The organism is Viridibacillus sp. FSL H8-0110 (assembly GCF_038003565.1).
GTDB classification, from domain to species: domain Bacteria; phylum Bacillota; class Bacilli; order Bacillales_A; family Planococcaceae; genus Viridibacillus; species Viridibacillus arenosi.
The window spans coordinates 3,056,589-3,171,931 of record NZ_JBBOPJ010000001.1; the positions used below are offsets into that span (position 1 = coordinate 3,056,589).

The 115,343-nt window shown below is 35.4% G+C and carries 117 protein-coding genes and 1 other RNA gene (2 of these 118 cut by a window edge); 18 read left to right on the plus strand and 100 right to left on the minus strand.

All coding sequences use genetic code 11. The annotated features are described in order from the left end of the window. A protein-coding gene (locus MHH98_RS15310) for a ribonuclease HI family protein (RefSeq protein ID WP_038190466.1) crosses the window boundary here: on the plus strand, positions 1-323 show its 3' portion. 82 nt of this gene lie to the left of the window's left edge; the window shows 323 of its 405 coding nt (coding positions 83-405); its start codon lies off the left edge, out of view; its stop codon occupies positions 321-323. A gap of 16 nt (positions 324-339) precedes the next feature. Here MHH98_RS15310 and MHH98_RS15315 read toward each other — a convergent pair whose 3' ends face one another. The 7 genes from MHH98_RS15315 to MHH98_RS15345 form a co-directional block, all read right to left on the minus strand. Then, positions 340-1,518 carry an MFS transporter gene (locus MHH98_RS15315; RefSeq protein ID WP_038190469.1) on the minus strand — a complete coding sequence of 393 codons (1,179 nt, stop codon included), beginning with the start codon at positions 1,516-1,518 and terminating at the stop codon, positions 340-342. Further along, a complete protein-coding gene (locus tag MHH98_RS15320) occupies positions 1,506-1,925 on the minus strand; it encodes a MarR family winged helix-turn-helix transcriptional regulator (protein ID WP_038190472.1) in 420 nt (139 codons plus the stop codon). Before MHH98_RS15320 ends, MHH98_RS15315 begins: the two co-directional genes overlap by 13 nt. A gap of 236 nt (positions 1,926-2,161) precedes the next feature. Continuing rightward, entirely contained in the window at positions 2,162-2,326 is a 165-nt protein-coding gene (locus tag MHH98_RS15325) for a hypothetical protein (protein ID WP_155981207.1), read from the minus strand. Positions 2,327-2,529: 203 nt separating this feature from the next. Continuing rightward, complete coding sequence (coaW, locus tag MHH98_RS15330) at positions 2,530-3,366, minus strand: type II pantothenate kinase (protein ID WP_038190476.1); 837 nt, start codon at positions 3,364-3,366, stop codon at positions 2,530-2,532. A gap of 102 nt (positions 3,367-3,468) precedes the next feature. Then, positions 3,469-5,037 (minus strand): amidohydrolase, encoded by a 1,569-nt coding sequence (locus tag MHH98_RS15335; protein ID WP_340713186.1) that lies wholly within the window; start codon positions 5,035-5,037, stop codon positions 3,469-3,471. A gap of 325 nt (positions 5,038-5,362) precedes the next feature. Continuing rightward, positions 5,363-5,782 (minus strand): MarR family winged helix-turn-helix transcriptional regulator, encoded by a 420-nt coding sequence (locus MHH98_RS15340; RefSeq protein ID WP_235175776.1) that lies wholly within the window; start codon positions 5,780-5,782, stop codon positions 5,363-5,365. Between the two features lie 24 nt (positions 5,783-5,806). Next, the gene (locus MHH98_RS15345) at positions 5,807-6,541 is read right to left on the minus strand and encodes an SDR family NAD(P)-dependent oxidoreductase (protein WP_038190490.1); all 735 of its coding nucleotides are present in this window, start codon (positions 6,539-6,541) and stop codon (positions 5,807-5,809) included. 218 nt (positions 6,542-6,759) lie between these two features. Between MHH98_RS15345 and MHH98_RS15350 the strand changes: the two genes are divergently transcribed. Beyond that, positions 6,760-7,581 carry a squalene/phytoene synthase family protein gene (locus MHH98_RS15350; RefSeq protein ID WP_038190491.1) on the plus strand — a complete coding sequence of 274 codons (822 nt, stop codon included), beginning with the start codon at positions 6,760-6,762 and terminating at the stop codon, positions 7,579-7,581. Between the two features lie 91 nt (positions 7,582-7,672). Here MHH98_RS15350 and MHH98_RS15355 read toward each other — a convergent pair whose 3' ends face one another. The 3 genes from MHH98_RS15355 to MHH98_RS15365 all read right to left on the minus strand — a co-directional run bounded on the left by MHH98_RS15355 (position 7,673) and on the right by MHH98_RS15365 (position 10,029). Continuing rightward, positions 7,673-8,704: a serine hydrolase domain-containing protein gene (locus MHH98_RS15355; RefSeq protein WP_340713188.1), complete on the minus strand. Its 1,032-nt coding sequence runs from the start codon at positions 8,702-8,704 to the stop codon at positions 7,673-7,675. A gap of 158 nt (positions 8,705-8,862) precedes the next feature. Further along, entirely contained in the window at positions 8,863-9,030 is a 168-nt protein-coding gene (locus MHH98_RS15360; RefSeq protein WP_155981208.1) for a hypothetical protein, read from the minus strand. 549 nt (positions 9,031-9,579) lie between these two features. Continuing rightward, positions 9,580-10,029: a YaiI/YqxD family protein gene (locus MHH98_RS15365; protein ID WP_038190498.1), complete on the minus strand. Its 450-nt coding sequence runs from the start codon at positions 10,027-10,029 to the stop codon at positions 9,580-9,582. A 194-nt stretch (positions 10,030-10,223) separates the two neighbouring features. Here MHH98_RS15365 and gdhA point away from each other — a divergent pair, with 194 nt between their 5' ends. The 3 genes from gdhA to pepF all read left to right on the plus strand — a co-directional run bounded on the left by gdhA (position 10,224) and on the right by pepF (position 14,416). Beyond that, positions 10,224-11,597: an NADP-specific glutamate dehydrogenase gene (gene gdhA / locus MHH98_RS15370; RefSeq protein ID WP_038190501.1), complete on the plus strand. Its 1,374-nt coding sequence runs from the start codon at positions 10,224-10,226 to the stop codon at positions 11,595-11,597. 165 nt (positions 11,598-11,762) lie between these two features. Beyond that, positions 11,763-12,449, plus strand: a complete 687-nt coding sequence (locus MHH98_RS15375; protein ID WP_340713190.1) for a phosphoribosylaminoimidazolesuccinocarboxamide synthase — start codon at positions 11,763-11,765, stop codon at positions 12,447-12,449. A gap of 143 nt (positions 12,450-12,592) precedes the next feature. Continuing rightward, positions 12,593-14,416, plus strand: a complete 1,824-nt coding sequence (pepF, locus tag MHH98_RS15380) for an oligoendopeptidase F (RefSeq protein WP_038190509.1) — start codon at positions 12,593-12,595, stop codon at positions 14,414-14,416. Positions 14,417-14,851: 435 nt separating this feature from the next. Here pepF and MHH98_RS15385 read toward each other — a convergent pair whose 3' ends face one another. From MHH98_RS15385 to MHH98_RS15395, 3 genes are all read right to left on the minus strand, one after another. Beyond that, a complete protein-coding gene (locus tag MHH98_RS15385) occupies positions 14,852-15,526 on the minus strand; it encodes a TerC family protein (RefSeq protein ID WP_038190512.1) in 675 nt (224 codons plus the stop codon). A gap of 191 nt (positions 15,527-15,717) precedes the next feature. Further along, entirely contained in the window at positions 15,718-16,539 is an 822-nt protein-coding gene (locus MHH98_RS15390) for a sulfurtransferase (protein WP_340713192.1), read from the minus strand. Then, entirely contained in the window at positions 16,539-20,159 is a 3,621-nt protein-coding gene (locus tag MHH98_RS15395) for a dynamin family protein (protein WP_340713194.1), read from the minus strand. The genes MHH98_RS15390 and MHH98_RS15395 overlap by 1 nt, the downstream gene beginning before the upstream one ends. Positions 20,160-20,515: 356 nt before the next feature. Between MHH98_RS15395 and MHH98_RS15400 the strand changes: the two genes are divergently transcribed. The 4 genes from MHH98_RS15400 to MHH98_RS15415 all read left to right on the plus strand — a co-directional run bounded on the left by MHH98_RS15400 (position 20,516) and on the right by MHH98_RS15415 (position 23,549). Next, the gene (locus MHH98_RS15400) at positions 20,516-20,974 is read left to right on the plus strand and encodes a chemotaxis protein CheX (protein WP_038190515.1); all 459 of its coding nucleotides are present in this window, start codon (positions 20,516-20,518) and stop codon (positions 20,972-20,974) included. A gap of 228 nt (positions 20,975-21,202) precedes the next feature. Then, positions 21,203-21,325, plus strand: a complete 123-nt coding sequence (locus MHH98_RS15405; protein WP_268746475.1) for a hypothetical protein — start codon at positions 21,203-21,205, stop codon at positions 21,323-21,325. A 23-nt stretch (positions 21,326-21,348) separates the two neighbouring features. Further along, positions 21,349-21,831, plus strand: a complete 483-nt coding sequence (locus tag MHH98_RS15410) for a cytochrome c oxidase subunit II (RefSeq protein ID WP_038190516.1) — start codon at positions 21,349-21,351, stop codon at positions 21,829-21,831. An 83-nt stretch (positions 21,832-21,914) separates the two neighbouring features. Continuing rightward, positions 21,915-23,549 carry a b(o/a)3-type cytochrome-c oxidase subunit 1 gene (locus tag MHH98_RS15415; protein ID WP_038191181.1) on the plus strand — a complete coding sequence of 545 codons (1,635 nt, stop codon included), beginning with the start codon at positions 21,915-21,917 and terminating at the stop codon, positions 23,547-23,549. A gap of 202 nt (positions 23,550-23,751) precedes the next feature. Here MHH98_RS15415 and MHH98_RS15420 read toward each other — a convergent pair whose 3' ends face one another. The 3 genes from MHH98_RS15420 to MHH98_RS15430 form a co-directional block, all read right to left on the minus strand. Further along, on the minus strand, positions 23,752-24,906 hold the full coding sequence (locus MHH98_RS15420; protein WP_340713196.1) for a fused response regulator/phosphatase: 1,155 nt from the start codon (positions 24,904-24,906) through the stop codon (positions 23,752-23,754). A 214-nt stretch (positions 24,907-25,120) separates the two neighbouring features. Next, a complete protein-coding gene (locus MHH98_RS15425) occupies positions 25,121-25,957 on the minus strand; it encodes a CheR family methyltransferase (protein WP_051448850.1) in 837 nt (278 codons plus the stop codon). A 26-nt stretch (positions 25,958-25,983) separates the two neighbouring features. Further along, positions 25,984-28,782: a response regulator gene (locus MHH98_RS15430; RefSeq protein WP_038190523.1), complete on the minus strand. Its 2,799-nt coding sequence runs from the start codon at positions 28,780-28,782 to the stop codon at positions 25,984-25,986. 412 nt (positions 28,783-29,194) lie between these two features. On the opposite strand from MHH98_RS15430, the gene MHH98_RS15435 reads away from it, so the two are divergent. Beyond that, a complete protein-coding gene (locus MHH98_RS15435) occupies positions 29,195-29,785 on the plus strand; it encodes a peroxidase-related enzyme (protein ID WP_340713198.1) in 591 nt (196 codons plus the stop codon). Positions 29,786-29,862: 77 nt separating this feature from the next. On the opposite strand, the gene MHH98_RS15440 is transcribed toward MHH98_RS15435, so the two are convergent. The 11 genes from MHH98_RS15440 to MHH98_RS15490 all read right to left on the minus strand — a co-directional run bounded on the left by MHH98_RS15440 (position 29,863) and on the right by MHH98_RS15490 (position 42,551). Further along, the gene (locus MHH98_RS15440) at positions 29,863-31,362 is read right to left on the minus strand and encodes a carboxypeptidase M32 (protein WP_038190526.1); all 1,500 of its coding nucleotides are present in this window, start codon (positions 31,360-31,362) and stop codon (positions 29,863-29,865) included. 174 nt (positions 31,363-31,536) lie between these two features. Next, positions 31,537-33,435, minus strand: a complete 1,899-nt coding sequence (locus tag MHH98_RS15445) for an ATP-dependent DNA helicase (protein ID WP_038190537.1) — start codon at positions 33,433-33,435, stop codon at positions 31,537-31,539. Positions 33,436-34,139: 704 nt separating this feature from the next. Then, the gene (locus MHH98_RS15450; protein WP_038190540.1) at positions 34,140-34,340 is read right to left on the minus strand and encodes a hypothetical protein; all 201 of its coding nucleotides are present in this window, start codon (positions 34,338-34,340) and stop codon (positions 34,140-34,142) included. A gap of 210 nt (positions 34,341-34,550) precedes the next feature. Further along, positions 34,551-35,687: a THUMP domain-containing class I SAM-dependent RNA methyltransferase gene (locus MHH98_RS15455; protein ID WP_038190551.1), complete on the minus strand. Its 1,137-nt coding sequence runs from the start codon at positions 35,685-35,687 to the stop codon at positions 34,551-34,553. A 2-nt stretch (positions 35,688-35,689) separates the two neighbouring features. Continuing rightward, a complete protein-coding gene (locus MHH98_RS15460; protein ID WP_038191187.1) occupies positions 35,690-37,429 on the minus strand; it encodes a sensor domain-containing protein in 1,740 nt (579 codons plus the stop codon). A gap of 78 nt (positions 37,430-37,507) precedes the next feature. Continuing rightward, positions 37,508-37,897, minus strand: an RNA gene (gene rnpB / locus MHH98_RS15465) — RNase P RNA component class B. A 65-nt stretch (positions 37,898-37,962) separates the two neighbouring features. Continuing rightward, the gene (gene gpsB, locus MHH98_RS15470) at positions 37,963-38,283 is read right to left on the minus strand and encodes a cell division regulator GpsB (RefSeq protein WP_081730154.1); all 321 of its coding nucleotides are present in this window, start codon (positions 38,281-38,283) and stop codon (positions 37,963-37,965) included. A 119-nt stretch (positions 38,284-38,402) separates the two neighbouring features. Further along, positions 38,403-39,653 carry a ribonuclease H-like domain-containing protein gene (locus MHH98_RS15475; protein ID WP_340713201.1) on the minus strand — a complete coding sequence of 417 codons (1,251 nt, stop codon included), beginning with the start codon at positions 39,651-39,653 and terminating at the stop codon, positions 38,403-38,405. A gap of 1 nt (position 39,654) precedes the next feature. After that, positions 39,655-41,934, minus strand: a complete 2,280-nt coding sequence (locus MHH98_RS15480; protein ID WP_340713202.1) for a DEAD/DEAH box helicase — start codon at positions 41,932-41,934, stop codon at positions 39,655-39,657. Further along, complete coding sequence (locus MHH98_RS15485) at positions 41,912-42,292, minus strand: YppE family protein (protein ID WP_038190566.1); 381 nt, start codon at positions 42,290-42,292, stop codon at positions 41,912-41,914. The genes MHH98_RS15480 and MHH98_RS15485 overlap by 23 nt, the downstream gene beginning before the upstream one ends. A 79-nt stretch (positions 42,293-42,371) precedes the next feature. After that, positions 42,372-42,551 (minus strand): hypothetical protein, encoded by a 180-nt coding sequence (locus MHH98_RS15490; RefSeq protein WP_143691494.1) that lies wholly within the window; start codon positions 42,549-42,551, stop codon positions 42,372-42,374. A 160-nt stretch (positions 42,552-42,711) separates the two neighbouring features. On the opposite strand from MHH98_RS15490, the gene recU reads away from it, so the two are divergent. Then, on the plus strand, positions 42,712-43,314 hold the full coding sequence (recU, locus tag MHH98_RS15495; protein WP_038190569.1) for a Holliday junction resolvase RecU: 603 nt from the start codon (positions 42,712-42,714) through the stop codon (positions 43,312-43,314). 35 nt (positions 43,315-43,349) lie between these two features. Continuing rightward, positions 43,350-45,965 (plus strand): transglycosylase domain-containing protein, encoded by a 2,616-nt coding sequence (locus tag MHH98_RS15500; RefSeq protein WP_038190572.1) that lies wholly within the window; start codon positions 43,350-43,352, stop codon positions 45,963-45,965. A gap of 63 nt (positions 45,966-46,028) precedes the next feature. On the opposite strand, the gene MHH98_RS15505 is transcribed toward MHH98_RS15500, so the two are convergent. From MHH98_RS15505 to MHH98_RS15590, 18 genes are all read right to left on the minus strand, one after another. Beyond that, on the minus strand, positions 46,029-46,382 hold the full coding sequence (locus MHH98_RS15505) for a YpoC family protein (protein ID WP_340713204.1): 354 nt from the start codon (positions 46,380-46,382) through the stop codon (positions 46,029-46,031). Next, on the minus strand, positions 46,379-47,038 hold the full coding sequence (gene nth / locus MHH98_RS15510) for an endonuclease III (RefSeq protein WP_038190578.1): 660 nt from the start codon (positions 47,036-47,038) through the stop codon (positions 46,379-46,381). Before nth ends, MHH98_RS15505 begins: the two co-directional genes overlap by 4 nt. 11 nt (positions 47,039-47,049) lie before the next feature. Beyond that, entirely contained in the window at positions 47,050-47,772 is a 723-nt protein-coding gene (locus MHH98_RS15515) for a DnaD domain-containing protein (protein ID WP_038190581.1), read from the minus strand. Positions 47,773-47,899: 127 nt separating this feature from the next. After that, complete coding sequence (asnS, locus tag MHH98_RS15520) at positions 47,900-49,195, minus strand: asparagine--tRNA ligase (protein WP_038190584.1); 1,296 nt, start codon at positions 49,193-49,195, stop codon at positions 47,900-47,902. A gap of 71 nt (positions 49,196-49,266) precedes the next feature. Next, positions 49,267-50,460 (minus strand): pyridoxal phosphate-dependent aminotransferase, encoded by a 1,194-nt coding sequence (locus MHH98_RS15525; RefSeq protein ID WP_038190586.1) that lies wholly within the window; start codon positions 50,458-50,460, stop codon positions 49,267-49,269. An 18-nt stretch (positions 50,461-50,478) separates the two neighbouring features. Further along, the gene (locus tag MHH98_RS15530; RefSeq protein ID WP_340713206.1) at positions 50,479-50,961 is read right to left on the minus strand and encodes a cell wall elongation regulator TseB-like domain-containing protein; all 483 of its coding nucleotides are present in this window, start codon (positions 50,959-50,961) and stop codon (positions 50,479-50,481) included. A 9-nt stretch (positions 50,962-50,970) separates the two neighbouring features. Further along, the gene (locus MHH98_RS15535; protein WP_340713208.1) at positions 50,971-51,129 is read right to left on the minus strand and encodes a hypothetical protein; all 159 of its coding nucleotides are present in this window, start codon (positions 51,127-51,129) and stop codon (positions 50,971-50,973) included. A gap of 22 nt (positions 51,130-51,151) precedes the next feature. After that, positions 51,152-53,935, minus strand: a complete 2,784-nt coding sequence (gene dinG / locus MHH98_RS15540; protein ID WP_340713210.1) for an ATP-dependent DNA helicase DinG — start codon at positions 53,933-53,935, stop codon at positions 51,152-51,154. Between the two features lie 256 nt (positions 53,936-54,191). Next, entirely contained in the window at positions 54,192-54,575 is a 384-nt protein-coding gene (gene panD, locus MHH98_RS15545; protein ID WP_038191190.1) for an aspartate 1-decarboxylase, read from the minus strand. Positions 54,576-54,578: 3 nt separating this feature from the next. Next, positions 54,579-55,430 carry a pantoate--beta-alanine ligase gene (panC, locus tag MHH98_RS15550; protein ID WP_340711487.1) on the minus strand — a complete coding sequence of 284 codons (852 nt, stop codon included), beginning with the start codon at positions 55,428-55,430 and terminating at the stop codon, positions 54,579-54,581. After that, positions 55,427-56,266 (minus strand): 3-methyl-2-oxobutanoate hydroxymethyltransferase, encoded by an 840-nt coding sequence (panB, locus tag MHH98_RS15555; RefSeq protein ID WP_340713213.1) that lies wholly within the window; start codon positions 56,264-56,266, stop codon positions 55,427-55,429. Before panB ends, panC begins: the two co-directional genes overlap by 4 nt. Positions 56,267-56,489: 223 nt before the next feature. Then, on the minus strand, positions 56,490-57,473 hold the full coding sequence (locus tag MHH98_RS15560; RefSeq protein ID WP_340711489.1) for a biotin--[acetyl-CoA-carboxylase] ligase: 984 nt from the start codon (positions 57,471-57,473) through the stop codon (positions 56,490-56,492). 298 nt (positions 57,474-57,771) lie between these two features. Continuing rightward, positions 57,772-57,909 carry a hypothetical protein gene (locus tag MHH98_RS15565; RefSeq protein WP_155981210.1) on the minus strand — a complete coding sequence of 46 codons (138 nt, stop codon included), beginning with the start codon at positions 57,907-57,909 and terminating at the stop codon, positions 57,772-57,774. 855 nt (positions 57,910-58,764) lie between these two features. Next, on the minus strand, positions 58,765-59,955 hold the full coding sequence (locus tag MHH98_RS15570; RefSeq protein ID WP_340713216.1) for a CCA tRNA nucleotidyltransferase: 1,191 nt from the start codon (positions 59,953-59,955) through the stop codon (positions 58,765-58,767). Continuing rightward, complete coding sequence (bshA, locus tag MHH98_RS15575; RefSeq protein WP_038190606.1) at positions 59,942-61,084, minus strand: N-acetyl-alpha-D-glucosaminyl L-malate synthase BshA; 1,143 nt, start codon at positions 61,082-61,084, stop codon at positions 59,942-59,944. The genes MHH98_RS15570 and bshA overlap by 14 nt, the downstream gene beginning before the upstream one ends. 100 nt (positions 61,085-61,184) lie before the next feature. Next, positions 61,185-61,589 (minus strand): methylglyoxal synthase, encoded by a 405-nt coding sequence (mgsA, locus tag MHH98_RS15580; RefSeq protein ID WP_038190609.1) that lies wholly within the window; start codon positions 61,587-61,589, stop codon positions 61,185-61,187. Positions 61,590-61,605: 16 nt separating this feature from the next. Then, positions 61,606-62,403 carry a 4-hydroxy-tetrahydrodipicolinate reductase gene (gene dapB / locus MHH98_RS15585; RefSeq protein WP_038190612.1) on the minus strand — a complete coding sequence of 266 codons (798 nt, stop codon included), beginning with the start codon at positions 62,401-62,403 and terminating at the stop codon, positions 61,606-61,608. Further along, on the minus strand, positions 62,403-62,738 hold the full coding sequence (locus MHH98_RS15590; RefSeq protein ID WP_038190615.1) for a nucleotide pyrophosphohydrolase: 336 nt from the start codon (positions 62,736-62,738) through the stop codon (positions 62,403-62,405). The genes dapB and MHH98_RS15590 overlap by 1 nt, the downstream gene beginning before the upstream one ends. Before the next feature lie 246 nt (positions 62,739-62,984). Here MHH98_RS15590 and MHH98_RS15595 point away from each other — a divergent pair, with 246 nt between their 5' ends. Continuing rightward, entirely contained in the window at positions 62,985-63,851 is an 867-nt protein-coding gene (locus MHH98_RS15595; RefSeq protein ID WP_038190618.1) for a YitT family protein, read from the plus strand. A 148-nt stretch (positions 63,852-63,999) separates the two neighbouring features. Here MHH98_RS15595 and MHH98_RS15600 read toward each other — a convergent pair whose 3' ends face one another. From MHH98_RS15600 to prsW, 35 genes are all read right to left on the minus strand, one after another. Beyond that, the gene (locus tag MHH98_RS15600) at positions 64,000-64,773 is read right to left on the minus strand and encodes a C40 family peptidase (RefSeq protein ID WP_076065186.1); all 774 of its coding nucleotides are present in this window, start codon (positions 64,771-64,773) and stop codon (positions 64,000-64,002) included. A 288-nt stretch (positions 64,774-65,061) separates the two neighbouring features. Then, positions 65,062-65,736: a zinc metallopeptidase gene (locus MHH98_RS15605; RefSeq protein ID WP_038191191.1), complete on the minus strand. Its 675-nt coding sequence runs from the start codon at positions 65,734-65,736 to the stop codon at positions 65,062-65,064. A gap of 56 nt (positions 65,737-65,792) precedes the next feature. Beyond that, the gene (locus MHH98_RS15610; protein WP_340713218.1) at positions 65,793-66,395 is read right to left on the minus strand and encodes a DUF1405 domain-containing protein; all 603 of its coding nucleotides are present in this window, start codon (positions 66,393-66,395) and stop codon (positions 65,793-65,795) included. Positions 66,396-66,590: 195 nt separating this feature from the next. Beyond that, a complete protein-coding gene (locus MHH98_RS15615) occupies positions 66,591-67,358 on the minus strand; it encodes a menaquinol-cytochrome c reductase cytochrome b/c subunit (protein ID WP_038190636.1) in 768 nt (255 codons plus the stop codon). A gap of 41 nt (positions 67,359-67,399) precedes the next feature. Further along, complete coding sequence (gene qcrB / locus MHH98_RS15620) at positions 67,400-68,074, minus strand: menaquinol-cytochrome c reductase cytochrome b subunit (protein WP_038190639.1); 675 nt, start codon at positions 68,072-68,074, stop codon at positions 67,400-67,402. Positions 68,075-68,095: 21 nt separating this feature from the next. Beyond that, the gene (locus MHH98_RS15625) at positions 68,096-68,599 is read right to left on the minus strand and encodes a QcrA and Rieske domain-containing protein (protein WP_038190642.1); all 504 of its coding nucleotides are present in this window, start codon (positions 68,597-68,599) and stop codon (positions 68,096-68,098) included. A 155-nt stretch (positions 68,600-68,754) separates the two neighbouring features. Next, the gene (locus tag MHH98_RS15630) at positions 68,755-69,204 is read right to left on the minus strand and encodes a YpiF family protein (RefSeq protein ID WP_038190647.1); all 450 of its coding nucleotides are present in this window, start codon (positions 69,202-69,204) and stop codon (positions 68,755-68,757) included. A gap of 48 nt (positions 69,205-69,252) precedes the next feature. Beyond that, positions 69,253-69,804: a ReoY family proteolytic degradation factor gene (locus MHH98_RS15635; RefSeq protein ID WP_038190650.1), complete on the minus strand. Its 552-nt coding sequence runs from the start codon at positions 69,802-69,804 to the stop codon at positions 69,253-69,255. A 14-nt stretch (positions 69,805-69,818) separates the two neighbouring features. After that, the gene (locus tag MHH98_RS15640; protein WP_038191192.1) at positions 69,819-71,054 is read right to left on the minus strand and encodes a tetratricopeptide repeat protein; all 1,236 of its coding nucleotides are present in this window, start codon (positions 71,052-71,054) and stop codon (positions 69,819-69,821) included. Between the two features lie 125 nt (positions 71,055-71,179). Then, a complete protein-coding gene (gene aroA, locus MHH98_RS15645; protein ID WP_445684009.1) occupies positions 71,180-72,472 on the minus strand; it encodes a 3-phosphoshikimate 1-carboxyvinyltransferase in 1,293 nt (430 codons plus the stop codon). A gap of 16 nt (positions 72,473-72,488) precedes the next feature. After that, positions 72,489-73,589 (minus strand): prephenate dehydrogenase, encoded by a 1,101-nt coding sequence (locus MHH98_RS15650; protein ID WP_038190661.1) that lies wholly within the window; start codon positions 73,587-73,589, stop codon positions 72,489-72,491. Next, complete coding sequence (gene hisC / locus MHH98_RS15655; protein ID WP_038190662.1) at positions 73,586-74,686, minus strand: histidinol-phosphate transaminase; 1,101 nt, start codon at positions 74,684-74,686, stop codon at positions 73,586-73,588. Before hisC ends, MHH98_RS15650 begins: the two co-directional genes overlap by 4 nt. A 29-nt stretch (positions 74,687-74,715) precedes the next feature. Next, entirely contained in the window at positions 74,716-75,078 is a 363-nt protein-coding gene (gene aroH / locus MHH98_RS15660; RefSeq protein WP_038190663.1) for a chorismate mutase, read from the minus strand. Next, positions 75,075-76,166, minus strand: coding sequence for a 3-dehydroquinate synthase (gene aroB, locus MHH98_RS15665; protein WP_038190672.1), 1,092 nt, complete (start codon positions 76,164-76,166; stop codon positions 75,075-75,077). Before aroB ends, aroH begins: the two co-directional genes overlap by 4 nt. Before the next feature lie 2 nt (positions 76,167-76,168). Continuing rightward, positions 76,169-77,350 (minus strand): chorismate synthase, encoded by a 1,182-nt coding sequence (aroC, locus tag MHH98_RS15670; RefSeq protein WP_038190673.1) that lies wholly within the window; start codon positions 77,348-77,350, stop codon positions 76,169-76,171. Between the two features lie 190 nt (positions 77,351-77,540). Next, positions 77,541-78,311, minus strand: coding sequence for a CheR family methyltransferase (locus tag MHH98_RS15675; RefSeq protein WP_340713219.1), 771 nt, complete (start codon positions 78,309-78,311; stop codon positions 77,541-77,543). A 179-nt stretch (positions 78,312-78,490) separates the two neighbouring features. Beyond that, entirely contained in the window at positions 78,491-78,910 is a 420-nt protein-coding gene (gene ndk, locus MHH98_RS15680) for a nucleoside-diphosphate kinase (protein ID WP_038190677.1), read from the minus strand. A 91-nt stretch (positions 78,911-79,001) separates the two neighbouring features. Continuing rightward, positions 79,002-79,976, minus strand: a complete 975-nt coding sequence (hepT, locus tag MHH98_RS15685) for a heptaprenyl diphosphate synthase component II (protein ID WP_038190681.1) — start codon at positions 79,974-79,976, stop codon at positions 79,002-79,004. A 20-nt stretch (positions 79,977-79,996) separates the two neighbouring features. After that, complete coding sequence (locus MHH98_RS15690) at positions 79,997-80,701, minus strand: demethylmenaquinone methyltransferase (protein WP_038190684.1); 705 nt, start codon at positions 80,699-80,701, stop codon at positions 79,997-79,999. Positions 80,702-80,706: 5 nt separating this feature from the next. After that, positions 80,707-81,495, minus strand: a complete 789-nt coding sequence (locus tag MHH98_RS15695; RefSeq protein ID WP_340711496.1) for a heptaprenyl diphosphate synthase component 1 — start codon at positions 81,493-81,495, stop codon at positions 80,707-80,709. Between the two features lie 102 nt (positions 81,496-81,597). Continuing rightward, positions 81,598-81,819, minus strand: a complete 222-nt coding sequence (mtrB, locus tag MHH98_RS15700; protein WP_038190686.1) for a trp RNA-binding attenuation protein MtrB — start codon at positions 81,817-81,819, stop codon at positions 81,598-81,600. Positions 81,820-81,880: 61 nt separating this feature from the next. Further along, entirely contained in the window at positions 81,881-82,450 is a 570-nt protein-coding gene (folE, locus tag MHH98_RS15705; RefSeq protein ID WP_081730155.1) for a GTP cyclohydrolase I FolE, read from the minus strand. Positions 82,451-83,001: 551 nt separating this feature from the next. Further along, positions 83,002-83,274: an HU family DNA-binding protein gene (locus MHH98_RS15710; RefSeq protein ID WP_038190738.1), complete on the minus strand. Its 273-nt coding sequence runs from the start codon at positions 83,272-83,274 to the stop codon at positions 83,002-83,004. 191 nt (positions 83,275-83,465) lie between these two features. Continuing rightward, the gene (gene spoIVA / locus MHH98_RS15715; protein WP_327192377.1) at positions 83,466-84,968 is read right to left on the minus strand and encodes a stage IV sporulation protein A; all 1,503 of its coding nucleotides are present in this window, start codon (positions 84,966-84,968) and stop codon (positions 83,466-83,468) included. A 57-nt stretch (positions 84,969-85,025) separates the two neighbouring features. Further along, positions 85,026-85,742 (minus strand): hypothetical protein, encoded by a 717-nt coding sequence (locus tag MHH98_RS15720; RefSeq protein WP_038190740.1) that lies wholly within the window; start codon positions 85,740-85,742, stop codon positions 85,026-85,028. A 23-nt stretch (positions 85,743-85,765) separates the two neighbouring features. Next, entirely contained in the window at positions 85,766-85,987 is a 222-nt protein-coding gene (locus MHH98_RS15725) for a DUF2768 domain-containing protein (protein ID WP_227752011.1), read from the minus strand. A 186-nt stretch (positions 85,988-86,173) separates the two neighbouring features. Further along, on the minus strand, positions 86,174-87,190 hold the full coding sequence (locus tag MHH98_RS15730) for an NAD(P)H-dependent glycerol-3-phosphate dehydrogenase (protein ID WP_340713220.1): 1,017 nt from the start codon (positions 87,188-87,190) through the stop codon (positions 86,174-86,176). 29 nt (positions 87,191-87,219) lie between these two features. Beyond that, positions 87,220-88,530, minus strand: a complete 1,311-nt coding sequence (gene der / locus MHH98_RS15735) for a ribosome biogenesis GTPase Der (protein WP_038190744.1) — start codon at positions 88,528-88,530, stop codon at positions 87,220-87,222. A 204-nt stretch (positions 88,531-88,734) separates the two neighbouring features. Then, positions 88,735-89,877 (minus strand): 30S ribosomal protein S1, encoded by a 1,143-nt coding sequence (gene rpsA / locus MHH98_RS15740; protein WP_340713221.1) that lies wholly within the window; start codon positions 89,875-89,877, stop codon positions 88,735-88,737. 88 nt (positions 89,878-89,965) lie between these two features. Then, complete coding sequence (locus MHH98_RS15745) at positions 89,966-90,556, minus strand: lysophospholipid acyltransferase family protein (protein ID WP_038190746.1); 591 nt, start codon at positions 90,554-90,556, stop codon at positions 89,966-89,968. 1 nt (position 90,557) lies between these two features. Continuing rightward, complete coding sequence (cmk, locus tag MHH98_RS15750; protein ID WP_340711498.1) at positions 90,558-91,232, minus strand: (d)CMP kinase; 675 nt, start codon at positions 91,230-91,232, stop codon at positions 90,558-90,560. A gap of 276 nt (positions 91,233-91,508) precedes the next feature. Continuing rightward, entirely contained in the window at positions 91,509-92,159 is a 651-nt protein-coding gene (locus tag MHH98_RS15755) for a flagellar brake protein (RefSeq protein ID WP_038190748.1), read from the minus strand. A 94-nt stretch (positions 92,160-92,253) separates the two neighbouring features. Next, on the minus strand, positions 92,254-93,540 hold the full coding sequence (locus tag MHH98_RS15760; RefSeq protein WP_038190762.1) for a PepSY1/2 domain-containing protein: 1,287 nt from the start codon (positions 93,538-93,540) through the stop codon (positions 92,254-92,256). Between the two features lie 11 nt (positions 93,541-93,551). After that, positions 93,552-94,334 carry a spore cortex-lytic enzyme gene (gene sleB, locus MHH98_RS15765; protein WP_038190765.1) on the minus strand — a complete coding sequence of 261 codons (783 nt, stop codon included), beginning with the start codon at positions 94,332-94,334 and terminating at the stop codon, positions 93,552-93,554. Between the two features lie 100 nt (positions 94,335-94,434). Then, the gene (gene prsW / locus MHH98_RS15770) at positions 94,435-95,109 is read right to left on the minus strand and encodes a glutamic-type intramembrane protease PrsW (RefSeq protein ID WP_038190769.1); all 675 of its coding nucleotides are present in this window, start codon (positions 95,107-95,109) and stop codon (positions 94,435-94,437) included. Positions 95,110-95,188: 79 nt separating this feature from the next. Here prsW and MHH98_RS15775 point away from each other — a divergent pair, with 79 nt between their 5' ends. Next, positions 95,189-96,157 carry an asparaginase gene (locus tag MHH98_RS15775; protein WP_038190776.1) on the plus strand — a complete coding sequence of 323 codons (969 nt, stop codon included), beginning with the start codon at positions 95,189-95,191 and terminating at the stop codon, positions 96,155-96,157. Between the two features lie 237 nt (positions 96,158-96,394). Here MHH98_RS15775 and MHH98_RS15780 read toward each other — a convergent pair whose 3' ends face one another. Further along, positions 96,395-96,931 carry a nucleotidyltransferase domain-containing protein gene (locus tag MHH98_RS15780; RefSeq protein ID WP_081730156.1) on the minus strand — a complete coding sequence of 179 codons (537 nt, stop codon included), beginning with the start codon at positions 96,929-96,931 and terminating at the stop codon, positions 96,395-96,397. Between the two features lie 328 nt (positions 96,932-97,259). On the opposite strand from MHH98_RS15780, the gene MHH98_RS15785 reads away from it, so the two are divergent. Continuing rightward, the gene (locus MHH98_RS15785; protein ID WP_076065200.1) at positions 97,260-97,907 is read left to right on the plus strand and encodes a LysE family translocator; all 648 of its coding nucleotides are present in this window, start codon (positions 97,260-97,262) and stop codon (positions 97,905-97,907) included. Positions 97,908-98,094: 187 nt separating this feature from the next. Here the strand turns inward: MHH98_RS15785 and MHH98_RS15790 are convergent, their stop codons facing one another. From MHH98_RS15790 to MHH98_RS15810, 5 genes are all read right to left on the minus strand, one after another. Continuing rightward, the gene (locus MHH98_RS15790; RefSeq protein WP_340713224.1) at positions 98,095-99,054 is read right to left on the minus strand and encodes a YpdA family putative bacillithiol disulfide reductase; all 960 of its coding nucleotides are present in this window, start codon (positions 99,052-99,054) and stop codon (positions 98,095-98,097) included. A gap of 391 nt (positions 99,055-99,445) precedes the next feature. Beyond that, positions 99,446-99,592 (minus strand): hypothetical protein, encoded by a 147-nt coding sequence (locus MHH98_RS15795; protein ID WP_164491936.1) that lies wholly within the window; start codon positions 99,590-99,592, stop codon positions 99,446-99,448. Positions 99,593-99,929: 337 nt separating this feature from the next. After that, positions 99,930-100,607 (minus strand): LysM peptidoglycan-binding domain-containing protein, encoded by a 678-nt coding sequence (locus MHH98_RS15800; protein ID WP_340713227.1) that lies wholly within the window; start codon positions 100,605-100,607, stop codon positions 99,930-99,932. 74 nt (positions 100,608-100,681) lie between these two features. Continuing rightward, positions 100,682-102,127, minus strand: a complete 1,446-nt coding sequence (locus MHH98_RS15805) for a RecQ family ATP-dependent DNA helicase (RefSeq protein WP_340713228.1) — start codon at positions 102,125-102,127, stop codon at positions 100,682-100,684. 1 nt (position 102,128) lies between these two features. Then, positions 102,129-103,160 (minus strand): helix-turn-helix domain-containing protein, encoded by a 1,032-nt coding sequence (locus MHH98_RS15810; RefSeq protein ID WP_162148723.1) that lies wholly within the window; start codon positions 103,158-103,160, stop codon positions 102,129-102,131. A 105-nt stretch (positions 103,161-103,265) separates the two neighbouring features. Here MHH98_RS15810 and MHH98_RS15815 point away from each other — a divergent pair, with 105 nt between their 5' ends. Beyond that, positions 103,266-103,514 carry a ferredoxin gene (locus MHH98_RS15815; protein WP_038190800.1) on the plus strand — a complete coding sequence of 83 codons (249 nt, stop codon included), beginning with the start codon at positions 103,266-103,268 and terminating at the stop codon, positions 103,512-103,514. 425 nt (positions 103,515-103,939) lie between these two features. Here the strand turns inward: MHH98_RS15815 and MHH98_RS15820 are convergent, their stop codons facing one another. Together MHH98_RS15820 and MHH98_RS15825 are read right to left on the minus strand one after the other, a co-directional pair. Next, positions 103,940-104,605: a DUF1129 family protein gene (locus tag MHH98_RS15820; RefSeq protein WP_340713230.1), complete on the minus strand. Its 666-nt coding sequence runs from the start codon at positions 104,603-104,605 to the stop codon at positions 103,940-103,942. Between the two features lie 73 nt (positions 104,606-104,678). Next, the gene (locus tag MHH98_RS15825) at positions 104,679-105,005 is read right to left on the minus strand and encodes a PadR family transcriptional regulator (protein WP_038190809.1); all 327 of its coding nucleotides are present in this window, start codon (positions 105,003-105,005) and stop codon (positions 104,679-104,681) included. A gap of 223 nt (positions 105,006-105,228) precedes the next feature. Here MHH98_RS15825 and MHH98_RS15830 point away from each other — a divergent pair, with 223 nt between their 5' ends. Continuing rightward, positions 105,229-106,011 carry an enoyl-ACP reductase FabI gene (locus MHH98_RS15830; RefSeq protein WP_038190811.1) on the plus strand — a complete coding sequence of 261 codons (783 nt, stop codon included), beginning with the start codon at positions 105,229-105,231 and terminating at the stop codon, positions 106,009-106,011. A 90-nt stretch (positions 106,012-106,101) separates the two neighbouring features. On the opposite strand, the gene MHH98_RS15835 is transcribed toward MHH98_RS15830, so the two are convergent. From MHH98_RS15835 to MHH98_RS15865, 7 genes are all read right to left on the minus strand, one after another. Next, a complete protein-coding gene (locus MHH98_RS15835) occupies positions 106,102-106,275 on the minus strand; it encodes a hypothetical protein (RefSeq protein WP_340713232.1) in 174 nt (57 codons plus the stop codon). 41 nt (positions 106,276-106,316) lie between these two features. Then, entirely contained in the window at positions 106,317-106,856 is a 540-nt protein-coding gene (locus MHH98_RS15840) for an AAA family ATPase (protein WP_038190817.1), read from the minus strand. A gap of 19 nt (positions 106,857-106,875) precedes the next feature. Then, positions 106,876-107,355 carry a tetratricopeptide repeat protein gene (locus tag MHH98_RS15845; protein WP_038190819.1) on the minus strand — a complete coding sequence of 160 codons (480 nt, stop codon included), beginning with the start codon at positions 107,353-107,355 and terminating at the stop codon, positions 106,876-106,878. 738 nt (positions 107,356-108,093) lie between these two features. Beyond that, positions 108,094-108,807, minus strand: a complete 714-nt coding sequence (locus MHH98_RS15850; protein ID WP_051448853.1) for a Type 1 glutamine amidotransferase-like domain-containing protein — start codon at positions 108,805-108,807, stop codon at positions 108,094-108,096. Between the two features lie 74 nt (positions 108,808-108,881). Then, the gene (locus tag MHH98_RS15855; protein WP_340713234.1) at positions 108,882-109,670 is read right to left on the minus strand and encodes an ABC transporter permease; all 789 of its coding nucleotides are present in this window, start codon (positions 109,668-109,670) and stop codon (positions 108,882-108,884) included. After that, positions 109,667-110,575, minus strand: coding sequence for an ABC transporter ATP-binding protein (locus MHH98_RS15860; RefSeq protein ID WP_340713236.1), 909 nt, complete (start codon positions 110,573-110,575; stop codon positions 109,667-109,669). The genes MHH98_RS15855 and MHH98_RS15860 overlap by 4 nt, the downstream gene beginning before the upstream one ends. Beyond that, positions 110,575-110,811 (minus strand): PLD nuclease N-terminal domain-containing protein, encoded by a 237-nt coding sequence (locus MHH98_RS15865; protein WP_340713238.1) that lies wholly within the window; start codon positions 110,809-110,811, stop codon positions 110,575-110,577. Before MHH98_RS15865 ends, MHH98_RS15860 begins: the two co-directional genes overlap by 1 nt. Before the next feature lie 214 nt (positions 110,812-111,025). Here MHH98_RS15865 and MHH98_RS15870 point away from each other — a divergent pair, with 214 nt between their 5' ends. Beyond that, entirely contained in the window at positions 111,026-111,565 is a 540-nt protein-coding gene (locus MHH98_RS15870) for a helix-turn-helix domain-containing protein (protein ID WP_038190842.1), read from the plus strand. Positions 111,566-111,765: 200 nt separating this feature from the next. Here MHH98_RS15870 and MHH98_RS15875 read toward each other — a convergent pair whose 3' ends face one another. The 5 genes from MHH98_RS15875 to MHH98_RS15895 form a co-directional block, all read right to left on the minus strand. Then, positions 111,766-112,119, minus strand: a complete 354-nt coding sequence (locus MHH98_RS15875) for a cupin domain-containing protein (RefSeq protein WP_038190844.1) — start codon at positions 112,117-112,119, stop codon at positions 111,766-111,768. A 49-nt stretch (positions 112,120-112,168) separates the two neighbouring features. Further along, positions 112,169-112,447, minus strand: a complete 279-nt coding sequence (locus MHH98_RS15880; RefSeq protein WP_038190851.1) for a hypothetical protein — start codon at positions 112,445-112,447, stop codon at positions 112,169-112,171. A gap of 49 nt (positions 112,448-112,496) precedes the next feature. Further along, positions 112,497-113,282 carry a class I SAM-dependent methyltransferase gene (locus tag MHH98_RS15885; protein WP_340713241.1) on the minus strand — a complete coding sequence of 262 codons (786 nt, stop codon included), beginning with the start codon at positions 113,280-113,282 and terminating at the stop codon, positions 112,497-112,499. 217 nt (positions 113,283-113,499) lie between these two features. Continuing rightward, positions 113,500-115,170 (minus strand): acyl-CoA dehydrogenase family protein, encoded by a 1,671-nt coding sequence (locus MHH98_RS15890; protein WP_340713243.1) that lies wholly within the window; start codon positions 115,168-115,170, stop codon positions 113,500-113,502. Then, positions 115,167-115,343 carry the end of a class I adenylate-forming enzyme family protein gene (locus MHH98_RS15895; RefSeq protein WP_340711507.1) on the minus strand. 1,329 nt of this gene lie beyond the right edge of the window, so 177 of the gene's 1,506 nt are visible here — the last part of the coding sequence; its start codon lies beyond the right edge, outside the window; its stop codon occupies positions 115,167-115,169. The genes MHH98_RS15890 and MHH98_RS15895 overlap by 4 nt, the downstream gene beginning before the upstream one ends.

The following is a 115,343-nucleotide window of genomic DNA, read 5'->3' on the forward strand; positions in this document are numbered from 1 at the left end:
AATTAATTAAAATTGGTGAATCTATAGGGGAAAATGATAATCACACTACAGAATTCATCGCACTTGTTCGCGGATTAACAGAAGCGTTAAAATTATCTACGGGTATGATCTCTGTTCGTTCTGATTCTAAAATAGTTGTCGCATCTATTGAAAAGGAATATGTAAAAAATGAAGCATATAAACCATATTTAGAAGAAGCGCTTGAGCTTTCAAAAAAATTCGATTTATTTTTCATTAAATGGATTCCTAGTTCTGAAAATCGTGCAGCAGATACACTTGCAAGAGAAGCATTGCGTTCATATCAAAAAAAGCAAACTCGTTAATGGAGTTTGCTTTTTGCTATTTCACTTCAGTTAATTGCTTTTTCAATTGCGTCAACATAAATGCTATTGCTCCAATCGCAACAACAAATGCTGCAGCAAGATAAACTTCTACATAACCATAATGTGTGGCGATAATACCAAGAAGCCATGACCCTAAGGCAATCCCTACATCAAATAGTGTAAAGAATGTAGCAGTAGCATAGCCAGTACGTCTAGGATCGGTGGATTGAATCGTCATTGATTGGAAACTTGGTACAAGTGCTCCGTAACCAAGTCCAATTAATACTCCCGCGAGCATGAATAACACTGGCCCATTGACATAAGCTAGCGTAATTAATCCTAGTATAAAAAGGATAAAACCTGGAATAATAACAAATTTAGGTCCTTTTTGATCATACAGGCGTCCTGTAAGTGGACGGGTTAACAGCATGGCTGCTGCGTAAACTGCATAAAATAAACTAGCAACTTCCATCAAACCCTTTTGTTTTGCGTAAACAGATAAGAAAGATAATACACTAGCATAAGCAATTGCAACAAAACATGCTAAAGCAGCTGTAGGTAATGCCTTCTTCTCGAATAAATCTGAAAAGGCTATCGAAAATTTTTGTTGTTTAGTGCCCTGTGGAATATCATCTAATTTAATCGATAGCGCTGCAATACCTCCTATTAAAATAACTGCACTCATAATAATGAACAAAATTTCGAAATTTAAATACTGAATGACCAAAAGACCAACAAAAGGTCCAAGTACTACCGCTAAGTTTAGTGACATTGTAAAATATCCAAGTCCCGCACCCTTACGAGATGGTGGAACGATATCTGCAGCTATAGAATTATTTGCTGTCGTTAATATGCTAAAGAAAATCCCTTGTATAAAGCGCAGTAATAATAAAAGTGCAAACGGCTTAAAGAATAAGTATAGTACGGTACATACAAAGTAACCGATTAAACTAATATAAAGCAGTTTACGCTTTCCAAAATGCTCTAAAACTTTCCCCGTAAATGGGCGTGTAATAATTGCAGATAGTAGGAAGATAGATAATAATAAACCGGCATCACTATCAGAACGGTTTAAATCTTCAGTTGCATAAAGTGGTAACACGGAAACTAATCCGTAAAAAACAAAAAACACGGCCATATTCGTACAGAAAAGACTAATAAACCGTTTCGTCCAAATTTTTTCTAACTTTTCCAATGATTCGCTCTTCCTTTCAACTTACATATCAGCTCTAGCAGCTGCTGTTGTTCCTCATCATTAAACGTTTCTATCAAACCCTCCTCAAATTGCAATACTGAAGCTAAAACATCAGGGAATTTTTTCTTACCTTCTTCGGAAAAGGATACTATTTTTTCTCGACGATCTTCCCCTTCTGTTCGCACAATCCAATCAAGCTGCTCTAGTCTTGCAACAGTTCGTGTCACAGTAGGTGCCTCAACCTTTAAGTACTTCCAGATGTCTGTTAATGACATCGGTCCATTTTTATTAATCGTATAGAGAATCGTCCACTGACTGCTATAAAGGTCATGCTCTTTTAAACAACTGTTTAATTTATTTGTAATATCTCGAGTAGTTTGAAAGATTTCATGAAATAAAGGATTCATTTGTATACCTCCACATTTTATTTACCTAAGTAAATAATAATTTAATTTTATTCCTACTAAAATCGTTTGTAAAGAGGGATTTATATTCATAATTAAAAAAGAGGCTACTCTTATGTTGATTTCCCAACGCAGAATTGCCCCTCATATTATTAAAATTATTAATTTAATCCAATACCCATTCTATAATGTGATGAAGTAAAGAGAAAGTTAAATGATTCCCCGATTCCATCCATTTCTTATACTTTTTCTTTTCTTGAAAACAACAGGAGACTTAAAACAATAAGTAAAACAAACCCAGCAATAGTAGAAGGAATAAACCCAATCCTATCATCTAAATATAAACAGGTGAATAGAGGTAAACTTATCAATAAGAACATTTTTATAAAATACTTTTTAGACATTTAATACCTCCTTTACTAGCCTATCTTTATAATACCTTTAATTTCCACTTTACCCAAATAATTAATAAAAATTACTTTATATCAAACATATTAATCACTACTTCAACAAAAAACCGTAAGAGCAATTTCACTCTTACGGTTTACTATAGATAACTTAATTTTCAAATTTAAGTTTTTGTCTAACAAATTAACTCTAAGTTTTTTCAGCTCTTTTGATTGACTGTTATATTTAAAAAGGCGCCTATTGCACCACTAAAACCATGGTCTTCTAAGAAGATAGGCGTTTTCTTTTTTAAAATTGTGTAGTTGGCGATAACTTTTTTTAATGCTTCGTTTTCGTTTAGAGTTGTACCAATATATATAATATGTTCGACTTGATTTTGTTCTGCTAGCTGGATACTTAATGTTGTGATGACTTCCCCTACTAGGCCTTGCACTGTTGCTAAAATATTTTCAATAGGGTGATTCTTCGTTTCATCAATTCCCATTTTACCAAAGTTACTTGCCGTTAAAGTACCTGCAATCGGAGTATCCATCCCTTGATAAATATCTTGTACTAGAAGATCAATTTCTTGTCTTTCACCATACTGTGCCTTTTTAATAATTTCATGATAGTCGTATATTCCTGTCGTTAATGCTGCCAGTCCGACTAGTGTTCCTCCACCAATACCAGTACCACCAACACGATTATGTGTTTCACCATCCATAAAATGAATGGATGTACCTGTACCAACATTTGTAATGATGCTGCGGTCAAATTGATGACCATGCTGAATTAGTTGATATCGAACCCCTTTTAATGTAGCTTCAAATTCAACTATGTAATGGATGGATTTTACTTCTTTTAGTAAATGTTTAACTTGCTCTGCTCTTCCGCCTGTTAAGCCAATCTCTTCTATTTCAGGGTGATTGCTAATCCAGTCCGTTACAGCTTGTAAGTGATTCGAAGGGAAATGCTCTAACACTAGCTCGCCAAATTCATTTTCATAAGCTAATTTTGTTAGTGTACCCCCTGCGTCTATTCCAATTGCCTTAGTCATACCATTCTCCTTTGTGATCGCCCAATCTAAACTTTACTGCTATGTGCAGTTTTGTGCAATGATTTCCTACGATGTTATCATTTTTTCTAAAATTCTAATCACTTATTTTGAAAAAACTATATTCCCTGCAACAACTGTCTTAAGTGCAATAGCGTTTGGAATTTCATCTAATTCGCAAACAAATAAGTCTTTGTCGAAAATAGAAAAGTCCGCATCATATCCCGGTTGAATGGTACCCCTTACCTGTTCCTTGCTAATTACCTTGGCGCTACCAGTTGTATAGAGGGAAATTGCCTCAAAACGTGTAAGTTTTTCTGTTGGGATATATCCTTCATGGCTTTCCTCATGCTTTTTGCGAGCGATTGCAGCATGAATACCAAGCAAAGGATTCGCATCTTCAATCGGTGCATCGGAACCTCCTGCACATATCAATCCTATATCTAAAAAACGTTTAAATGGATAGGTCAATTCAGCTCGCTTTGGACCGATTTTATCAACAACCCATGGGAAATCAGAAAGGATAAATTGTGGTTGAATATCTAAAATAACGGGCAATTTACTCATTCGTTCAATCAGTAAGTCATTAACAACACTGCAATGAATAAGCCTATCTTTTTTTCCATTCGTTATAGGATTAGCTTCGATTGCTGTCAATACTTGTTCAAGAGCGGCATCACCAATTATATGGACTGCCACAGCTTCACCATAAGAACGTGCCAATTTTACAAGTTGATCAAGTTGTTTAGAGGTATGGATGAATAACCCTTTATTTTGTGGCTGATTTTCATATGGTTCAAGTAATGCAGCTGTTGCACCACCAAGTGCACCATCAGAGAAAATCTTCATCGCACCGGGTTCTACAAATGGCTCAGTAAAAGTTGCGTTTGAGGTCATCATTTGTTCGAACGCAAGATGATGCCTTAATAAATGTGCTCTAAAATTTTTCCTTTTACCTATAATTTCATTAAAAGCATTCAGCGGATTGGAAAAATGCCCATAATAACTCATATCTTCAGTATGTCCACCAGTTAAACCAAGTGACAGCAAATGATTTACGGCTAACTCTAATGTATTTGTTAAAGAATATTCTTGCTCTACAGGTATTTGATCTAATACTTTGTAAAGCGCTTGATCATATAATAGTCCCGTTAATAATCCATTTTCATCTCGACCAATTTCACCACCTTCTGGATTTGGCGTTTCTTGAGTAATATTACCAGCAGCCATTGCTGAAGTATTCGCAAGAACGACATGTCTGCATATACGTTTTAGGACGATCGGTTCTTGACGAATAGCATCCAATTCTTGAACAGTTGGAATGCGAATATCATTAAATTGATTTTCATCCCAACCTTCAGCGATTAACCATTCTTCACTAGAACAATTAGCAGCTGATTGTTTAATAACATCTAGCAACTCATCAGAAGATTTCACATTTGTTAAATCCAGTCGCAACAGTTTTTCTCCATAGCCAATCATATGTAAATGACTATCAACAAACCCTGGATACATCACGGCTCCTTGCAAATCAATATCCTCTTCTGCTTGGGTTTTTAGCTCTTCGTACGTTCCTACTTTTTTAACCTTACCACTCTCAACAAGTACCGCTTCGACTGTATCCCCATCATGTTGCATCGTGTAAATTGTACCACCAAACCATAATTGTCCCATTTCCCCTGTCCTTCCTCTAAATAAGTTTTTCGAAATATTCTTATTATATCATTTTGAACAAAAAGGACGCATTGATAAGGTAGGTAATCTAGACGTCAATTCTCATTATTATTTAATAAAACTTAATTGACTGATTGTATTTTCTTTTACTAAACTCCACCTTCTATTAAATGTATAAAAATAAACACGACTCTTTCCCCAAGTAATCTCTACAAAGTTTATAAAAGATATAATAAAGGGAAATTTCGTAATTTATGCTTAGGTTTTTATTACACAAAAAAAGAAGGACGAACAAAGTTCGCCCTTCTTACCACAATAACATTAATTATTGACTTGTTAATTTTGTATATATTGAGAAAAGTTTTTGGATTTCATCTTCTGAAAGAATTTTGAAATATTCTTGTCGCATTTCAGCACCTAACAAACTAGCTTCCTCTAAGATTTCTAACCCTAGTGGTGTAATTTGAATATAAGAAATTCTTCTATCATATGAATCCTGACATCGAACACAATATTGATTGTGAATTAGTTTTTCTGCTAAATGTGTTAAAGAAGGCGGTGCAAACTCAAGGTATTTTGCAATATCCGAAGGTTTACTTTTACCATGTTCTTTTAAATAGCTCAATACTAATATATGTGATATCCCTATATTAACTTTAAATAACTTTTTCCAAGCTAAAATCATGTTCTCATTTGCTTTATCAAGTACATGGACAAGGTCAAATAGGGTAGGATTATTTTTCAATGGCATCCAACTCCATATACAAAATTATTGTGCTGAGAATCCACCATCGATTACAAGTTCAGAACCAGTAATAAATGAAGCTTCATCAGATGCTAAAAAGATTGCAGCGTTTGCAATATCAGCTGGTTGTCCAAGACGAGAAAGTGGAGTCGCTTTAACCATAGATTCTACGTATGCAGCAGAATCTTTTAATACAGCAGTCATTGGTGTTTCGATAATTCCTGGGAATACTGCGTTTACACGTACGCCAAATTTACCGAATGCAGTTGCAGCAGCTTTAGAAATAGCACGAACAGAACCTTTAGAAGCAGAGTATGCATTTAAGCCCATGCCAATTTGAGCTGTGAATGAAGAAATGTTAACGATTGAACCCTTTCCATTTTCTTTCATTACTGCAGAAACGTGTTTCATACCTAAGAAAGGTCCGAATGCGTTAATATTGTGCATTAATGACCAGTCATCAACTGTAATAGCATCCATTGGTTTTTCTGATGAAATTCCAGCGTTATTAACAAGGATATCAATTTTACCAAATTTTTCAACGATATTTTCAACTAGCTCTTTCCAGTTTGCATCATCCATAACATTTAATTTCATTCCGAAAATGTTTTTTCCGTTGTCGATTGCAGCGATTGCAGCATCGTTAATATCAGCTGCAATAACAATTGCGCCTTCTTGAGCAAATAATTCTACCATTTTTGCTCCAATACCTGATGCTCCACCTGTTATGATTGTTACTTTATTATCTAATCTACCCATTATAAAAACTCCTTTTATAGAAAATATTTAGATGTCTAAGGATTTATGTGAAACTAAATTTATTAGACAACTAAATATTATCACGTTTAAATATTTAACACAAAACATTTATTTTATTTCTATAAGATTTATTTGTTTATACGGATTTAGTTGTATCTTTTTCACTATTTGATATACGATAGTATGGAAGATTTTTTGATTGAACGGAGGAAGACAAAATGTCAGAACAAAAAGCACTCTATAAAGAAGCGATGAGCGTTTTAAAAGCAACAAGTCGCACTTTTTTTATTCCTATTACATTTTTGCAAAAAGAATTGAAAACAACTGTTGCAACAGCATATTTATGCATGCGAGCTATTGATGAAATTGAAGACCATGAGGATTTAGATATCGCCGTTAAAAGCGATCTTTTACGCCAAGTAAGTACTATGTTATTAAAACCATTTGATAATGAAGCTTACTTATTATTACTTAAACCATATGAAAATATACTGCCTGAAGTAACAATCCGACTTGGTGATTGGCTGGCACTATGTCCTGAAGATATTCGCGAGACAATCGCTGCTTCTACAAGTGAAATGGCTGAAGGTATGGCTAAGTGGGCAGACAAAAATTGGGTTGTTAAAACAAGAGAAGATTTAGACGACTACACATACTACGTAGCAGGTCTTGTTGGGACGATGCTATCTGATATTTGGCGCTGGGGTGCTGGCATCGAAACAGACCGTGAATTAGCAATCGGTTACGGACGTGGTTTACAAGCGGTGAACATTTTACGTAACCAAGAAGAGGACGATGAACGTGGTGTAAGCTTCATGCCAGATGGTTGGACACGCGATGATCTATTCAAATACGCTGAGGAAAACTTGGCTAAAGGTGATTTGTATAATAAAAGCATTAAAAAACGTAGCATCTTAATGTTCTGTAAAATTCCTTTGGCACTTGCACATAAAACATTACAAGCTATGCTTAACGGTCATGAGAAAATGACACGTCAAGAGGTTGAACAAACTGTTGAGGAAGTAACGAAGGCAGATTAACCTATAATATTATACTAAAAGAAATACACAATACAAAAAAATTGGCCGAGTAGAAAAATTAATCTACTTCGGCTTTTCTATTACAAAATATTTAAGAATTAGATAAAGCAAGTACTTCCTCAATCCCTGAAATCATATCATACGCGCCTTTAGAAGTATTTACACAGACGACAATTTTGAGATCTCGCTTAGGGTAAAATGCAGCATGGAAATTAACTCCTGGATCATAACCCATTAACAAATACTTAGATACTTCTTCATCGTTTTTTTCAATCCAAATTCCGTAACCATATGATAGCCCTTCAACTTCATGAGCATGAGGCGTTAACATTTGTTTGGTTATGCTTTCACTCAAAAGTTTATAGTTTGTTAACGATTCCCATAGCTTCATCATATCTGTTGCAGTAACATAAGCTCCGCCATCAGACCCTCCCTTTACAGGTAGAGAGTATATATTCGTTTTCCATGTACCATCAGAAAAATCAATATATCCAATCGCTGTTTTTGCAGGCAAAGCATCCATTTCAAAATATCCAGAGTCAAGCATTCCTGCTCGTTGGAAAATATTCGTTTCAACATATTCGCTAAAGCTCATACCAGTTATTTGTTCGATAATTAAACCAAGCAAAATATATCCCGAATTATTATATTGAAATTTTGCACCTGCAGGATATTTCATTTCCTCATTTTTAAACAATGGTAAGAAATCTTGTAAGTTTCTTATATGGTACATAGGTGTCTTAATCCATAGTTCTTCAAAATCATTCATTACTTCTTCATCAAAATAATCCGGAATACCAGAAGTATGCGTAAGCAAATGGTGAACTGTAATATTTTCATCAAAATGCGGAAATTCAAATGGTAAACAATTTTGTAATTTCGAATCAAAGGAGAGCTCTCCTTTTTCGATAAGCTGACAAATGGCGATAGCTGTGAAAACTTTACAACCAGAGGCGATGCCGTATTTTGTATTTACTTCATTTTCAATTTTTTCACTTCGATTTGAGTAGCCGAAACTTATACTAGCTAGTGAATCAGTTCCCTGCTTCGTAAAAATGGTACCTGAAAATTGAATCTTTTGTTGAACAGACTCTATCTTCCTTAACAGATTTTCTAGTTTCATATGTGATTCCCCCTGCGCAGCAGAATTAGTCTATTAAAATCTTCTCACTTCAAACTACCATAAATAGAAATATTTTGGTATTATTTTCTATTTAATTATCTATTTTAATTTACTTTTTTAAATAATCTCTTCTTAACTCTTCAGGCACCATGTTAACACTAGTGGCCTAAATAATATGCATTGTATTTGCCATTCGTGATAGCTAAGCTATAATCCGATTCATAATCTACAACTTCTACGCCTTTTTCTCTTCGTAACTTCTTTTTCCAGTCTTTTGTATCTGCAGACATATGTACAGTTACTTGAAAGCCAAGTTTTGCACTCATTATTCCAAATTCAACCCTAAATTGTTCGTTGATCCAAAGGAAATAGAATATTTTGAAAACAGAGTATGTACCTCTTTAGAAGCAAGGAATTCATATGAATCTACTATCGTCAGTAAATCGTCTTCTAATGCTATTTTTCTACATGTTTTAGAACTTCCTAAATGCCACGACGCGCTTTAATCGAGCCTGAGACAGGCAATGTATTATCGCATTTTAATAAGTGTTTCCCTCTCATCAGTTACTTGGTAATAACTATTTAAAAGGCTCTTTATTTCAGCTATTTTTACAATCTTCGATTCAATAATTCCCTTTGAACTAGTTGTTTCAGGAAAAGCATTTTCTATAAAACGAGCAAAACGCAGCAGTCTCTCTACTGCGTTATCAATAGCTTCTCGCCCTATTTCATTATTAGTATTACTCAACTCAGAATATGGGCTGAATTTTTCGTTTAACCAAAGTATTTCTTTAGGAGTTTTACCCTCTTTAATTGTGGAAAAACATTAACCAAATTATTAAAATCAATTGAAATCAAAGTTATTTCATCCAAGTTCACGATTTCGTCAAAATTTCTTTGCATAAACGGCGGAAAGCTTCGGCAAATTCAAAATTAGCCTCTTTTGAACGTTTTTTTGGCCCCTTCGTTCTACCACCAGCTTGCCTTATTTTCTGACCTAGATGTCTTGTAAAAAGTAATTGTTCTATATTATCCGATGTGTAATTTCTTCCGTTTTGATCAATAGCATAACCAGATTTAGCCAATACCATAGCTGCCAAACCATAATCTTGAGTAACTACTATGTCACCCTTTTGTAAGCGGTTAACTAGTACAAAATCAACAGCATCGCTCCCTTTTGAAACCATAACCGTATCCGCACCTTCGCGCTCAATTTGATGGGCAGTATCACAAAAAATGGTTACTTTCAATTGGAATTCCTGAGCTATTTTTATTATTAAATCAACAACAGGACAGCCATCTGCATCTATCAAAATTTCAGTCATATTTATAACCTCATTTACATTTTATTTACTTATCATTTACACTTGTATGATATTTCAAAATCATTACTTTTGACACCGTTATCGTGCATATATATTCATTTTAATTGTATATTCATAAATATTACAATATTGAATTATTGGAAAAAGAGCGCTACTATGTTCTAATAGGTCAAATATTACTGGGGGTATTCACAATGGTCACAATTACAACAGAATCAAAGCAAATTGCAACACAGTATATCGATGATGTGTTTAACAATTTGAAAAAACACCACTCACATGAGCCTGAGTTTTTACAAGCTGTTAAAGAAATCATTTATTCATTAACTCCTGTTTTTGCTAAACGTCCTGAATTAATGGATGCAAGTTTATTAGAACGCATCATCGAACCAGAACGTGTAGTAAAATTCCGTGTTTCATGGGTAGACGATAGTGGTAAGGTACAAGTTAACCGTGGTTATCGTGTACAATACAGCAGTGCAATTGGACCTTACAAAGGCGGACTTCGTTTCCATCCATCGGTAAACGAAAGTATTATTAAATTCCTAGGTTTTGAACAAATTTTCAAAAACTCGTTAACTGGCCAACCTATCGGGGGTGCAAAAGGTGGTTCAGACTTCGACCCTAAAGGGAAATCAGATGCTGAAATCATGCGCTTCTGTCAAGCTTTTATGACAGAATTACACAAATATATTGGACCAGATGTTGATGTACCTGCTGGTGATATCGGCGTAGGAGCCCGTGAAATCGGCTTCCTTTTTGGTCAGTACAACCGCATTCGTGGTGCTTATGAAGCAGGTGTTATTACGGGTAAATTGCCACGCTTTGGTGGTAGTTTAGCACGTAAAGAAGCAACTGGCTATGGTACAGTTTATTTCGTTCAAGAAATGCTAAAAGAAATTGATACTACATTCCAAGATGCAACAGTTGTAGTTTCTGGTTCTGGTAATGTTTCAGTATACGCTATTGAGAAAGCACAACAACTAGGTGCAAAAGTTGTAGCATGTAGCGACTCAAACGGCTATATCTTTGATCCAAATGGTATTAACTTAGATACTGTTAAACAAATTAAAGAAGTTGAACAAGGCCGCATTAAGGAATATGTGGAACGTCATCCTGAGGCTACTTTTAGTGAAGGTTGTTCTGGTATTTGGACTATTCCATGTGACATTGCTCTACCGTGCGCTACTCAAAATGAAATTGATGAAGAATCCGCTAAAACACTCGTTACAAACGGAGTAAAAGCAATCGGTGAAGGTGCGAACATGCCTTCAACTCTGAAAGCAATTCAAATTTATCTAGAAAACAAAGTTCTTTTTGCACCTGCTAAAGCAGCAAATGCAGGCGGTGTTGCGGTTTCAGCTCTTGAAATGGCTCAAAATAGCATGCGTATATTCTGGACTTTTGAAGAAGTCGACGAAAAATTACATGATATTATGAAGTCAATTTATAGTAACAGCGTAGATGCTGCAAAAGAATATGGTTATGAAGGTAATTTACTAATTGGTGCGAATATCGCAGGTTTCTTAAAAGTAGCAGATGCAATGATTGCTCAAGGTGTTATTTAATTTTAACACTTCCTATAGTTAATCTTCAAAGCAGTAAATCCGAATGGGTTTACTGCTTTTTAGATAAATATTCGTCTTTTTTACATAGATTCCCCTTTATTATGAAAAAAACTATCATTTATACTCTAAATAACTTACAATAACTATGAAACGGAGGCTGAATGTATGGAACTTAAATATCAAGGGAAAACTAAAGATGTGTATCAATTAGAGGATGGTCCTCTATTATTAAAATTCAAAGATGATGTAACTGGTGAAAACGGTGTGTTTGATCCGGGTGCGAATACTGTTGGCTTAACAATTGATGGTGCAGGTCGTGCAGGTTTAAGTCTCACTACATTCTTTTATAAAAAGTTAAATGCAATTGAAGTCCCTACTCATTTCATTTCTTCTGATATAGAAAATGCGACAATGACTGTAAAGCCAGCAACTGTCTTTGGTAAAGGACTTGAAGTTATTTGCCGATTCCGTGCTGTTGGTAGCTTTTTACGACGCTACGGCGCTTATGTAGAAGAAGGACAAAAACTAGAGTCTTTCGTTGAAGTTACGATTAAAGATGATGATCGTTTAGATCCACCTATCTCGGCTGATGCATTAGCTGAACTTCAAATTCTTTCTCTTGAAGAATATGAAACTTTAAAACAACGTACTGTAGAAATTTCAAACTTCGTTAAAGCGGAACTAGCAAAAAAAGGTTTGGAACTTTATGATATAAAATTAGAATTTGGTCGCGATGCTAAAACTGGCGAAATTTTATTAATCGATGAAATTTCTGGTGGAAATATGCGCGCTTACAAAGGTTCAGACTATATTGAACCACTTCAACTTGAAAAAATTATGCTTTCAAAATAAGCAGTCCTCAAAGCTAGCCGATATATTGGCTAGCTTTTTTTTACAGGGAATAAACTATTTATAGTGAATTATTTTACTTTACTAAATATTTTCAATATAATGAAGATAATTCGAGATTCGTAATTTTAAAGGAGAGATTAATAATGAAAAAGAGTTTTGCACCACGTAATTTAATACCTGTTGAACAAACTTGGGACTTATCACCTCTTATTGATTCTATTGAGACATACAATGCTGGAATTGCTCAAATTGAAAAAGACGCACTTTTATTTAATCAAAAATACACTGGTAATATTATTGATTCTTCATCTGTCGTACAAGTATTGACAGACTATGAGAAACTAAATGAACAATTCGTTCCTTTTGGTGCTTATGCTAGCCTTTCATTAGAAGTAGATCAAACGAATGATGATGCACAGATGCGTGCAAGTAAGTTTGGATCAATAGCTTCAAAAATCGGTAGTCAATTATCATTCGTACATAGTGATCTTTCAGCGCTATCTACTGAAATTTTAGAAGAAGCTGCTACAATTGCTCCACAATTTGAAAATTATCTCAAACAGATAATCAAGAAAAAAGCATATCAGTTACACCCTGAAGTCGAAAAAACATTAGCAGCACTTAGCTCTTCTTTAGATGCCCCATATGAGCTATATAACACGACAAAACTTGTTGATATGAAATTCGACAACTTTACAGCGAATGGAGAATCTTTCCCATTAAACTACAGCTTATTTGAAGGAGACTGGGAATTAGAATCTGACGTTAATATTCGTCGTGCAGCTTTTGAAGCTTTTTCAAAAAAACTTCGCGAGTATCAACATACAACTGCCAAAACGTATAATACGCATGTCACGACTGAAAAAACCCTTTCGGATTTGCGAGGATATGAATCTGTAACAGATTACTTACTATTTGATCAAGAGGTCGACCGTACATTATATAACCGACAAATTGATTTAATTACTACAGAATTAGCACCTCATATGCGCCGTTATGCAAAGCTGTTACAAAAAGTTCATGGTTTAGAAAAAATGACGTTTGCTGATTTGAAAATTCCATTAGATCCAGAATTTGAGCCTATGATTACAGTGGAAGAATCAAAGAATTATATTGAAAATGCTCTTCAAATTATGGGTGATGAGTATATGGAAATGGTTGAGAAGTCATACAGTGAACGCTGGATTGACTTTGCCCAAAATGAAGGGAAATCAACAGGAGCATTTTGCTCAAGTCCTTATGGTTTCCATCCTTATATTTTAATCTCTTGGACTAGTCGTATGAACGAAGTATTTGTTTTAGCTCATGAACTTGGCCATGCAGGACACTTTGTCAATGCACATAAGAAGCAATCATTATTCAACAGTCGTCCGTCAACTTATTTTATCGAGGCTCCTTCTACGATGAATGAGATGTTGATGGCAAATTACTTATTGAAAACAGCAGAAGATACTCGATTTAAACGTTGGGTCACTGCATCAATTATCTCACGTACTTATTACCATAATTTTGTTACACATTTATTAGAAGCTGCATATCAACGTAAAGTGTATGACAAAGTTGACGCAGGTGAAAGTGTAAATGCAAATGTATTAAATCGATTAAAACGTGAAGTATTGGAAGATTTCTGGGGTGATGCAGTCGAAATCACTGAAGGAGCAGAACTAACTTGGATGCGCCAACCTCACTATTATATGGGCTTATATCCATATACTTATAGTGCAGGATTAACTATCTCTACACAGGTATCTCAACGTATTTTAAATGAAGGTCAACCTGCTGTTGAAGACTGGTTAAAAGTATTACAAGCTGGTGGAACGAAGACGCCTGTAGAGCTTGCTCAAATGGCCGGAGTGGATATTACGACTGATGAACCACTTTTAAATACCATTGCTTATATCGGTGGTTTAATCGACCAATTAGAAGTACTAACGGAGGAACTAAACGCAACAGTTATAGATAAATAATCTCTTCACCATTCAACTTCTGATTGGCAGTAAAAACTGTCTTTCGGAAGTTTTTTTATCCTAATATTCTAATTTATTTGCAGGATTATTACATAATATGTCGAATATAAAATTGAAGATGGTTACTCATAAATAGATATTTACATAGCTTGTTCTTTAGCTTTTTTAAGGAGGAGTTCCTAAATGCCGTTTCAAAAAAACTATGAAACTGTAGATAATCTAGTCAACACAAACTTTTGGTCGTTGCAAAGGGCACTTTCAAAACTTGACACTGTCTATTTCGGAGGATAAATGAGCATTCTTGTGAACTTGAGAGGATATAGGGGAAGAGAAATTGAAATTTCCAGAGGATATTTCTGCAAATAAAAACGCGACTTAATAATAAAAATTATAAAGTCACGTCTATTGCCTATGTAATTATTTTATTATACAGGCTTATCTAGAAATATATTTTGTTTGTCGATTTTTTACCCAAACACCCAATACCACCAATAGAATCATACTAACAGCAGGAATGACATAAGCCATTTGTGGGAATGTTTGTTCAACAAATCGCTCTCCGTACTTGTCTGCTACAATCATATGCCCCGCTGTATAAGCAATCATTAAAGCACCTATCCAAATAAGAATCGGGAATTTTTCCATTAATTTAATGATTAACTGACTACCAAATACAATGAGTGGAATACTTACAGCAAGTCCAAGTATAACTAGGCCCATATGTCCATCTGCAACTCCAGCTACTGCTAGTACATTATCTAAACTCATAACGAAGTCAGCTATGATAATCGTACGGATAGCTGCAAATAGTGAACTACTGCTTTTCAAATCAGGGTCTTCACCGTCAGATTTTAATAAATCAAATGCAATATAGAATAATAATAAACCACCAACTAATTTAACTAATGGAATTTGTAATAACCAGACTGCAACGAATGTAAGTAACACGCGTAAAATAATGGCTCCTGCAGTACCGATGAATATGGCTTTTTTCCGTTGTCTTTTTGGTAAGTTACGACATGCTAGCGCTATGACTACAGCATTATCTCCACTTAATACAATGTCTAGTAAAATAATGGATAAGATCTTTGTTATAAAGGCTGCATCCATTTAATCTCCTTCTTTCTAGTTAGATATCCTTTACTATTCTACTCTTATATAAATAAATGGAAAGTAAAAACTCTGGACAGACTCTATTTTATGTGAAAATGGCGATAATTATGTTATGAATGCGCAAAAAAGCGAGCAAAATCATAACTTTGCTCGCTTTTTTAGTTCTATTTTGCTTTCAATTGAATCAATTATTTCTTTGAAGATCCTTTTTCAGGTGCATACGCTGTAATCCAATCACTATAACTACCTGTGTACAGTTGTACATTTGAATATCCTTCTTCTTTTAAAATAGCGAATAATGGTGATGCTGTTACACCACTACCGCAATAAACTACTATTTGCTCATCTTGTCGAACAACATCACGCAATTTTTGATTTGTTGTTAAAACTCCATCTGACTTTAATTGCTCCCAATCAAAATTTCGTGCTCCTGGAATATGACCTGCCACCTTATCTAGCGGCTCTATTTCCCCTAAATATCTCGCTTCAGCACGCGCATCTAGTAGCACTTTTTTTACTTTCCCATCAACTATCTCTTTGACACCTGTACGATTTACATAAAGATCGTCTTGCCATCTTGGTTTAAGAGCAGTTTTTGTCACTGATTGTTCTCCTGATTGAACAGCAATACCCGCTTCCTTTATGGCACTGTAGCCCTCTTTTACTATTTTGGCATTTTTAAAACCACCATATTGAAGCACCCACCATGCACGTGTTGCAAAGGGTGAAGCACCTTGATCGTAGACAGCAATTGTTTTGTCCGTATCATAATGTAAACCACTTCTTTCAAACAACGCCTGTAATTGATCTTTGTCGGGCATTGGATGACGTCCCTCATCTTTTGTCATATCTGAAAGGTCTTTTTCTAAATCCCAGTATACTGCTCCTTTAAAATGTTCCTGATTATAAAGGTTTCGTCCTTCTTCTGCATTTTGCAGATTATAACGCGCATCAATCCAGATAGTATTATTCACGTCTAAATCTTTGATTGAAATAAATACGTTCACCATTACTTCACAACTCCTTCAAATAAAGATGAGTAGATTTTTTTCCATTCAACCAGCTTGCTTTCTTCTTGTAAAAGCTCACGTTCTGTTGCAATTTGCTCTGTTGCTTGGGCACTTAGATGATGACGTAAACTTTCTGCTTCAGTATTAATAAGTGATTCAGACCAATTGTTTAAACGTTTTGCTTCCGTGTTCAAATACTGTTGTGCGTCTGGTTTTGTCAATTGTTCTAATGCTTCTCTTAATTTTAAGCGATCGCCTTTTTCAAAAAATGCTTTATTATTTTTAAAATGAGATTTAACAGATTCATACGGTGCAGTTTGTTCAAATGGCCCTACAAATTCTAGTATTGCTGGCTCTTCTGTTTCAAATGGCGTGAATGAGAAACTATCATTTACATCTTTTAATTTTCTTACATCTTCAATATAACGCTCAGTCATCTTTTTATGGATAAACTTCGCAATACGGAAGTTTGTAACACGCATTTCTTGTTCTAAATCAAAACTTAAGCTTTGTAATAATTCTTTTAATGCTAATTGTAATGCCGTTGTTGATGATTTACCTGCAAATGTTGCTGGATTATACGCTTCATTATAAAAATCTGCAAAACGATAGTAAACTCGCTGTAAAACATAGTACATTAGCTCTGATAATTCCTGCTCAACATCTTTTTTAATAACGGCTGCACCTGATTTTTCAAAACGAGTATGAATAAATTGCTCAAGTTTCGTCAGTTCCACTAGGCGTTCATCTTTACGTAGCATATTGTCCTCAGTTTGCTTAATAAGTGAAGCGAGACGGTTTTGGGTTTTATCCGTTTCTTCTACTAAAGCTTGAACTGCTAAAGAGCTCAACTCTTCAGATAGGAAATGGTGGAATGCATCTTCAAACGGCTGCATTCCTGATTCGAAATTACTTTTTTCTACTTTTTCTTTTAATGCGAGTAAACTAGAGACACCAAATAATCGAGGTTTTCGAATACCGAAGCGTTGCAATTCTTGCTGTACATAGGTTTTAACTTCTCCCTCTTCTTCCTTATTTGATGCAAGATCAATAGCATTTACGATGAAGAACATCTTATCAAGCTCAAAGGCATCTTTTACACGACCTAATTGAATCAAGAATTCACGATCTGCTCGAGCGAATGCATGATTATAATAAGTAATAAATAGAATCGCATCAGCATTTCTAATGTAATCAAATGCAACACCTGTATGACGGGCGTTAATAGAGTCTGCTCCCGGGGTATCTACTAATGTGACACCCATTCTTGTTAATTCACAATCAAAATAGAAATCAATGGAATCGACAAAACAACTACGTTTTTCTTCGGCGACAAATTTTTCGAAATCCTCTCGATTTGTGCGTAAAGTCGTTCCTAACTGCTCTTTAAATTCTTCATATCCTTGTGCGAAGGCACGGATGAAAGACTTATGGACATGTAATCTCTCATCTACTAATTCCATTTGCAATCCTTCAGCAGCTTTATTGAATGCTTCTTCTAAAGTTGTCACATGCATACCAATCGCCTCATAAGACGAGATGATGTCATCTTGTAATTGGTCAGTTGTTTTTAATCGAACATCAGCCGTTTCATGAGGATGTTCTGGTGAGACAGGTCGAATTTTGTTAATTGCTGCTGTCGTTGGATTTGGTGAAACAGGTAAAACTTGTTGACCCATTAGCGCATTAGAAAATGATGATTTACCAGCACTAAATGCTCCAAACAACGCAATTGTGAAATCCTTTTTCTGAAGACGTTCTACTTTATTTTTGAGATAAGTTGATACCTCTTTAAATCCTTGTACATTCGCCACAGCATTAGCTGTATGTAATGCTTGCTTGACTGCGATAGCAGTTTGTATAGTCTCCACATCTTCAGCATTTTCGGTAGGTTTTTCTTCTATTAGAATATCTTCCTCTTGTTGTAACATCGTAGGGTCGAATAATCGTATTTGCTCAAAGGCTTCTGCATGCTCTTTTGTCCACATTGCAACATAATTATCTGCATCCTTATTTAATACTGTTGTAGCTGCTGCTGCTTTTTTCGCATAAAACTGCTCCTGTTCTTCAACATGCTCGATTTCTTTAATAACTGATACTTTTTCAGAAAGTACTTCTTGTTTTTTCTTCAACGGTTCAACAGAGCCAAAAGATAATTGCTCTACAAAAGATGCCTTGTCGTCTTTCCATTCATCAGTTGTTCTAATAAACCAACGCTTTGTTGCTTCTGATACACGGTTAGCAAAATTCAACAACCCATCACCAGTCGCCAAAGCATCTTTTTTCACTTGATCTTGAATTGTCTCAAAAGGTACCTTGAATTCAATTGTATCAATTTCAAGAGATACATCATCAGTTAGTGCACCAACATCCTTCAATGAATTTTTCATCAATGACAGCATATGACCTGATATTTGTGATGTAATAATCGACTGATAAAGTTTGTAAAGCTCTTCTTTACGTAATTCTTTTTCAGCAGCAGTTTTCTTTGCGGAGAAGAACATCCCTACCTTAAAGTCTTCTTGCATACTTTCTAAGTAAAGTTTTAGCTTATCACGTAGCTCATAAGGCATAATACCAGCATTATTTAGTAACTCTTCACGTTGTTGTTCAAAGGATTTTTTCCATTTTTCAACAGAGTAAAGCTCTAATTGACGCTGGATATTGGAGTATTGATCTTTTAACTCTTGGCGATTTTCCCAATCTGAAAATGGTAGAATTTCTTCATTTGTATCGAAAATTTCTTGTTTTGTCGCTTTTAAATATTCTTCATGCTCTTTATTCAATTGTTGTAAAGTTTTTTTAGCTGTCTCAACTAACTGATCTTGCCACCCATCCATGCTACTCATGACAATTTCCTTGACTGTTTGGAAATCATTATGTGGATGCTCTAGTTCACGTAGAGAAGTAAAGAAGATACCTTTTGGAACAACTCCCCAATTTGCAAATGAAGTATGAACAGACTGCTCAAATTCAGTAAAATCAAGTTCATTATCTTTATGTTTATCAATTTGATTGACGATTAGATAAACATTTGGATTAAATTTCATTAATTGTTTTGTAAATTGAAAATTCAACTCAGATTGAACATGATTATAATCCATGACGTAAAATACAATATCCGCTAAATGAAGTGCTGATTCAGTTGACATGCGATGAGCATCATCCGTCGAGTCTACTCCTGGAGTATCCATTACTGTTACGCCATCAGGTAGCACTGATTTTGAATGACCGATTTCAATTTGCGATACGAGCGCTCCGTTTTTAGCGAAGGCCTTGACTGTTTTAATATCATAATCACCAGTGAATTTCACTGGATCTTGTCCTGTTAAATAGGCAATTGCGTAATCGCTTTCAGATTTATGTACTTTAACAACGTTTGCACTCGTAGGTATTGGACTAGAGGGTAATAGCTGATCACCAGTTAATGCGTTAATCATGCTCGATTTCCCTGCAGAGAAATGGCCAGCAAAGCCAATCATATATTCCTTATTTAATAGTTTATTGGCAAAAAGAGTCGTTTTTTGCAAACGCTCCTCATCTGCGTTATCTTTGTAAATCAAATATTGCATTGCTGTTTGCTTTAATAATTGTTGAAGTTGCTGATCAAATACTGTCATGAAAGGCTTTAACTCCTTTTATATGTAATAAACTCATTCTAACATGTAGAAGGAAAACGACAAACAAAAAAATCCTCCCAATTTCAGGAGGATTTTGTCGTTATTTTAAATGTGCGGTTGTTTGAGTGAACACATATTTACTAACTGCACCGTAGATTAATACTGTAGCTCCAATAAATGCAAAAATCACTTTGACCGCTCCCTTTTATTTGATCGTTAAGTATATGTAATGAATATGAAAATCATTCTCATCTACCTTAATGATAATGAAAATCATCCTCTTCGTCAAGTATTAATTCAATTTTTTAAACTCGCATGTTATTATAGAAATAAAGTCACGTATCGGGAGTGTTTAAATGAGTACTTCTATTCAAATACAAGCCGTCTTGAACGGTACTATAAACGCACTAAAGTCAGTTATTCCATATGATATTCAAGTATCACCTCCAACTATTACATCAGACCCTTATGAACAAAATGAAATCGGTGTGCTAATTGGCATGGTTGGCGATTTGAAAGGGCGGATCATTATTGATTCAACACCTGATACGTTTAGTGCAATCGGTGCAGGTATGTATGGCATGACATTAGAAGGAGCCATGTTAGAATCCTTTACAGGTGAATTCGGTAATATGATTGCTGGAAACCTATGTACCTTTGCTGCAGAAAAAGAATTGGATTTAGATATTACACCCCCAACTGTAATGGTCGGGCATACAAAATTATACGGTTTCCAACATGCTTTTAAACTACCTGTAACAATTGATAACACTGGTAAACTAATCATCTTATTAACTATAGATACAAATGAATAGTATTTGAGTGTCTTGTTCAATGTATTGAGCTAGACGCTTTTTTTTTGCCCCAATATATTAGCATACCCATTTTCCCTTCAAAATTTCTACAAAATTTTATGTCTTTTCACACTTCATTCACATTTCATGTGCTTTAGTGTGATATTTATCACATCCCACTAAAGCTTATTTTTATATGATGAACACACGGAATTAAAGATTTACTCAATTAATAAGGGAGGGTTCAATATGGCTAACAAAAATCATTCCGACGGCGACTTAAAAGGAACTTTTTACTTAGTTATGGCATTAGGGGTCTTTATAGTTGTAGTTTGGGGTCTTTGTTTTGGACTATTTCTTGATCGCTTTTAAACTGAAAGAAGGAAGGGTAAATTATGCATCTTCATAAATACGAAAAGTATTGGCTTGCATTCGGTGTTGGCTCACTTATAGTATTCTTATTAATTACTGGTATCATGGCCTTTCATAACGGTAGCCACCCACCAAGTGCTAAAAATACGATTAACTACGAAAAAGTGGATGAAATCACTCCATTCAATAAACCTGGTGTCCATAAAGTGGAAGGAAAAGACTGGGATTATGAAGCCGTTGTAGTTGCTTCGGCATTTTACTATGATCCTCCCACTTTAGAAGTACCTGTAGGTGCTAAAGTTAAATTCATCGCAACTTCAAAAGATGTTGTTCATGGTTTCGAGGTTGCTGGTACAAATATTAATATGATGTTAGAACCTGGATACATTTCAGAATATGTAACAACAGTTGATAAAGTTGGCGAATATTTAATCGTTTGTAATGAGTATTGTGGTGTAGGTCATGCTCAAATGCATTCTATGCTTAAGGTGGTGGAACCAAAATGAGTCAAGCATTAGCTAATAAATCTAAAGTAGATGGAAATAAACAAAACATTGTTGGGAAGGTTTCCAATAAAGTTAATGATTTAATGCAAGTAGATCGTAAAGATTCTAAAGTAGCGATGGCTCATATTTATGTAGCTATGATTGCCCTTTTATTAGGTGGAACTGCGGGTCTTTTACAAGTACTTGTTCGTTCTGGCGAATTTAAATTGCCATGGGGCATTGGTTATTACCAAGTTCTAACTGTCCACGGTGTTTTATTGGGCTTAATATTAACGACATTCTTCATTTATGGATTCCAAATTGCTGCAGTTAGTCGTACTTCAGGTGCATTATCAGCAAAACAACGTCTACTTTGCTGGATTGGCTTCTGGACTATGACTGCTGGTACTGCAATGGCATCCGCTATGGTGTTATTAAATGAGGCATCCGTTCTTTATACGTTCTATGCTCCGTTGCAAGCTCACTGGATTTTCTATTTAGGCTTAACATTAGTAGTTGTTGGTTCTTGGATTGGTGGTTTGGGCCAAGCACTACGATGGATGCAATGGAGAAAAGAAAATAAAGGTCAAACTTCTCCTTTACTATCATTTATGGTCGTTTGTAATAATCTAATGTGGTTCGTGGCAACAATTGGTGTAGCTTCAGAAGTACTATTCCAACTACTTCCATGGTCATTAGGTTTAGTAGAACGTGTTGATATTCTCTTATCTCGCACTCTATTCTGGTCATTTGGTCACGCACTCGTTTACTTCTGGTTATTACCAGCCTATATGATTTGGTATGTAGTAGTTCCTAAAGTAATTGGTGGTAAAATCTTCTCTGATGCATTATCTCGATTGTCATTTATTATGTTCGTATTGTTCTCAGTTCCTGTAGGTCTTCATCACCAATTAACGGAACCTGGTGTTGACGGATCATGGAAATTCTTACAGGTTATTTTAACTATGATGGTTGTCATCCCTTCTCTATTAACTGCTTTTTCTCTATTCGCTACATTTGAAATTCGTGGTAGATCTTTAGGCGGTAAAGGCGTATTCGGTTGGTTAAAACAATTACCTTGGGGAGATGCGCGATTCTTTGTACCTTTCCTAGGTATGTTAGTATTCATCCCAGGTGGAGCAGGTGGTATCGTTAATGCTTCTTACCAGATGAACCAGTTAATCCACAATACAATTTGGGTAACAGGTCACTTCCATTTAACAGTTGCTACAGCCGTCGTATTAACCTTCTTTGGTGCTTGTTATTGGTTAGTACCTCACTTAACGGGTCGTACATTAACTAAAGAAATGAATAAGTTAGGTATTATTCAAGCAATCGTTTGGGTAATTGGTATGGGTATCATGTCAAGTGCAATGCACGTAGCTGGTTTACTTGGCGCACCACGACGTTCTGCATTCTCTGATTATGGCGGTGCTGAAATTGCTAGCACATGGGTTTCTTATCAAATTGCACAAGCTGTTGGTGGCACTCTTCTATTCATCGGTATTCTGTTATTCCTTTATATTTTTGTGAAGCTTTGCTGGTTCGCACCAAAAGGTCAAGAAGAATTCCCGATAGCAGAGGTTGCTCCTAACGCAGAAAAAACACCTGCAATTTTAGAAAACTTCAAACTTTGGATTGTGATTCTTGTTGCACTAGTATTAATCGCATACACCTTCCCAATCTTTGATATTATTACAAATGCTCCGTTGGGGTCTAAGGGATATAAGCTTTGGTAAATATATAAATCCCAAGACCCACTCTGAAGATAAAAAATACCCCCGTAAAGTGAACCCTTTTAGTCCACTTTACGGGGGTCTCTATTTTCTTATCAACAAATAAACAAATAGATCTTATATATTGTGCATCCATAAAATCAGCGTTATACAAATCTAGTTTTACTTAGTAAAGTAATAAATATCAATTTTTTCTACAACCAATTTAACATAAAGGACAACCTGCCTGAACTAAAACAACACACATATCATCAGGTTGGTCATGTTGTAATGCTTGAGGCATTACGATATCAATAGGTTCTATTACTTCACAATCTACCCAGCGCTCCGAAATGGCTTCTTTTATTGCATCCAACCCGTCAGTCTCTTCATTATCAAGAGATTCCATCACACCATCCGTAAAAATCAGAAGCTGAATTCTCTCATTGTAATGAACAATGTCTTTACTTATTTTCATTTCATTAAAAAAACCAACTGGACAAGATCCTTTCGAAAGGGATACGACTTTTGCATCATCAACATAGGCAAAACCAGGTGGGTGTCCTGCGTTAACGTACTCTACTGTTTTTTTATTCGTGTCAATAATCATATAAATGGCAGTAAAATAATAATGTACAGGATTTTCTTTTTTATTTAGTATGTTCATCCACCTGTTTAACTCAACGATAATTGCTTCTGGATCAGTATTCTTCCGAATGGCATCTCGCAATACAGAAGAAATATACATACATACTAGAGAAGCTGAGATACCGTGTCCCATCATATCTAAAATAATTACCCCGTATCGATTTTCATCTATGCGTTGCCAATAATACATATCACCTGCTAGTTTGTTTGCGGGAAAATATGAAGCCTTTATCATTAGTTGTTCATTGATGATGGGCTCACTTAATAAACTACTTTGTACTTGCATCGATAAATCTAGTTCGTCTCTGAGCTTTTTATCTTGTTCTTTATGCCAATCTTTTTCATACTTTAAACGTAGACCTACTCGAATTCTAGCAAGTAAATCTATTTTATTGATGGGCTTCATTATGTAATCTATTCCACCTACATCAAGTGCCTCAGCTACCTTATTCGAGTCTTCCAATGCCGTCACAAAAATCACAGGGATGTCCTTCAAATGAGGAATATTCTGCAAGCGTCGGCATGCTTCAATACCATCCATTTCCGGCATCATAATATCAAGAAGTATAATGTCTACATTGGTTTCTTTTGGATATTCTTGACCAGCCCCTAAATAGTCAAACATTTCATGGGCTGATGAAAGTGAATGGAAATCGTTATACCCTGCGCGTTTTAGTATATTTTCAACTAAGAAAAGGTTTATTTGGTTATCATCTACGATTAAAATCGTCATACTTTTAGTCCCCTTTAGCTTATGAATCCTACTCCGCCAATAAGTACTTAAAAATTCATGATATATATTAATCTAAATCTTGCTATTGTTTGGGGGAGCTTCTATTTTTGTGTACTTATAATCAGTTGTTTTAATTATACTATCCATTACCTTTTATACGGCTCCGCTAAACATTTTCTAAACAAACAAGGGCCGCTTATGCGACCCTGAGTTGTTATATTTTTCGATAAATATTCTCTTGACTTGCAATCTCCTTATATTTTTCGGAGAAAACAGATGAACGTAATGTTTCTTTACTACCTATACCGATAATACCATCGTGACAAAGGCTATCATAGAACAACTGATTTACACTATTTTGTAATTCACCTGTAAAATAAATCATGACGTTACGGCAAATAATAACATGAAACTCATTAAATGAGCCGTCTGTCACCAAATTATGTTGAAAGAATACAATATTTTTCAATAAAGCTGCATCTAAGTAGGCATTTTGATAATCAGTCGAATAATACTCTGAAAACTCTTGTTTACCACCTGCAGCCAAATAATTTTTGGTATATGATTGCATCTGATTTAATGGTAAAATACCTTCTTTAGCTTGTAATAGTACTTTTTCATTTATGTCTGTTGCATATATTTTCGTCTGATCATAAAGCCCTTCCTCTTTTAGTAATATGGCCATGGAAAAAACTTCTTCACCAGTTGAACAACCTGCATGCCATATACGTATTGTAGGAAATTCTTTAAGCAGTGGCACAACTTTTAATCGGAAAGCCTTGAAAAATTCTGGATCACGAAACATTTCCGTAACATGTATGGAAAAGTCATCTATTAACTTTTCGACAAACCCTTTTTCATATAAAACTTTTTCTATCAAAGAGCTAATTTTCTCCATCTTCTCTTGTCTCATTCGATTAATAATTCTTCTTTTAATCGAAGAACGCATATACTTTTGAAAGTCAAAGCCCGAAACACTATAAACAGCTTGAAGTAACAAATCAATTTCAATATTCTCTTTTTCTTCATTAGTTAATAAGTCTTTCACAATAATCCCCTTCTAGCCTGCTCGATTAATTACTTAGCCAACCATACACGAAGAACTGATAATAACTGATCAATTTTTAATGGCTTACTGATGTAATCTGATGCGCCGGCTTTTAAGCATTTTTCCCTATCGCCTTTCATCGCTTTTGCAGTAAGAGCGATGATTGGAAGCTCTTGATAAATTTCTTGGCTACGAATATTGCGCATCGTTTCATAACCATCCATAACAGGCATCATTATATCCATTAATACAGCATCTACAGAATTATTTTCTTTAAGAATTTCTAAACATTCAAATCCATTTTCAGCTGAAATAATCTCCATCCCTTGAGATTCTAAAGCATTTCTTAGTGCAAAAATATTTCGGTGATCATCATCCACAATAAGTACCGTCTTATTTGATAACATATTCTTGTTCGCTTGTGTTAGTTGCTGTTTTTCCGGATTTATTTGATCTGGTTCTATTTTTTCTGTAATAACATTATCATTTGTTGCTACAGTTAACACTGATGAATCCACTTCTTCATCATAAGGTACGTCAATACCACTAGGTAGGTTTGGTAATAATAAAGTAAAGACACTTCCTTTGCCTTCTTCACTATCGACAAAAACCCATCCTCCAAGTAATTTAGCGAATTCCTGACTGATAGATAAGCCTAAGCCAGTCCCGCCATATTTTCTCTCGGTTGCTCCATCACCTTGTTGAAATGCTTCAAAAATTATTTTTTGTTTTTCATTAGTAATACCTATTCCAGTATCTTTTACACTAATTTCAACCCATTCGTCCGTAATTTCGGTATGTGCCAACTTCGTAATATTTTCTTTTTCAGCATTTTTAATTTGAACTGAAATAGCACCTTCATGCGTAAATTTAAAGGCATTGGATAATAAGTTTTTCAAAATCTGTTGAAAACGTTGTTGGTCAGTAAAGAATATATTTGGTACATTTCCATCCTTTTCTACAGTAAAATTCAAACCCTTTTTGAGTGCTACATGATCAAAATTCTGATGTAATAATTCTGGAACTTCACTCATATTCATTTCATCAAATTGGACTTTTAATTTTCCTACTTCAACTTTTGATAAATCTAATATATCATTGATTAACTTCAATAGGTCTTGTCCTGATGAGTGAATGATTCTAGCAAACTCTTGTTGTTCTTCAGCCAAGCCATTTTCATCTGGGGTTTCTAACATCTCAGATAAAATTAAAATACTATTTAATGGCGTTCTTAACTCATGCGACATATTAGCCATGAATTCTGATTTGTATTTTGAACTTTTTCTTAGTTCTTCAGCATGTTCCTCTAGGTTGATTTTTGCTTCTTCAAGTTCCCGTGATTTTTCTTCAGCATCGTGAGTTCTCTCAGATAACTGTTCATTAATCATTCGCAATTCTTCTGCTTGAGATTGCAATTCTTCTGATTGTGCTTGTAACTCTTCTGACTGCGATTGTAATTCTTCTGACTGTGCTTGAAGCTCCTCTGTTTGAGCTTGTGATTCTTTTAATAATCGCTCAATTTCCATTCGACCTTGCACACTATTGATAGTAATACCTAGTGTCTCTAAAACACGTTGTAAGAAGTTTTGCTGTAGGTTAGTGAATGGTTCTAGACTTGCCATTTCCAATATACCTACGACTTCATCTTCAAAAATGACTGGCGTTATAATAATACTTTTAGGATTCACATTACCTAATCCAGTTGTAATAAATTGATAATTATCCGGTATATCAGTGATAATCTGTGATTTTTTTCCTATAGCACATTGTCCAATTAAACCTTCACCAATTTGAAACTCGCTTCTACCAGCATCATTGCCTTCACCAGCGAAGGAAGCAGTTTTAACAAAACGTGTATCTTCTCCTTGACCACGGCGGATATAAAATACACCAAAGGATGCGCCGACCATAGGTGCTAGTCTTGTAATTAATCGTTTACCTAACTCTTCTATGTCCACTATACGTTGATACATCGTTGCAATTTCTGCAAGACCCGTTTGCATCCAGTTCTGTTCACTAATTTTTTGAGTGAAATCTTTTTCTTTCTGATTATACTCTTCTAATGATCCGGCCATTTCGTTGAAAGAACTGGCAATTTCTCCAATTTCATCTTTCGTCTGAATCGTGATTCTTGGAATAGAAGATAAATTTTTAAAATTTATCTTTTGAATTACTTTTGTAATAGATTGAAGTTCCTTGGATGTGCTTCTAATCATCCAACTAAGTATAGTAGAAATTATTAAAATACTAAAAAATACAGCAAATATAGTAAATTTAATCATATCATTGTACGTTTGTTGAGAACTTTTCAAAGTATCATTCATAATACCCTCTTGATATTCCTTAAAATCATCAAGTGTAGATAACACTTCTAATCTCTTAGTTCTTTGTTCTTCCATCAATTCATTTAAATCTGCACTCGAACCGTTTGCCTTAATCAGTTGAATGATTTTAGACTCTGTATCGGTATAGGATGTATATTGCTTATCTAATTTTTTTAATAGTTGTTGTGACTGTGTTTGATTTGCACTAGTAGACAATTTAATAATATTTTCTGAAATAGAAGCATGATTGTCATTAATCGTTTGTAAACTTGTCTTAATATCCTTATTATCAGCATCGATTGCTGCATATAAAATTTCTCTGTCAGACCGTGAAAATAACTGACGGATATCCATCACAGTTTGCACTTTATAATAGCGATCCTCTACAATTTCAGTCATATTTGCTTTTAATTTATTTAAAGTAAATACCATTATTGATAATAAAACAATTAAAAAAAGCAATATTAAACCAAAACCTATAATTTGCCTTTTCTTAAAACTCATATTCTCTTCCCCCTTTTATTCAAATTAAGGAAGCTGGAAGCTACTGAAAAAATAGCTGTCGAATTCTAGCATAGTCCTCAAAATATCTCTATTATTATTTTATCATTTTTTTAGTTCATAGATAGATTAAAAGTCTATTACAATAGTTTTAAAAATTTCCTTCTAATATTTTCTAATTTAATAGAATGTTAATGCATATAATGCCAAATATCTACTTTCTTGGTTTGATTATAACTTATATCACAAATACTTTTTTGCCAGAAAGTATAAGTCTTAAACAATAAAACTTTCGATTATACATTTTTATGAATATTATTAAATTGTTTAGGTCTTTTATTTCAGTCAAAAAAGTTGTAATGTTATGAATATGAATTAATTGATTTTTCCAACAAATAAAAGGAGTGTTATTATGATGTCAAAATATACAGAACAACTCTCATATTTACAAAAACCTGATGAAAAGAATATTCCAGTTGAATTGCAAATAGAGTTTGACAAACATGTAGATTTTCAACAAGAGAATTGGGGCTTTATCAATAATTTATTCAAAATACTTCCATTAAACCCACTGCAATATAAAGGTTTTTTAGATTTCAAAAATACTATGTTTGATGAAAACACATGCTATTTGAGTAATTTAGATAAGGAAATGATGGGCTTGGTTGTATCCTCTACTAATAGCTGCGCTTATTGTTTAACAACACACAGTGATGCATTACGGGGTTTAACAGGAGATGCTAATTGGGTTGATCAACTCACTTATAACTATCGATCTGCAATATTAACAAAGAAACAACGCGCACTATGCGATTATGCATATTATGTTACTACTTATCCTCAAGAGACAACTCGACAACAAGTAGACCTGTTACGTTTAGCTGGCTTTAGCGACCATGAAATTTTGGAAGCTTCATTTATTGCTGGATTCTTTAATTTTACAAATCGTTGGGTAAGTACAATTGGTGCTGTACCAAATCCAGGGCATTATACTCATAATAGATAATCAAAAAGCCAAAGAGCAGTTTATATAAGCGCTCTTTGGCTTTTGTTAATATTAAATTGATTGGTGTGTAGACCGTTTTATAAGTTATATATTCGCGTATATTTTTCTTTTAAATAATCGGCTAAATACTGGGCATTTAAACCTTCACCAGTAGCTCCTTTTAATAGTTCAAAAGGTTTTTTAAGTGCACCATATTGATGTACTTTTTCTGTTAACCATTCGCGAATTGGAGTGAGATTACCTTCTGCCAAAAGTTCATCAAAGTTTGGAATATCTTGATCCATCGCATGTTTAAATTGAGCTGCATACATAAAACCAAGTGCATAAGATGGGAAATATCCAAAACTACCACCAGACCAATGCATATCTTGTAAGATTCCTTCTGCATCATTTTCTGGTGCAATACCCAAATACTCTTCGTATTTTGCATTCCATACTTTTGGTAGGTCCTCAACTTGTAAGTTTCCATTGAATAATTCTTTTTCAATTTCATATCGAATCATAATATGAAGTGGATATGTTAATTCATCAGCTTCAATTCGAATTAAAGAAGGTTGCGCTGCGTTAATTGCACGTAAAAACATTTCTAATGAAACATTTTCAAATTGTTTCGGAGAGTGTTTTTTCAACATCTCAAAATTATGAGACCAAAAGTTTTTATTGCGTCCTACAAAATTTTCAAAAAACAATGACTGAGATTCATGAATGCCCATTGAAGTTCCTGTGCTTAGTGGTAAACCATCTAATTCTGGCATGATATTTTGTTCATATAAAGCGTGTCCACATTCATGCACTGTACCAAGAAGTGCAGATCGAAAATCATGTTCATCATATTTTGTAGTTACGCGAATATCACCTCGGTTTAAACCAATCATAAACGGATGAACTGTTTCATCTAAACGACCTGCTTCAAAGTCGTAATCAAGTTGTTGTAAAATTTCTAAACAAGCTGCCTTTTGCCCTTCTTTTGGAAAGAAGTCAAATATGAAACTCGTATCTGGTTGATTAGGTGATGCGACAATTTTTTGAACTAATGGGAGAATAGTTTCCTTCAATTCTCCAAATACGCGGTCCAATATATCCGTTGTCATATCAGGTTCATATTGGTCCAATAATGTGTTGTATGGATTATTGTCCTTGATTCCCCAATAAGTAACGAACTTTTGTTGCGCTTCAATAATGCCTTTTAAATACGGTAAGAATAGACTGAAGTCTGATTTTTCTTTTGCTTGTTCCCAAACAGCTTCTGCTTTTGATTGGAGTACGACATATGCTTTATATTCATCTGCTGGGATTTTCTTATTTAAATCAAAAGCTTTTTGCGTTTCTTCATATGAACGACGGACAATTTCTGATAGTTCTTCTTTTTTTGTCGAAAGCTCTTGAAGTATTTCAGCTAATTCATCGGATGTTTGTAATCGGAATAGTTCTGACGAAATAGTACCTACAACTTCTGCTCGTTGCTCTAGCCCCTTTTTTGGTGCTCCAGTGCGCATATCCCAATAGATTACTGAAAGAGCTTCTTCATAATTATCGATTTTTTTTATGTAATTTAAAAAGCGTTGTTCTACTGACATTTTATTACCCCCTTATGTTCCTTCTATTTTATCACGAAAACCGAAGTAAATCAGTTGAAAAATTCTGTTTGTTATTTAGCAGAATATTCACGTCATTACACCCTAAAAAGTGCTAATAATTCTTCTCACATTCAAAAAAGCCAGCTCATTATATTTTGAGCTGACTTTTTCTTATTAGACTTCTGTAGCTTCGACTGCGAAAATCGGTTGTATTTTCTCTTTATGTTTGTATTCTTCTTCATTCAATAAAATATGAATGTCTCCGTGGTCTTTTGAAGTACGGATTAATCGCCCCATACCCTGCTGTAGTCGTAACAGCATGAATGGTAAATCAACCTCTTCAAAAGCATCGGTAGCAAATGAACGCTTTGCATCAAATAATGGATCATTTGGTGGGAAAGGTAAATCGAAAATTATCACACGCGTTAATGATTCCTCGGGTAAGTCTAAGCCTTCCCATAAATGATATGAGCATAGTACTTTTACTTCGTCCGCTTGGAAATCACGGATAAGTGACGATAGTTCGCGATCCCCTTCAAACGCAACATCTGCACGTAGTTCCTCAGCCAATTGCCCTTTAAATTTCTGCATCGCTTGTTTTGATTTAAATAAGATTAATGTTTTTTCATCATCTTGTAATAACTTTTCAACAGACGAAAGTTTCTCTTCTTGAGCTACTTTGTGCAATTGAATCTTCATAACTTCTTCATATTCAAATGGAGAAGAGACAGAGAATGATTGGAATTTGTTAATCCCTAAACTGTTTGCGATATATGAGAAATCTTTATTGATTGATAGAGTTGCTGATGAGAATACATAAGGTATTTTTTTCGAGAACAATTTTTCCTCGAGTACTTCTGTAATAAGTCTAGGCATGATGACAAGTGTCTCTTCACCATCTGTTTCCTCTAACCAGTCTACAGCATCTCCTTGCGCGATAAATATACGCATTGCAGCTTCGTATTGCTCTAAGAACTCCTCTACCATACGTAGCTCATATTCAGGAATGACATACATTTCTGATTCGAAAACAAACTCTTCAAGTAAAGATTCTACTGTATCAATCACTTTTTGACCAAGCTTTAGAAGTAAAGGAGATTTATTAATTCGTTTACGATCTTCATCCGATTCAATGACATCATCACGTAGTTGGTCAAAGAATAATTCATGACCATCTTGCAATTTTTCCATTGTATAAAGCGTTTTTTCTCGTAATCCATCAACCATTAACATATCTAGAAGCTTTACGATTGTATAATCTTGCACTTTGTAAGTCATCGCCTTTTGTGCAGCGTACTCAAGTAAGTGGCCTTCATCAAGTACAATCATGGATACTTCCGGTAGAAGTGCTAATTGTCCTTCACGTTCACGTGAATCTTTTGTAGCAATATGCTCCATCAAGAAATCTTGTGAACAGATGATTAAATCCGTTGCTTTACGGTAATCTGCACGATGTAGCGTTTGCCCACAGCGGTTGCGAAGATCACAAACCGAACACTGTTGAATCGAGTTGTAGTTGACTTTTTGCCAATCAACATCGCTAACATTTGGATAGTCACTACGTTGACCATATAAAGATAATGGTCCCTGGCCAAAGACGCCATCTGGTATCGTTTCTACGATATCATCTATATATTCACCGTCATGAAACTTTTCAGCCTCTTCAAAGCGTTTTAAACATAGGTATTGATCACGTGATTTTGCTAAACGCACATCAATATTTAAATCAAGATATTGCTGTAATTTATGAATATCGCCACCATCTTTAACGAGCTGGTCGATTAAAGTTTCATCTGCACATGCAATCAATGCTGGACGTCCAGTATAACGCGCATAAGAAATAGCTGGTAATAAGTATGCAATTGTTTTCCCAGTACCTACACCTGCTTCAGCAAATAGCACTGATTTTTCACGTAAAACTTTTTCAATTTGATAAGCCATAAAGATTTGCTCATCACGACATTCTAGACCCTTTTCAGGTAATTCATCATAAAGCATATCGCCCATCCAATCACCCAACGAGTCGAAGAATGATTTTTCTTTTGATAGAGCAAATGGTATTGCTTGTCTCATCTTGTTCCCCCTCGTACGTCAACGAAAATAAAATTATATTCAACTAAACGGTAATTGAAACCTTTGTTATTATAGCATTATTCTTAACTACCTTGTTAAATGCATGTATATGATTTAATTTTTTTTCAGTTTATGTGTTCAATTTGTGGTCATATCACGGTTATCATAGTGTTACCCAGAAAAAAGGAAATTAAACACCCAGAAATTGGTGCACCTAATATAATAGAAGAAACTCTGTTAAATTTATATGAAATTGGTTAACAAAACAGCATTCTATTTTCAATAATATAAAGAATGAGACAATGTTCTTTATTTACTTAACAAAAAATTATATTGGTTATTGTTAGCAATTATTCTACAATTTAAAATTAAATACATATCATATAACTCTTAGGTATAGAAAGTGATCTTAATTTGGGGGCTAGAGAAAATATGTGGAAATGATGTGGCATCAACATTGCGAAGAAAACGTTTTTCATTCTAACTCCATCTCTTTCCAATGGGATTTAGCATTATCTTATATTAGTAGTAAAAGTGTGAAATTATTCGGAGGGAAAAAGTATGCAGTTCAAGCATTCTAGTTTTCGATTTACGTTTTTGTATAATTATTTAAGAAGATATAAATTCATGTTATAAAAAAACACCCGCTTAGAGGTGTCTAATAACTTCAGCTAATTTAAACTCGATCTACAACATAAATAGCCTTAAATTACCCCTTTTTTGTTATCCATTTGCGAGGTTTTAGATTTTGCATATTGATTAAATTCTGCTAAGAATAAAGTTATTGCGAACATCAACAAAATAACTGGAAACATGAAATATTCCGATTCATAATTGGTAACACCCAAAAAAACAAATAACATAAACGATACACAAAGAGCTATAGTTCCAGATAAAAGCTTCATGAATCCTCCCCCTTTTCTAAACATTATATTCCATATTAAACCATAAAATTTATTGCAACAAGAAGAATATTTATTTAAATTAGATTTTCATGGAATATTATTTAGTTATAACCGAATTGAGTTAATTACTGACATGCCCAGATACGAGTTTGCTTTTTTCCAAAATCAAACCTAAAAAAACGGAATGGGATATCCCATTCCGTTTAAAATTTAGTTTCTCGGTGTACGTTGACCCCAGAATTGATAAAAATCAGTTCTGATAAACCCGTTGAATAATTTGCGTTTTTTTGTCGCTTTTCTGCCATAAAGTGTTTCAAAGTTTTCCATTGATGATAGCATGTAGACTGACCAAGATGGATACTTCGCCATATTGTCACCCATCTCACGAATCATTTGTTCAACCATTTCTATATCACCAATACGTTCACCATAAGGCGGGTTACCAATCATTACGCCATCAGTTGATAATGTAGTAAAGTCTTTTACTTGCATTTGTTTCCAAGTAATCAGGTCTGCAAAACCAGCTTCAACAGCATTACTTTTTGCAATTTGAACCATACGATGGTCAATGTCTGATCCAATAATTTCTAAAGGCTGATCGTAGTTTGCAACATCTTCTGCTTCCATACGAATATCATCCCAGATTTGTTGTTTCATCCAAGGCCATGCTTCTGAAATGAACTCACGGTTGTAACCAGGAGCCATATTTTGCCCAATCATTGCAGCTTCAAGTGCAATTGTACCTGAACCACAGAAAGGATCTACAAATGGACGATTTGGATTCCATTTAGAAATTTGAACAAGCGCTGCTGCTAACGTTTCTTTTAATGGTGCTTCACCTTGATCTAGTCTATACCCACGTTTGTGTAGGCCTGCTCCACTAGTATCAATTGTAAGTGTAGCCACATCTTTTAAAATTGAAATTTCAATTTTAAATTTCGGTCCAGTTTCTTCTAAGAAACCTAGACGTTTATAGTGGTATTTCATTCGTTCAACGATTGCTTTTTTTGTAATCGCTTGGCAATCAGGTACACTAAATAATTTAGATTTAACGGATTTACCTGTTACAGGGAATTCTGCATCTACCGGTAAAAATTTCTCCCAATTGATCGCTTTTACTCCCTCAAACAATTCATCAAATGTGCGAGCTGGAAACTCACCTGCAATAATTTTCACTCGGTCCGCTACACGTAACCAAAGATTCGTTTTTGCGATTGCCTTCTCGTCACCTTCAAAGTAAACTTTCCCGTTTTCTGTTGTTGTTTCAAATCCTAGGTCCTGAAGCTCTTGTGCGACAATTCCTTCTAACCCCATTGCTGCGGTTGCTACTAATCGAAATGTTGTCATTGTTATTTCCCTTCTAACTGTTCTAATTCCCAAAATTCTAGGAATTCGATAAATTCATCTAAAGGTAATGGCTTTGAGTAATAGTATCCTTGAATCATATCACAGCCCATTTTACGTAATAGCTGAACCTGTTCTCTTTGCTCTACTCCCTCAGCAATTACCTTCATATGTAAACGATGCGCCATCTGAATAATGGCATCTACTACTGCTTGTTTATCATCTAACGAACATATATGTTGTATAAAACTACGATCAATTTTTAAATAATTTAATGGAAACTGCACTAAATAGCTAAGAGAAGAATAGCCTGTTCCAAAATCATCTATTGACAGTTTAAAACCTAATTGCTTTAAGAGTACTAATTTTCGAATCGTTTCTTTTTCACTGTTCATAACCGTACGCTCAGTTAGCTCAATTTCAAAATAATGCGCAGGGCAATTATTTCTCTCTAATATTTGCATTATGGATTCAATGAAATTACTTTGATGAAAGTGAATACTCGATATATTCAATGCTATTGGCATATTTTTTATATTTTTTGATTTTAGTTTTAGATAGTCCTGGCATGCACGATTAATAATACATTCACTAATCGGAATTATTAAACCTGTTTCCTCCGCATAAGGGATAAATTCACCTGGTGAGACGAAGCCTAATTTTTCATTTTGCCAGCGTACTAAAGCTTCCACTCCTACGATTGCACCAGTTGTAACGGAAACTTTGGGTTGATAATGTAATTCGAAGCTGTCATTTTCTATAGCTTTTCGTAACTCGTTATCTAGGAGCAACACACGTTTGCTATCTGTTTGTAGTTCGTCAAAGTAAAAAGAAAATTGACCTCTGCCATTCTGCTTTGCAAAATACATTGCCTTATCAGCTTTGGTTAATAATACTTCCGTATCATCTCCATCATGCGGATAAATGCTAATTCCTATACTAGTGGACACATATAAATTCTGATCTTCAACCTTAAAGGGTTGTTCTAATAATTGGATGATCATTTCAGCCAAATGTACAGCTTCTCTAGGGTGATGGATATTCGTTAATGTAATAACAAATTCATCACCACCATATCTAGCTAAAATATCTTTATTTTTCAATAGTGATTGTATTCTTTGTACTACTTCTACTAACAAATTGTCACCAACTGCATGACCAAGTGTATCATTTATTTGCTTAAAGCGATCTAAATCTAAAAATAAAACAGCATGTTGATATAAGCGTGTAGAGGATGATTCTAGTAAAACTTTCATTCGCTCAGTATAGGCAAATCTATTTGAAACACCGGTTAATGAATCTGTCATTGCACGCTTTTCAAGTTCGTCTTCAACGTCCTTTTGTTCTGTTAGGTCGGAGAAAACACCGCAGTAGTTCGTAACTTCACCTTGCTCATTACGAACTTCCATGATTGATAGCCATTCTGGATAGACATCACCGGTTTTACGGCGATTACATATTTCACCTTGCCATTCACCTTTTGAGTATAGCTCGTTCCACATGCTTTTATAAAAATCACTGTCATGAATGCCCGATTGTAAGATAGCAGGGCTATGTCCAACAACTTCTTCTTTTTTGTAGCCCGTAACAAACTCAAAAGCTGGATTCACATTTATTATTTTCTTTTTTGGATCAGTTATCATGATTCCTTCAGAAATTGTTTCAAATACTTTTTGTATTAATTCGTCAGAATAGCTAGAAATAGTGTTTTGGTTAATAATCTTTTTAATAGATATTTTTTCCATATTTTTCACCATATTCCCAAAAGAAAGGCCCTCCAGGAACTGGAGAGCCTGACTGTTCATGTTTAACATCATTGAAAGTTCAATAAGCCATGTTTTGTGCCCGAGTACTCAAACGATTTACATCTCGTACAACCGGGTAGTAATCATCTATCTACGTGAGATGCAAGCATTCACGTCTCTCCATCCATTCATTTCCTTCAGGAGAGTGCCCCTACCATAATTTGGGTTTCTCACTCGTGGGGTTTACCTCGTTCCACCTGTTACGTTTCCGCACCAGCTTCGTCACTGTGGCACTTTCAGAGAGTTTCAACCATATCCTATAAAAGACTTAGGTTTTCCTCCCGCCGTCAGCCAAAAGACTGCCTTAGCTTATTTATTCACTAAGCACGAACACTACGGTCATCTCAGAACCGTGCGAGCATGGACTTTCCTCGACAATGTCAAGCATTGCAGCGATTACCCGAAAATTCATGATGATGTTTTTTATTATAATATAAAAACATATCTAACCCAATAGAACCAAAGACCTATATTCAATCGTACAGTTTATCTCCAAAAACATGTTTTTCTAAATTAGAGATTCTTTTCAAAATATCGAAATTTGTATTTGCAGTATATTGTGGTTGTTGTGGTTGAACTGGTGCCGGATTGTGACGCTTAGCACTCTGGGCAACTTCAAGTTCTTGTTTTAGCATGTTTATCTCTTCTTGCTTTTTAGCTAAAACTTTTTCAAAGTTCTCATAATCTTGAATAATTTCATCTAAAAATTGGTCTACATCATCTTGACTATAACCTCTTAAACCTGTTTTAAAATCTTTATCTAAAATCTTTTTCGCTGTTAATTTTGTATCCATATACATCGCCCTTCCATCGCAACATAAGTGTTCTTAGTATAGCATATTTCTTAAGGGCAATGCTTAATCACAGCCATTTCCCAACGTTTTTTTGTCGAAAACTGCGATTGCCCAGGAAATTATTTCTTCCTTTCAAGCCTATTCTTCCGTTTTTGCATATCCGCCAGTCTTGAAATTTTAGATTCCTTAGACCACAGTGAACTTTCCGTAACAAGTTTCAACGCTTGATTTGTCATGTCTAATGCAAACTCATAGTTTTTATCACGGTGTTCAAAAATTTTCGCTAACTCAATGAGCGCAGTAATTTGCTGTCTTCCTTGTAAATACGGCAAAGCTTGTTGGAATGACTTACGTGCCTCTATATAATTCTGCTGTTTTTTTTGTTGAAACCCTAGATGGAAATAAGCATTTGCTGATTCATCACTCGAATATTGATGCGTTACTTGCTGTAAAAGTTCCTCACTGCGATCTATTTCTCTTAAATCAGCGTACCATTTACCAATGTTTGTATACGTTGTAGCTGATTCTTCTGCAATTCCTTCACAGAGTAAATTGGTTGCTTGAACATACAGCGTCAATAATGATAATAAATCCCATTCATTATGTTGCAGCACTTTTAGCAAAGCATCCGGCTGCCCACTTTTGACCGCGTCTAAATAAATAATCGGTGCTAAATAACCAGGCACATCGTCAAGACGAGTGAAGCCCAATTTTTCTTCTTCTACTTGGGTAAGTTTCATACGTGCCATGTCATTTTTCCAAATACGTTTTGAACCATGAAATAAATCGAGATGATTATGCTCTTTTAATGGTGGTAGGTCTTTTTTATTTAATGTCCAGCGAGTTTGTAACTGTGGCCAATCGAAACTTTTACCATTATACGTAATAACGGTTTTCTTTCCTTGCCAAAATTTCGATTCAAACAAAAATGCAACCTCATTACTCGGATCAGCTAATACGTACTGCTTTAATGTAAAGCCATCCTCAGACTCTTCAAGTAAACCATTCAGAAAAATATGAGTACCTACTCCTTTTAATCCAGTCGTTTCTGTATCATAGAATATAAGATTATTAGCATCCGTTAAAGATATAGGATGTGAATTTCGAGTTTGTTGCCACTTTTCAAAAGCATCATATAACTCTCCTAAATAAATATCACCGTGTTTATACTCAAGAGGATAATGCTTCTCTAATAAAAAGACTACACCAAAATCATTTTCTATCATTTCTAGACCAGCATCTTGCCACATCCCAGCATAATTAGGGACGTCCGGCTTTAGAAAGGGTTCTTTTTCTATCCCTATTACTTGTTGTGTATTATTTTTCTTCAGTAGTTTTTTCATTTGAAGTATTTTATTTTCATATGACATATTAATCATCCAACTCTTCTAATAGAAATGATTTCAAAAAATTCAATACTTGTTTCTTACCTTTGTCACTTAAATCTTGTGCGCCTATACAAGAAGGACAACCATTTTGACATGGACATGCATCAACATGTTCAAATACATGCTGAATAAGTGGTTCCCAAATATCATACACCCGCTCGCTCAATCCAATACCACCTGGATAACGATCGTAAACAAAGAATGTTGGTTTCTCTGAATGTACCGCCTTCACTTGAGGTATGACATGGACATCGCTGCGGTCACTTTGAATGAATAATGGAATAAAACTGTTCATCGCAAACGCCACACCTGTCATAGCACTTGTTAAATCATCTTCTGTCCAGTTTACTGGCTGCTCAAATGATAACCATGTAGAACTCGTATGCAGTTCTTCTGGTGGTAAATGTATTGGACCAGAACCGATATTATCATGTGAATCAAATCTAATTTTTTTAAATATAGTAGCAGTCGCCAAAATCATAACATCACCAAATGCTGCTTCTGCTTGGCCAAGATGCTTTTGCTTATCTTCACTCATAACTTTTAATTCAACAGCTAGATTAGCATCCGTAAAATAATCAACATCCACTTCACGAACATAAGCTTTCTTCTCTTCCCAATCAAGTTTTTCTACTTGAAATTGTACACCTTGATGTAAATAGATAGCTTCTTCATGAAGTAACGTAAGCGCACTATATCGATCCATTTCCCCAATAACACGAGTATTTGCAGGAATAGATTGATCAATGATGACAACATTTTCTTGCGATGCTGAACGCAAACTAATTTCGTGTGCTGGGAAACTATCGCTCATCCAATGCCATTGTTCAGACGTTTTTAAAAGAACGTCCTCTTGCTGTAGATATTCCAATAACTCTTGAATCTCAAACTCTCCGTACATATCAGTCGTTTTAAAAGGCAACTCAAAAGAAGCACATTTTAAATGATCCATTAAAATGAGCATATTATCTGGATAAATACGGGCTTCTTCTGGAGAACTTCCTAATAAATAATTAGGATGATTTATAATGTATTGATCCAATGCAGTAGATTGTGCCACGTAAATAATTAGCGCTGCATCTTGCCTTCTACCAGCGCGTCCTGCTTGTTGCCATGCACTCGCAATATTGCCTGGATATCCCGTCATTATACAAGCTTGTAATTGACCAATATCAACTCCGAGCTCTAATGCATTCGTACTCACAACTGTTTGGATTGTGCCATCACGTAAACCTTTTTCAATCGATCGCCGCTCCGAAGGTAAATAACCTCCTCGATAACCTCGAATTGATTCATCTTGGATTTTCTTTTTCGTCAATTCCTTCATATACGTAACAAGCATTTCCACTCGCACACGACTTTTAGCAAAAATGATTGTTTGAATTTGTGCTTCATATAGCTTTCTAGCTAAATCTCTCACTTCTAAAATGGCGCTTCTTCGAACACCAAAAGTAGGATGAATAATTGGTGGATTATAAAATAGGAATGTTTTTTTCCCTACTGGTGCTCCGTTATCTGCAATTAGTTGATGTGTTGTATTCGTTAAATTCTCTGCCAGCTCTTTCGGATTTTTGATTGTCGCTGATGTACATATAAAGATTGGATCACTTCCATAAAAACGGCAAATACGTTGCAAACGTCGAATAACGTGAGCAACATGGCTACCAAATACTCCTTTATATGTATGCAACTCATCCAAGACAATATACTGTAAATTCTCAAATAACGAAACCCATTTTGTATGATGTGGCAAAATCCCTGAATGTAACATATCGGGATTAGTCATAACAATATGACCAGCCTTACGCACCTTCTGACGAATACCAGGTGAAGTATCACCATCATATGTGTAGCTTAAAACTTCCTCTCCACTTTGCTCTATTAACTCATTCAAATCACTTTTTTGATCTTGTGCAAGAGCTTTTGTCGGGAATAGGTATAGGGCACGTGAGGCTTTATTTTCTAAAATAGCTTGTAAAACGGGTAAATGATAGCAGAGGGATTTTCCAGAGGCAGTTGGTGTGACGGCCGTAAAAGATTGCCCATTAGTCGCATAATCGAATGCTTGTCTTTGATGCGAGTAAAGCTGACTAATACCACGCTTTTGTAAAGCTTTGATTAAAGAAGGGTGTAATTTATCGGGAAAAGGGACGAGCTTTGCTGGCATTGCATCAATTGTATGTTGATGCTCAATTCTCTCCATCATTTCTGGATACTGTTGCCATTCTGCTAAAAGCTCATCAATCGTTTTTTTCTGAAGCATATTGTTCACCATCCTCACGCAAATAGCGCAAAAAAGTCTCTAATGTATATTTCACCGATTGTATTGATTGATAAAATCGTTTTTTACTCGTTGCTTTATAAAAAGACTGCACCACAAATTGATCCATCGCATCTAGCGCATTATCAATTTGTGTATTGTGCATATATTTGGGTTTATTTAATAGAATCCATTTCTCAGACTCTGACTGCCAAGTTACTAATATAGCATGCCAAGTATCAGCATGTGGTTTCACTTCAAGAAAGAAATCCGGAGATGTGTCTTCTTCTCGCATACGTAAAAATCGTTGCCAACATGCATCGCATTCTTCTAATAATTTTTCTGTGGTAGATAATAGCATTTACACACACCTCCATTTTTAATTTAATATTAAGTATTCATTTAATTTCAGTGTATCAAAATATCGTAAAAGAAACTACTTATGCACGAACGAATATTCCTTTCGATTGTTTTTCAAGATTGCTTAGGCGTTGTTGAACTGTTGCAATGTCATTCATATGTTTTTGAATTTCGGTGTGACGTTCCACAGACATTTGTGCTTGTAGTAACTGATCGATTAATTCAAGTTGAGTAAGTAAATGAGATATTCTTTGCATCATAATCGCCTCCTAGCTTTATGATTTCCTTATAAATTGAAATAATCCTTTCCACAAGACAAAACAAGTGCGAGTTCGATATAAATAGAAAAAATCTCTGTCTTTTCTGCTACGATTTTTGTTTATAAAAATATGTTATTATTATTGTTGATGAGGTGGTCAAATGGCAATTCGCTATCCAAACGGAAAAAAGTATACTCCACCAAATTCTGAAGTAAAAAAAAGGAGTATAAAGGATTATTCCTATAGTAATCGGGGCAAAACTTTAGAAGATGAAATTGATGAAGCAAATGATTTTTATTTACAACGACAAATAGCAGTCATTCATAAGAAACCTGTTCCGATACAAATCGTCAAAGTAGAGTATCCTTCGAGAAGTGCAGCTGTTATACGGGAAGCATATTTTAGAACACCTTCTACGACGGACTACAATGGTATATATGAAGGTTACCATATCGACTTTGATGCCAAGGAAACGGAAAGTAAAACATCTTTCCCTTTAAAAAACGTGCATCCACATCAGGTTGAACATATGACGGTTGTTGCAAAGCAGCGAGGTATTTGCTTTCTATTAATACGTTTTTCTTCCATGGAACGTTATTTTGTAGTACCTTTAGAAATGCTGCAAAATGCTTGGACTAGGATGCTTACGGGTGGTCGTAAATCAATTTCTTTAGTAGAATTTGAGGAACAAGCAATTGAAGTAAAACCAACTTATAGTCCACGTATCGATTATTTACAAGCAGTACGTAAAATGCTGCCATAAATTATGAATGTTTGTTAGAAAGTGAGGAGAATTTAATGGGGCAAGAAATTAATTCTCGAGAACAAAGAAGAAAAATGCGAGAACAACAACAAAAGAAGCAAAAAAAACCAATGAAAGTTTGGCTTAAACGTCTTTTAATAGCAATAGTATCAGTTGGTATTGTTTTATTTATTGCAGGCGCTACATTATTTGCATATTATGCAGCTACCGCACCTGACTTGGATGAAGAATTATTAAAGGATCCTGTATCATCTCAATTCTATGATTCTGACGGGAAAGTATTTTATACGATGGGATTAGAAAAGCGAGAACACGTAGCTTACGAAGACATCCCGACAGAAATGCGCGACGCTATTTTGGCGACGGAAGATGTTCGCTTCTTTAGTCACCACGGAATTGATTTTTATCGCCTTGGCGGTGCTATTCTAGCCAATTTACGACATGGTTTTGGTGCACAAGGTGCGAGTACATTAACACAACAAGTTATTAAAAACTCATTTTTACAAAATGAAAAAACACTTAAGCGTAAAGCACAAGAAGCTTATTTAGCTATCCAATTAGAGCGTGAGTACTCTAAAGAAGAAATTTTCGAAATGTATTTCAACAAAGTATTAATGTCCGGCCGTATTTATGGATACGGAACTGCCTCTAAATACTTCTATGGGAAAGAGTTAAAGGATCTAAAATTAGAAGAAATGGCTCTTCTAGCAGGTATGTCGCAGTTACCGAATGCATATAATCCATTCAAATATCCAGAATATGCTGAAAAACGTCGTAATACAGTTTTAGGATTAATGTATCAACACAAAAAGATTACAAAAGAACAAATGGAAGCAGCAAAAAAAGTCGATGTTGAAGTTGGACTATTACCTGAAAACAAACGTAAAACTGCATCAACGTCAAAATATGACGCGTATATCGACGTGGTCTTAAAAGAACTAGCTGAAAATGGTGATGGGAAATTATTGGAGGAAGGTATTAATGTCTATACAACATTAGATTCTTCTGCTCAAAAAATTGTCGAGACTACTATGAATTCAGATATATTCCCTACAAAAGAGATTCAATCTGGGATGGCAGTAGTTGATACTGAGACCGGAGCGATAGTAGCTATCGGCGGTGGACGTGATTATGGTCCTGAACGTGGTTTAAACTATGCTGAGGCTATTAAAAATCAACCGGGTTCGACAATGAAACCAATTATGGACTATGGTCCTGCAATCGAAAATTTAAAATATTCGACAGGACAAACTATTACCGATGAAAAAATGTTCTACACAGGTTCTTCTAAACAAATTAATAACTTTGATAAAATGTATAAAGGTGATATGACCCTTCGCGAAGCACTTTATACTTCTCGTAATGTACCAGCTGTGAAACTTTTAAAAGAAGTGGGAACAGATAAAGCGAAGAAATTTATCAATAATCTTGGTATTGAAGCAGACGAAATTTATGAATCTGATGCTATCGGTGGCGGTAAAATCAGCTTATCTCCTATTGAAATGGCAGGAGCATATGCTGCATTTGGGAATAACGGTATTTACACTACTCCACATTCTATTAAGAAAATTGTCTATCGTGATGGAAAAACTGCAAAATCATATACACCAGACCCAACACCTGCTATGAATGATTACACTGCATATATGGTAACTGATATGCTACGTGATGTAGTTGGTCCAAAATACGGTGCATCTGGAACTGCGGCAGCTATTCCAGGCTTAGATATTGCGGGTAAAACAGGTACTACAAACTACGGTGCAGATGAATTCCAAAAATATAACCTACCTGAATCGGCAGTTCCAGATTCTTGGTTCGCAGGATATTCAAGTAAGTATTCCATTTCTGTATGGAGTGGATATACAAACCGTAAAGATCCAATTACTACAACAGATGAACGATTATTGCCACAAAGATTATTTAAAACAGTAATGAGCCAAATTTCAGCGAATACAACAACACCAAACTTTAAAAAACCAAATTCAGTTGTAGAAGCTAAAATTGTGAAAGGTTCAAAACCGTTGCAATTAGCAAGTTCTAGTACACCAGCAGATAGAACTTCAACTGAATTATTCGTTAAAGGAACGGTCCCTACAAATACTGCTCCTGTAGAAGAAGTTGAAAAGTTGGAAGCACCTACTGACTTAAAAGCAACGTTCGACGAAGAGGCAAATGCAATTAACTTATCTTGGGCGCATAAAGAACCTAAAGATAAGAGCGTTAGCTTCGAAGTTTCAGTGTCGGTAGATGGTGGTGGTGAACAAAAACTAACTCAAACGAGTGATAAGGCGTACACTTATAGCACACCTCAAGATGGTAAAACATATGTCTTCTCAGTAATAGCGATTGCAGATGATGAGAAGAGTGCGGCTGCCTCGACATCCATTCAGATTAAGACGGCACCTCCTGAAGAGGAAGTAACGCCTCCAGAAGAAAATGAACAGCCTGAAGTGCCTGAAATACCTGTTGTACCAGAGGAACCTACTGAAGATGATAATGGTAATAACAACCCTGATAACGGTACACCACCTGTAGATAATAACGATGGAATAAAACCTGATGAAGATGAAGAAGAAGTCGATACGAGTGGCACGAACGATGACAATAGTAATGACAATAAACAAGCAATAAACAGTAACGATCAATATTAACAATATGAAAAGAGCAGCAACCTCCAATAGAGATTGCTGCTCTTTCTTTTATATATTTACCTGTCAATCCTTTTTAAGGCGTAAACGAGCCATTCTCTTTTTCGTTTCAATAAACAATTCATCTAGTTGACGATAACAAGCATACTGACCAGGTCTTCGTTTAATAAATTGCAAACGCTCAGCACCATTAATCGGTAAAGCTTCATATTCAACGGATAGTTGTATACTCTCCGTTGTAACATTAGAGGCATTTATGATAAACGATTCATATAAATAGATTCCTTTTTGCATAATATCTTTTGCTTTGCCATCACGGGCTGCATGTGAACTATGGATTTCTGCACGTAATATCTCCCAGTCAGCTAGCCATTGGTCAACTTGTTCTTTTGATATAGCCTCTTTTCGGCATACTATCATCTCTTAACAAGACCTTTCTTATCGCGTTTTTGCCCTTCTCTACAAACGTCAAAAAGTGGGCATACTTGGCATTGCGGATTTTGTGATTTACAGTGATAACGTCCAAAAAAAATTAACTGATGATGTGTTTTTGACCATTTTTCAATTGGAGTTTTTTTCATCACCGTTTCTTCAACTTGCAACACTGAGTCTTTCCAACGACATAAACCTAATCGTTTTGCGACTCTTTCGACATGGGTATCTACTGCGAGTGCTGGAACGTCAAATGCAACAGACAAGACAACGTTCGCTGTTTTTCGCCCAACTCCTGGTAATGTAACAAGCAGCTCCCTATTGGCAGGGATTTCACCGTTAAATTCCGTTAATAGAATATGGCACAGCTTTTGAATATTTTTAGCCTTACTACGGAACAATCCAATAGAGCGAATATCTTGCTCTAATTCTTCTAAAGGTACTGCTAAATAATCTTCTGGTGTTTTATATTTTCGAAACAACTTTGCTGTAACTTTATTAACTAAAACATCCGTGCATTGCGCAGATAGTAATGTGGCTATCGTTAATTCGAAAGGATTATCATGTACTAGCTCACAATGAGCATCCGGAAACATCTTTTCCATTTCCTCTAAGCAATAATCCCATTGTTTCTTCGTTAACATGTGTACCTCCCTTATTCGCGTTCTTCTAGCCAATTGTAAAATGGCACTTTTTTTGTTGGTTGTGGTTCAACATGTGTTGGTTGTGGTCGTGAGGGTAACGTATTTTGCCGGAAATTTTGTGCTAGTTTTTCGGCATCTTTTGGTGTTTTGACATTTTTCTTTTTCCATTCGAATAGTATCCTGTCCACATAACGTAAGCTTAGCTTTTGTGATAAGACAGCTTCAATTAATGCTTTGCGAATCACTTCTGGAGAATGACCATCTTGATCTAGCCACATTGAAATTGTTTCAGATTCCATCGGTGAAAGAAATCGTCCAAATTCTTGTTCAAATAAATTGAACAACTCGCCTTCTTTTAACTTCGAGCTCACTTCTACCTTTTTCACTGTTTTTTCCGTCATACAGTCGACTAAACGCGCCCATAATGGCTGTAAATTAAATGTTTCAAATAATACACCGTGCTCGTCCACTTTTTGTAAAATTTCTATAAAACCTTTTTGCATCATTCTTTGTAAACTGGAGGCTATTTCATCCTCAGTTAATTGCATGCGATTTGCTATATCTGTTGGTGTTGGAAACGTATTCCCTTCTTCATGAAATGCAGTTAAATGCATAATAAGCATGGCGTCTAAATCTTGGATGCCTAACTCCTTATAAAACTTAAAAAAAAGCTGAGAAATAGTAACATTTCCCTGCTCTATCCAAATTCGGAGTCGATCAGCTTCGTTCGTCATTATCGAACTCCCCTTTTTTGTCTGAAAATTAACAAGAAGAATCGCAATAAATTGCGGTTCTTCTTGTTAGGTGTTATTAATTGATTTCGTTACTTGTCGCGGCTAAATTGTCCACTTTAGCAATTAATCAAGGATATAGTCTATTTAGTAAACGTGGGAATGGGATTGATTCACGTACGTGTTCTGCTCCTGTAATCCATGCTACTGTTCTTTCTAAGCCAAGACCGAAACCTGAGTGTGGTACTGATCCTTGTTCACGTAGGTCTAGGTACCAAGCATATGCACTTTCATCTAAATCATGTTCTTTTAAACGTTGTTTCATTAACTCAAAATCATGTACACGTTCAGAGCCACCGATGATTTCACCGTAGCCTTCTGGTGCAATTAAATCAGCACATAATACAACGTCATCACGGTCTGGATGTGGTTGCATATAGAACGGTTTAATCCCTACTGGGTAGCATGTGATAAAGACCGGTTTATCATAATGTTCAGCAATTGCTGTTTCGTGAGGGGCACCAAAATCTTCTCCCCACTCGATATCATCGAAACCTTTTTCATGTAAAAGCTTGATTGCATCATCATAAGAAATACGTGGGAAAGGTGCTTGAATATGTTCTAATTTAGATGTATCGCGACCTAAACGTTCTAATTCAATTTTACAGTTTTTAAGAACTGATTGTACGATGTAAGAAACATATTGTTCTTGCACTTCTAAGCTTTCATCGTGTTCAACAAAAGCCATTTCCGGCTCAATCATCCAGAACTCGATTAAGTGACGACGAGTTTTGGATTTCTCTGCACGGAATGTTGGACCAAATGAGAATACTTTTCCTAATGCCATTGCAGCTGCTTCCATATACAACTGGCCAGATTGAGAAAGATATGCATCTTGATCGAAATATTTTGTATGGAACAGTTCTGATGTTCCTTCAGGAGCTGATCCAGTTAAAATCGGTGGGTCAACTTTTGTAAAACCATTATCGTTAAAGAATTCATATGTTGCACGGATGATTTCATTACGAACTTTCATAATTGCGTGTTGTTTACGAGAACGTAACCATAAGTGACGGTTGTCCATTAGGAACTCAATACCGTGCTCTTTAGGTGTGATTGGGTAATTATTTGCTTCAGAAATTACTTCAATCTCTTTTACTTGTAGCTCATATCCAAATGCCGAGCGTTCGTCTTTTGTTACTTCACCGACTACATAAAGAGATGATTCTTGATGTAAGCCTTTAGCAGTTACAAATACTTCTTCAGGTACTTCAGCTTTTACTACTACGCCTTGGACAAATCCTGAACCATCACGTAATTGTAAAAATGCAATCTTACCGCTTGAACGTTTATTTGCAAGCCAAACACCTAATTTAACTGTTTCGCCAACGTGATTTGACATGTCTTGAATTCGAATTTTCTTCATATAGACCTCCTGCAATTTAAACAATTTTGCAGACTGCCTATATATAGACAATCTGCTTAATTGTTAGAGTATTAATCTTGCCATTTAGATTTAACAAATTTATCCATTCTTGAAACAGCTTCTTCTAATGCTTCTAAAGAAGTTGCATACGAAAGGCGAACTGTTTTTTCAGCTCCAAAGCCAGAACCAGGAATTACAGCAACATTTGCTTCTTCTAATAAAGCTTTAGCAAATGCATCAACAGATTCATAACCTGTTTTAGCTGCCGCTTCTGATACATCTGGTAGTAAGTAGAATGCGCCTTCTGGTTTCAACACGTGGAAGCCAGGGATTGCATTTAATTTTGGATAAATTTCTGTTAAACGTGATTCAAAAGCTTGACGCATTTCTTCTACTGCATCTTGTGGCCCATTATAAGCTTCAATAGTTGCATATTGTGCTGTAGTCGTTGCATTAGAAGTTGAGTGACTAGCTAAGTCAGTCATTGCTTTAATGATTTCAGCATTACCTGCTGCATAACCAATACGCCATCCTGTCATAGAGTGAGATTTTGCTACACCGTTAATGACCATTGTACGTGCTTTTACACTATCTGAAAGTTGTGCGATTGAGAAATGTTTAACTCCATTATATACAAGTTTTTCATAAATTTCGTCTGACACGATTAGAATGTCTGCTTCTTCACAAACTGCAGCAATTTCAGCTAATTCTTCTTTTGTATAAACCATACCAGTAGGGTTACTTGGTGAGTTTAAAATAAGTGCACGTGTTTTATCAGTAATAGCACCGCGAAGTTGTTCAGCTGTAACTTTGTATTGTTGTTCTGATGTAGCTTCTAAATGTACAGGTACACCGCCAGCTAACTTCACTTGTTCTGGATAACTTACCCAATAAGGAATTGGGATAATTACTTCATCTCCAGGGTTTAATAACACTTGGAACAGTGTATAAAGGACATGTTTCGCACCCACACCAACCATAACTTCGTTTGGTGCATAAGTAAGATTATTGTCTCTTTCTAACTTAGCAATAATAGCTTGTTTTAATGCTGGTAGACCGCCAGCAGGTGTATATTTTGTGAAGCCTTTCATCATAGAGTCTGCAGCTGCATCTAAAATGTTTTTTGGTGTGTTAAAATCAGGCTCACCCGCGCCTAATCCAATAACATCAATTCCTTGATCCTTCAATTCTTTTGCTTTAGCTGTAATTGCTAGAGTTGTTGAAGGTGTTAATGTTTTTACACGGTCTGCTAAATGCTGTTTCAAGTTAATCTTCCCCTTTTTTTACAAGTTCAAAATACGCTTCCACCACTGTCCGTTTTCGAACAGAATGTAAACATAATTTAGTTTATCCTCTTGATTAAGATACGTAATTTCCCATACAACGCCGGGCTCTTCTATACCTAGTTTGATATGAAGGATTTCTTTCACGTTATCCTTTTTCGACACTACATAAAGTGCTTCTTTTTCAGAAGTGCCATCCTCCATTAAAACTTCTTCTAGCTTTGCCTTACTATCATCTTTTGGAACAAACACAGCTTTTTTCTTTCCTGCCTTATCTGTTCCTATTACCGTAACATACGGTTTCTTACCGTTATATACATATGTATCGGTGACAGTCACAAGCTTATCTGCATCAATCACAAATTGCTTAGCGTCTTTCTCCGAACTGTAAAACGGTGAATAAGATTTCCAAGCAACTATAACGACAATTGATAACGACAGGATTAACAAAAATATCGTAAAGAACTTGATCCAATTTTTCATTATATCACCTTACGTTTCATTTATCGTGAAGATAGGCTTCATATTGCTTTCTATTAAATGCGGTAACTCTGACATCGAAATGGCTTTACATAACGCATTTTCTAGTTGATTGAAGCTCGGCTGAAGACATATCTTACTAGCTGATCGTACTTCAAATTGTCTTTCCATATGATCGACCTGCTTTCTATCCTCATACTTTTTTATTATACCAATGTTCTAATTCTAAGACCATATGTTGTAGGGATACTTTTTTCACCGGTATTGCTGGAAGAGCACGTATGAATTCCTTACCATATGATTTCGTCTCAATTCTTCGATCTAAAACGATAAAAACACCCTTATCTTGCGACGATCGGATTAGACGACCAAAACCTTGCTTGAAGCGTAAAATGGCTTCAGGTAGTGCTAACTTATAAAATGAATTCAATCCTTGCTCGTTTAATGCTTCCGCCCTGGCTCTGAAAATCGGTTCTTCTGGAGCTGAAAATGGTAAACGTACAACAATGACTGCTGACAATGCATCACCTGGCACATCCACACCCTCCCAAAAGCTATTCGTACCAAATAATACGGAATGATTAAACTTCTGGAATAGCTTCAGTAATCGCATTCGACTACCTGAAGACATACCTTGAGCAAAGAGCATATAATCACTTAATGCTTCCGTTTCTTGTATTAACTCAACTGTTTTTCTAAGCATATCTTGAGAAGTAAATAGTACGAAACAACGACCTTCAGTAACCAGTACAGTTTGAACAATGGCATCTGCTACTGCTTCCACATATTCCGTTTGTGAAACTTGTTGAATTTCAGGCATATCATCAACAATGTAAAGACTCGCACCATCGTAGTATGATGAGGGTGCCTGGAATTGAAATAGTGGCACAGAGCTTTGAAGGCCTAATTGATCCGCGATAAAGCGGCGATTGTTCGGTACAGTTAATGTACCAGAAGCCCAAATGATCCCTGCTCGCGTACGGAAACTGTCTAAAACAGCTGTGACAGATTGTGCGACGTGTATTGGGCGTTTATATACATGTAGACTCCCTGGAATACTACGTTGGTCTAACTCAATCCAAGCTGAACAATCTACTTCATGGGATAAAAAGATGGCATCCCATTCAGCCACTTTGATCGTTAATTCACGTAACCAGTAATACCAGTCTGATAATATCGTTTGCTGCGTAGGTGATAAATCATCAGGATTTTGCTGGAATATATCACTTAGTTCCTGAGCAAGTTGCACCCATTCTTGTATACTAAGACTCACTTTTTCAAATAAAGGTTGCTTAATCAAGAGCGAATTTAATGGATAAGTACGCTTATTATGACGTGAAGCTGACTTTTGAATGTTTAATTGATTAATCAGTTGATAAATTGCTGTATCAAAGATTTGCACCATCTCACAGTATTTTATTTCTAACTTTGATAATTGCCTAATCGGGATTTTCCCACTATCAGCCATCAATTTAAAGTAATTATGAATTAACTGATGGTCATCAACTGACCCAAGTTGACCAAAAATGTATTTCCACTGTGTATACGAGAGTGCTTTTTCATCTCTTAATGTGGCTGCTTGAATAAATTGATGCGCTTCATCTAGTATCCAACCATCAACCGATGCTAGAACTGGCTCAACTCGTGTTAAATCAGATAGCAACATAGCATGATTTGTAATAATTAGATCTGCCGTTTTGCTTTTTTTAATGGCATTTTCATAAAAGTCAAAGTAACCTTTACCACGAGAAATAGTTGTAGCCGATGAACGTCGTACTTTGTCTAATAGTAATTGTCCACCGCCAGACAAAGTAATTTCATTTAAATCGCCTGTCGTTGTATTCGCAAGCCAGACGAGTAGTTGCATCATTGTAAATGATTCATCATAGGAAGCGTCTTCAGCAACAAAAAGCTCTGCAAAACGATCTACATCTATATAATGTTCCATTCCTTTTAATAAGGTCACATTAATAGAAGTTTGAAGAATCGCTTCCGCTTTTGGTAGTTCTTCTGCTAATAGTTGGTCAAGAAGATGCGAAGTATATGAGCTAATCCCTACTTTACTATTTGTATGTTTGGCATAAATAATTGCAGGAATTAAGTAAGCTAATGTTTTACCAATTCCAGTCGATGCTTCAGTCAATACTTCCTGTTTTGTTTTCAGGGCATGCCAGACTTGGTCCATCATCTTAAATTGATCAGGCCGCACTTCAAAATCTTTGAAAGCTCTAGTAAATAATGCTTCTTTTTCAGCAACAGATTGTGGATATGTTAAAGTACTCTCTGACTTAGCCTCAATAACTGCTCCCCTTAAAGCTATATTTTTATAATAGAAGTGAAGCTCTGATTGTTTAGATACAGCTCTTTTTATCTGAATCGCATCAAAGAATAATTGCGATAAATCTGATTTTAATCTGAAAGAACGCTGATGCAATTGTTCAATTGTTGAAAGCGGGAGAGTTAAGAGCTCTTCCCAACCACGTTTTAATAATAATGCGGTTGCATAGGCATCATCATCTGCACGATGTGCTTGTTTCAATGAAATATTCAACTCCATAGCTATATCTTGTAGCTTATAGCTAAAGGCTGTTGGGAATAATATTTTCGATAATTCAACTGTATCCATTTGTTTTCCAAACCATTTTGGTAAACCAGCTCTTTTAAATTCAGCTTGTAAAAAAGGCAAATCAAAATCAGTGTTGTGCGCTACAAAAACACAATCTTGTATAATGTTATAAATTTTTTCAGCATGCGCTTCAAATGGTTGCGCATCTTTGACATCATTGTCCGTTATATTCGTCAAGTCTTGAATAAAACGAGGAATTTTCTTCCCTGGGTGAATGAAAGTGGTGAAAGTTGACTGCACTTCCCAATCTTTCATTAAAACAATCGCTATTTGAATGATGCGGTCCCCATTTTGAGATGAGTGACCTGTCGTTTCTAAATCTACGATTGCATATGTTTGACTGTCCATCATTTACTTCACAACTTTCCGATCGGTTTATATTCAAAATTCTATCACATTTTGAGCAGAATAGCTGAAGTCGATGTGCAGAAATATGGATTTTACAGATTGTTTTGGTAAGTTGCATGATTGTTGGGTCATTTCTATTGTTTGTTGTGCTAATTTAGCTGTTTGTTGCACTAACTCATTCATTTGTTGCATTGATTAGATACTTTGTTATTTAGCTTTAAAACACAATAAAAGCACCCAAAAATGGATGCCTCTCCTATTACATAACTGTCGCTTCTGGTTCATATTGGATGAGTTCTTTTATCGTATTACCCTGCTGCATAATTGCTACAGTTGGTTTATGATTTTTCGCTTCTTCGTCATTAACATAGGCATAAGACATAATAATGACGACATCACCTTTTTGCACTAGACGAGCTGCCGCCCCATTTACACAAATAACACCGCTACCGCGCTCTCCAGCAATAATATATGTCTCAAAACGTGCGCCATTATTATTATCAACAACATGTACTTTTTCATTTTGTAGCATACCAACTGCATCGAGTAAATCCTCATCAATGGTAATGCTACCTATATAATTTAAGTCCGCTTGCGTAACAACCGCACGATGGATTTTCGCATTCATCATCATTCTAAGCATCATTTATTCCCCTTTTTCTTGAAAAATAATATTGTCGATTAGGCGCGTGTTACTAAAGTAAACCGCTGTCGCAAGTAAAACTTTTTTAGTTTGCTCTGTCACTTCAGTAAGATCTGGATAACTTAGCATTTGCAAATAATCAATTTGACCATTTGAATTGGCTTCAATATACTCTTTTGCAAGATTTGTTGCCTCAATATTATTATCAGATTCGAAATAATGGTTTTTAGCAAGAATCAACGCTTGATGAATTACTACCGCTTCTTTACGTTGTTGTTCCGTTAAAAATACATTTCGGGAGCTTTTCGCTAGACCATCTTCTTCTCGAACAATTGGCACACTTCTAATTTCTAAAGGAAAATTAAAGTCACGCACCAAAGTTTCGATAAGCGCTAGCTGTTGTGCATCTTTTTGTCCAAAATAAGCCTTTGTTGGCTGAGTTATGTGGAAAAGTTTTGTCACAATTTTTAATACCCCATCGAAATGTCCAGGTCTTGTTGCACCACAAAGAATTTTAGATTGTGGACCAGCCAATATTTGAATACCACCATTAGTCGGGTACATTTCACTGGCAGAAGGAGCGAATAAAAAGTCAACGCCTACTTTTTCTGCAATCTTCGAATCACGATTTAAATCTCTTGGATAACTTTCATAATCTTCGTTGGGTCCAAATTGCGCAGGATTGACGAAAAGGCTCATGACAACAATGTCATTTTCTTTACGTGCAGCCGTTGCTAGTGCCATATGACCTTCATGTAAATAGCCCATTGTCGGAACGAGACCGATTGTTTTATCAGCTTTTTTTGCTGTAGTAATGTGTGCAGTTAATTCTTTGATAGTTGAAACGATTTTCATTTTCTTATGCCTCCGTATAGCTGTTCAAGTTGCTGATCTGTCATCGTGAAGCGATGCTCTACTTTTGGAAAAGAACCTTGCTTAACTGCTTTTGCATAACTTTCGATACCTTTTAACATCAATTCTCCTGCGGGTGCAAACTTTTCAACAAATTTCGGCACATGGTGGGTTCCATATGCAAGAACATCATGGTAAACGAGTACTTGTCCATCAACATCTGCTCCCGCTCCTATTCCTATTACGGGGATTTTAAGTGCCTTTGTAATCTCTGCTGCTAGCTGATATGGAATACATTCAAGAACAAGCGCACATGCTCCTGCCTCTTCGACTTTTTTTGCATCTTGCAATAATTTTTCTGCAGCAACGGCTGTTTTTCCCTGCACTTTATACCCCCCAAGAACTGCCGCAGATTGTGGTAGTAAACCTAAATGTGCTACTACTGGAATCCCCGTATTTACTAAAGAGGATATGACATTGACAACAGTCTCTGCCCCTTCGACTTTTAAGGCACTAGCACCTGTCTGTTGGAACATATGAATCGCAGTTTGCAGTGTTTGGTCAATACTTCCGTGATATGAACCAAACGGCATATCAACTACGATAAAAGAATCCTTTGCTCCTCTTTTTACAGCTTTTGCATGATGGACCATATCTGCGACTGTCACAGGAACAGTTGAATCGTAGCCAAGCACGACCATACCAAGGGAATCACCTACTAATATCATATCTACTCCAGCTTCTTCAGCTAGTCTTGCAGATGGGTAATCATATGCAGTAAGCATAACAATTTTGTCGCTTTGTTCTTTCATTTTCAAAAAATGAGTCGTTGTTTTCAAAACGCTTCCTCCTCTTTTTAGGAAGAAAACAAAAAACCCCTCTGTCTAAAAATGGACAGAAGGGTTGCGTATTCATTGAATTGCATCGTTTTCTTCCGTCCCTGTCTATTACTAGATCAAGGCGAATCTCTTTAGTTATAATTTTTATAGCGAGGTACAGTTCAATCAAATTGATACTGTCCTATATTTCAACTATAACAAGTTTGTCGATACATTCCAATCTTTATTTTTCGAGTGTAATATCAGCCGAATAGATACCTTTTATCGTGCCATCATCTAATTGCAATTGTAAAACACCATCATTTGTTATTCCGATGGCTTTACCAATGAATACTTCTTGCAAGGTTGTTGCTCGAATACGATTTCCAATAGTACAAGAAAAACTTTCCCATTGAGACTTAATCGGTTCAAAACCTTCTTTTATATATTGTGAACTGTAAATTTCTAAGTAATAAAGTATTTTAGCAACTAAAGTTGCACGATCTATATGTTTGCCACTAGCTATTTTAAGGGATGTTGCGATGTCTTTTATTTCTTCTTCGAAATCATTTGGTTGATGATTTACGTTTATACCGATTCCCATAATAATTGCATTTACGCGGTCAGGATCTGCTTGTAATTCTGTTAAAATCCCAGTACATTTCTTACCATCTATCAATAAATCATTTGGCCATTTAATTTCTGGTTGTACACCTGTCATGTCAGCTATAGCTTTAGTCAATGCCACTGCAGCTACTAAAGTAAATTGAGGTGCTTCATAAGGAGCTATCTCTGGTCGAAGGATGACACTCATCCAAATCCCTTTACCTTTCATCGACTTCCATTCACGCATCATACGGCCACGTCCCGCTGTCTGCTCCTCGCAAATGATAACAGTACCTTCTGGCGCTCCTTCTTGTGCTTTATTATGTGCAATTGCTTGCGTAGAAGTCATTGACTGTTCATATATAATACGGCTGCCGAATTTTTTCGTTTCAAGAGCCATTGAAATATTCGCATCATCGACTGTATCAGGCGTTGCCGTTAAAACATAGCCTCTTTTCTTTACAGTTTCAAAGGCATATCCCTTTTCCTGAAGTTGCTTCATATGCTTCCAAATTGCCGTCCTAGAGATGCCAAATTCATCTGCTAGCTGTTGTCCGGAAATTGGTTCTCCATTAGCCTCAACTAGTCGCTTAATAATTTCATTTTTCAGTGTTGCTTTCATGACTGAACCAATCCTTTATCTAAATGTCGTATCAAAATATAACATTTTGTTTTTAAATGTTTATTTTGAGCTGTTAATTAGAATCAATAGTATCACTATTCATCGCAAAATAAATCTAAATCTTAATCAATCTTAACATTTTGTCACTTTTTGGTCACTCAAAAAATATGTTTTGCTGTAAAGGCAAACGATATTAACCTATTGGTAAATGAAATTGGTTCATATAAAGGGTCTACAATACAAAAGGATGAAGACAGTGGTGTATACTACTTCAACATAACTGCTGACGGAAACTGGACTATGAAAGTACCAATAACAAACTTATTATTCCCGCAACAGGCAATAAAGCTATCCACATCCATTCCTCTATCGCTACATCTTCAGGTGCAATATCTTCATCTACAAAACAATAGTAAATACTTAACAAAATCTTCATGGCCATACACCCCTATGGTTTAGATTTCCCAAGCCTCTTCCATTATTAAATTCACTTTGATACTGCGTGTGACACCCGTAATTACTATATATATGAATGACTATAAGCATTCTACTTTACCCTGTTTATACACACTTATAACACTTAATAATGCTTTACGAACTTTTGTGATGTACTAAAACTATGTTTCTATCAATAGATGCTTTTACCCTAAAGATTATTCCTGATAATTGATATAGTTCGCTAGATTTGAAAAATAGGGCAACACTTTTAACGGAGTTGTCAGATCTTTCTCTTTTCATTCTTGTTCTCTTAATTCCTTAGTAGCCGAACTTATCGGCATATGGAATATAATACGAAATTAAGTAAAAGTTCTATTAGTCTTTTGGAAAATGGGGATGTAGATCCTAAATTAGATTCTGTAATAATTTTAACTGATTACTTTGGAGTAAAAGGACAATATTCCTTTGGCGAGGTAAATGAAGAATCCTAATTATATAATCCAAAAATCGAAACAATCGCTGCACATATTGAAGTAGGTACAAGAACTACTTATTCTTATTACTTAAAAATGATTTAATAAATGAATCTGAAAAATTAAATCCGTGGATTATAGTACTCTTGGGCACAATACATGGTAATTCAAAATGTAAACTGTTAAATTATTCAGGAACAATTAGGGCACTCCTTCATTCAGGAAACATTAAATACTTATAGTCATTTGACCAAAAAAGACAAAGCAAAAACAGGTGACTTAATAGACGACGTTTTTTAATTTGGTCGCTTTTTAGTCACCTGTTCGGAATTCAATAAATTAATTGAGCTTAGAATGCTTGTATAGAAGCGTTTTGGATCCTAACTCGTATACTCATTCAAAAACCAATCTTTTATTTTTTGTCGATCATTTACAAGTTTATTTAATAGTATTTCATCAACCATTTTATCAATCACCATTTTTAACCACGGTCCACTTTTTTTACCGCTCCACTCAATCAAGTCTCGTCCATTGACGACAATTTCAGAACGAGATTGAATGGCTAGTGCATTCTTTTTCTGTACAATTTCGGATCGTTTTAAATTGTCATTAGTATGGTAGAATTTTATCGCAAAATCATTTGCAATTTCTAATATTGGTAAGTCAAACTCAAAATAGTCACTCGAAGTCCATCCAGTAGTAGTCCTAATTTCATAAGCTTGTAATACTTGTTTCACATAATTTTTTTCTTTGTTTGAACAATTAAATGTATTTAAAAGTTGGACAGCATTTTCATCCTGCTGTAATAGAATGAAAAACGCCCATCCATTAACTGGATTTCCAAAGCTTTCGAAAGTACTCCAATACTCCACATTCTTCGAAAAATCCCCAGGTAAATGGTCGACAAGCCTCGTATCATTTAGGTAACGAATCGCTTTTTGCGCATTTGAACTTGTCCACACTTTGTCAAATTCTATTTTTATTCGTTCTTTTGCAATAAAGCTTATATCTATTGCTTGATTACGGATCGCTTTGAAAGTTTCTTCTTCAATAGCAAAGCCGAGCTGAGCACTAAATCGAATTGCGCGAAGCATTCGCAGTGCATCCTCACTAAAACGACTACTAGCATTTCCCACAGCTCGTATTATTTGAGATGATAAATCACTTTGTCCACCAAATAGATCTACTATTTCTTTAGACCCACGCATAGCCATAGCATTAATAGTGAAATCACGACGTTTTAAATCTTCTTCTAAGGAACGTACAAATTGCACATCATTAGGACGACGATGATCTGCATACTCTCCTTCTGTTCGATATGTTGTGACTTCTACAGGACTAAGAGGATGAATAACTAATACTGTTCCATGTGCGATACCGACATCTGCAGTACGGGAAAAAACAGTCTTCACCTCTTCAGGTAAAGCACTCGTTGCAATATCGACGTCATTGGCTAATTGGCCTCGTAAATAATCTCTTACTGCGCCTCCAACAATAACCGCTTCATAACCAAACTTCTCTAAGGATTGTACGATTTCAAAAGCAGCTTGCCAATTCTCATCTAACTTCATTTTTCCGCGCCACCTTCGCATAGAGAGCCTCGTATTGTTCCACTATTTTTGAGGAATGGAAGCAATGATTTGCTCTATAAATTGCCGCTTCACGGAAAGATTGTAATTTGTTTTCGTCTTGTAGTAGATCGATAGCATATGTAGCTGCTTGATTTGTATCACCTAACTCTACTATATAACCATTCTGACCATGTTCAATCACTTCTGGTATACCGCCAACATTCGTACCAATACCAGGTACTCCACAAGCCATTGCCTCTAATAAAACAAGGCCAAACGATTCTTTTTCAGACATGAGTAATTTCAAATCACTCATCGCATAAAGCTCAGATAAATTATCTTGTTTTCCTAAAAACAAAATATCATTTACAAATGGACATTTCTTTATTTCTTCCATAATTCGATGCTTTTCAGGTCCATCTCCAACAAGTAGTAATTTGGCAGGCATTTGCGTTCTCACTTGAATAAATGTTTTTATAATATCTGGAATATGCTTTACTTTTCGGAAATTCGATACATGTATTAGTACCCGTTCATTATCCAATATGCCAAAATCTCGCTTTAATTGTGTGCCATCTTTTGGTGTATATTCCCGTTCATCAACAAAATTATAAATTGTTTCGATTGTTTTTTTTGTTTCGATTAGTTCATAAGTTTGACTCTTCAAGGAATCCGAAACTGCTGTGACAATATCAGATTTTTCAATACCATAGCGGATTGCGCCAGTAAGTGATGAATCATATCCTAATACCGTAATATCAGTACCGTGGAGCGTTGTAACTATACCGACATCTTCACCAGCCATATCTCGTCCCAACACAGCACATACAGCGTGTGGAATAGCATAATGCACATGCAGCACATCTAGTTTCTCACTTTTAATAACATCTGCCATTTTACTTGCTAACGCAATATCATACGGAGAATGTTGAAATACGGAATAACTATTTACTTCAACTTCATGATAAAAAATAGTTGGATAAATTTTATTTAAGCGAAAAGGCATACTAGAAGTGATGAAATGAATTTCATGACCTTTCTCAGCCAGCATCTTACCAAGCTCAGTAGCGATAACACCCGAGCCTCCAACGGTCGGATAACAAGTTATACCAATTTTCATTTTACGCACCCGACCACTTCCTTTCTTACTTGCATCTATTTTTATAGAATATTTATTTAAATACTCGCGGGAATTAATTCATTTTAACAGTTAGTCATTGGTGAAGGCATTAATTTCTTCGTTCTTCTATTAAACGCCAATCTATAAAACCTTCTTGTAGACCTTTAAGTAAGACCTCAGCAGTCCCCATATTTGTTGCTAAAGGAATTTGATAGACATCACATAAGCGAATTAAAGCTGAAACATCTGGCTCATGTGGTTGTGCTGTTAATGGGTCTCGGAAGAAAATAATCATATCCATGTCATTGTCAGCAATCATACTACCAATTTGTTGATCTCCTCCAAGAGGCCCTGAACGGAATCTTGTAACTGGTAAACCCGTTTCATCAATTACACGCTGTCCTGTCGTTCCTGTCGCATATAAGCTATGTTCGGCTAAAATATCACGATATGCTGTTACGAATTGGATTAAACTATCCTTTTTATTATCATGCGCGATTAAAGTTATTTTCACAGAGCTCATTCCATTCTTATAAAATATTTTCTAAGCCGTATACTAATTCATCTAGTTCCATTACTTTTTCAATTGAAAACTTTACACCTGACATAAATGAGTTACGGTTAAATGAATCGTGGCGTAGAGTGAGTAATTGTCCTTCTCCACCAAATAGTACTTGCTGATGAGCTACAAGTCCAGGAAGACGTACGCTATGAATTCGTAAACCTTCAAAATCAGCACCTCTAGCACCTGGAAGTGTTTCTACTTCATCTGGATGTCCTTGTTTGTGACTTCTTCTATTTTCTTGTATCAACTGGGCAGTTTTAATCGCCGTACCTGAAGGAGCATCTAATTTTCTATCATGATGCATTTCAATTATTTCGACTTCTGGTAAATAAGCTGCTGCCATTTGTGAAAATTTCATCATTAAAACTGCACCTATTGCAAAATTTGGTGCAATGATGGCACCAAGTTGTAAATTAGCGGATAGTTCTGTTAATTCTTCTAATTGTTCATCTGTAAAACCAGTCGTACCAATAACTGGACGAACACCATTTTGTAGTGCTACTTTCGTATGCTTATACACAGCTTCAGGCGCCGTTAAATCCACAAAAACATCTGGTTTCGACGTTCTAAATAAATCTTCTAAATTTCTAAAAACAGGTACATGATAAGTATTAGGGAATTCTGTATAATTCTCCAGTGAATTTGCAATTTCTCTATGGTCTAGTACCGCTACTAATTCCATTTGATCGCTCTTCATTACTGTATGTACAGCTTCGGATCCCATTTTACCTCTTGGCCCAGCTATTGCAACACGAATTGTCATTAATTCTCTTCCTTTCTAGTCCAGCGATCTTTATCGCGCGTTTCAAATTTATGTAAAACTCTTTGTAAAGCATCAGCCATATTAATATTCTCTGCATTAGCAAAGCAAATGAGGACAAATAAAAAGTCTCCAAATTCTTCTTCTAATGATTTTGCTGCTTCTGTAGGCTTTTTCTTTTTCATGCCATAGACATTTTGCACTTCTCTTGATAATTCGCCAAGTTCCTCCGTCAATCGTGCTAATAATTCAAATGGCGGAAAGTAGCCTTCTTTAAACTGTCCTATATAATCATCTACTTGTTTTTGCATTTGTTGCATTGTTACTTCCTTGCTCATATATACAACTCTCCTCTATCTATCGTAATCAATAATACTTGTTGTTGTCAAAATGTCGAAAATACATGATAATATATTTCTATAAAAGAAAATATGTAAACTCTTCCATATGATTTCTCAAGAGCGATCGTCAAAGACCTCTCACTATTGTAAATCAAATAGTTAATGGATTAACTACTTAATCAGTTTTTCTTTTAGCCCTTTCTATTATACAGTCTACTAACCAAAAATGAGGTGAAAAATTAAATGCCAAATATTAAAATTAAAAATGTACTCTTTATCATTCTTGGTGCAGCTATCTTCAGTTTTGGATTTATTAATTTTAACGTTCAAAATGAACTAGGAGAAGGCGGCTTTACAGGGATTACTTTAATTTTGTACTTCGTTTTTAAATGGGATCCAGCATTGATGAACTTAGTACTAAATGTACCGATGTTTATACTCGGTTGGAAATTACTAGGACGTAAAATGTTTGTTTATACATTGATTGGAACAGTTTCAGTCTCTGTTTTCATGAAAATCTTCCAAATTTATCAGGTTGATATTGGTTTGAAAGACGATATGTTTTTAGTTGCATTATTCGCAGGTGTTTTCCTAGGTGCTGGACTCGGTATTATATTCCGATATGGCGGTACTACTGGAGGTGTTGATATTATTGCACGTCTAGTTAATAAATATATCGGATGGCCGATGGGAAAAACAATGTTCATGTTTGACGCTGTTGTTATTGTACTGTCATGGACAACTTTTCTTAATTCCCGTTCAATGATGTATACACTGGTAGCTGTCTTCGTCAGTGCTCGAGTAATTGACTTCGTACAAGATGGTGCGTATGCTGCACGAGGAGCAATTATTATTTCCGTAAAACAAGATGAAATTGCTGACCGTATAACTAAACAAATGGAACGAGGCGTCACGATTTTAAAAGGTTATGGTCATTACACTAAAGAAGATCGTGAAGTTATCTACTGTGTCGTTGCAAAAAACGAATTATTTAGGTTAAAAAGTATTATACAATCCGTTGATCCTCATGCATTTGTTTCTGTCTCAGAAGTTCATGATGTAATTGGTGAGGGTTTTACATTAGACGATAAGAAGCAACCAATCGATTAATTATTTTTTCTAAAGCAGATAGTACAACTATATCTGCTTTTTTATATTGAATTTCAAAATCCATAAGAAGTAAAACACACAATCTAAAATCATAGAAAAAAGCCCGCAACACTGGAATTTTTCCACTGTTGCGGGCTTTGACTTTATATTAACGGAAAGTACCATAACTCATGATACGCGGACCCCAGTAACTGCCTTTTGCAATACTTTGATATTGAACTTTGTTACCTGCAGCATGTAAAACTTGACCATTACCTGCATATAATCCTACGTGTGTAATGTAATCTCCACCGGGATTTGCAGAGAAGAATATTAAATCTCCAACTTGAGGATTACTTGTATATGCCGCTGCTGCACGCTGCGCACGGCTGTTACGAGGAATACTACCTTGTCCAGCTTGTTTATACGCATATTGTGTGAAACCACTGCAATCGAATCCAGAAGGTGAAGTGCCTCCCCATACATAAGGAACTCCTAAGTATTTTCTACCAGCATCAATAATATCTGATCCAGTAGCACTATTTGAAACTTTGCTTACTTTTTTATATTTCTTTAAATATGCTGAAGACATCCAACCTGTTTTACCGTTATATGAAACTTTATACCAAGTTGTACCATTAACTTTTTTCTTATAAGATGCTTTAACGACAGCACCTTTTTTAGCAGTTAAAAGAACTTTCGAAGTTGTTTTTGCGCTAGTACGCATATTTAATGCTGCTGTTGTTTTGTATTTTCCACTAATTTTAGTAGCTTTTGAACTAGCAACCATTGTAATTGCATTTGATTTATGTACTTCATTATTAGTAGTTGTTAATGATTCTGCAGAAGCTGTATTTTGTTGACCATTTGTTAACCCTGTAAATGAAATCGTTAAAGCTAATGTACCTGCTGTAATTGCTGTAAATAGATTTTTCTTTTTCATTGATTTAAACTCTCCAATATTTATTCAAACTATTATAGGTTGATTTATTTTTGTAATTTAGTAACTGTTTTTTTCTACAAGACTTACTTTACAGAAATTTTTTGTAATAAACAACGCTATTTCAATTACAGATATATTACAGTTTGACTACAAAGAAACAGAGTTTTATAACATAATTTTGATTTTATGTATTTTAAATCTCATTTTTTCCCATTATTATAACAAAAAAAGACCTCTGACTGATTTCTCAGTTCAAAGGTCTTCCATTTTGTAGTAGTACAGTTAATTTTAGTCTTCGTTATTCATACCCGTATAAATTAACACTAGACGTAGTAATTCCATTACAGCTGTCGCAGCCGCTGCAACATAAGTTAATGCTGCTGCACTTAAAACTTTTCTTGCATATGGTTCTTCTTCGTTCCGAATAATACCATGTTCAACAATTTGATTCATCGCACGTTTTGAAGCATCAAATTCAACTGGTAATGTAACTAATTGGAATACAACTCCTGCTGCAAGTAATACGATCCCTACTAGTAACAAAGGTTGAATAGTTGCAATTAAACCAATCATAATGAAAATCCATGATGCATTTGAAGAAATATTTGCTACAGGAACTAATTTAGAGCGCAAAGTCAAAAATGAATACGCTTCTTTATGTTGAATTGCATGTCCACATTCATGGGCAGCAACAGCAGTTCCTGCTACAGATGCTTCATGATAGTTATGAGTAGATAAAGCAACTGTTTTTGTTGCTGGATTATAGTGATCAGATAAAAAACCTTGTTGCTCTACTACGCGGACATTACTTAACCCGTTCTGATCTAAGATTAATCTTGCAACTTCTGCACCTGTCATTCCAGAAGTTGAACGAACTTGTGAGTACCGTTTGTACGTTCTTTTTACTTTCATTTGAGCGTAAATCGGTAACAGTAATAATACGATAAAATACACGATATACATCGCAGTTGACAAACTAACCATCCTCCTAATACTAGCTTACTATTATTTTAAAGTGTCTATGACCTTTGAGCAAATGAAAAGCTTTTTTTAGCTGTCCAAAATGCCAGTGATATACAACAAATTGACAACCAAAATGTGAAGTAACCTATAGTTTGAACATAATCCGACAACATATGATAAATTGGCATTTGGCCAAAAACATAATCAATGACATCATTATGCAAAGTCCAAATCGCCGCAACCCATACATGGTTAAATGAGAAGCGGTAAGCAGGTAAATACAGAATCCCTTGAACAGCCATCATGAAATGAGAAAAGATTAACATCCATCCCATCCAGCCAATTGAACCGTCTTCAAAAAGTGCCCAAATGTTCATCACAACAGCCCACAGACCATACTTAACAAGCGTAATTAAAGCGAGTGCCTCGATTAATTTCCAATGTCGTCCAAGCAACCATCCGACAATTGCTATACTAAAAAAGAGGCTTGCAGTAGGACTATCTGGCACAAAAATAAGAAATATTGGTTTAGTCATTTCTAATTGCCAGCCATACCAATCATAGCCCCAAATTGTACCGACCACATTGATAATTAATAAAAGCCATAAAAACGAACGATGTGTTAGTATGACCCAACATTTCGAAACAATAGTAGGCATATTATAACTCCTTTTTCAATATGAAATATGTATTATTTAGTATTTACAAGTAAATTAGTATCATTCACTTGTATATAAATAGTATAAGTGATATTTGCGGTTATGCATATGATAATCATTTTAATTATACCTTATGACAATACAACTGAAAATTAAAAAAGAGCCAGTTACCTGACTCTTTTAATTGATTACGTATTATTCAGCTTTTAAGCTTTCAATAAACTCAGCAAGCTTTTGAAGATCTTCATCAGAACCCTTATATTGGCCTGGAGGCATACCACCAATACCATCATGAGCGATTTTAACAACTTCATCAGCAGTTAAGCCTGTGTTCATTAATGATGGACCTGCACCACCCTCAAGGTTTTCACCATGACAGTTAATACAAGATTGTCCAGCATAAACTTTATAGCCATCAGACTCTTTATCGAATTCGACTGTTTCAACAATCGCACCTTGTTTTGCAGCTGCTTTCCAGTCATGGTTAACTACTGATTCCCAAGTTAAGAAAATCATAGAAGCAATTGCTAATAACATAAACGCTACTGGAAGTGGGCGTTTCATTGGGCGACGTTCTGGACCTCTATCTAAGAATGGTGCTAATAATAGGGCTCCGAAAGCGATACCCGGTATTACCATAGCTCCGATAATGTTATATGGACCTGAAGCGTATTCATATTTTAATAATTGGTATAAGAATAAGAAATACCAGTCCGGTAAAGGTATATAACCTGTGTTTGTTGGATCAGCCTGCGCCTCAAGTGGAGACGGGTGAGCAACAGTCAAGATTAAATAACCAATTAGGAATACAGCACCAACCATCCATTCTTTTAGTAAAAAGTCTGGCCAGAATGGTTCTGTTTTTCCCGGATATTCGGAATAGTCTGGTGGAGTTTTAGTTCTGTTTGCCTTATAAGGCACACGAGAATCCCCTACGAATTTCATTCCTTTTCCGCGATGCATTGTGTCCCCTCCTTTAGTAATTCTTCAAGTTCATTAAAATTTTATAATGGACCTGAAATACCTTGTCTGCGAATCATTACAAAGTGTGCTGCAAGCAACCCAAGCAAAGCAGCTGGTAAGAAGAATACATGAATCGCAAAGAATCTTGTTAATGTTTGTGCTCCGAGGATAGTTGCATCTCCGGCAAGTAAAACTTTTATTGCTTGACCAATAAATGGTACAGATGCAGCAATTTCAATACCTACTTTTGTTGCGAATAATGCTTTCATATCCCAAGGAAGTAAGTAACCTGTAAAGCCAAGACCTAACATTACTGCGAAAATTAGAACCCCAACAATCCAGTTAAGTTCACGAGGTTTTTTGTATGAACCTGTGAAGAATACACGTAATGTATGTAGGAACATCATAACAATTACGAGTGAAGCTCCCCAGTGATGCATACCACGCACAATCTCACCGAATGCTACTTCATTTTGAAGGTAGTAAACAGATTTCCATGCATTTTCAATATCCGGAACATAGTACATTGTTAAAAACATACCTGAAAGGATTTGAATAACTGTAACGAAGAACGTTAAGCCCCCAAAACAATATACGAATGCAGAAAAATGATGTGCAGGGTTAACGTGCTCTGGCACTTCGTGGTCAGCTATATCGCGCCAAATTGGTGTGATATCTAAGCGTTCATCGACCCAATCATAGATTTTATTTAGCACTGATGTCGTACCCCCTTACATTTAAACTAAAGTATTTGGTCTTGTTTTTCCGATCATTAATAGACCGTCTTTTGCTTTTACTTCGAACTCATCTAACGGCCCAAGTGGTGGTGTACCTTTGATGTTCTCACCAGTTTTCTCATATCGGCCAGCGTGACAAGGGCAGAAGAATTGGTTTTTGTGTGCTGGGTCACCTTCCCAGTTTACAGTACATCCTAAATGCTTACATACAGGTGAAAGAGCGATAACTTTGTCGCCTTCTTTGTAAACCCACGCTGTACTTGTAACATCAGATTTGTACCAAGCGTCAACTTGTTCAAAAGTAAAGTCAACTTTAACAGGAGTTTCTGTTAATTCAGAGATTTTTTGCTTAGTTAATACGAAATCTCCGCCTTCTTTTTTCTGTAATACCGGGTCAACTGCAAAGCGAACCATTGGCATTAACATACCAGCAGCCATGAAGCCACCAACACCTGTTAGTGTGTAGTTTAGAAATTGACGTCTTGTTACACGATTGTTACTCATACTTTTCCCCCCTCTAACTTTAAAGGTAAGTCCAACGGACAAACTTATACAAAATAGTAATACTAGGACATATCTATGATATATCAATCAAAATGGAAGGTCAATAACGCATTCGACACTTTTGTCATGATTTGTGAACATTTCATGAAAGAAACTTACAGCTCAGACCATTTAGCTGATAGCATTGGTACTACTTGTCGAATCTGATCACTTAGTACTGACTGTTTTACTGATTGATCCATATCACCAAGTGGAATAGATGGTAGCCACAACACAGATAGCTCAGGCACTTCGCTTGTCCAACTATGATCTGAAGTCATATAAAAGATATATTTAAAACCAGCCAATTTTAATTCTTGGTCTATTGACTGAATATAATCCTTCTTTACCATGCTATTCGTATAGGTAAATGGTGGCATTACCATAACTCGTCCTTTAAATTGTTGTTCAACAAAAGCTGTTAACGACATTAAAAATTCTGCTGCTGATGCGCTTTGCTTCATTCCCGTTGACGATCCATCAATAACTGTTAGTGGCACGATTGCTGTGTCTATAAATTCCTTTTGCGCTGCGAATACTTCTACATCTTTGCCAATCCAAAACATTTTTATTTCCTCCCGAGAAAAAACTTCATCTAAAGGATGAAGTTTTTTCTATTCATTCACATTTTTTAAGACATTAAGTAATGCTGATAATTCATAAAACTTCTCTTTATCATTATTATCTAAGGCTTCATCGATTTGCTTTAAAATTGTTTCTTCCCTAAAAGACTTCATGCTATCGTTCAATATTTCCTCTGCTAACATGCGGTCCTTTTCACTAATGTGCAAATACTTTGGCATATGAGGGTTCTCTTCAAGAACCGCTAAGTATTCGCTACTTGGTGGTAATTTAGGGAAATTAAGTTGAATATACATTTCTTCTTCTGGGTGCATCCTCAAATCGTGGAATGATTTCTCAGCGTCTGCTGTCATAATATTTCCTTTATAAAACCGAAATGGAATACCAGATGATTCAGTCGTTGACATGACCATTGCTCGTGGACAATAATGTGCTTCCTCAACAAAATGTACATGCTCTAGCAATTCATCATGGCCAAGTAAATAATTTAAAATCCAGACACATTCACGTCGCTTTAACTGATAACGTTTTAAAAACCAATGAACGAAAACCTTTTTATCCATCACAGAAACGGAAGCGGTCATACCGATTCCCCCTCTCACTCGAAAGTTTGTAAGAGATCCAACCAAGTCGGCTCATCAGGCTGTAGTGCTACTAATCGTTTTACGACTTCGTGAGCTTCCCCACGTTTGCCATCTTCGATTAAGAAATACGCGTACTTTTCTAAAAATGCTGGATCTTCCTTATGGTCATTATATGCCAAAGTATAAAATTCGTATGCACGATTATAATCTTCTAGGCGGTCATAAGATTGTGCCGCAAAAGCAGATAATGTAGACCAATCGAAGTCATCGTTACGTAATATTTCGATTAATTCAACAACCTCTTCATCACGTTCATCTTGCGCTAACAGTGAAACGAGCGTTAAAATGGCTTCCATATATTCTCCATCAAGAGCAACCGCTTCGCGTAAATATTGTTCAGCCTCTTTTGGTAAACTATTCTTCAAAGCCATCTTTCCGGCAAATAAATATAATTCTTTGTCATATTCATCACGTTTGATGCCTTCTTGAATTATTTCCAATGCTTTTTTATTTTCTTCTTGCATTGCATAACTCTCAGCTAATAATAAATAAGCTGCAAAATAATCTGGATCTACTTCTTTTAACTCTTCTAAATGTTTTATTGCAGTTTCATACATTTGGGTTTGGAACGCCGAATAAGCTGCTCCAAATAAAAGATCAGGTGCGACATGATAATCAAGGGCTTTCAAATAATATGTTAATGCTTCTTCAAACGCCGCACCCGTGCGATGAACTTCTGCAAGACGTTCAACTAATCTGATACCCGCAATCTCTTCTTGTTCCTCGTATAGCTCACCATAAAGACGTGCTGCTTCAGCTAAACGACCTAGCTCTAAAAGGAGCTCTGCCTTTGCAAAACGCAATAAAGGTTCAGTAGGTAGTAATTCTAATGCCTCGTTAATACGTTGTTCAGCGACCTCATATAGTCCTTGCATTTGATAATAATCCGCCAATGCTAATAAAACTTGAGGATATTCTGGTTCGTCTGGACGCACAGACATAAACATTTCTAATGCCTCGTCCTCATTTCCAATGTCCATTAGCAACACAGCACGGTCAATTTTTAATTGTGTTTCTTCAGGGAACAAAAATTGTAAATGCCCAAATAATTGATCTGCTTCAGTTAAAAAACCGTAATTTACTAACAGCTCAGCAATTTCATACTGTACATTTGGATCAGCCTGCATTTTAAGCTGTTCCATTAAATCTTGTATACCTTCTAAATTTCCTTGCTCAATTACTTCTATCATTTTGTTTTGAATATCCAAATGCTTCACCTATTCTCATTAATTTCAATCATTATGCTACATGACAAATTCTTTATGTACAAGGAAAAACCCTCCTATTTTGCGGAGAGTTTTCGCTTTTATTTTATTCAATTAATTACAGCTTGTACATCTTCAAAGAATGTTGGGTAAGAGACTGCAATACAATCAGCATCATCTAACTCTATTGCACCTTTAGTAATAAGTGCGGCAATTGCTCCCATCATGCCAATACGGTGATCTCCATATGTTCGAATAGTACTACCAGTTAAAGGTGTTGGTCCATTAATAATCATACCATCATCTGTCGCCACTATATCTGCGCCAAGCTTTTTCAATTCATCCACAACTGCTGTTATACGGTCTGTTTCTTTTACCTTCAGCTCTTCTGCATCTTTAATAACAGTTTGTCCATTAGCCTGTGTTGCTAATAATGCAAGAATCGGGATTTCATCGATAAGTCGAGGAATAACGTCGCCACCAATTGTCGTACCTTGCAATTCAGAAGTCGAAACAGTGATAGTTCCAGTTGGTTCAGAAGCTGATTCATCATCGATTTCAATCGACATATTGGCATTCATTTCTTGCAATACTTCAATAATACCTGTGCGTGTATGATTTAAACCAACGTTCTCTAACGTTATTTCACTATTTTTAGCAATCGTTCCCGCAACAAGGAAAAACGCTGCAGAAGAAATATCGCCAGGTACAGCGACATGAGTAGCAGTCAATTGTTGACCACCTTTTAGTGACACAATGCCATCTTCATTAGTAATTTCTGCACCAAATTGACGAAGCATACGCTCTGTATGGTCACGTGATACTTCCTTCTCGCGAATAACTGTCATTCCTTCTGCATTAATACCAGCTAATAAAATCGCGGACTTCACTTGTGCACTTGCCACTGGCATTGTATAGTCTATTGCCTGTAGCTTCGTACCTTGAATTGCAAGAGGCGTAAATTGACCATCCATACGCCCTGTTATTTTAGCACCCATTTCTCGTAATGGATTTATAACACGTTTCATCGGACGCTTAGCAATGGACTCGTCGCCATTTAAAACTGTATGGACATTAGAGCCCGCCAGTAAACCGAGCATTAAGCGGGTTGTTGTACCAGAATTTCCGGTATATAAAATATCAGTTGGTTCCTGCCAAGTAGCCATGCCATTACTCTCGATTACGACATTTGTACCATCAAGTTCAATCTGTACACCTAATTTACGGAAACAAGCAATTGTATTTAAACAATCATCACCAAGTAAAAAACCACTTACCGTCGTGCGCCCTTTCGCAATTCCGCCGAACATAATAGAACGATGAGATACTGACTTATCACCTGGAACCGTTATTTTCCCACGTAATGTTGGCTTATTGTAATCTAAAGATTTACTCTTCACCATTCTATTCACCTACCCTTTATGAAATATAAATTTCGTATGGACTGCGCTTTTGTATACAAGCAGCAGCACGTTCACGATCTTCTGCATTTTGGAAACTAACAACTAAAATACCGAAGACATCTTCTCGCGTTTCCACGATACGAATATTCGTAATACTTATTTGTTCCTCAGCTAGATAAGCTGTAATTTCAGCAATACTACCAGGATAATCAGGTACATCTACATATAAATCATAGGTCATGTACATTGCACCTTGTGAACTAATCGGTAACTCATCACGCACCGATTTAGCTTTTGCAAAATAATCCTCAATCTGAGTTGCCTCTCCCGTAATCAGAAGGTCCTCTACACGTTTCATTTCAGCTTGCCACTCAGCCAATTGCCCTGCAATTTGTTGACGATTTTGCATCGTTATATCGCGCCATAGAATAGGATTAGAAGACGCAATTCGTGTCAAATCTCGAAAGCCCCCTGCTGCTAACATTTTTGTTATAGGGTTATCAGCTCCCTCAGCATGTAATTGATGAACTAAAGAAGCTGCCACTATGTGTGGAAAATGACTTACTACGGACGTCATATGATCATGTTCAGAAGCTGAAACACGCATTAATTTAGCGCTAGTATATTGCAGTAAATTCTGCAGTATATTAATCTTTTCTTCGTCCTCACCTTCTAAAGGTGTGAGCATATAATACGCATTTTCAAATAGATAAGGCTTGGCCGCTAATACACCACTTTTATGGGACCCTGCCATAGGGTGGCCTCCGATAAATGTAATGCCGTTTTCGCGAAGCTCAAATGCTTTTTCCATAATTAATGACTTTGTACTACCTGTATCTGTCACAATTGTAGCAGTTGGAAGTTCCCAAGATTTAAGAGACTCCATCCATTCTAGCGTAGCATTTACAGGTGTTGCAAAAATAATAATATCTACTTTTTTTGCTGTTTCTTCAGGATTTTTCGTAACATCTTGGACGACGCCAAGTACTTTTGCACTTTGTAATGTGTCTGAATTGGCATCAAAGCCAATCACTCGGACATTCGGTGATTTTTGTAGAGCTAATGCTATCGATCCACCTATTAGGCCAAGCCCTACAACAAGAACAGTTTGTTTCATGAAAAAACTCCTTGCTCCTGTAATACTACTTCTAATTGTGTTAAGAAACCCTCATTTTGAGCTTGTGTACCAATTGTCACACGAATATAACCTGGTGTACCTAGTGCATTACCACTACGGATAATGAAACCCCGTTTCATCAATTCTTGGAAAACAACATCACTGTCAACTTTCACTTCCATTAGAATGAAATTCGTATCAGTTGTAAAAAAATGTAAATTATTTTTTCCGCAAAATTCTTCGATTTGTTTTTTACCTTTATTGTTTTCCTCGCGACATTTTTCGATATATGCATCATCTTCTAATGCGACTTGTGCGATCGCTTGGCTTAAAACTGTGTTATTAAAAGGACCACGAACTGGATCCAATTTTGCAATTAATTCTTTATTGGCAATACCATATCCTACGCGGAAAGCAGCAAGACCATATGCTTTAGAGAACGTTCTTAAAATAATGACATTTGGATAGTCTTGAATATAAGGGATTGTATCTTTATGTCTAGCGTTTGTAACATATTCAAAATACGCTTCATCTAACACAACCAATACATCAGACGGAACTTTCTTCAGGAATGCTTGTAATGGTGCATCTTCTACCACTACACCTGTTGGATTATTCGGGCTACATACCCACACAACAGCTGTATTGTCATCAATTGCTTCAAGCATTGCATCTAAATCATGATTACCATCTACTAAAGGTACTTCACGAATTTCAGCACCTTCGATTTTTGCGTTAAGGCCGTATTGAGAAAATGTTGGTTTTGCCATAACAGTATTAACACCTGGATATAATAATGCACGTGTAATAATACTGATTAATTCGTCAGAACCGTTACCAAAAATTAATTCATTTTCTTCTACGCCTAGTTTAGTAGCCACCGCTGCACGTAAGTTCGTTGCATAACCATCAGGATACAACGCGAAGTTAAATGATTCATTTGCTAAAAATTCACGTACTTTTGGTGAGCTACCAAATGGATTTTCATTTGATGCTAATTTAACAATTTCATCTAAGCCAAATTCTTTTTTCACTGCATCTATTGATTTTCCAGGTTGATATGCTTTCATACCTGTGATTTGTTCTTTCCATTTCATCGAACGTTCGCCTCTTCCTTAGTAGTTGATTACTTTGCTAAATCGGGTCTTAATTTAACTGCGTCATTTAAATAAATGTGACGAATCGCTTGCTGACTAATTTCCGTATTCACGTGCAAAAGTACTCGAATACATAATGGCAACGCATCAGGAACATTCATCTCGTGCATACACATAACCGGCACATAACTCCAGCCTTCCATAGTACGTACTGCTTTCGCTGGGAATGCTGAAACTATATCAGGTGTCGTAGAAATGACAACTGATGCAACATCGTCTGCAACAATATTATTAGCTTTTACGATTTCTTCTATTAATTTCTCTGTCTCTGCTAAAACGATTGCCGCCTGATCAGACTGCACCGTTATGGCTCCACGTACTCCTCGAATCACGCGAGCACCTCCTTTATTAACACACGAAGAAGACCATCAATTTCTTGACATTCTTCTATTGATATTTGTTGAACAAACGGCTCACCAATTTTCTTTAATAAAACAAATTGTAAGATGCCATATTCTGCTTTTTTATCTTTCATTAAATAGTCTAGTAGTTGTTCAAATGTAAACTGATTAACTGCATCAAATGAGTAGCCGTTACGTATTGCAAATTCGATGAAGGAGCGAGTAACCGTTGCAGGTATTGTACCGTATCGCTCACTTAAAATAAGTGCATAGACCATCCCGATCATAACTGCCTCACCATGTGCTAATTTACCAAAACCTGAGGCTGCCTCAATAGCATGGCCATATGTATGACCAAAGTTTAAAAACTTTCGAACAGAATGTTCTTCCTCATCTTCTGCAACAATACCAGCTTTAACACGAATACCTTGCTCAAGGTGCATAGCAAGGTCAGCTTGACTGAAATCCAAAATAGAGTTTGTAGACATTAATTCCGCTAACCACTTTTCATCTGAAATAAGTGCATGCTTAATCACTTCTGCCATCCCAGAACGCACTTCTTTTTCTGGTAAAGTTTTTAAATATGAAATATCATATAAAACTCCTTGGGGCTGATAAAATGCCCCAATCATATTCTTCCCTAGAGGATGATTAATAGCTGTTTTACCACCAACTGCACTATCATGCGCTAATATCGTAGTAGGAATTTGAATAAATGGAATACCACGCATAAATGTGGATGCAACAAACCCCGTTAAGTCACCAACTGCTCCTCCGCCAAATGCGAAAACAAATGTTTTTCGGGTGCATTTTTGTTCTAATAAAAATGATTGTGCTGCAAAGAAGCTTTCAAATGTTTTACAATCTTCTCCCGCTGCTAATATATTCACTTTAAATGGGTATGGAAATTCCGCTGTAAAGCGTTCACTATGTAATTTCCATACATTTTCATCTGTAAAGACAATAATTTTATCAGCCTTAGAGAGTTGTTGATCAAATGATTTAACTGCTTCAGTTAGACTATTTGCACTTATTTGTACTTCATACGCATGGGATTTCGCTTTAACTGGAATATTCATTGTTAAAACTCCTTCGTATATTGTTTATGCGCTGCAAGCTGTTCCTTTAGCTGTGGTAATTGATCACTATGGAAATGCTCCATTACTGCATTTGCTATTTCCCAGGCAATAACATGCTCTGCTACAACAGAAGCCGCAGGAACTGCACAACTATCAGAGCGCTCAACACTTGCTTTAAATGGTTCTTTTGTTTCAATATCAACACTTTGTAACGGTTTATACAAAGTAGGAATTGGCTTCATAACTCCACGGACAACAATTGGCATACCTGTTGTCATACCACCTTCTAAACCGCCTAGACGATTTGAACTTCTAGTGTAACCGTCTTCCTCAGACCAAATAATCTCATCATGCACTTCGCTACCTTTGCGATGAGCCATTTCAAAGCCTAGACCGAACTCTACCCCTTTAAATGCATTAATACTTAACATAGCAGCTGCTAGTTTTGCATCTAATTTACGATCATAATGTACGTATGAACCGATACCAGCAGGTAAACCTTCTACGATTACCTCTACAACTCCACCAATTGAATCACCCGCTTTTTTAGCCTCATCAATTGCTTCAACCATTTTTAGAGATGCTTCTGCATCTGCACAATAGCATGCGTCTTCTTCGATTATTGCGCGGATTTCAGCGACCGATTTTCCAGCAGTAGATTCAGGATTTGCAATAATTCCACCAATTTCAGTAACATGAGAAACAATTGAAATTCCTAACTCTGCTAAAAGGGCTTTTGCTACAGCACCAACCGCTACTCGAACGGTTGTTTCACGAGCTGAAGAACGCTCTAATACATTTCGTAAATCACGATGACCATATTTCATACCACCAACTAGATCAGCATGTCCAGGGCGAGGGCGAGAAATTTGACGTTTAATTTCTTCAGGATTAACATCCTCTGCTAATGGTTCTGCACCCATGATTTTCGTCCAGTGTTTCCAATCATCATTTGTAACAACTAGCGCTACTGGAGAGCCTAAAGTACTGCCATGGCGGACGCCTGATAAGATTTCAACTGTATCCGTTTCAATCTGCATACGGCGACCTCTACCGTGCCCACCTTGACGTCTTTTTAATTCTTTATTTATTAACTCTGCCGTAATTGGCAATAGAGATGGTAACCCTTCAATGATTGTTGTTAATTGCGGTCCGTGTGACTCTCCTGCTGTTAAATATCGCATAACACTTTCTCCCTTCAACTCGCTAAAGTATATGTTTTTCACTATAACATATTTTAATCAAAAAAACAGTGAATAAACTGAACTTTTGCAAACTCTTATTAATTTGTATTTTCTACCTATTTTAGAAAAAATCGCCTTTCGCATTCATTGCGAAAAGCGTCCTTTCGTTAACCTATATATATAAAAACATTTACAGCTTTCTATAAAAAAACGTATCCTCAATATCTAATTGATATCTAGAAGGATTAAAAATTTGTTCTGTTGAACCTACAAATAATACGCCACCTGAACGAAGTGACTTACTAAAGTTATCGTAAATTTGATCCTTTGCTTCTTCAGTGAAATATATCATCACATTACGGCAAACAATTAAATCATAGTTTTGATCATATGTATCTTTTAATAGGTTATGCTTTTTAAATGTGACTGTTTTTTTTATTTCGTTTTTAACCTTATAAAAAGAGCCATCATTATCAAAATACTTCTCTTTGATATCATTTGGTACTTCTGCTAAAGAGCGTTCAGGATAAACACCCGCTTTTGCTTTTGCAATGGCATTTTCGTCTAAATCTGTTGCTGTAATAGAGATTTGGGATAATGGCACATGATTTGATAACGTCATCGCTAAAGAATATGGTTCTTCACCTGTAGAACAAGCGGCACTCCAAATTTTCAATTTCTTATTTTGCTGTAATAGACGAGGGAATATTTTGTTTTGAAGAACTTCCCATCTCTTGCCGTTACGATAAAATTCGGAAACATTAATAGTCATACGATCCAAAAATTCATCTAATAGTGCACGATCTTTGTCTAATGCATTATAAAAATCGATGAAGCTTTTATAGCCTTTTTTTTCATACAAAGATGTTAAACGCCTTTTCATTTGAGCCTCTTTGTATAAAGCTAGGTCAATTCTTGTTTTTTTCTTAATACTTTCTACAAATTGTTCGTAATCCGTCATAAGCTTATCTTCCCTCTCCTTCAACCTAATTCTATTATAATGGATATAAGTCATTACTTAAATAGTAGAAATGCAGACTTGTTTGACAATTTAAACAAATCTATTCGAATTTTTAAACTTATAAAATAACAGAGAAAAAAAGCTGTCCGCAAAATTGCGAACAGCTTTGAAAATATGAATTATACTAATTCGTTTTCGTTGAAGAATAAACCGATTTCACGTTCAGCTGCAGCTAAAGAATCTGAACCGTGAATAACATTGTGAGAAACAGTAGTAGAGTAATCTCCACGAATTGTTCCTGGAGCTGATTCAGCAGGGTTTGTAGCGCCCATCATTAAACGTGCTACAGAGATTACGTTTTCGCCTTCCCATACCATTGCGAATACAGGACCAGAAGTGATGAATTCTACTAATTCACCGAAGAATGGACGTTCAGCATGTTCTGCGTAGTGTTTTTTTGCAAGCTCTTCAGTAATTTGCATTAATTTAGCGCCTTTAAGTTCGAAACCTTTACGTTCGAAACGATCTACGATTTCACCTACTAATTGACGTTTAACGCCATCAGGTTTAACCATTAGAAATGTTTTTTGAATAGCCATTGTTAAAATACAACTCCTTAAGAAATGTTTACAGGTTTTATACCCACCGTAAAATATTATCATTGTCCGACAGATAGTTCAACATATAGTATTAAAATTTGCGCTTACCCATATATAATGCGATATCACGCAAAGATTTTTTGATCGAATTTTGCGGAAGAGCTTCAACTTCACGTAATGCTTTTTGCAAATATGTGTCGCTTATCTTTTTCGCCTTCTTAATTGCTTCTGATTCACGAATCTTCCCCAAAAACTCTTGTCTTTCATCTTCGGTCATTGTACCAGCCAATGCTTTTTCAATGAGAGGACGCATAGTAGGGTCATCTTTCACTAACAAAACGGGCAAAGTAATATTACCTTGTAGTAAATCACTTCCTGCCGGCTTACCGAGTTGTTTGTCTGTTGATGTCAAATCAAGAATATCGTCGATAATCTGGAAAGACATGCCGACAAAATAACCGAATCTCTTTAAATGGCTTGCAACGCGTTCGTCTGCGCCCGCAACAACAGCACCTAGATGGCAACTAGATGCTATAAGTAATGCGGTTTTACGTTTAATCCTTCTAAAATAGTCACGCATATTTTGATCGAGTTGCATTTTATCTTCGATTTGGATAACCTCTCCAACACAAATTTCTACCATCGTTTCTGATAAAATTTGATGCGCTTTCGGATTATCGATATCAGTAATATATTGCAGTGCTCGTGCAAAAATAAAGTCGCCAGTGTACATTGCCACTCTGTTATTCCATTGAGATTTAACTGTAGGTCTTCCTCTTCTCATTTCCGAATCATCAATAACATCATCATGAACGAGTGAAGCCATATGAATTAACTCCAATGATACTGCTACTTTTTTTATCATTTCAATATCATACTGACCAAATTTAGCAGCAAGTAAAACGAAAACGGGACGAATTCTTTTCCCTCCAGCTTTTAACAAGTGAAGAGAAGCATCATTCAAGAAGTGAGAAGACGAATTCAACGCTGTTTCTAATTCTTTTTCGATGATTTCTATATCTGATTTCAAATCAGAATAGAGTAGTTTTAACTTCATCTTTTCCACGTGAATAAACCTTCTCCCACCTAGTTTTCTTTTTTGAAGCCCATATGCATAGCAGCAGCTCCACCACTATATGCTTTATATTTCACATTTTCGAATCCTACTTGCTCGAACATTTTCTTCAATTGTTTCATACCTGGGAATTCATCCGCAGATTCTTGTAACCATGAATATTCTTTATAACTTTTAGCAAATAGCTTACCAAAAATCGGCATAATGTATTTGAAGTATAATCTAAATAATTGACGGTAACCAGGAATTTCTGATTGTGATGTTTCTAAACAAACTGCCATACCACCAGGCTTTAATACTCGATTTATCTCACTCAACACTTGCATATAATCCGGTACATTTCGAAGCCCAAAACCAATTGTTACATAATCAAATGAATTATCTGGGAAAGGTAATTCCATGGCATTCCCTTGCAAAAGATTGATTTGAGGATAAGATTTTGTTTTCTCAATGCCCACATTTAACATGTTTTGACTAAAATCCAGACCTGTTGCTTGTCCAGTTTCGCCAACAGCTTCTGCCATAGTAATCGTCCAGTCTGCCGTGCCACAGCAAACGTCTAAAGCTTTTGAGCCTGGTTTCACTTGCATACGATTCATCGTATCTTTGCGCCATTTTTTGTGTAATTGAAAGCTAATGACAGAGTTCATTTTGTCGTAGCTATCAGAGATATTCTCAAACACTTCATGTACGCGTTCTTCTTTAGATTGCGACACTGTTTTCAACCTTCTCTCGTCGTTTGATGTTCACATGCAATTCTTGGCATGCGATTTACAATGAGCGTTTTCACTTCATCTTGAAGAAATGGAGAAGTTGAAATACTTCGAGTAAATGTAGATGAAAGCTCTGATACTAACTCTTCTAAAATTCGCTCTGCTGATCTCTTCGTAGAAGTAAACTGCTCACTTTTCTCAATGGCTGCCACTATGCGAGTCTTCATATGTGTTTCTTGTAAGTTACGCAATTCATAAGATAGTCTATTTAATAATAAGCCTTGCTGCATTAGTGGTATATATTGGTCAAAATAATAATGCTTCATAAATTGTTCAATAGACTTCGATTCGATGACAGTTAATGCATGCAACCAATCTGTTATAGGTCGAATAGTTGGTTCATAGATAGCTGTCTTCTTTTCACTAATGTCAACGATACCATCCGATAATGAGCGAATCAAAGCGATATTAGGTATTTTAGACAATAGTTGATAATATATGCCACTATAAAAATCTCCTGCCAAAACCGTTAATTGTTGATCCTTCGATGTAGCGTCTACTTCATCGATTTGGTCATGAGCATGAAGTGCAGTGTAGATAATACCAATTGTTGTAGATACTTCATCTTGCTCATTAGTCCATATTTCACCATTCAAAAATGGCAACAATAGATAAAACAATGTCTCATTTTCAACGATTGGCTGACCTGTATATTTGAGGAGCGTTCTATGATGCAATTGCATTAAAATATTGTTTTGTAGTTCTTGTATTTTGTTATCAATGATAGTTGCATTCATAAACTTTTCTCCATTTCAGTTCATTTCCTGTTGTCATATACTTTACGAACATTTATATTATTTTCGTGCAATACTAAGTTTTTTTAAAAATTAAGTTTATGATTATTTTTTTGCTTCACTGTTTACGACGCCATAAGCTGTATGAATTTCTGCTTTACCGCGAATTTTCATAGCTGATGTATGCTCTGTAAATTGTGCAATCATAATTTCTCCGCTATCTAATTTTTCGGAGTGATGAAACTTTGTATCTGTACCGCGAGTTAAACCGATTACGTGAACGCCATCTTCTTCTGCACGGATTACTATATAGTCATTCTGAGACATATCAACATTCTCCTTGCTACATTATTTCCTTTGTTCATCATATCACAAATAAAAGGCTATTTTAAGACATTTGAATGAATGATAGTATTTCTGAACGTTTTATGTCGTCTTCTTCAAAGATTCCTTTTGATACAGATGTGATAGTCTTAGCTCCTGGCTTTTTAATTCCTCGCATTGTCATGCACATATGCTCTGCTTCAACAACTACATAAACACCTTGTGGCTTAAGCATTTCCATCAAGGTATCAGCAATTGTTGCAGTAATTCGTTCTTGTAATTGCGGACGATGCGATACTGTTTCAACAGTTCTTGCTAATTTACTTAAACCTGCTACAACGCCATCTTTTGGTATGTATGCAATATGCGCTTTACCATAAAATGGTACTAAGTGATGTTCACACATTGAGTAGAACGGGATATCCTTCACAAGGACAACCTCATCATGACCTTCATGGAAAACTGTTTCAAAATATTTTTTTGGATCTTCATGCAATCCTGAGAACATTTCTTGATACATTTTTGCAACACGCTTTGGTGTATCTAAAAGCCCTTCACGATTTGGATCTTCTCCAACTGCTTCAAGAATCATTTTAATCGCTTGTTCTATTTTATTTAAATCCGTAGTAGTCAACATTAATCCCCCATTATATCTACATTACTAGTTACCTTGTGATGTTAGCACAATCAAAGCAAAATGCAAAATGCCTTGCCTAATATTAGAGCGGGTATTTTTGGTGATTTATCCATTACCTTTTTTATCAAAACCATATTAGTTTTAAATTTTTTGATTTACTTAACTCAATAGGCAATTTCATATGTATTCACTTTTCGTTGTAATCCCTAATCCATCCATTCTAGATAGCAGGTTTTGTAGAGAATATCTCTGTACGCTTAAATACCACTAATTCTAGAACTTATTTATTTTTCCGTTTTACAATTAAAAGCTATATAACTATATAACATACGAAACTAAAAAAGTGAATAATTCTAAAACAAATAGTATCTTAATCGCTAAATTACAGCATGAATTATTACAATTCCCTGCTCCTCACACTAGAAATGAACAAGAATAATAAATTTCTTGTTCATTTCTAGTGTCTAATTCATTTAAAAAAATCTAGCTAATAGCAAACAAAAAGAACAGCTTTCCGAAGAAAGCTGTTCTATGTACCCTAGATACTATTATTTGACAGCATCTTTAAGCGCTTTACCTGGTTTGAAAGCAGGCACTTTGCTAGCAGCGATTTCGATTTCTTCACCTGATTGTGGGTTACGACCTTTACGAGCCGCACGTTCACGTACTTCAAAGTTACCAAAACCGATTAATTGTACTTTATCACCCGTTGTAAGAGCTTCTTGAATTGTATCAAATACTGCTTCAACTGCTTTAGAAGCGTCTTTTTTAGAAAGACCTGCAGCTTCAGCAACAGAGTTAACTAATTCTGTTTTATTCACACCATTCACCTCCTCTCAAGGGGCATTGACTCAATCATGTAAAAAGATTATCACAACCGAAAACCCTATGCAACAATATTTATACTCCTTTTGCCTAGTTTAAGCAAATATAATCCTTATAAAACGCAAAAAAACCTTTTTGCACAGTCACAAAAAGGCTTTTTTTTCTTATTTTATAGGTAATTTGGTAATTATAAAATGAAAGTTACCATACCACGATCACCTTGGTTTACCATCCGTTCAATCGTTTGACGCATTCTCGTTTTTGCATGAGCTGGCACAGCATTTGTTTTATAAGCTATACTTTCCTTCATGACCTCATAAAGCGGTGTACCAAATAATTGGGTATTCCAAAGTGCATCTCTATCATGATAATATCCGTGTTTCAAATCTTTTAATAGCTGCTGACTATGAAACTCAGACCCTATTAATGGAGCAAATTCCGCTTCCATATCAATACGTAATATATGATACGACGGCGCATTTGCCTTCATGCGTACACCAAAGAAATTATTTTGTTTAATGATTTCTGGTGGTGTTGGTTCAAGTTCTTGCATATTAGGCAGAGTAACTCCATAACCATCTTTTTTCGCTTTTTCAATGGCTTCATGGAAGCGTTTATGAGCCTGTCTAGCTTCCTGTGATTCTTTAATAAATAACAGCCATTCCTTTTTAGTAACTACTGGTTCATCCAAAAATTGTTCACAAATAGCTTGATATATATCATTTTTTACTTGAATAGTAATTCTCGCACTACCCATACCTGGATTGACATCGGTTACTTCTGCATTGGAAATATAATCTTCTTCACCTAGTTTTGTTGCAATATGTTTGACATCTCGAATTTTCGTTACAGAATCACTCCATGTAGTGATGGCGTCATTTAAAGAGACGTTAATTGTATTCGTATCTCCAATGACCTCCATCCAGTCAGGGCGTTCCACTTCGATCGATGTAATTGGAAATTCGTAAAGTGCTTCTTTCAAAATTTCATTTACTTCTTGCACACTCATTTGATCCGCAGAAGTACTAATTACTGGTACCTGATAGCGATCAGACAGCTCATTTTTCAGCGCCACAGTATCTTTATGCGCAGGCATTTTACTATTTATTACCACAACAAATGGCTTACCAATTGACTGAAGTTGCTCAATTATTTCAATTTCTGCTTTTTCAGCTGCCTGCCTTGGTATACCATTAACAGAGCCATCTGTAGTAACAACAATACCAATATTTGAATGATCACGGATGACTTTATCTGTTCCAATTCTAGCCGCTTCCTGGAAAGGAATTGGCTCATTATGCCACGGCGTGTGTACTAATTTCGGACCATTTTCATCCTCATACCCTTTCACACCGTCAATAATATAACCCACACAATCAGCTAGTCTAATTTGCATCGTAAGGGGCCCTTCTCCTACTGCAATTTGTGTTCCTTTAGCTGGGACGAATTTAGGTTCGGCAGTCATTATAACAGGGCCTGGAGAGCTTTGAGGCAGCTCGTCCTGTGCTCTTAATCGTTCTGCTTCATCTGTGATGTTTGGCAATACCATAACTTCCATTACACGCTTTGTAAACGTTGATTTCCCTACTCGTACTGGCCCTACTACCCCAATATATACATCACCGTTTGTGCGCTCCACAATTTGCTCATATAATTGTTCTGAAATGTGAATCCCTCCTATTCTACGCAATCTATTCTATGCATGAAAAAAACGTTTCATGCTAAAAGCATCAAACGTTTTAGAAGGTTATTTTTTATCGGTTAAGAAAATGACTTCATTCTTATCGTTTACTGTGTACGGTAAAGAATAGGCTGGTAAAATAGAGTATTTATCAGATAACAAATAACGGATGTCATCGCCTGATTTTACTTTTGGATTATCTTCATCTAATATACGTTGTAATTCAATAGAATAATCAATACAAATTTCTCCACTACCTTTTACAACTAAAGGCAGATTTACACTCGAATAAGGACTTGGGACTGAAGGTGATTTTTTGTAACCCATCTTCACATAATCCATTTGATAAATATCACCAATAATTTTATCAGAGATTGGGACGAAACCATTCACACCTTTTTTTATGTTCAATTCACGAATTATTTCTGCACCACGTAAATCTACTAGTTTAACAAGTGGTTTTTTACTCTCTGCATTCCAAATGACATATTGATAAATTCCACCCTTCTCATAGGCATTCCCAGGAATCTTGTCTAAATGACCATTTAGTAATTTTTCGAATTTAATGGGGTACTTTATATATTGATCTACTTTCTCATCACGATTTTCGATTGGTAGTAATCCGCCTGAAGAATCTCTAAATGAATCTATCGCCTTTTGGACAACTATTAGTTGTGCTTCATCTGGAACTTGATTCTCAGCACGTTCAGATTGCGGATACATACACCCAGATAAAAGAGTAGCTATTACAGCCATCAACAATAACATTCTCGTTTTTTTCATATACTTACCTCATTTTCTTAGGATTACCATGTGAAGACGACAAACATCATCGTCAAGAAACCTATGAATAAAAATAAATATGAGATCAACGCTATAATTGAACTCACTATTGCATTTTTGATTTTATGACGACTTAAGTAAATTAACCCCATCGCTACTAACATAAAACCAATAGAATAGAAAGATATCCACATCATATCCATTGGAGAAAAAGGAGTACCATTTAGTAGGACTAAGCTTGACAACAGACCAACCACCTTTCATTTCTAGAAACCGTTTCCATTCTCACAGATGAAATTATATCACAAAAAAACAAGAGGTGAGGAAGCATCACCTCTTGTCCATATTAATAATAGAGCTTGATATTACTGCATTTCAAACACTTTTATATCAGTTTTGTTTATCGTACAATTTTGTGACAAATGTCACAATTATTCAAAGAATCCTGCCATTTCGTGTGTTTTCATACGTTGCATAAGTTTTTCGACACCTTCAGTAGCATTTTGTTCTTCAAATAACACCTCATACAACGCTGAAGTGATTGGCATTATTACATCGTATTTCTCAGCAAGTTGATGTGCCCCTTTTGTTGTACGGACACCTTCCACAACCATGCCCATTTGGTCCAGTACTTCCTGTAACGTCATACCTTTTCCAAGCATATTTCCTGCACGCCAGTTACGTGAGTGAACACTTGTACATGTAACGATTAAATCGCCCATACCAGCAAGCCCTGAGAATGTTAAAGGCTCTGCACCCATTTTCACACCTAAGCGTGATATTTCTGCTAAACCTCGTGTAATAAGCGCTGCCTTAGCATTATCACCATATCCTAAACCATCAGTTACACCTGCAGCTAAAGCAATAACGTTTTTCAACGCACCACCCATTTCAACACCAATAACATCTGTATTCGTATATATGCGGAAATACTGATTCATAAACAGATCTTGTACACGCTCGGCAGATGCCAAGTTTTCACAAGCTGCAGCAACAGTAGTTGGATGATGTAAAACTACTTCCTCAGCATGACTTGGACCAGAAAGAACAACGATGTCTTCAATGAATGCTTCATCTATTTCTTCTCTCATAATCTCAGAAATGCGTAATAATGAATCGGGTTCGATTCCTTTTGAAACATGGACAAATAAAATTTTACGATCTAAAGTCTTCATCATTTTTTGACAAGTTTCGCGAATACCCTTTGTAGGTACAGCCATGACAATAACGTCAGCATGTGTAACCGCATCATCTAATATATGTGTCGCTCTTAATGTAGTTGGTAGTTGTACGCTTGGCAAATACTTCGCATTTGTGTGTTGCTCATTAATTTCTTTAGCCTGATCTTCTCGATGTGACCAAAGTAAACAATCATGACCATTTTCAGCTAATACTATTGCTAGTGACGTGCCCCATGAGCCCGCACCTAGAACTGTTACTTTATCCATGTTTGGATCCCCCCACCTAGATTTAACTATTATCCTCGGGCACGTGTAATCAAACGAATTGGCGTGCCTTCGAAGTCGAATGTTTCACGAATACGATTTTCTAAGAAACGTTCATAAGAGAAGTGCATAAGTTCTGGTTCATTTACAAAGACAACAAATGTTGGTGGCTTAATTGCAACTTGAGTAACGTAGTAAATACGTAATCTGCGACCTTTATCAGTAGGAGCAGGGTTTCTTGCAACAGCATCTGCGATAACTTCATTTAATATACTTGATTGAATACGCATAGAGTGATTTTCATTTGCTCGGTTAACAACTGGCAATAATGAATGAACACGTTTTTTCGTTTTCGCTGATACGAATACGATTGGCGCATAATCCAGGTATTGGAATTGCTCGCGAATCACCTTTGTTGTATGATTCATCGTTTTTTCATCTTTTTCAACGGCATCCCATTTATTTACTACGATAATGACTGCTTTACCAGCTTCATGAGCGTAACCAGCAATTTTCTTATCTTGTTCTTGGATACCTTCTTCGCCGTTTAAAACGACTAAAACAACGTCTGAGCGTTCAATAGCTCTTAGTGCTCGAAGTACACTGTATTTTTCAGTAGTTTCGTACACTTTTCCTTTTTTACGCATACCTGCAGTATCAATTATTACGTATTCCTGTCCATCAAATTCATATGGTGAGTCAATTGCATCACGTGTTGTACCAGCAATATCACTTACGATGACACGTTCATCACCTAAAAACGCATTTACTAAAGATGATTTACCAACATTCGGACGGCCGATTAAAGAGAATTTTATGACATCGTCACCATATTGCTCTTCATCATCTTCTGGGAAGTGTTTTGCCACTTCGTCAAGTAAGTCCCCTAATCCAAGGCCATGTGAACCTGAGATTGGAAAAGGTTCGCCAAATCCTAATGAGTAGAAATCATACATCATTTCACGCATATCTGGATTATCAATTTTATTAACAGCTAAAACAACTGGCTTTTTTGTTTTATATAAAATTCTCGCAACGTGTTCATCAGCTAAAGTTACGCCTTCACGACCATTTGTCATAAGAATGATAACATCTGCTTCATCCATGGCAATCTCTGCTTGGTGACGAATTTGATCTAAGAAAGGCTCTTCTCCAATATCAATTCCGCCAGTGTCAATAATATTAAATTCATGTGTTAACCAATCCGCAGAACTATATATACGGTCACGTGTTACTCCTGGAATATCTTCCACGATAGATACACGCTCACCTACGATTCTGTTAAAAATAGTCGATTTCCCGACATTCGGACGGCCTACGATCGCTACGACCGGTTTCGTCATAATTTATTCATCCTTCCAACTTCTAATAGTACATATTATACAACAAAAAAGGCGATGGTACCTTATAAGTTCCCCATCACCAACAATTCAAGTCATCATATATGTATATATTACAATGATACACAGGGCATTACAAGAAAAAAACAGGCGGATGTGAGAAGAACCCGCCTGCTCCATATAGTTATTTGTTGCATTTAACGTTTTTTATTCAGAGAAATTTTTTAATTTGTCACCAATAACATCCGCAAAAGAGAATCCTGAAGTTTCTTCAGGTAGTTCGTAGTCAGTATAATCTTCCTCTTCAGCATTTTCAAGCAACGCTTTAATACTCAATGATAAGCGGCTTTCATTTTTATTGACATCGAGCACTTTTACTTCAACTTCTTGACCTTCTTTTAGTACTTCATGTGGTGTTGTAATATGTTTATGTGCAATTTGAGATATATGCACTAAACCTTCGACACCTGGGAATACTTCAACAAAAGCTCCGAAGTTTACTAGTCGTTTAACAGTACCTGTTAATACAGCGCCTTTTTGTGCTTTCACTTCGACTTCTTCCCATGGTCCAGGTAAAGTGTCTTTGATAGATAGGGAAATGCGTTCGTTGTCTTTGTCTACTGACAATACTTTAACAGTTACTTTTTGACCTTCCGAAAGTACGTCTGACACATTTTCCACATGTCCATGAGACACTTGTGAAATATGGACTAAACCATCTACTCCACCAAGATCGATAAATGCACCAAATGAAGCTAATCGTTGAACAGTGCCTTCTATTACGTCACCCTCATTGATACCGCCTAATAATTGCTCTTTTTTAGAAGCTTTTTCACTTTCTACGATCGCTCGATGGGATAAGATTAATCGGTTTTTCTGTTGATCCATTTCAACAATTTTAAAGGCCATAGTTCTACCTTTGTAATCTTCAAATGATTCAACAAAATGATCTTCTACAAGAGAGGCTGGTACGAAGCCACGTACACCTAAATCTACCACTAGGCCGCCCTTCACGACATCTTTTACTTCTGATTCGATTACTTCACCATTTTCAAACTTGGTTGTTAACACTTTCCACGCATGAATAGCATCTACTCTACGTTTTGAAAGCACATAGTTCTCTTCTTCTACTTTTGTAATGATTAATTCAAATTCGTCGCCGACTGAGACTGCGTCGGAAGCTTTATCAACATGCAAGCTTGAAAGCTCACTGATTGGTACGACACCATCAAATGGTGCACCTTCAATTGATACGGTTACTGCCTTTTCTTCAACTTGAGCAACGATACCTTTGACGATATCTCCCTCACGGAATTCTTGACCTTGATTCAAGTTCATTTCTTCAGACATATGTAATCCTCCTTCACAACGTTCCATCTCTATTTTATTCCAATTCTCTTACAAAAACAAAAATTATCTCTTTTTTATTGGAAGTTTTTTAAATTTTCTTATAATGTTCATCGAGTATCTCTTGAATACTCGCCATAATGACCTCTGTTACTTCTTCTGCTTTTGCTCGACGTTCTCTATAAGGTGCGATATCAATTGGTTTACCATAGACCACTTTTAAGCGTCTGAATGGCTTGTACGGTCCAATAATGGCACATGGCATTACATTTGCTTCGCCTTTTAATGCGAAAAATCCTGCACCTGAAAAACCTTTTCCAAGAGTACCTGTTTTGTTTCTTGTACCTTCTGGGAAAATACCAACCACTTGACCTTGTTTCAATAAGTCAAGAGCAGTGCGTAACGCTTGGCGGTCGCTTAATCCACGTTTAACTGGAAATGCATGAACACTTGGCAAAATACTTTTCAAAATAGGTAATTTAAAAAGCTCTTCCTTTGCCATAAAATTCACTGGTCTAGGAGAAGTAATTCCTACAACAGGTGGATCAAGTGCATCTATATGATTGGAACATAGTAAAATGCCTCCCTCTTTCGGGAAGTTCTCAAGCCCAATCACTTCCATGCGGTAAATCGGTTTTAAAGCGGTAAAGACAACAGATTTAGCAAATTGGTAAAAGTCCATCTTATGCCATCCTTTCACGCACTAATTTTAAAATAGCATCTGCTGCTTGTTGAATAGACAGCTCAGTTGTATCTAAGAAAATGGCATCTTGTGCTTGAACAAGTGGTGAAGCTTCTCTTTCACTATCTAATTTATCACGTAGTGCAATCTCTTCTTGTAATTGCTCAATAGTAGAAACAATACCTCGTTGTTTATTATCTTCAAAACGACGACGTGCACGTTCCTCAACGGTTGCAGACATGTATAATTTTAATTCGGCCTCTGTTAAAACAGCTGTTCCGATATCACGACCGTCCATAACAACCCCGCCTAATTTCGCCATTTCTTGTTGGCGTTGAACCATAATTTCACGCATAGCTGCATGTGCTGCTACTTTAGAAACATTACTGGTTACTTCATTTGAACGAATTTCTTGAGAAACATCTTGACCATCTAAAAATACCAGCTGTCCATTTTCTGAAGGTTTTAATGTAATGTCAGTCATTCCTAATAAATTTGTTACACTTTCCGCATCTTCTAAATTTATATTTTCTTTCAATGCTTTTAATGTAAGAGCTCGATACATAGCACCTGTGTCAATGTATGTATAACCTAGAGCCTCTGCTGCAATTTTAGCAATTGTACTTTTACCTGCTCCAGCAGGGCCGTCAATTGCGATTTGAATATTCTTTTTCACGGTTTCAACCCCTTCTTTCCGTAATATTGTATCACAACCGAAATGCTGAGGCGACTCGTTTAACTACGAATCATGTAGTGCTTAAAAACCAAATTCTTGTTCTAACTTTCAGCACTTAAAATAATCACTATCATAACGCTATGCTACTTGTATTGCTGCTATTTAAAATTAGCAAAGATAGTGTCTCCTTTTTAATAGTTTTACTTAAAGTCTGCTATTTGACATATTCCCTATTAAAATAAAAAGTCCTCTAAAAATCAGAGGACTCTTTGATAATTAAAAAGCTGTTTCCTTTTTCCGAATTAAGAGTTGACGCTCAAAACAGAAGCGCACTAAGTATTGACGATCTAGTTCATCTGTGTCAGTAAAATGTAACGGTGCAATGACACAATCGTCTCTTTCAATAATTCGAATGACTGATGCTCTCGTTTGTATATACTTAACATCCTTATTTGAAAAAGGTAAAGCAATCGTCATATCAAATTCATCATTTGCTTTAAATGATACTTTTTGATTTAAAATGATTGCTAAACCTCCAGCGCTAATGTCTTCTGTGACAAATTGATAATATTCATCTTTGAAGCGTATAGCGACATCAACAGGTGTTAAGACACGAACGAATTCTCTACGTTGTATTTTATAAATTTCCTCGTCGGTTGGAAAGGACAGCATAATCATTGGAATATTAGCTTTTACCCTTCCAAGTACTTCTGTTTTGAAAGCGTGGGCTATCTTCTCTTCATCAATAAAAGATGCATGGAATTGACTGCCCCTAGACAAAAACGAAGTCTTATTAGTTGTTGTGCTTACTGGATAGTCAATATAAATATTACCATCCTTTTGTTCCACAACTTTACATTTAAAACGTTCCATAGATTCTGAATTGATGGGTTCTAACGTGATTAATGTACCTATTTTAAGTTCCATGTCAATCTCCCTTTATGCCACTTTAGTAATGGTTCAATTATGACATGGATTGTTAAAATATGCTAGAGACAATACAATATGCCCAGCACTTGGTCTATAATTTTTCATTCTTGATGATTTCGCCCGTTTCTGTATCTACCAATACTCTGAATGTATGTGGAACATTCTTATTGTAATAAACAACTGTCAACTCGTAGCATAAACGTTCTTCCATTTTATCATTTTCACTATAAGATAAAGCTTCTTCTACAATTTCAACATTTTTATCAAAAAACGTTTTCCAATCAATCTTTTTCATTGGTTGATCTTTTAATGTTTCTTTTTGAATATACTCCATACCATTAATTCCAATGATTTCACCGTTGTCTTTTGCAATCTTCACTTGTACGCCATCAGCATATACCTTTGCTTTATTAGATGGATTAATACGTACATAATTTAAATGCCATGCCATTGTATTTTCTCTAGATGCTTCAATTTCAAGATCATCGAAGCCTAGTTCTTTCATCTGTTTATTAGCCTTGTTAATAAGTTCTTCTTGGCTTAAAGTACTTTTATCAACTGGTCGTTCCACTAAAAACGATAGTAAGTGTCCGCCCTTTTTCGTAATATCTGCATAACCTAATCTAATTCCTTCATGGAAAGTAATGTGATAGAAAGGATATGGAGCTGTTTTTTCACTTTGTTCAATACGAATTGTTGCTTTTTCATATTGTGGGAACATTTCTTTAAAACGTGCTAAAGCTTCTTTTTCTGAAATTACTTTATCTTTTAATGCTATTAGATCTTTTTTCTTTTGATTATCCGTTTCACTTGATGTTAACGGAAAATCACTTTCTGCGTAAGATTTTACTGTTGCAGATAGGTTCGAAAAATTATTTTTTACATCCTTATTGGATAGTTGATTGAGCCATTGATTATAGTGCTTATCTTCTTGTAATAAATGTGCTGTAGCAACGTCCCACTCACTTGAGAATGAACTTAAATTTGAAGCTACATTGGAAACACTTTTATTCCAATTTGTTTTCGATTCTTCAGAAGTCATTGTTAGTTTTGCTTGATTACCTAAACGCCCTAAATAATTCATCCATTGTGTTGTAAATTCACGATCTAGAGGTAATCCTCCAATTGTTTGTCGAATATCCGAAGATAAACGCCAAACATCTTGTAAAGAATCATTTAATGCAGTAGGGTCACTAAAAAGTAGTGATTGTTGCACTGATTTTTGTAGCTCATTTAATTGGCTAGAAGCATCTGACATCTGATTTGTATATTGAGCATGTAATAACTGTTTTAAATTTGTTTTTTCCTTGGCCGAAGTATAACTAAATACCGAAAGAACTATAACAGCATAGACAAGAAAGAATGTTAACTTTTTCAATCAAGCACCTCCTATAAGCAAAAAATATGCTGACCTATTGTTTTGATTTGCTGCCTTGTCCAAATCCATTCACTAGTAGCTGTTTTTGGATTAAAATAATAGAGCGCATTTTCAGTAGGATCCCAACCGTTCATCGCATCAATTACTGCTTCCATTGCACGATCATTAGGTGTCAGCCAAATCTGACCATCAGCAACTGCAGTAAAAGCTCTAGGTTGGAAAATAATACCTGAAATCGTGTTTGGAAATTCTGGACTATCTAATCGATTTAAAATAACAGCTGCTACAGCAACTTGACCTTCGTATGGCTCACCTCTGGCTTCACCGTAAACCGCATTTGCCATTAGTTTCAAATCTTGATCTGAATATTTAGTTGGTAGTTGTGTATTAGATTGTGTACCTGTTCCCTGTTGAACTTGCTGATCTAGTGGTTTACCACCATAATGTGTAAATCGATTCCCCTTATTTAACTGCTCCATTACAAATTCTTTATTATAATTTGAAGCTGCAGCTAATTTTTTCTTCGTGGTTGTACCAGCGACACCATCTACTTTCAACCCATACTTTTCTTGGAAGTTTCTTAAGGCCCAATACGTACCATAACCAAACTTACCATCAATTTTCCCGGTATAAAAACCGATATATTGCAATCTTGCTTGCAATTCAATTACATCATCGCCATTTGCTCCCCTTGCAATCACTTGATTAGAAAATGCTTCTCCGCGATGCACATCGTTCATTGCGAAAATAGTGAAAGTCATAAGTATGATGAGAAGTACTTTAAAAAGTCTCATTGATTGTGAGCCTCCTTTTTCGTAGAATGTCTCAATCTACGTTTTTTATACAAAACCCCATAAAAAAATGCCAAGAGAAGTAGAAGATTTCTCTCGGCATTTATATTTTTTTTTGAGCATATAGGTGTTGAATTAAGTGATTGTGTGCTTGTTTTACTTTTCTTAGTCCAAACCACCATAAAAACAACATAAAAGGAATCATTAAATAAGACCAATGATCTTGTAAAAAGAAGATTAAATTGTATGCATTGTGAAGTATAATAGGTGCACATAATGCAACTACGATATATTCATTTACTTGTTCTTTCTTAGAAAACTTTGATTTCCCTAAATAGTAACCCATGACGACACCAAATAATGCATGGCTAGAAACTGGCATTAACGCACGTAAAAATGCCGTGTTTACACCGTATGAAAGTAAGTATAAAATATTTTCTACTGTCGCAAAACCTAATGAAATGGCGACTCCATATAAAACCCCATCATATGGGTCATCAAACTCTACATGATGGTAAATGGCAATCATTAATATCAACCATTTAAAAAATTCTTCAACGACTCCAGTAAAGACGACATTTTCCAAGATCGGATTCGAAAAAATCTGCTCTTCTTGAAAAACATACTGTAAAAATAGAATAGGGAACGTTAAGATTGCGCCATATATAAATGTATGGAACAATGTTCTCCGAGGCTCCGTAGCCATCTGATTGCGTAGGTAAAAAAAGCTAAACAGCGCGAGGCCAGGAGCAATCGCCACTGTTAATAGGATAAACATGTAGTTGCTCCTTTCAATCTATGTCTATTTATTATACCATTCATAACACATAGCAAAAGTAATCCAAGGAGGATTTGTCATGAAAAAAACAATTTTATTAATACATACTGGTGGAACGATATCAATGCATGTAAACGAAGAGTCAGGTGCTGTTGTTCCAAAAGAAACTAATCCATTAATCGTAGAAAGTAAAAAACTAAGACAGTATGCTGATATTATAGAATTAGATGCTTTTAATTTACCTTCTCCACATATGACGCCTATAGAAATGCTCAAATTGAAAAATCTCATTTTAGAAGCAATCAGTAAGCAAGAAATTAATGGTGTTGTCATTACTCACGGTACTGATACTTTAGAGGAAACAGCTTATTTTCTTGATTTAACAACGAATTTAGAAATTCCTATTGTCTTAACAGGAGCTATGCGCTCTTCTAATGAATTAGGGGCTGACGGGGTTTATAATTTAGTTGAAGCAATGAGAGTAGCCGTTTCCGAGGATGCAAAAAATAAAGGTGTACTAGTTGTTATGAATGATGAAATTCATGCAGCTGCTAATGTTACAAAAACTTCTACTTCGAATGTTGGTACTTTCCAAAGTCCACAGTATGGGCCACTTGGACTTATTACTAAAACAATGATTCATTTTCACCATGCTCCTTTGCAAAAACAATATGTAGAAGTTTCTTCAATTGAAAAAAAGGTCGCCTTATTCAAAGTTTATGCAGGAATGGAAGCTGACCTTTTATTGTCATCAATAGATAGTGGTTACCATGGTGTTGTATTAGAAGGCTTAGGCCAAGGAAACGTTCCACCCGCTGTCGTAACTGGCATTAAAGCACTGCTCGATCATCAAATCCCAGTTGTTTTAGTTTCACGCTGTTTTAACGGCATTGCACAAGGCGTTTATGGTTATGAAGGTGGCGGCAAAATGCTTGAGGATATGGGTGTCATTTATGCTCCAGGGATTAGTGGCCAAAAAGCTCGTCTTAAACTTTTAATCGGCTTAAATCAAGTGCATTCCCCTATTGAAGTTGCACATTTCTTTTAATGAATTTTTCACTTTTATCTTTAACAAAAATATTTAAATAAAAGCGAGCTGACTAATAAATCTGATTTCTACTCATTGACGATCCCTTTTGAAAATCAAGAATGTTGATTTAACAGCATTCTTGATTTTTCATTTAGTTCTTTTTGGATGATATAACCCTTTGGATAGACCATATATTTTTTAAAGCTTTCTCAATATTATTAGTTCTAATTTTGATGAACTAACTTTCAATTCCCTTTAATTTACTTCATTTATAATCTGTTGAATTATTTTCATACTCTCGATATCTTTTTGTCTAAGTTTTCTTCCTGTTCCTAATTCATGAATTTTCTTTTCTTCAAGTAATTGGTGTGGACTCAACACACAAACTGATACACCCTGTAATTTATAAAATTTAGTAGATAAAGCATCAGACCTCCATACCCAATCTGGAAAACCATTTGCTATAATGTCCCCATCTTCTGAACGCTTTACGAATACTATACTCACATCAACATCATTTTTTATAAAATCAGTTTGAAACTCGCTAACTGAGATTATCTGAAAGCCCGCATGTTCAAGGGCTTTTTCCAACTGTTCTCGATATTGTATCCATGTAACAAAATCAATATCAGAGTGTGGTCGAATAATCCTCCCAAGTAAAAAATCTATAGCCCACCCCCCTCTTAACCATAAATTATTATTAAGGGCTAAACTAATTCCATTTATCTCTTGAATTATTTTTAACTGGGTCTGTGTTTTATCAAACTCTTGAATAATGTTTTTGCTATCCACCTTAATACACATCCTTTTATATTTTTTACTTACTAAAATATATTCTCTTAATTATTTTTATATTTTTGAGATGAAATTGTGCGAAATTATACACTAACATTAATAAACATTTTGAAAACGCTTTTATTTTTGTCTTACTTAAGAACTAGTTGCTCTTTACTATACTTAGTTTTTTGATTTACAGCCTATTAATAAGTTGCTTCCAAGAGCTTTTTGCGATCATTCTCCAATCCTCAGCTCCACTATTTAAAAAAACTATACTTTGCAGCGGTAGATTAGTAATGCTAACATGATATATATTTCATATTTATACAAAGGGGGGGGTCATATGGAAAACATCTTCATGTTCGTTCTTATATCTGCGTTATTAGTAATGGTCCCAGGAGTAGATTTATTATTGGTTATCAAAAACACTATTTTATACGGTAAAAAAGCAGGTCATTTTACGACATTAGGTATTGTAGCAGCCTTATTTGTTTGGACACTAATCGCTGTATTAGGCTTAGCTGCGATTGTAGCGAAATCATTATTTTTATTTAATTTAATTAAGTATTTAGGGGCTGCTTATTTAGTATGGATGGGAATCAAAGCTTGGCTATCAAAAGGCTCCTCACCAATTGAGTTATCTGGTAAAGAAAATGAAGTTGGAACTACTGAGTATTCCAATAAGGCGCATAAATCATGTTTTTACCAAGGAATACTAACTGATTTACTCAATCCAAAAACCTTAATTGTATATATGACACTAATGCCTCAATTTATAAATACGAATGGTAATATTATTTTTCAATTATGTATTCTTGCAGCAATATTAATGGCTTTAGCAATTGTATGGTTTATCATTGTTGTCTATGTATTAAACATTATTCGAAAATGGTTTATGAAACCAGTCGTTCAAAATATATTTAACAAAACAACAGGTGTAATGCTCGTCTTTATTGGGGTGAGGTTAGCTCTAGAGGAAAAAGCCATATAAAAAGAGCCAGTCTCCTTCTTTAATAGTTTGACTGGCTCTTTTTCAGAGTAATTATTGTAATAACTGAAGGTATTGATTTTCTTATTTTCTCCTCAAAAATATTACCTTTAAACCTAATTACGAATTCCATATACCAAATATAGTAAAAGCTGTCTCTAAGTCAAAAAGACTAGTGAGACAGCTTTTTTTATTTCTCTTTTATATAGCTGGCAATTTGGTCACCGTGGAAGCGACCATTTTCTATAAAGATTTCATTTGCATTATTACCTGCAGCAATAACACCTGCGATAAATAGGCCAGGAACATTCGTTTCCATTGTCTCTGGATTAAATGTTGGGCGTCCTGTTTCACTGTCAACTGTAACGCCCATTGCTCGAATGAAATCATGATCTGGATGGTAACCTGTCATAGCAAAGACAAAATCGTTTTTTACTGCAAATTCTTTGCCTTCTTTTGATAGGATAACTTCATCTTCCTTGAAGGCAATAACATTAGTCTCAAACATCATTTCTATTTCACCATTACGCACAAGGGCGTCGAAGTCTGGCAGTACCCACGGTTTAATACTTGGTGAGTATTCTGCACCTCTGTAAACAACTGTTACATGAGCACCCGCTTTATGAAGAGCTAATGCAGCATCAATTGAAGAGTTTTTCCCACCAACTACTAATACATCTGTATCAAAATAGGGGTGAGCTTCTTTAAAATAGTGATGAACTTTAGGTAGTTCTTCCCCTTCAATCCCCATGTAATTTGGATGATCATAATAACCCGTTGCGATAATGACATATGGAGTTATATATTGATCTTTATCTGTGTTAACTTCGAATGTACCGCTGTTTGGTGTTACATTAAGAACCGTTTCAAAGCGATTAATTTGAAATTTTTTACGTTTTACTACTTCACGGTAATATACTAAAGCCTGATTTCGTTTCGGTTTAGGCTGTTCAATGATAAATGGTACATCTCCAATGGCCAACTTTTCACTTGAACTAAAGAATGTTTGATGTGTTGGATAATTGTAAATGGCATTTACAATATTTCCTTTTTCAATCACTATTGGTTGTAACCCAATTTCTTGTAATGAAATCGCTGCTGCTAAACCACATGGGCCGCCACCTACGATAATTGCATCTATTTGACGCATGAACCTTCACTCCTCATAAATAAACATCTCCTACAAACATGGAGATGTGACACTGTATACTCTTTTATCATCTCTATTATACGCTCATCCATTAAATATTTCTTGGTTCTTGCACTTTTTTCGACAAGGTTATGTTAAATTTAACTGCTTTTTTCTACAAAAATAGAGCTGGCTCTACAAATAGGTAGAATCAGCTCAGTTTTACTGTTGGTTATTCGAATTGTCAACGCCTTTCCGCTCCATATGCTCACTCGGGAAAACGCCCTCGCTCAAGTCGCTGTTAAGTAGCAATGAAAAATGTGATACCATCAAGATAGTATTAAAATAACGATAGTCACCACAACTTGAAGTAAGAAAAAGCGTATCCATTTGATTATAGAAAAGCAACCAGTTAAAGAAACCATTCAAGTACTGTTGCAATTATATAAAGTGGTATTCCAACAATCAACATACCTGTAACAATGTAAGAAATGCTTGTTAAAATAAACTTAAAGAAATCATAGATAGCACCAGCTAAGTCATCTATAAGCCTTAACATTTCTAGCCTCCTTATTCAAAACCTGGCTATTTGTAAATTAAATATCCCTCAATCATTCATTACTTTCGAACCACTTTCATTTGACCTACATTTATCAAATAAATAAATTTCATACTAAATTGATTCGACACGCTTCCAAATATACCTGCTTTACTAAAATACGAATATAGCATTCGACAAAAAAAGCAGACAATGATTAAAACGTCACTGTCTGCAATAGAATGTTGGTGAATAATGAAACAACCACAATGTTAGGAAGATAAGAGTACTAGGTATTCTTTAGAATCATTCCACTTTACCAATCTTTTCAGATATCTATTCAATTTTATAACCATAGTTATTGTGGGATCGCCAAGCTCGATCCAACTACAACATTATCACTAGTCAAGCCATTTGCTTGTTTAATCTTCGCAATGCCATCTATACTACCGTAATACTTCATGGCTATGTTATAAAGTGTATCCCCTGTTTGAACAGTATGTAAACGACCACTCACCTGCGCTTGTTGATAGGCTTCATCAGGTGAGGTTGTATTGGTTTCAGTAGTCTGTCCGTTATTATTTGGAGTCGTTGTAACAGTATCCTTTGGAGGTTCTACCACTGCATTGTCATCCTTCTTTGTGGATGTATCCACTTTTTCTTTATTTGCTGTCTTTTCTTCTTTAACTTTTTCTTTTTCCTTCTTGTCTTCCGCTTTTTCTTCAGCTTTTGCTTGTGTATTTGCTTTTGTATTGGTTTCAAATTTCACATGGTCTTTTTCTAATTCCGTTTCTTCATTACCACCCTTGTCATAGAAAAAACCAACATAAATAAGGATGGATATAGGAATTGATATAAAGATAACGGCTAAAATCGTTGGTAATGGATTAATACGTCGTTTCTTTTTCTTATTATTATTACCATGAAGCTGACTACGGGTCATTCTCGAAGGGTTTTCGTTATTCTCAGAATCGAGCTTTAACTTAATGGTTTGACGATGCTCTTCTATTTTTTCGCGATAATCCTTTTGAGCCATCTTAACCACTCCTTTTTCACTAGTACTATTCTATATTATGACGAAATAAAACATAAAAGTAAATGTACGTTCTGTTAAAGATTCGGCAATAAAGCAGTCAATCTCTCTTCCCAAGAGCCTATATTTCCCTCTATTTCTAAATGCTTCCTTCTCTTCAAAATTGCAGCAATTTCTATTCCGCAATAATGGCAGCAATGAGCAGGTTTTTTTTCTAATGACTGCCCGAAATAATGTAGTAGCTGCTCACGTATACATTTCTCTGCTGTTACAAGTTCCTTCATTTCGTCTACTTGATGAACTTTACTAAAACGAATTGCAGTAAGCTTTTGTTGCACTTCTTCTGGCATCAAACTTTGCATCCAATAAGAAAGTACACGAAACCCAGTTTCACTTATTTGATGTTGATCTAGCATAATTGCTGGGTTTCCACCTTGCTGCATGTATGCTACATACTGTTCGACATGGCGTTGCTGAGGTAAATCTTCTGTGACGATAAATTTCGTCATATCCTCATCATTTGGAACATAAAGCAATATTGACAGTGCTTCCTGTCCATCACGTCCTGCACGCCCTACCTCTTGCATATAGTTGGCTACAGTAGATGGTATATGATCGTGAATGATTTGACGAACATTATCTTTGTGAACTCCCATACCAAAAGCGTTAGTTGCACAAATCCATTCGAGCTGCCCAGCCAAAAATTGCTGTTGGATAAATTGTCGATCTTCTGCCTCCATCCCCGCATGATATGCTGCTGCTCGAATACCATTAGCTAAAAGTTGCTCAGCATAGACACCCGTTTTTTTACGGGACTGTGTATATATGATCCCTGGACCACAAGTTTTTAAGACATGATCCACTATCCATGGGGCTTTTTCAGCGGTGTTTTCAAGTTGTACTACATCATAGTGTAAATTGAAACGGTCCACAGAATGAATATATTCAAATGGCTCTCTCATATGCAAATAATTCTTCATATCTTTTACAACTTGCTCTGTTGCAGTAGCACTTAATGCTAAAATCGGTGGGCGTTTCGTATCATCTAGCCAGTCAGTAATTTTTAAATAATCTGGTCTAAAATCAAACCCCCATTGTGAAATACAATGCGCTTCATCTACAACAATTAGTCCTAACTGCATTTCACGAAGTGCGCCTTGTACTTGTGGATTCATCAACATTTCCGGTGATGTAAAAATGAATCGATATTGCTGTAAATGCTGTAATACATTTCGTTTCTCAGACATTTGCAAAAATGAATTTAATGCTACAACACGCTTTTCTCCATATCGTTTTAATTGCTCTACTTGATCTTGCATTAACGATAACAATGGAGAAATGATTAATATCGGTTTATTTAATATATAACCAGGTAATTGATAACAGAGCGACTTTCCCATTCCAGTTGGTAATAGAGCAATCACATCTTGACTTTCAATGAGTGCTTCTATTACTTCCTTTTGACCAGAGCGAAATGTTGAATAACCAAAATGTTGTTGTAATAGCTTCTCCAAATTTGTCATTTCACATTTCTCCTTTCGCCGCAAGAATGAGCCTGATTTGGAAATAAGAAAGTTCAGGAACAACATCACGCAATACTTTTAATTTTTTACTATTTACTTGTTTTACAGCATGTACAATTGCCTCAACATTTTGAGACTCAACAAATTGTTCAAGTGGAAACTGCGACATAGTCATCGCCATCTCTACGAAATGATCTTCAATCGTACTTTCTTTCAAACGACGCATCGTAGCAATTTGTTCTAACGTAAAACCTTGTTGAAATAAGTTTGCAGTCTTTTGAGATGACTCTGTTAAGAGTTGTTCAATACGTACTCCTTCAGCAAGTTGTGACAAATAGTGCTTGGGCTCTTCATATAAAGTATCTAACCACATATGCAGTGCTTCTATATAAGCTAGTTGAATATCTAACAAAGAACGATTTTGTTCCCTAGCAAGCTGTTGCCACGTCCAGCCAGGTGTATTAAATCCACTTAAACGATAGAGTAAAAGATTTAATGAGGAATCTTCAACATCCAACTTATTAAGAGAATCTGAGATTTCAACTCTCATAGCATGATAAAACATGTCTGATTTATAATTATTTTTTACTAAAAATTTTTTTACCCATAATTGAATATCTTCATCTTTTTGGATTGGAGCAAACGATTTTATTTCCTGTACTGAATATGACAATGATTGTACGACTAATGATAATCTTTTGAAAAAGATATGCTCATTCCCTCGATAATACCAGCCATTAAAATACATAGGTTTACTTTTTCCAAGTACCTCTAAACCGGTATTTGTTAGTATAAAATACTGTTCATCTCTATATGTAGCATAGCCTAAGTCAATTAGTTGTTCTGCATACTCCATATATATTTCTTTTGTGAGTTTAGGTGTTAAGCCGAAAAAAGAATGGAGATTAAAATTTCCTACATCTTGAATTGTTTGTCCTGAACGTTTTCCTTTTAGCAAATGAAAACCCGCTGAAACGGAGCGTTCACCTCCAAATTTATGAAAAATCTGTAACAAAATTTGTTGTATGTACAATGCGATTTCCCCCATGAATAAGTAATTTTGGTTGAAATGTGTTGAAAAGCACTTTAGAATGAAAAGGAAGCTAATTAGGAGCGATTGTAAAAAGGAGAGAGAAGCATGGCGAAATTTACCATTGTTGATAAAGATACATGTATTGCATGTGGTGCTTGCGGCGCTGCTGCACCAGATATTTATGATTATGACGACGAGGGTATTGCCTTCGTTATTCTAGATGATAACATGGGAACTGAAGAAGTTCCAGATGATCTAATGGAAGATATGCAAGATGCATTCGAAGGATGTCCTACTGATTCAATTAAAGTAGCTGACGAGTCATTCGAAGGCGATGCATTAAAATACGAATAGTATTAAAGTACAGAGACTATTTTCACTAAGTGGAAATAGTCTTTTTTTGTTGTAGTCATATGTTGCACAACTTATCCGTATATTGAGTAAAAGTTGTCCTGCCATTATTCGAATTATAATTTATTTTCTTTATTTTTTGGCAAATAGTAATTTACATTAAAACTATTTAAGTTCAAGGGGCTGATACTTTGAAAAACTTACTCATAGGACTGATAAAATTTGCACTATCCACCTTTTTTATCTTTATCTTTGTATATATTAAGATATTTTCAGAGGCTGGTCCTCTAATGTCATTTGATTACGATGTGAGCGAAATCATATTCATCTTTATAGCTATTATGTTAGGTATGGTATCATCTGAATTGCTTATAAATGTATTTCATTACGAATAGAGAAAAAACTGCAGAATTGCTTCTGCAGTTTTTTTAATAACTTTTCGTCCGATCACGTTTCATTAAATAACTAATAAGTAATAATGCAGATCCTGCACCTAGCTGAGTAAACCAAGTAATATTAACAAGGGGACCTAGCTCATCAGTAAGGTAAAGAATAGCTATAAACAAGCCAAAAGTTACTACTCCCAAAACTCCTGATTTAACGATAGTTCTTTTCGACATTTTTTCTTCAAATGCACTTTGTTTTAACTGCTTCAATATTAGATAAAGTAAGCCTGAGCCTATTGCAACAACTGCAACGACATTTATTATAGATGAATATAAATAAATCTGATCTGATTTTGTTAAATAGCGACCAATAGCTCCAATAATAATGAACCAACCAATTATGTCACATAAAATTTCGACACCGAAAGTAACAAGACTTCCCTTCTTTTCTTTGAGCAATGCCTCCACTATTTCTTCAGCGTACAATTTTGGATTAGAACCAAACACATCACTTGCTGTTTTCCCTTCCGCTTGAGCTAATAATAAATGGTCGAGGATCTCTGTTAATACTTCCTCTGATTGACGTTCAGAGAGTAATAAATGCGCTCTAATATAGACAATTAATTTATCAAAATAGATTTCATTTTCTTTCGTTAATAGCTTACGTTTTTCATTATTATCTGCTATTAACTTCTTCACTATAACCATTTCCGCTTATCCCCTCTCGGTAGTCGTTCACACCACTTAGAATTTTATAAGATATAGAATTAATCCTTACTTACTAACCCTTCTCTTTCATTAGTTTTCCTACAGCATCAGAAATACCAAGCCATTCAGATCGAATATCATCTAATGCTTCTTTGCCCGCTGTTGTAAGTTTATAATATTTACGATTAGGGCCATAATCTGAAGGTCTCATTTCTCCTGTAATTAATTCATTCTTTTGAAGCCGTAGAAGAACTGGATAAATTGTGCCTTCACTGACATCAGATAAGCCTATTGTTTGTAGCTTTTTTGATAGCTCGTAGCCATAGACAACTTCATTTTCAATTACTGCCAATACGCAGCCATCTAATATGCCTTTTAGCAATTGACTTCTTATAGACACCCTATTCAACACCCCTCAGTACAGTACATTGCATGACAAGATAGCTATATAAATAAAACACTATTTTGTATTACAAAATAGCTACATTTACTATATATTGGAATGGTTTGGTTGTCAACTATGTGGTTATACAAAGTAGCTAAATCACTAGTTGCATTAACTACTAATTTAAGGTAGAATTTTAGTATCAGGTACTAATAGTAACTATATACAGGAGGCTATTATGGAGAACTTACTACAATTAAAAAATAAAAATATCGTCGTAATGGGCGTGGCAAATGATCGTAGCATTGCATGGGGAATCGCAAAATCTCTTTTCGACGTCGGCGCTAACGTCATCTTTACTTATCGAAAAGAACGCTCTTTAATGAAATTGGAAAAGTTAATGGCAGGTTATGAAGGCCAAGAGGCTACTTTCATCCAATGTGATGTGAATAGTGATGAAAGTATTAAAGCTGCTTTCGATACAATTGGTGCTAAAGTTGGTACAATTCATGGTATCGTACATTCAGTTGCATTTGCAAACGCAGAGGATTTAAAAAACCGTTTCCTTGAAACTTCCCGTGATGGCTATGCTTTTGCACAAGACACAAGTGCCTATTCACTAATTGCAGCTGCAAAAGCTGCACATCCTTATATGACTGAAGGCGGTTCAATTGTAACAATGAGTTATCTTGGAGCTGAACGTGTCTTAGAAGGATACAATGTTATGGGTGTAGCTAAAGCTGCCCTAGAAGCATCTGTAAGATATTTAGCAGCGGATATCGGTGCTGATAATATTCGTGTTAATGCGATTTCAGCTGGTGCGATTAAAACTTTAGCAGCAAAAGGCGTACCTTCATTCAACAAAATTTTAAACCGTATTGAAGAAAGCGCACCGTTAAAACGTAATGTTACACAAGCTGAAGTAGCTGATATGACAATTGTTATGCTTAGTCATTTATCTCGTGGCGTCACTGGCGAAACGATTTATATTGATGGTGGCTATAATATTATGGGAATTTAATAATATTACGCACTCTTAGGGGTGCGTTTTTCTCGTTATTACGTTACTTTTTCATCCTGTCAAAATAGTCAATACTTACCCTCAAATAATTTATGCACCAAAACCGCGAATGCCCACTAATACAATGATTAATAAACAACCTAGCACAACAATTGAAATAGCACTCATACCAAAATATTTTAAGGGTCTACTTTCTTTTGATTTTACACCTTTAATACCTAACCAAAAACTTACTATCCAAGAAGCAATCCATAACGAAAGCACACCATATCTTCCATTTAAAATCACTTATATCTCACTCTTATTCAAAAGATTTCAATATGATCATTCTGAATATAATCGATTACCTGATCAATATAAGATTCTAAAGGGTATGAAGTATCTATCTTTAAACAGTTTATTTCTTCTGGCTTCTTACTATTTTGAATTGTATATAAAAAATCCTCTTTTGAATTTATAGAAGCGATCTGACTCATCTTACGATTTCTTGAAGCTAACCGATGATTAATTTCTTCAAAATCATTTAGTAAGCACTCCACATACTTATAAGTTACATTATGCTTTTTCTGTAGTGAAAGACCTCTATCAATCATTTCATCATATAAGCATGGACTATCAAAAATCACACTATTGCCTAGCCCAAGATAATAATCTATTAGCTGCCAATCCATTTCATAAGAAATAGAACCTGATGTTTTTCTATCTAATATTTCTTTACAACTCGCTAATAAGGCTGATTTGATAATGTCATGATCTACTATAATCGCACCAGTACGCTTTGCAATAGCTTGCGCAAGTGTGGATTTACCTGATCCAGGAAATCCAGACATTTGAATGAAAAACACTGTTCTATAACTCCTTTCACTACCAAACTAGGTGAAGTTTATCTTTATAAAAATGAATAGCGCGCTCGTATTCCTTAATACTTTCATCTTTAGTAGACGAGATAATCACATCAAGTAATTGCCCAATAGAATCTTCGTGCTTTTTCAAATTGAACAAAGTCATCGCGTAAAATACTTGGAGCGCTTTAAAATTCGGATATTTTGTGATACCTTCTTGAAATACTTTTTCTGACTTCTGATACTCCCCAATTGTTCGATACGTGCTACCTAAACCTAGATAAGCATTAGGTTCATCTTGATTATTTAATCCTAGTAAAATAGCTTTTTCATAGTAAAGTATGGCTTCATTTTCAAGACCTAGAACATCTAAGCTCCATGCAGTTTGATAATTTACTAATCCATCTTCCGGGTAATCCCGATGAATATCCATCATTAATTGATTAGAATCTCTTAATAAATTTTTCTCTCGTAGTTGTAAAACCTTTTCTAGTCTCTGCATAAATCGGCTCACTCCCTAATATACGATGGACTAATAACCCATTTTTCTAACTCTACAAAGATTACATTTATTAGTATCTCTTCCGTTTTGCCACATGCTCTAATTTCTTTGTACAACTTACACAATGAAAGTTTTTTGCTTTTCTCTCTTTATATAGCTTGTAATGCTTCGTACCTTCTATCAATTTATAAGGTTCTTTACACAAACCACAGACTACTTCATAATAAATCACCATCGTTTATTGCCCCTCTCCGTATAAATTTTATTGATTTCTTCGCCTAGCATTCAATTTAAATAGCAACCAGATTTCATCAACTCTTGATCCCGATATCGAAACGCCAAGTATCAAAATAATCAAGATTCTAAATATATCTAATCTATTTATTTCATCTAGGGCCTCCATATTGATGACCACCCAAATGCTTAAAAAGATTACTGTTAAATAAAAACATATATTAGGAATTATCCACAGCATCCTTTTCATTTTGTTGTCCATAAAAACCCCCTTTTCACTTCTCTCTAACATCTATACATCATTATCCTATATATTCAAAATAATTACATCTAATATAAAAAAGACTAACTAATTTCAGCTAGTCTTTTTCCTTTTATCAAAACCATCTAATTCAAAAAAATATTAGAGTGAATATGTTCAACATACTTTTTATAAACAATAAGAGTATTAATTAAGAGAAATGATGATGACTTTAGATACTTACATTTCCTAAACTTAACAAGCTAACCGAGCATAACAACTTCCATATGTTCTTTCGTAAATTTGATATCTGTTGACAGCGAATATGCTGATGAATTTATCTTTGAAACAACACATTTTGCTAATTCACCATTTTTAAAGTGGACAACAGCGCCATCATCTACTGCTAATCCAGATGAAATTCTTCCATTACTTATAAGCTTAAATAGTGCTTGTTTACTCTCTTCATCATTGTAGTAAGGGCATAAAACTCCTTTTATTAAACCTAAGCCTGCGGAAATTTTGTATACTAAGGATTCGTCCTTCCATACCCCTTCTTCAAACAAGTATATTGCGCTCGTACCTGCTCCAACTATGATTTTTCCTTTATGATAGGCTTCTTTAAGTTTCTCTTCCATCTTAAATTTTCTCCATATATTGATCATAAAATTCAAGTTACCATCACCAATATAAAGAATGTCTTGTTTCTCTATTATGGAATTCAGACATTTTTCATTCATGTCAGAAATCGTAATATGTGTAGGCTTACATTTCTTAATAGAAAAAACTTTATAAAAATCTTTAATATACCTTTCATTATCCTCACTCGCTGTTGCTATAAAACAAATGCTAGGTTTTATATTTACTGCTTGCTGTAATATATATTGTTCTTGTAATGGATTATCTATATTTGTTGAAAAGTTGCCACCTCCGAGTGCAATAAATTGCAACATCTTACTGTCATCTATACAAGTCATAGTATGTTACCTCTCCAGTTAAAATTCGTTAATTTATCGTTTTTATATTTCCAAACTTCTAACACTTTCTTAATCTAATTAGGTTGGAACTTTTTTTTCACGATCCAATGATACGTAAATGTGACTGTTAGAATTACCCAAAGAATTGTTGCAAATAGATTAATAGAAAAGTTTGCCCCCACTGAGCCAGTTATAAGCAAATTCATCGCATGTTTGCTCATTCCAGCTGGATTTACCACATCTAAGACTGGATGAAGCCCTACTAACATTCTACAAATTAGTAACGTAATAATACCTATTAATGCAATTAACGCTTGGCTATTTAACACTGCGCTTAGCATTGTAGTGAACGATAAGCTAAAAAGGATCCACAATAAATAACAAAAAAGCGCAGTAATCATTAGTGATAACTCTATACCGGTAAACAGGAAATGAATGTATAACAAAGAAACGACATAACCAATCCCCACACTTATTGAGACTAATAAATAATTAGAAAGGAGCTTTCCACCAATATAAGAGCTAACAGTAACTGGCCTTGTTAAAATAAATGCTAACATTCCACTCGATTTATCTGATTGAATTAACCCCATCATAGCAATGACAATTATCATTATGCCAAGTTGATCGAATTGTGAGCCCAACGTTGCTGCAAGAACCTGCCCTCCTGTCTGTTCAGTCATAGATGGATCAATTGAAATTCCTTGTGTACCACCAAGTGCTTCTAAAATTGAGGGTAAGTAATATGTCATGATTGGCTGCGTCGCGCCTAAAAAGATAAAAACAAGGGGCAACCAGATTAATTTGAAATCATTCAACACTTGACTATATTCTTTTTTCATTAGTACAACTAAAGAATTCATGTACCCACCACCAATTTCAAAAATATTTCTTCAAGGGTTTCGTGTTCATCAATTTCAAAACGTATAATATCAACATTATTTTCTAATGCATTCTGGATAAGAGAATTTTTATATTTTACAACATCATCTAATGTAACTTTTACTTTATGGCCAGTCATTTCTGCATCTTTTACATACGGGAGCATTTTCACTGTATCTACCCAAGATTTATCATTATGTGTGATTTCTAAATATACAACAGGTTTACTATTACGACTTATCAGGTCAAGCATTGTTGTATCTTCAATTTTTATACCATTTTTAATGACAACGAATCTTTCACAAATTTCCTCTGCGTCACTTAAAATATGGGTTGATAATAATATTGTTGTTTCTTGCTTAATTTCTTGAATCAAATTTAGAACCTCTCTTCTACCTATCGGGTCTAAGGCCGAGACCGGTTCATCCATTACGATAAAAGCTGGTTTATGTAACAACGCCTGTGCTATACCAAGTCTTTGCTTCATACCACCTGAGAAAGTTCGAACTTTGGCATCCTCTTCATCTGAAAGCCCCACTTTAGCTAATATTATCGGTACATCTCTATTCAATTCTTTTTTTGAAATACCCGACAGTTGCCCCATAAAAAAAAGTGTTTCTTTCGCCGTCATCCATTCATAGAAATTTGGATACTGAGGTAGGTAACCTATTTCACGCTTCATTTTCGAGATGTTTTTACCTTCTAAAAGTACTTCACCTTCGTCTGTATGAAGGATATCAGCAATTATCTTAATTAATGTCGATTTTCCCGCTCCATTAGGTCCTATTAATCCTACGCATTGACCCGTTTCTAATATCATTGAAAATTGACTAACCGCTTTCTTTTCCTTAAATTTTTTTGTTACATTTTTAATTTCTAGTTTCATTATGCTCTATTATCCTTTCTTCCTATTACGAAATATAAAATCGGACCTATTGTATTGCAAAATAAAATAACAAGTGTCCAAATAAATACATTTTCCCTAGTCTTACGATTACGATATAAATCTAATAAAGCAATCAAAATTAAAATAAATCCTACTGCCATAAAAGGTAATATGATTGGTAAAACTCCCATCCAATCTATATCCTTTAAATCTTCCAGATTATAATGTAATTGCATTTTATATCCCCTCTCTTGAATTTATTATTCATTATCATTATCGATAATGATAATATAATTGTAGTACATTTGTATAGACTTTTCTCAAATTATTTTTATTTCAACCAATTTTTGTGAATTAAAAATAATATAAATATTGTACTTGTAATTTTAATAATTCATGTTGATAATATTATCAATATGGATAATGAAAATTTTTTTCAAAGGAGAAATAATGAATAATAAAGCTGAAGTTTTAATTCACCCTGTAAGAATGAAAATATCTCAAGCTCTTATGCGAAATAAAGAAACTGGTCTCACTCCACTTGAAATGGTGAAGATTATAGAAGATGTGCCACAAGCCACTCTATATAGACATATTCAAGTGCTTTTAGATGCTGGTATTATCCAAATTATAAAAGAGAAAAAAGTCAGATCTGTATTTGAGAAATACTATTCACTAAACGAGGAAGCTGCTCGACTTGACTCAGAAGAATGGCAAAAATTATCCAAAGAAGAAAAGGTTAATTATTTATCTTATTATCAATTATCTTTAATGACTCAATATGAAAGTTATTTATCAGGATTAGAACTAGACGGATCTAAAGAAGACAAGGCAACCTTTTCACTTTTAGAGTTAAAAATTGACGATGAACATTTTGATAATTTCCAGCAAGAATTAAATAGTTTAATGATCAAGTATTACAATAAAAAAATTAACAACCAAAATATCCCTACACGTACAGTCGCAGTAACAATTATTCCAAAATCTTAGCTTTAAAATATGGTTAGGACTACACCATAATTAAGTGAAAATAATGAGAAAGTAAAGTTGCTCCTATTTGATACCTCTTCGCTATTTTCTAAATATCGGAAAATAAAGTTTAATAAATACAAAATAGGCATATAAAAAGGACTAGCTGAATTTCTAGGCTAGTCCTTTTTATATTAAATTTCATTTCATCTTGAAAATACTCAAATCGTCCATCCTTTTAATGAGAGCATATCAGATGCTCTCAATTCATCACTCTCTATAACCATCACTTGCATACCACATTCACTAGTAGTTTCATGCCATTCACCCTTGTCCCAAAACACAACATCACCGGGACCTACCGTTTTTCCGCCTTCTTTACCAGCAACATTACCTGCTCCGTTTAATACTATAAGCAATTGATTCGTTACTGTTTGATGGTTACCTATCACACCATCCTCTTCTAAAGTCATTAAACTAATATTCGTTGATGTTGAAGTTTGGCAAATATGCGATAGTTGAAAATCCGAATCAAACGCATTCATCCTTCTTTTAGTTATATTAAATATTTGCAATTACTCTCACCCCTAAATGTTTATTGCGAACTTTTATTTCAATTGAGCTTCATAATTCCAGATTTTTTTCATGGCTACTCAAAAAACCTCTTTGCAATTGTAATAAAACTAGTGATAGAACTACTGCATTAATAGCATAAAAAATAGCATACACAACAGACTCTTTCTTTTCGTAAACTTCGAAAATCGGTAAAATATTAGGAACTACTAATAATATTATTGTAACGACAGATGAATAAAAGATACTTTTGTGTTTAAAAACCCCAATAAAGCTTGAAATGAACACAATCAATAGAGCGAAATAATGATAGTAAGGAATAACAGACACATATTCTCTCCTCTATAATGTTATTTGTTACTGATAAAATATAATCACTTCACTTACATGATTCACTAACTTTCTTACACACAAAAATCATTGAATAACTATCATTCGTTATTAGGTTTTCTTGCCAATCTTGATATATTTGAATAACTTCAAACCCATGATTCGCAAGCATTCGTTCCATCTCCTTTGGGTAAACATACCTTAATGTAATATTAGTACTCACTTCATTTACTATATGATTTGTTTCATCTTTATATTTTCGAATTGTTGTATAATATTGCAATTGATTGAGCGCATCATATTTTGCAATTGTAGATACATCCACTTTATGTTGCATGTCAATATCAATATACGTATACCAGTGTTCTTCTGTTTCTGGCTGTAATAATTCTTCAGCACTTGGAAATCTCGTATTAAAGATGAAAATGCCATTTTGAAAAAGATGTCTATTAACCGATGAAAATAAGCCATCTTGATCTTCATTCTTTAGAAAATGTTGAAAAGAATTCCCAACAGAGAATGCAAAGTCGGTTTTAAAATTTAATTCTAACTTCGTACAGTCTTGCTGAATCCATTTTATTGGTAATTTCATTTTACTAGCTTTCTTCTTCGCTTCATTTAGCATACCTTCATGTGAATCTATTCCTACTATCTTATGACTACTTTTGGCTAGAGGTATCGTTGCCCTGCCAGTTCCACATGCAATATCAAGAATTGGACCTTCAGCCTTTGACGCCCATTTTTGTAGAAATGGAATATCATCTGTGTAACGGTTATTTTCCTTATCGTATAATACTGGATTATCATATTCTTCTGTATTGTGTTTTATTGACATAATTTAATATCTCCTTTTATCTTTTTGATTCATCAATCTACCAGTACTTATGTAAATTTCCCCCTAATAATCTTCCATTTTTTTATTGTCCCATATTTTCAAAATTACCACATTAACATTCTAAAAATACTGCTGCTAATTTTCTATTTGAGGCGCTTTTTTTGATATTAGTAAATATGAACAAAAAAACTGCGAGAGTACTCCTCGCAGTTTTCCCTTATACAATCTCTTCAAAATATTGCACTGTTTTCATCGGGTCCCCTATTTCCCTTAAGGACCACACCTCATCTAAATACACTTCAGCAAGTTTCTCATATCGTCCACCATGTTTTACTGCCCATTCGATCGCTACTACACTTTCATAAACATGCGCCATTTTCTTTGCTAATTTTTTCGCCTCAAAACTTTGTAAATCGGCATCTAAACCCGCGAATTTAGAAAGTTCTTCTGTTAATAATTTTAGCTGAATAACGACAATTTGTTTTTGCTCATTATTTGTAATTTGCTGTAGACGTTTTTGCATAACATCCGTGAATACAGTATGTGCTGAGTATTTATTTACTAGACGGATTAATTCTAATCCTAGAATATTCGCAGTCCCTTCCCAAACCGTAAGAACTTGGGCATCACGTAATAATCTTGGTGTCACAAAATCCTCAATATAGCCATTTCCACCATGCATTTCAATTGCTTCATGTGCAAAATGAATTGCTTGCTCAGCTGTTTCCTTTTTCATAATAGCGATATACAAGCGGTGCAATATCACTTCTTTTTCCGTAGCTTCACCCGCTGTCACTCTTTCATAAAGTCCAATCAAATCAAATACGGTTGCTACTTCTACATGAAGTGTTGCTGCAAGCTTACCTAATGTATCTCGTACCATAGGAAAATCGGCCAATCTCTTGCCAAATGCATTTCTACGGGTTGCATAGTCTTTTGCCTCAAGTAATGCTCTGCGCATAATGCCAATAGATGCAACCGCATTACAAATCCGTGAGAGATTTAAAGCTTCCATCATATAGTAAAATCCTCTAGTAGGATCTCCCACAACAAAAGCTTCAGCTCCATCAAATTCTACTTCACCTGAAGGTACTGCCCTAACACCTAGTTTATCTTTCAAACGGCGCACACGTAAATGATTGACTTCTCCGTTCTCCTTACGCCAAGGTACTGCAAATAATGTTAATCCTTTTGAACCTCCTGAGGCCCCTTCAATACGGGCAAGCACCATTGCAACTCCGCACATTCCTGCGTTCGATGCGAAATATTTTTCACCATATAATCGGTAGTTGTTGCCTTCTTTTATTGCTTTTACAACATTGGCACCAACGTCTGAACCACCTTGTCTTTCTGTTAAAAACGTAGCCCCTTCAAATAATGGACCTTCCCCTGTAGAACAAACAGGTGTTAAAAAACGCTCTTTTAATGACTCATCTGCATAATGGTCTAATAAATAAGCTGTAGCCATAGTTAAAGTGACAGGACAATAAAAGCCCGGCTCAGCATGGGATAATAAATATCCTTGTGCAAAGCTATATGTGTAATTCCCTTTCACACCAAGCGCAGGAATCTCCTTATGCACATAGCCCACAATCCCCGTATCATAAGTCTCCTGTATAGTTTTTTTATAGCCATCATTAACCCATACTTCAGAAACTTCTTCCCCATATTTATCATATCGTTTCAATTTCGGTTCGCCTTCACGATCAGTATGTTTTGCACGTAAGTTGATTTCGTTAGCACATAATTCACCAAAAACGCTCAATTCTCGATTAGCATAATCTAAAAAATCTGCATCTAATGTTTTTTCTAGTATAAGTTGTAAAGTTTGGTTATCATGAAAGAAGTTTCGTGCTGTTTGCTCAGTTACATCCTGTAATACTTTCATTGAACTACACCTACATTTCTTAGAGGTTGTTTCAATATTTTTCCTGATGCATTTCTTGGTAGTGCTTCGACTTGTTCAAATAGCCTTGGCACTTTAAATTTCGCTAAATGCTCAGTTAAATAAGACTTCAACTCCTCTACATCGACTTGTTCAGCTGAAGCATATACAGCTTT

Bases quoted from the DNA above. Each gene is read 5' to 3' on its own strand.
- MHH98_RS15850 (WP_051448853.1), bottom strand. From the start codon at position 108,807: ATGACTTGTATAGATGACAGTAAGATGTTGCAATTTATTGCACTCGGA.
- MHH98_RS15590 (WP_038190615.1), bottom strand. From the start codon at position 62,738: ATGAGCAAGGAAGTAACAATGCAACAAATGCAAAAACAAGTAGATGAT.
- MHH98_RS15790 (WP_340713224.1), bottom strand. From the start codon at position 99,054: ATGCGTCAAATAGATGCAATTATCGTAGGTGGCGGCCCATGTGGTTTA.
- dinG (WP_340713210.1), bottom strand. From the start codon at position 53,935: ATGATGGACAGTCAAACATATGCAATCGTAGATTTAGAAACGACAGGT.
- panD (WP_038191190.1), bottom strand. From the start codon at position 54,575: ATGCTTAGAATGATGATGAATGCGAAAATCCATCGTGCGGTTGTTACG.
- MHH98_RS15695 (WP_340711496.1), bottom strand. From the start codon at position 81,495: ATGAATGCAACTATCATTGATAACAAAATACAAGAACTACAAAACAAT.
- asnS (WP_038190584.1), bottom strand. From the start codon at position 49,195: ATGAAGAAAATTCGAATTCAAGACATGTCAAATCACGTTGGCGAAACA.
- MHH98_RS15595 (WP_038190618.1), top strand. From the start codon at position 62,985: ATGCCAAATATTAAAATTAAAAATGTACTCTTTATCATTCTTGGTGCA.
- gpsB (WP_081730154.1), bottom strand. From the start codon at position 38,283: ATGGATACAAAATTAACAGCGAAAAAGATTTTAGATAAAGATTTTAAA.
- MHH98_RS15890 (WP_340713243.1), bottom strand. From the start codon at position 115,170: ATGAAAGTATTACAGGATGTAACTGAGCAAACAGCACGAAACTTCTTT.
- mtrB (WP_038190686.1), bottom strand. From the start codon at position 81,819: ATGTCTCAGAATGACTATATAGTAATCCGTGCAGAAGAAGATGGCGTT.
- MHH98_RS15475 (WP_340713201.1), bottom strand. From the start codon at position 39,653: ATGTCATATGAAAATAAAATACTTCAAATGAAAAAACTACTGAAGAAA.
- MHH98_RS15630 (WP_038190647.1), bottom strand. From the start codon at position 69,204: ATGTTTTGGATTGGCAAAGATGTAGAAGTATTCGCAGCGCAAAAGGAA.
- gdhA (WP_038190501.1), top strand. From the start codon at position 10,224: ATGGTCACAATTACAACAGAATCAAAGCAAATTGCAACACAGTATATC.
- MHH98_RS15485 (WP_038190566.1), bottom strand. From the start codon at position 42,292: ATGCTATTATCTACCACAGAAAAATTATTAGAAGAATGCGATGCATGT.
- MHH98_RS15530 (WP_340713206.1), bottom strand. From the start codon at position 50,961: ATGAAAAATTGGATCAAGTTCTTTACGATATTTTTGTTAATCCTGTCG.
- MHH98_RS15420 (WP_340713196.1), bottom strand. From the start codon at position 24,906: ATGACGATTTTAATCGTAGATGATAACCAAATAAACCTTTTCTTAGTT.
- hisC (WP_038190662.1), bottom strand. From the start codon at position 74,686: ATGAAATGGAAAGAACAAATCACAGGTATGAAAGCATATCAACCTGGA.
- MHH98_RS15600 (WP_076065186.1), bottom strand. From the start codon at position 64,773: ATGAAAAAGAAAAATCTATTTACAGCAATTACAGCAGGTACATTAGCT.
- MHH98_RS15375 (WP_340713190.1), top strand. From the start codon at position 11,763: ATGGAACTTAAATATCAAGGGAAAACTAAAGATGTGTATCAATTAGAG.
- MHH98_RS15845 (WP_038190819.1), bottom strand. From the start codon at position 107,355: ATGCAGAGACTAGAAAAGGTTTTACAACTACGAGAGAAAAATTTATTA.
- MHH98_RS15820 (WP_340713230.1), bottom strand. From the start codon at position 104,605: ATGGTTATAGTGAAGAAGTTAATAGCAGATAATAATGAAAAACGTAAG.
- MHH98_RS15625 (WP_038190642.1), bottom strand. From the start codon at position 68,599: ATGAGTAACAATCGTGTAACAAGACGTCAATTTCTAAACTACACACTA.
- MHH98_RS15440 (WP_038190526.1), bottom strand. From the start codon at position 31,362: ATGTCAGTAGAACAACGCTTTTTAAATTACATAAAAAAAATCGATAAT.
- MHH98_RS15565 (WP_155981210.1), bottom strand. From the start codon at position 57,909: ATGAAGATTTTGTTAAGTATTTACTATTGTTTTGTAGATGAAGATATT.
- aroC (WP_038190673.1), bottom strand. From the start codon at position 77,350: ATGCGATATTTAACAGCAGGAGAGTCACACGGACCGCAATTAACAACA.
- MHH98_RS15755 (WP_038190748.1), bottom strand. From the start codon at position 92,159: ATGGAACTTAAAATAGGTACATTAATCACGTTAGAACCCATCAATTCA.
- MHH98_RS15635 (WP_038190650.1), bottom strand. From the start codon at position 69,804: ATGACCGCTTCCGTTTCTGTGATGGATAAAAAGGTTTTCGTTCATTGG.
- coaW (WP_038190476.1), bottom strand. From the start codon at position 3,366: ATGACTAAGGCAATTGGAATAGACGCAGGGGGTACACTAACAAAATTA.
- MHH98_RS15885 (WP_340713241.1), bottom strand. From the start codon at position 113,282: ATGTCAATAAAACACAATACAGAAGAATATGATAATCCAGTATTATAC.
- MHH98_RS15605 (WP_038191191.1), bottom strand. From the start codon at position 65,736: ATGTATATCGTGTATTTTATCGTATTATTACTGTTACCGATTTACGCT.
- MHH98_RS15745 (WP_038190746.1), bottom strand. From the start codon at position 90,556: ATGGACTTTTACCAATTTGCTAAATCTGTTGTCTTTACCGCTTTAAAA.
- MHH98_RS15775 (WP_038190776.1), top strand. From the start codon at position 95,189: ATGAAAAAAACAATTTTATTAATACATACTGGTGGAACGATATCAATG.
- MHH98_RS15805 (WP_340713228.1), bottom strand. From the start codon at position 102,127: ATGACAAATTTGGAGAAGCTATTACAACAACATTTTGGTTATTCAACA.
- MHH98_RS15785 (WP_076065200.1), top strand. From the start codon at position 97,260: ATGGAAAACATCTTCATGTTCGTTCTTATATCTGCGTTATTAGTAATG.
- MHH98_RS15410 (WP_038190516.1), top strand. From the start codon at position 21,349: ATGCATCTTCATAAATACGAAAAGTATTGGCTTGCATTCGGTGTTGGC.
- MHH98_RS15455 (WP_038190551.1), bottom strand. From the start codon at position 35,687: ATGACAACATTTCGATTAGTAGCAACCGCAGCAATGGGGTTAGAAGGA.
- MHH98_RS15355 (WP_340713188.1), bottom strand. From the start codon at position 8,704: ATGAAACTAGAAAATCTGTTAAGGAAGATAGAGTCTGTTCAACAAAAG.
- aroB (WP_038190672.1), bottom strand. From the start codon at position 76,166: ATGAATATTCCAGTTAAAGCGAAATCCCATGCGTATGAAGTACAAATA.
- MHH98_RS15535 (WP_340713208.1), bottom strand. From the start codon at position 51,129: ATGGAAAGACAATTTGAAGTACGATCAGCTAGTAAGATATGTCTTCAG.
- panC (WP_340711487.1), bottom strand. From the start codon at position 55,430: ATGAAAATCGTTTCAACTATCAAAGAATTAACTGCACACATTACTACA.
- MHH98_RS15390 (WP_340713192.1), bottom strand. From the start codon at position 16,539: ATGGTGAACGTATTTATTTCAATCAAAGATTTAGACGTGAATAATACT.
- MHH98_RS15570 (WP_340713216.1), bottom strand. From the start codon at position 59,955: ATGAAGTTAGATGAGAATTGGCAAGCTGCTTTTGAAATCGTACAATCC.
- MHH98_RS15500 (WP_038190572.1), top strand. From the start codon at position 43,350: ATGGGGCAAGAAATTAATTCTCGAGAACAAAGAAGAAAAATGCGAGAA.
- MHH98_RS15350 (WP_038190491.1), top strand. From the start codon at position 6,760: ATGTCAGAACAAAAAGCACTCTATAAAGAAGCGATGAGCGTTTTAAAA.
- MHH98_RS15385 (WP_038190512.1), bottom strand. From the start codon at position 15,526: ATGGATGCAGCCTTTATAACAAAGATCTTATCCATTATTTTACTAGAC.
- MHH98_RS15450 (WP_038190540.1), bottom strand. From the start codon at position 34,340: ATGAAGCTTTTATCTGGAACTATAGCTCTTTGTGTATCGTTTATGTTA.
- MHH98_RS15395 (WP_340713194.1), bottom strand. From the start codon at position 20,159: ATGACAGTATTTGATCAGCAACTTCAACAATTATTAAAGCAAACAGCA.
- MHH98_RS15335 (WP_340713186.1), bottom strand. From the start codon at position 5,037: ATGGGACAATTATGGTTTGGTGGTACAATTTACACGATGCAACATGAT.
- MHH98_RS15800 (WP_340713227.1), bottom strand. From the start codon at position 100,607: ATGGCTCAAAAGGATTATCGCGAAAAAATAGAAGAGCATCGTCAAACC.
- MHH98_RS15490 (WP_143691494.1), bottom strand. From the start codon at position 42,551: ATGATGCAAAGAATATCTCATTTACTTACTCAACTTGAATTAATCGAT.
- der (WP_038190744.1), bottom strand. From the start codon at position 88,530: ATGACGAAACCGGTCGTAGCGATCGTAGGCCGTCCGAATGTCGGGAAA.
- sleB (WP_038190765.1), bottom strand. From the start codon at position 94,334: ATGAGACTTTTTAAAGTACTTCTCATCATACTTATGACTTTCACTATT.
- nth (WP_038190578.1), bottom strand. From the start codon at position 47,038: ATGTTAACGAAGAAACAATGGGATTATTGCTTAGAGGAAATGGAAAAG.
- MHH98_RS15345 (WP_038190490.1), bottom strand. From the start codon at position 6,541: ATGGGTAGATTAGATAATAAAGTAACAATCATAACAGGTGGAGCATCA.
- MHH98_RS15730 (WP_340713220.1), bottom strand. From the start codon at position 87,190: ATGGATAAAGTAACAGTTCTAGGTGCGGGCTCATGGGGCACGTCACTA.
- MHH98_RS15400 (WP_038190515.1), top strand. From the start codon at position 20,516: ATGAGTACTTCTATTCAAATACAAGCCGTCTTGAACGGTACTATAAAC.
- MHH98_RS15325 (WP_155981207.1), bottom strand. From the start codon at position 2,326: ATGTCTAAAAAGTATTTTATAAAAATGTTCTTATTGATAAGTTTACCT.
- rpsA (WP_340713221.1), bottom strand. From the start codon at position 89,877: ATGTCTGAAGAAATGAACTTGAATCAAGGTCAAGAATTCCGTGAGGGA.
- prsW (WP_038190769.1), bottom strand. From the start codon at position 95,109: ATGTTTATCCTATTAACAGTGGCGATTGCTCCTGGCCTCGCGCTGTTT.
- MHH98_RS15435 (WP_340713198.1), top strand. From the start codon at position 29,195: ATGTCAAAATATACAGAACAACTCTCATATTTACAAAAACCTGATGAA.
- MHH98_RS15445 (WP_038190537.1), bottom strand. From the start codon at position 33,435: ATGAGACAAGCAATACCATTTGCTCTATCAAAAGAAAAATCATTCTTC.
- dapB (WP_038190612.1), bottom strand. From the start codon at position 62,403: ATGACAATTCGTGTTGCAATAGCTGGGCCAAGAGGTAAAATGGGATCC.
- MHH98_RS15815 (WP_038190800.1), top strand. From the start codon at position 103,266: ATGGCGAAATTTACCATTGTTGATAAAGATACATGTATTGCATGTGGT.
- MHH98_RS15865 (WP_340713238.1), bottom strand. From the start codon at position 110,811: ATGCAATTACATTATAATCTGGAAGATTTAAAGGATATAGATTGGATG.
- aroA (WP_445684009.1), bottom strand. From the start codon at position 72,472: ATGGTGAAGAGTAAATCTTTAGATTACAATAAGCCAACATTACGTGGG.
- MHH98_RS15480 (WP_340713202.1), bottom strand. From the start codon at position 41,934: ATGCTTCAGAAAAAAACGATTGATGAGCTTTTAGCAGAATGGCAACAG.
- MHH98_RS15615 (WP_038190636.1), bottom strand. From the start codon at position 67,358: ATGCATCGCGGAAAAGGAATGAAATTCGTAGGGGATTCTCGTGTGCCT.
- MHH98_RS15365 (WP_038190498.1), bottom strand. From the start codon at position 10,029: ATGACTGAAATTTTGATAGATGCAGATGGCTGTCCTGTTGTTGATTTA.
- pepF (WP_038190509.1), top strand. From the start codon at position 12,593: ATGAAAAAGAGTTTTGCACCACGTAATTTAATACCTGTTGAACAAACT.
- MHH98_RS15320 (WP_038190472.1), bottom strand. From the start codon at position 1,925: ATGAATCCTTTATTTCATGAAATCTTTCAAACTACTCGAGATATTACA.
- recU (WP_038190569.1), top strand. From the start codon at position 42,712: ATGGCAATTCGCTATCCAAACGGAAAAAAGTATACTCCACCAAATTCT.
- MHH98_RS15505 (WP_340713204.1), bottom strand. From the start codon at position 46,382: ATGATAGTATGCCGAAAAGAGGCTATATCAAAAGAACAAGTTGACCAA.
- MHH98_RS15515 (WP_038190581.1), bottom strand. From the start codon at position 47,772: ATGACGAACGAAGCTGATCGACTCCGAATTTGGATAGAGCAGGGAAAT.
- MHH98_RS15405 (WP_268746475.1), top strand. From the start codon at position 21,203: ATGGCTAACAAAAATCATTCCGACGGCGACTTAAAAGGAACTTTTTAC.
- MHH98_RS15460 (WP_038191187.1), bottom strand. From the start codon at position 37,429: ATGGAAAAAATATCTATTAAAAAGATTATTAACCAAAACACTATTTCT.
- MHH98_RS15360 (WP_155981208.1), bottom strand. From the start codon at position 9,030: ATGAGTGCAAAACTTGGCTTTCAAGTAACTGTACATATGTCTGCAGAT.
- MHH98_RS15560 (WP_340711489.1), bottom strand. From the start codon at position 57,473: ATGAAAGCAACACTGAAAAATGAAATTATTAAGCGACTAGTTGAGGCT.
- MHH98_RS15415 (WP_038191181.1), top strand. From the start codon at position 21,915: ATGCAAGTAGATCGTAAAGATTCTAAAGTAGCGATGGCTCATATTTAT.
- MHH98_RS15855 (WP_340713234.1), bottom strand. From the start codon at position 109,670: ATGAATTCTTTAGTTGTACTAATGAAAAAAGAATATAGTCAAGTGTTG.
- MHH98_RS15860 (WP_340713236.1), bottom strand. From the start codon at position 110,575: ATGAAACTAGAAATTAAAAATGTAACAAAAAAATTTAAGGAAAAGAAA.
- ndk (WP_038190677.1), bottom strand. From the start codon at position 78,910: ATGGCTATTCAAAAAACATTTCTAATGGTTAAACCTGATGGCGTTAAA.
- MHH98_RS15640 (WP_038191192.1), bottom strand. From the start codon at position 71,054: ATGATAGAAGTAATTGAGCAAGGAAATTTAGAAGGTATACAAGATTTA.
- MHH98_RS15430 (WP_038190523.1), bottom strand. From the start codon at position 28,782: ATGAGTTTTAAGAAAAGGCAAATTATAGGTTTTGGTTTAATATTGCTT.
- MHH98_RS15610 (WP_340713218.1), bottom strand. From the start codon at position 66,395: ATGCCTACTATTGTTTCGAAATGTTGGGTCATACTAACACATCGTTCG.
- MHH98_RS15870 (WP_038190842.1), top strand. From the start codon at position 111,026: ATGAATAATAAAGCTGAAGTTTTAATTCACCCTGTAAGAATGAAAATA.
- MHH98_RS15720 (WP_038190740.1), bottom strand. From the start codon at position 85,742: ATGAAAAAAACGAGAATGTTATTGTTGATGGCTGTAATAGCTACTCTT.
- MHH98_RS15650 (WP_038190661.1), bottom strand. From the start codon at position 73,589: ATGAAACAAACTGTTCTTGTTGTAGGGCTTGGCCTAATAGGTGGATCG.
- MHH98_RS15795 (WP_164491936.1), bottom strand. From the start codon at position 99,592: ATGTTAAGGCTTATAGATGACTTAGCTGGTGCTATCTATGATTTCTTT.
- MHH98_RS15830 (WP_038190811.1), top strand. From the start codon at position 105,229: ATGGAGAACTTACTACAATTAAAAAATAAAAATATCGTCGTAATGGGC.
- MHH98_RS15675 (WP_340713219.1), bottom strand. From the start codon at position 78,311: ATGACGGATTACGAACAATTTGTAGAAAGTATTAAGAAAAAAACAAGA.